This window comes from Nonomuraea sp. B5E05, assembly GCF_039880665.1.
GTDB lineage: Bacteria > Actinomycetota > Actinomycetes > Streptosporangiales > Streptosporangiaceae > Nonomuraea.
This window is the reverse complement of sequence record NZ_JBDPMJ010000027.1, coordinates 1-114,010: the sequence shown is the minus strand read 5'-3', so window position 1 is coordinate 114,010 and position 114,010 is coordinate 1. Positions and strand designations below refer to the sequence as shown.

Genomic DNA, 114,010 nt, shown 5'->3' with positions numbered 1-114,010 from the left:
TTGCCGCACCCCGACTCGCCGACCAGCCCGACGACCTCGCCGGCGCCGACGGTCAGGCTCGCCCTCGCCACGGCGCGCACCGCGGGACGGCCGGGGGAGCGGTGCTCGACGACCAGGTCGTCCACGCTCAGCAGGCTCATCGTTCCCCCTCCGGGACGGGGCCGGAGCCGGGCCCGCCGGGTTGTTCGCCGGGTTCGGCTGTGCCCGCGCCGGGCAGTGAGCCGAGCAGCGCGCGGGTGTAGGCGTGAGCCGGTTCCCGCAGCACCCGCCCGCGCGGCCCCGACTCCACGACCAGGCCGTCCTTCATCACGCTCACCTCGTCCGCCACCGCCGACATCACCCCCAGATCGTGCGTGACCAGCAGCACGGCCAGCCCCAGCTCGTCGCAGAGCCCGCGCAGCAGCCGCAGCACCCCCGCCTGCACGGTCACGTCCAGCGCCGTCGTCGGCTCGTCGGCGATCAGCACCTTCGGCGAGCAGGCCAGCGCGACGGCGATCGCTATGCGCTGCCGCATCCCGCCGGAGAACTGGTGCGGGAACCGCCCGTACGCCTCCGCGGGCCCGGGGATGCGCACCTTGCCGAGCAGCTCCACCGCCCGCTCCTTCGCCTCGGCCCTGCCCAGGCGAAGGTGGTGCCGCATGTGCTCGGTGAGCTGCCTGCCGACGGTCAGCATCGGGTGCAGGCTGGTCGCCGGGTCCTGGAAGACCATGGCGACCTCGCCGCCGCGCACCCGGTTCAGCTCCTTGGCCGGCAGCGCCAGCAGGTCGCGCTCACCGAGCCGGATCGTGCCCGACGCCAGGGCGCCGTGCGGCAGCAGCCCCAGCACGGCCAGCCCGGTCATGGTCTTGCCCGACCCGCTCTCCCCGGCCAGGCCGTGCACCCGGCCCGCGGCCAGGTTCAGGTCGACGCCGCGCAGGATCTCCTTGCCGCCGATCGACACCTTCAGCCCGCTGATGTCCAGCGTCACAGGTCCTCCTCCGTCGGACCTGCGACAGGTCGCCGTGCTGATTTGTTCCCTCGCTCCGCTCGGTCACGGTCCTCCTCCGTCGGACCTGCGACAGGTCGCCGTGCTGATTTGTTCCCTCGCTCCGCTCGGTCACAGTCCTCCTCCGGACCTGCGGCCAGGTCGCCGTACGGTCTCGTTCGCTCGCTCAAAGGGCACGCTCCTTGATCGCGCGGGCGGTCCGGGGATCGAGCGCGTCCCGCAGCGTGTCACCCAGGAAGTTGAACGCCAGCACCACGGTCAAGATCGCCAGGCCCGGGAACGTCGCCACCCACCAGCTGTCGAACACCTCCACGCCCGAGGCCACCATCGCCCCCCACTCGGGGGACGGCGGCTTGGCGCCCAGGCCGAGGAACGACAGCCCCGACAGCAGCAGCAGGGCGGTGCCGATGTCGAGCGTGGCCAGCACCAGGACGGGACCCGTCACGTTCGGCAGGACGTCCACCCGCAGGGACCGCCACACCGAGAAGCCCAGCAGCCGCCCGCTCAGCACGAACTCCCGCTCCCGGACCCCCAGCACCAGCCCGCGCGTCACCCGGGCGTAGGCGGGCCAGGCCACGACCAGCACGGCCAGCACCGCGTTGCCGAGGCTCGCGCCCAGGGCGGCGGCCACCACCATGGCCAGGATCACGGTCGGGAACGCGAACACCAGGTCCGCCACCCGCATGATCGTCTCATCCACCCACCTGCCGAAATATCCGGCACACGCCCCGAGCAGCCCGCCGATCAGCACCGACAGCGCCACCAGCAGCAACGTCAGCGGTATCGACACCCGCGCCCCGTGCAGGACCCGGCTCAGGATGTCGCGCCCGAGCTGGTCGGTGCCGAACCAGTGGCCGGGTCCTGGAGCGGCCAGCCGCGGCAGGTCCTGGGCCAGCGGATCGTGCGGCGCCAGCACGGGCGCGGCCAGCGCGATCACGATCCAGGCCACGGCCAGTACGGCGCCGACCACGGCCAGCGGCTGCCGCCACGCCTCGGGGAGCCGCCTGAGCAGGCCCCGGCGGGCCAGGGGGTCCCGTGTCACTGGAGCCTCACTCGGGGGTCGATGACGCCGTACAGGACGTCCACGATCAGGTTGATGACCAGGTAGACGACGCCCACCACCAGGCCGACGCCCATGACGGCGGGCAGGTCGAGCGTGGTGGCGCTCTTGTACGCGTACTGCCCGATGCCGGGCCAGGCGAAGATCGCCTCGACGAGCACGGTGCCGGACAGCAGGCTGCCGAAGGCCAGGCCCGCCACGGTGATGATGGGCACCAGCGCCGAGCGCAGGACGTACCGGAAGAGGATCGTCCGCCCCGGCAGGCCCTTGGCGCGGGCGGCGCGCACGTAGTCCTGCCCGAGCACCTCCAGCACCGCCGAGCGGGTGAAGCGGGTGAGCAGGCCGATCGTGTACAGGGCCAGCACGAGGGCGGGCGTGACCAGGTGGCCGGCGGCCGAGGAGAAGATGTCCCAGCGGCCGGCCAGCAGCGCGTCCACCGTCTGCAGCCCCGTCACAGGCGGGGCCGAGCCGAGGGCCGCGTCCACCCGGCCGCTGCCCGGGGTGAGCTGCAGCCGGTAGAAGAACACGTAGAACGCCACCAGCGCCAGCCAGAACGTCGGGACGGAGATGCCGACCAGGCTCAGCACCCGCAGCGCGTGGTCGGGCAGCCGGTCCCTGCGCAGGGCGGCGATCACGCCGAACGCCACGCCCAGCACCAGGGAGACCAGGATGGCGGCGCCGGCCAGCTCCAGCGTGGCGGGCACGTACTCGGCGAGGTCCTGGGCGACCGGGCGGTGGCTCTGCTGGCTGGTGCCCAGGTCGCCCTGCACCAGTCCCCGCAGGTGGATCAGGTACTGCTGCCACAGCGGCTTGTCCAGGCCGTGCTCCGCCCGCCACTGCGCGACGATGGCCGGGTCGCCGAGCGCCCGCTGGCCGAGGTTCGCGGCCACGGGGTCGCCGGGCACCAGGTTGGTCAGCACGAACGTCACCAGCGTGATCCCCCAGGCCATGAGCACGGCCAGGAGGAGGCGCCGGATCAGGAAGCGGGCCAGCGGATGCGCGGTCCGCCGCGGTCGCGGGGCGGGCGGACCCTCCTTGTCGGGCACCTGCCTGATCCCTTACTTCACGCCGAGGTCGGCGACGTCGACCGTCCACACGGGGTGGTAGTTCAGGCCCGTCACCGACCCGGCCGTCACGATGTTCTGGCTCGGCTGGATCAGCGGGACGAACGGCCCGGACGCGTTGAGCTTGGTCTGCACGTCGGCGAAGGCCTCCTTGCGGGCGCCGTCGCCGATCGCCGCGGCCGCCTTCTCCCCGGCCTCCTCGATCTCCTTGGCCGCCCCAGGCTTCCAGCCGGCCCGCAGCCCCACCGTCTTGCCCGGCAGGAACGCCAGGTAGTCGCTGGGGTCGGGGTAGTCAGGACCCCAGTACCAAAGGCCCATCTCCTCCTTGCCGTTGCGGTAGTTGTCCAGCGCCGTGCTGACCGGCGCGGGCTGGAGGTCCACCGTGATGCCGACCTCCTTGAGGTTGGCCTGGATGCGTTCGGCCAGCGGCTGGAAGGACAGGCCGTTCACGGTCAGCTCGGTCGGGTACTCCAGCTTCACGGTCGGGTTCGACAGCCCGCCGGCGGCCAGTGCCGCCTTGGCGCCGGCGACGTCCCGCTCGGCGCCCTGGTCGGCGGGCAGCGCGCCGAGCAGCTGCGACGGGATGACCCCCGGCGCCTGCGTCGAGCCCTCGCCGGCCAGCTCCAGCAGCCCCGCGTAGTCGACGCCCTTGCGCACCGCCTCGACGAACTTGGGGTTCGTGGTGGTCCTGCTGATCGCGGAGTCCTGGTTGGCCAGCAGGAAGATGACGTTGGCCGAGGCGGTCTTCTTCACCTGCAGGGTCGAGGGCATGCCGGTGACCTGGTCGCCCGACAGGTTCAGCGCGATCTGGCTGTCGCCGCGCTGCACGTTCAGCTTCTGGGTGGCGGCCTCGACGTTGCGGATGACGACCTTGTCGTAGGCGGGCTTGGCGCCGTAGTACTTCGGGTTCGAGGTGAGCACGACCTGGCTGCTGACGTTGAACGACTCGATCCGGTACGGGCCCGAGCCGGCCGAGTTGGCGTTCAGGTACTGCTCGGCCTTGTCCTTGGCGTCGGCGGTCGCGCCGTGCTGCTTGGCGACCTTGCTGTTGATGATGCCGAGCGCCGGGTTCGGCAGGATGTACGGCAGCGCCGGGTTGGGCGCCTTCGACGTCAGCGTGATCGTGGAGTCGCCGGTCTTGGCCACCTCGACGCCGTCGAGCAGGAACGACGGCGTACCCTTCATGTCACGCACCCGCGTCAGCGAGAAGACCACGTCGTCGGCCGTCACCGGCGAGCCGTCGGCGAAGGTGGCGCCCTGCCTGAGCTCCAGCGTCAGCTTCCTGCCGTCCTCGGCCAGCTCGTACGACTCGGCGAGGGCGGGCACCGGCTTGGTCACGTCGGCGCCGTCGAACGTGAGGAGGGTCTCGTAGACCGCCTTGCCGACGATGAGCCCGGTCGGCTCGTACGTGCGGCCCGGGTCGGCCGTCTTGAGGTCGAAGGACGTGTCGATGACGAGGGTCTTGCCGCCGCCGGAGGCGGGGGTCTGGGACGTGCCGCCGCTTCCGCAGGCGGCGAGGGCGAGTGCACCGGCGAGCAGCACAGCCGCCGTCTGCGAGCGGGTCGCCATGTAGGTCCTCCATGATGGGACGTTCAGCAGGGGATGCGGAGGATTGTCCGGCAGAACGTCCAGGCGCCGTGCGCCCAGCGAGACGTATATAAAGGTCAGTGAGGTAATGATGAGTGAAATTTCTAGAAATGGTGGCGGCGACGGCGGTCAGTCTGGACGGATCGGCATCGGTCTCGAACTGGACGAGGTCCACCTGAAGATCCTCGAGGTCCTGCGCGAGAACGGCAGGATCTCGGTCGCGGCGCTGGCCGAGCGGGTGGGCATCTCCCGGGCCAACGCCTACACCCGCTTCGAGGCGCTGCGCGCCGACGGTGCGATCAAGCGGTTCACGGCCGAGATCGACCACGTGCGGGCCGGGCTCGGCATCACCGCGCTGATCTTCGTGACCGTGCGCCAGCAGATGTGGAAGCAGTTCAGGGCCGAGTTGGCGAGGATGCCGCAGGTGGAATACTGCGCGATCACCACCGGCCAGCACGACGCGATGATCCAGGTACGCGTGTCCGACGTGGCCGAGGTGCACACCATGGTGACCGACCGGCTGGCGAACATCCCGGCGGTGAAGGCGACCGAGACCGTGTTCATCCTCGACGAGGTGCTCAGGCGGCCGTACGTGCTGCCCAGTGACCGGGCCAGGCCGGCGCGGCGGCCCGCCCAGCAGACGCAGGGCGAGGTGCCGCTCGGCAAGATGCGCTTCGTCGGCGCCGCCGAGGGCCGCGCCACCCTCCACAAGGAGGGCTGAGCGGCCGACTGCCCACATGACGAGGGCTGATCAGGACACCACGGCTGCCCGCGTGACGAGGGCCGGTCAGGACACCTCGGCGCACACGCTGACGTGCACGGTGTCGTCCCCCTCGAACGAGAACTCCTCCACCAGGCGAAGCCGCCCGTCGTCCCCGGCCTCGACGCGGCTGCTGCTGTGCCCGCCCGCCTTGCCCCCGGCCTTCAGCGCGTGTGCGTAACTGATCGACACCAGGTCGCCGTCCCGCGTGCCGACGAAACGCCCGTGGGTCACGGTGTCGCCGGAGTAGCGGCCCCACACCACCCCGTCCGCCTCCCAGTACTGGAACTCCGTCGGGCTGTCCAGGTCGACCTCGCTCGCCGTCGAGCTCACCATCACGAATTTGCGGCCGTTGAGATTCACGCCCCCATGCTCCCTGCAAGTCCCGAAATATCAGCCTCTCGTTGGACATATGGCGAGAAAGGCCCCTCAATGATCGGCAATCCGTCCAGCCGGCACCGGCACGGCGGCCCGTACGGCGAGCACTTCGGCTGAACCCTCACGAGCGCGGAACCCGCCCGGGACTTTACCGATCACCGCCTGCCGCCATCGTCGCCCTATGTGATAGTAATGTCGCACTGCGTAGTCAACAGGGTTCGGGAGATCCTCATGGTGGCGTACACACTCTCCATCCTGGCGGCGGTGGGCGCCGTGGCGCTCACCGCGCTGGTGTTCAGGCGGGTCAGGTCGGCGGGTGAGGACCGCGATCCCAGCGGCCCCTCCGCCGCCCACGCGGGGGCGATGTTGTCGGCCATGTTCCTGCTGGTGTTCGCCATCGCCATCATCGTGCCGTGGACCACGGCCGACGCCGCCAGGCTCAACACCCACGCCGAGAGCCGGGCCGCGGTCGACGCCTACTGGGCCGCCGGCGAGCTGCCGGGCACGGCGCCCCAGGACGTGCGCAAGGCTCTGCACGACTACGTCACGTTCGTGGTCAGGGACGAGTGGCCGCTCATGGCCGAGGGCGCGATGGACCCGGTCGGCGGCGCCAGGATGGACCAGCTGCGCGGCGCGGTCCACACCATCGAGGTGGCGGGCGACGAGGAGTCCGACGCCAAGGCGGCCGTGCTCGACCACATCAGGGGCATCGCCGCCGCGCGCGCCCAGCGCACCGCCGACGCCGCCGCGACACCACCCGGCGGGCTGCTGATCCTGACCATCCTCACCGGGGCGCTCGTCGTCGTCTTCCCGTTCCTGGCCGGGGCCAGGCCGCGCGGCCTGGCCATCCTGCCGCTGCTGGCGACCGCGGGGCTGCTCGGCTTCGGCACCTATCTCACGTGGGACATCGCGCACGTCTTCGCCGGGCCGCTGGCCGTCGGGCCCGAGGCGTTCACGGGGGCGCTGCAGGAGTTCACGCGGATCGCCGGGGGGTTGTGACCGTGGCCTTCAGGCGCGTTCCGCTGCTGCTCGCCGCCGCCCTGCTCGTGGCCGGCGTCACCGGCGCCGGCGTGAGCGGTGCGGCGGCCGACCGGGCGCCGTGGCCGGGCCCGGCGCCGCGGGTGACCGTACGCGCCCCCGTGCCCCCGAAGGGCGTCACCGCCAGGCCGGGCCGCGTGACCGTGCCCAAGGTGTCGGCCCGGCGCCGGCCCGTCCCGAGAGTGTCGATCTCCGTGCCGCCCCGCCAGCGGCGGGCCACACCCCAGGTGGCGCTGCCACGGGTGACGGTCTACCGCGACGGGTTGTGCACGGGCGGGGTGCGGGTGGGGGAGTGTCCGCGCGGGCGGGTGCGCGTGGCTCCCCGGCCCGTGCCCCAGGCGGGGCCGGTGCGCGTTCCCACGCTCACCCCGGCCCCTTCGCCCAGCCCCACACCGTCCGTGTCCGGCTGGGCCGGCGCGCGGCGTCCCCTCCCGCCACCGGGCCGCCGCGACAACCCTCTGGGCGGCGTGCTGCTCACCGTCGTGCTGGTGACCGCCATCACCTCGACGACGGCCGTGGCGTTCCGCTCCCGCCGGTGATCAGCCCGCGAGCGACTCGGCGCGGGTCTCCAGCGTGGTGCGCAGGTCGACCGCCTCCTCGGCCGCCTTGGCCCGGTCGGCGCCCGCATTCAGGCCGTACGCCTTGAGCGCCTGGTCCAGCAGGGCCGTGGCGGTGCCGCCGGCCAGCAGGTCGCGGGTGAGAGCCGCGTGCTCCCGCTCGTAGAGCTTCTTGAAACCGGCGTCCTTGAGGAACCTCTCCTTCAGCGCGTGACCGCCGCCGCGCGCCCCGCCGGGACGCTGCGCGTCCTGCTGCCGGCCGGCGGGCGGGCGGGCCTGCTGTCCTGGCTGCTCGCCCTGCCCGGGCCGGGCGGCGCGGTCGTCGGGGCGCCTTCTGCCGATGGCGTCGTCGGGGCCGGCTGTGGCGTCCCCTCTCAGCGCGAGGTTCATGTCCCAGCTGATCACCCTGAACTTCTTCGTGCCCACGTCGTACCAGAGGTAGTAGTTGTGGCCGGGGCCCGCCATGTCGTCGTGGTTCAGCAGGATGTTCTGCAGGGCCGCGTAGCGGGCGAACGACACCACGTCCAGCCGCTCGGCCAGCCCCGACGCGAACTCCTCGTCCGAGGCCTGCTCCACCCACCTGACCAGGTCGATGACCGGTTGCACGTCGCGCTGGCCCACCAGGTTGACCTGCTTGAAGTCGTCGGCGTACGCGGTCTGGTCCTCGCCCTGGTAGGTGAAGCTGCCGGAGGCGAGCGACTTGTAGAGCACGCCGTCGCCGAGCCGCTCGGCGTACCCCTCGTCCAGGTACTCGACCACGAGGCGGGGAGCCGACCGCCGGCCGTTGACGGAGAAGGAGGCGTAGGCCGACCGCTGGGAGGGCTCGCCGGCCGCGCCGACCAGGGCGATCGCCACGGCCTCGTTGAGCACGGCCGCCGACCCCATGGCGGGACGCACGGCCAGCTGGGAGTGGCCCTGGTAGCGGCGGCCCTCGACGAACTCGTCGAAGCTGATCAGCCAGGGCAGGTTCTCCGGCTCCTCGGCCTTCAACTCCCCGCCGGGCCCGCCACGCCGGCGGGCGCCCTCCTGCCGTCCGTTCTCCGGCGCCTGGAAGCCCTCGGGAGGCTCGCCGCCGGGCGGGCGGAATCCCTCCGGCTGGTTCCCGCGGCCGGACGTGGTGCGCGGCCGGGTCTGCCCCTTCCACGTCAGCCCTTGCAGGGTCGAGTTGCCCTTGAGCCGGATGCCCACGCTCGGGATCGTGGTCCCGTCGATGGTCAGGTCGGCCTCGACGTACTTCTTGTCGCCGTCCTTGAAGTACTCCGCCAGCATGTCCTGGTAGCCCTCGTCCCGGAACGTGAGCGCGACCTCGTGCGGCGCGGCGGCGTCGAACAGCTCCTTGGACCCGGCGAGGTCCCGGACGACGACGCCGGCCGAGGCGGTCCGCACGCTGGTGACGTACGGGCGGACGGTGCCGCTGCCGAAGACTCCGTAGCAGGCGGCCAGGAACGCCACGCACGCCGCCACGAGCTTCCAGTGGTGCCGGAGCCTGATGGGAATACGGTGTCTGAGCCGGGCCACGGCTACAGGTCGCTCTGGTCGTAGCCGGTCAGCACCGTGACGGACTGGCCGTGGTTGCGCTCCCGCAGCCCGGAGATGAGGTCGGCGGGCTCGCTGCCCTTCTTGATCCGGACGGTGTACATCAGCTCGGTCAGCGCGCCGGCCCTGATCGACTCCATGCTGACCAGCTCGAACTCGTCGGTGTGCCGGACGAGGACGTCCTGGACGGCGTGCGTGTAGTCCTCGTCCGACGGCACCTGCACCTTGACGACCTGGCGGCGCACGTTCAGCTGGAACCAGTCGAACCTGCTCATGATCATGATGATCAGCGAGATCGCCACGGCGGCCACCACGGCCAGCAGGTAGAAGCGGGTGCCGACGGCCATGCCGACGCCCATCACCAGGAAGATGAACCCGACGTCCCTGGTCTCCTTGATGGCGTTGCGGAACCGCACCACCGACAGGGCGCCCACCAGAGCGAAGGCGCGGGCGATGTTCGAGCCGACGACCAGCATGATCAGCGAGATCAGCATGCCGAGGACGACGAGCGTCTGGACGTAGGACTGGCTGTAGGAGACGTTGCGGTGCGTCGCCCGGTACACCCAGCCGATCATGGCGCTGAGCACGAACGACAGTGACATCGCGATCGCGATGTCGGCCACGCTGAACGTGCCGGACAGGTCCTGGAAGGAGAAGTCCATGGGTCATGCCTCCACGCGGGCGGTCAGGGCCGACGAGAGTCCGAAGTCCAGGTCGTGGCCGGGGATGTGGAAGATCGAGCGTGGCGCGAGCCCGTGCGCCTCCACGCTCTGGCAGTACTTCGAGAGCCGCACCACCTGCAGGTTCCGCTCGGCGGTCAGGTCGGTGAGCCAGTAGGGGACGCGCTCGTTCGCCTTGACCTCCATGATCGCTTTCCCGGGCGGGACGATGAACCGGTTCGCGGCGTCCGCGCCCAGGTGGAAGTCCCGGTCGCGGCCGCGTACGCGCTGGTCGAAGGTGACCCGCAGGCCCACGTCCGCGCCCCGCCCGACGTAGGCGTGCCGCTGGTAGCCGGTCATCGCGGTGGCGCGCAGGTCGAGCCGGCAGACCAGGTCGAGCACCTCCTCCAGGAAGCCCCGCTCGGACGGCTCGTGGCCCACCTGCTCGCGCCCGTCGCACAGGCGCAGGGCGTCCCGGTACGGCAGGCGTACCCGGCGCTTCTGCGTGACCCGGTTGACCCGCTGCTTGATCTCGACGTGGACCGGGGTCTCGCCGGTCACCGCGAAGCGGTCGCCGTAATGGCGGATGCGCAGCTTCCTGCGGAACCTGAGGCCCTCGATCTTCTCCCAGTAGAAGCGCAGCCGGCTGGTGTCGTAGTAGACGCTCCAGACGCCGTAGCCGCCGTCGCCGCTGTGGCGGTCGCGGTCGAGCACGGTGTCCATCTCGTCGCGCAGCTCTCGGGCGACGGCGGCGTCGACCAGATACTTGATCTCGTACCTGTTGAACGCGTGCAGCCGGCTGGGGGCGCGCAGCGCGTGTCCCGCCTCGCCGGAGGCAACGGCCGCCGAGACCTCGGGCCGGCGTGCGGGGACGGGGCGCCTGCGGAATCTTCGCAGCATGTCTCTCCCTTCGTGTCAGCCCATAGGGGACAGCAACAACCTGGGAATAGTGTGTGAACCCTGACGCACCGGGCGATGAACACGCGTGCCGTGGCCGGCGTCAGACGCCCTCCGGCCCCTGGACCGGCGGCTCGACCGGCCCCTCGACCGGCCCCTCGACCGGCCCCTCGACCGGCAGGACGACGCGGAAGGTGGTGCCGCCGCCGCTGCGCGCCTCGATACGGCCGCCGTGCGCCTCGACCAGTGCCGCGGCGATGGCCAGCCCCAGGCCGGTGCCGCCGCTGTCGCGGGAACGGGCGGCGTCGGCCCGGTAGAAGCGGTCGAAGACGTGCGGCAGGTGTTCCGCCGCGATGCCCGGCCCGGCGTCGCGCACCTCGATGACCGCCGCCGGCCCGGTCACCCGAGCCCTCGCCCACGCGCCCGCGCCCGTGGTCCCGCTCCGGGCCCACTGGGCCGCGTCCGTGCCCGTGGTCCCGCCTCCGGTCTCGCTGACGGTCACCCGGACCGCCGTGCCCTCGGGGGTGTGGGCCACGGCGTTGCCGACCAAGTTGGCGACCACCTGGTGCAGGCGGTGCTCGTCGCCCGTCACCCGTACCGGCCGCTCGTCCAGGACCAGCTCGATCGGCCGTCCTGGTGCGCGGGCCCGCGCACCGTGCACCACGTCGCCCACGACGACGTGCAGGTCGACCTCCGTCAGGTCGAGCGCCCGCTCCTGGTCCAGCCGCGCCAGCAGCAGCAGGTCCTCCACCAGCACGCCCATCCGTTCTGCCTCACCCTCGATGCGGCTCAGGATGCGCGCCACGGCGGGATCCGGCTCGCGGTCACCGTGCCGGTACAGCTCGGCGAAGCCCCGGATGGACGTCAGCGGCGTGCGCAGTTCGTGCGAGGCGTCGGCGAGGAAGTGGCGCAGCCGCTGCTCTGAGCGTTCGCGCTGGCGCAGGGCCTCGCCGAGGCGTCCGAGCATGATGTTGAGCGCATGCCCCAGCCGCCCGGTCTCCGTGCGCGGGTCGCTGTCGGAGACCCGCCGGTCGAGCTCGCCGCCCGCGATCGCGGTGGCGGTGCGTTCCATCCGGGTCAGCGGGCGCAGGCCGAGCCGTACGACGGCCAGCGCCACCGCGCCCAGGAGCACCAGCACCAGCGCGCCCGCCGCCACCTCGATGACCAGCAGCTGCCGCACGGTGCTCCTGGCCGCCTCCAGCGACATCGACACCACCGCGCGGTTGCCGTCGGGGAGGGCCACGACGAGCGCGCGCCAGTCGGCGTCCCCCGACCTGCCGGCCACGGTGAAAGGGCTCGGCGGGAGGGCGGCGATGGTGGCCGCGGGGACGTCCGGTCCGTCGTCGGGGGGAGCACCCGCGCGGACGGGCGCTCCCGACGGCCGGTGGAAGTCCACCCGGAACTGGCTGGGCAGCTCCACCTCGCCCCGGCGCGGCGGCCGCACGAGAGGGGGCGGCGGCCGTCCCTTGCCGAACGTGGCCGCGAAGGCGGTGAGCTGCGTGTCCACCCGGGACAGCAGCGAGCGGTCGAGCAGGATCACCCCGGCCGTCGCGAACACCGCCAGCGCCGCCGCCGACAACCCGAGCAGAGCGGCCAGCAGCCGGTGGCGCAGCGGCCAGGCCCGCGCGATCGGCCTCATCGGCCGCGGTCCAGCAGGCTCTGGTCGCGCAGTGAGTAGCCGACGCCGCGCAACGTGTGGATCAGCGGCGGGCCCGCCACATCGATCTTGCGGCGCAGGTAGCTGATGTAGGACTCCACGATCCGGCTGTCGGCGCCGAAACCGTGGTCCCACACCCGGTCGAGGATCTGCGGCTTGCTGACGACCCGCTCCGCGTTGATCATCAGGTAGCGCAGCAGGGCGAACTCCGTCGGCGACAGGTGCACGTGCCGCCCGGCCCGCCGCACGACGTGGGTCTCCTCGTCCAGCTCCAGGTCGGCGTAGCGCAGCAGCCCGTCGTCGTGCGCCTGCTCGCGAGGACTCGTACGGCGCAGGATGGCGCGGATGCGCAGCACCACCTCCTCCAGGCTGAACGGCTTGGTGACGTAGTCGTCGCCGCCCGCCGTCAGCCCCGCGATCCGGTCGGCCACCGTGTCGCGCGCCGTCAGGAACAACACCGGCGGCCCGCCACCGTCCGGCCGCAACCGCTGCGCCACCGCGAACCCGTTGAGATCGGGCAGCATCACGTCCAGCACGATCAGGTCGGGACGCTCCTCGCCGACGCGCGCCAGCGCCTGCGTGCCCGAGGCGGCCGTACGCACGGCGAAGCCGTTCAGCTCCAGGGCGTCCTGGAGCAGCTCGCGGATGTTGGGCTCGTCGTCGACCACCAGGACCACGAGGTTGCCGGCGGTGCGGGGGCTCGGTGCGTCCATGCGGGCTGTTGTATCCGGTCTGCCTGGGAGTTGTGTGTGAGCAGCCTAGGCCGGATATTCGCGTGCTCGGTCCCCGCGCCGCGTGCCACACTGGCCGCCGGACCGGCGGTGGTCAGGGGGTGTGATGGCCGACGAAGAGGTGCTGGCCGGAGGCGGCGTCAACCACGTGGTCAGGGTCGGCGCCACCGTACGCAGGCCGACCGGCCCGTGGACGCCGGCCGTGCACGCCCTGCTCGACCACCTGACGGCCCGCGGGTTCGCCGGGGCGCCCAGGAGCCACGGCGTCGACGACCAGGGCCGCGAGATCCTCGACTTCGTGCCGGGCCGGACGGCCGGCTACCCGCTGCCGGGGTGGGCGCGCTCCGACGAGGCCTTGGTCGCCGCCGGCGAGTTGCTGCGCCGCTACCACGACGCCACCGTGGGGTTCGAGGCCCCTCCCGGCGCCGAATGGTATTTCCGCGCGGTGAGCCCGGCCGAGGTGATCTGCCACGGCGACGTGGCCACGTACAACTGCGTGTTCCGCGAGGGGCTGCCGGTCGCGTTCATCGACTTCGACACCGCCCACCCCGGGCCGCGCGTCTGGGACGTGGCCTACGCCGCCTACCGGTTCGTGCCGCTGACCGACCCCGGGCACGCCGACGCCCGCCCGGTCGGGGAGCAGGCGCGGCGGCTGCGCCTGTTCGCCGGCGCGTACGCGCTCGGCGACGACGACCGCGCCGCGCTCGTCGCGACCGCGCGGGCCCGCCTGGAGCACCTGGTCCGCCACATGCACGAGAGGGCGGCCGCGGGCGACGAGGCCTTCGCCGGCCACGTCGCCCGCGGCGACGACGTCTACTACGAGTGCGACCTCGCCCACCTGACGCGGCACGAGGCCGTGCTGCGGCGTGACCTCACTTGCCGAAGCCCACGGTCAGACCGCTGAGCAGCTGGCGGCGGCCCACGATGTAGAGGATCAGGATGGGCAGCGTGGTGAGCACCACGGACGCCAGCACCGCCGGCACGTTGATGCTGTACTGGCCCTGGAACGACCAGAGCGCCAGCGGCAGCGTGCGCTTGTCGGGGCTCTGCGTGAGCACCAGCGGCAGCAGGAAGCCGTTCCAGATCGTCAGCGCGTTGTAGACCGTCACCGTCACCACGGCCGGCCGCGTCAGCGGGAACGCCAGCCGCCAGAGCATCGCCGTCTCGGTCGCGCCGTCCAGGCGCATCGAGTCGAACAGCTCCTTGGGCACGTCGCGGATGAAGTTGGACAACACCAGCACCGACAGGGGGATCGCGAACGCGATCGACGGCAGGATCATCCCCAGCAGCGAGTCGTAGAGGTGCAGCCGGATGATGATCAGGTAGACGGGGATGATCGTGGCCTGCAGCGGGATGGCCAGCCCCATGAGGAAGAGCGAGTTCGTCAACCGCAGGAACCGGCTCCGCCTGCCGGCCCGGATGATCGCGTACGACGCCATGAAGGAGATGAGCACCGCGGGAATGACCGCGCCCAGCGTGACGACGACGCTGTTGACGAAGTACAGAGGGAAGTCCGACTCGATGACCATCACGTAGTTGGCCAGCGTCGGCTCGCCGGGCGGCACGAGCGGGTTCTCGGCGTAGTAGTTGCTCTGCGACTTGAAGCTGGTGATGACGATCCAGTAGATCGGCACGACCACGACCGCCAGCCAGATCCAGGAGGTCACTCCCGCCAGCCAGTTGGGCCGGCCCCTGGGCTTGCTGCGACGCCGGTGCCGCCGCTGGGGCCCGCCCTCCATGACCTCGGGCTTCGTGGTGAGCGTGGACGCCATGTTCTAGGCCCCTTCGAGCTGGCTGTGGCTCGTGTCGCGGCCGCCGAGCCGGCGCAGCACCAGCGCCAGCACGAGCCCCACGAGCACGAGGATGACCGCGATCACACTGGCCAGGCCCATCTGGCTGGCCTGCCATCCGCGCACGTACATGTCCAGGGCGAGCACCCTCGTGGCGTCTCCCGGGCCGCCCGCGGTCAGCACGAAGATCAGGTCGAAGAAGGTCAGGGACCCGACGACCATGAGCGTCGAGGACGTGATGATCGTGTACTTCAGCTGCGGCAGGGTGATGCTGAAGAACTTGCGCACCCGGCCGGCGCCGTCGAGCTCGGCGGCCTCGTACATCGAGCGCGGGATCTGGCGTACGCCGCCCTGGTAGATCAGCGAGTGGAACGGGATGAACTGCCAGGACACCACGAAGATCACCACGCCGAACGCGAGGTACGGATCGCCGAGCCAGTCCTGCACGAGCAGCGGGATCCGCAGCCCGGCGCCGAGCCCGAAGTTCGGGTCGAGCAGCGCCTTGTAGGCGATGGCGATGGCCGCGGAGCTGAGCAGCAGCGGGATGAAGTACACCACGGACAGGACCGCGCGGTAGCGGTGGTGGTTGGCGAGGAACGTGCCCAGCAGGATGCTGGCCGGCGTCTGCACCGCCCAGGACAGGGCCATCACGAGGAACGTCACCCACAGCGCGTGCGGCAGTCCCGGATCCGCGAGCACGGTCGCCCAGCTGTCGACGCCCGCGAAGTGGATGTCGCCGAGTCCGTCCCACGAGGTGAAGCTGAGTACGAGGACCCCGAGCAGCGGGATCAGCCCGAACCCGGTGAAGACCACCAGCGCGGGCACGGACATCCACGCGAGCGAGCCGCCACGGCCCTTTCGCCTGCGGGCCGTGGCGGAGGTCGCGAGCGCGCTCACTTGCCGATGACCGCGTTCATGTTGGTGGCGAACTCCTTGGGGGAGATCGACAGCTGGAACAACTTGGCGATGTTGTCCAGCAGCACCTCGGCGGCCGTCGGGCTGAGCGCCTGGTCCCACGACTGCGCGAACGACTTGGCGTTGACGGCGATGTTGTAGACGAAGTTGAGGAACTCGGCGTCGTCGGAGGAGGCGAACTCCTTGTCGGCGCCCTTGACGATCGGCACCGCGCCGGTCGCCACCCACTCCTTGACCGCCTGGTCGCCCATCAGCTCGGTGGCGAAGAACTTCTTGGCGATCTCCTTCTGCTCGGGAGTCGCCTTGGAGGAGATCGACATGTACTGGCCGGGGTTGCCGACGGTGTTGCTCGGGTCGCCCTTGCCGCCGTCGATCGGCGGGAAGTTCATGTAGCCGAGGTTGCCGCCGGAGACGAAGTCGCCGCCGTCCCCCTTCATGCTGCCGTACGTCCAGCCGCCGTGCAGCATCATCGCGGCCTTGCCGGTGTAGAGCAGCGCCTGGTCGGCGTTGGAGTCGGCGGTGATCGAGGAGAAGCCCTTGATGAACCCGTCGGCCTTGATCAGTTCCTGCATCTTGCCCAGGGCGTCGATGGCGACCGGGTTGTTCCAGGCGTCCTTCTCCGCGTCGAACACGGCCTGGAACACCTCGGAGCCGCCCAGGCGGTCGAAGAGGAACTCCAGCCACATCATGTTGGTCCAGCGCGACTGGCCGCCGAGGGCGAACGGCGCGATGCCCTGGGCGTTGAACTTGGGCACCAGGTCCATGATGTCGCCCCACGTCTGGGGCGGCTGCGCGCCGATCTTGTCGAAGGCGCGCTTGTCGTAGTAGAGGACGATCGGCTGCATCGTCTCGCAGGGCATCGCGTAGATCTTGCCGTCGATCGTGGCGGCGCCGAAGGAGGAGGGGAACAGCTTGTCCTTCAGCGCGGCGTTCTCGTCGAACCACGAGGTGAGGTCGTCGACCTGGCCCGCCTGGACGTAGCTGCGCAGCGTGCCGCCGCCCCAGCCCCAGATGAGCGTGGGCGCCTGGCCCGCGCCGATCGCCGTCTTGATCTTGGTCTTGAACGCGTCGTTCTGGAAGGTCGTGCCCGCGATCTGACCGTTGGGGTTGGCCTTGTTGAACCGTTCGACGGTCCTGGTGCGCACGCCCTCCTGCGGCTGCGTCGACAGGTACCAATAAGTAGCGCCGCCGCCACCGCCACCACCACTTGGTGTTCCGGGCCTGGTCGGGCCCGAGCTGCCACAGGCGGCAAGCGCGGCTCCCAGGGGCAGGCCCATGGAGAGGCTGAGGAAGGTGCGGCGAGACGTTGTCCTTGGCTCCACGGGGATCTCCGTACTCGAACGTCGCGGTCTCTGGCCGCGGCTCGTTGGTCATCGGATGCGGTGGCCGGCGGTCGTGGATCGGCGTCCTCGGGACGCCACTGGTCCACTCCTCCTTGAGTCAGCTCTCCGAAACTTTTTCGACATGACCGCGGGTTTCGCCAATCTAGGTTTCGGCCAAAGGTGTGTCAAGACCCGCCGCGGAGCGAACAGATTACGGTCCGGCCAAGGCCCGTGTACAGTACTTTGGCGCGGGCTATCGCTGGTCCACCTGGCCTTCGGAAATCCGCGCCGAGATCGTCGGTGAGCCTCGAAATATTTCGAAATGTCTCCGACACAAACGCACTTCTTGAGGAGAGCAGCAGATGACGGCTCTAGAGCGGACACCTGAGGCGGGCCGGGCACTCCGTCCGTGGCAGGACCCGGCGCTTCCCGTCGCCGACCGAGTCGACGCCCTCCTCGCGGAGCTGACCCTGGAGGAGAAGATCGGCCAGCTGGGCAGCCGGTGGATCGGCAACGACATGCCGGAGCCCGACGAGCCGGAGCCCGGCGCCGAGTCCCTGAACGTCGCGCCCATGCAGGACGTCTTCGCCGCCTCCGGCTCCGTCCCGCTGGAGGAGGCCGCCCGCCACGGGCTCGGCCACCTGACCCGCGTGTACGGCAGCGCCCCCGTGACCACGGCCGAGGGCGCCGCCGAGGTGGTCCGGCTGCAGCGGGCCGTGGTCGGGAGCTCCCGGCTCGGCATCCCCGCGATCGTCCACGAGGAGTGCCTGACCGGCTTCACGAGCTACGGCGCGACCGTCTACCCCGCGGCCATCGCCTGGGGAGCCACCTTCGACCCCGGCCTGGTCGAGCGGATGGCCGCGGCCATCGGGCGCGACATGGCCGCCCTGGGCGTGCACCAGGGCCTGTCCCCGGTGCTCGACGTCGTGCGCGACTACCGGTGGGGGCGGGTCGAGGAGACGATGGGGGAGGACCCCTACCTCGTGGCGATGCTCGGCACCGCCTACGTCCGCGGGCTCGAGAGCGCCGGCGTCATCGCCACGCTCAAACACTTCGCCGGCTACTCCGCCTCGCGTGCGGCCCGCAACCACGGGCCCGTGCCGATGGGCCGCCGCGAGCTGATGGACATGATCCTGCCGCCGTTCGAGACGGCCATCACGCTCGGCGGCGCCCGCTCGGTGATGAACTCCTACTCCGACGTCGACGGCGTCCCCGCCGGGGCCGACCCCTGGCTGCTGACCGAGCTGCTGCGCGACGAGTGGGGCTTCACCGGCACCGTCGTCTCCGACTACTGGGCGGTCCCGTTCCTGGCGACCATGCACGAGGTCGCCGCCGACACCGACGAGGCCGGCGTGCAGGCGCTCACCGCCGGCATCGACGTCGAGCTGCCCGACACGCTCGGCTTCGGCCGGCACCTGGCCGAGCGGGTCAGGAACGGCGACCTTCCCGAATCGCTGATCGACCGGGCCGCCCGCCGCCTGCTCACCCAGAAGGCCGAGCTCGGGCTGCTCGACCACGACTGGACACCGGAGCGCTCGGTCGCCGCGGCCGGAGGCGTCGACCTCGACTCGCCGGGCAACCGCGCCCTGGCCAGGGAGCTGGCCGAGCGCTCGATCGTCCTGCTGGACGGCGGAGACGTCCTGCCGCTGCTCGGCGAGGGCCGCCAGGGCCCGCGCAGCGTCGCCGTCGTCGGCCCCGCCGCGCACGACCCGCGCACGTTCATGGGCTGCTACGCCTTCCCCAACCACGTCCTGCCCCGCCATCCCGGCCTCGGGCTCGGCATCGAGGCGCCCACCGTGCTCGACGCGCTGCGCGAGGAGCTGCCGGGCGCCGAGATCCGCCACGAACGCGGCTGCGACGTGCGCGGCGACGACCGCTCCGGCTTCGCCGCCGCGGTGTCTGCCGCGCGCGGCTCCGACCTGTGCGTCGCCGTCGTCGGCGACCTGGCAGGGCTGTTCGGCCAGGGCACCTCGGGCGAGGGCTGCGACGCCGACGACCTGCGGCTTCCCGGCGTGCAGGCCGACCTGCTGGCCGAGCTGGCCGCCACGGGTACGCCGGTCATCGTCGTCGTGGTCTCGGGGCGCCCGTACGCGCTGGGGGAGGTGCACGCCGGAGCCGCCGCGCTCGTCCAGGCGTTCATGCCCGGCGAGGAGGGCGCGGCGGCCATCGCAGGCGTGCTGTCCGGACGGGTCCAGCCCGCGGGCCGGCTGCCCGTGCAGATCCCGCGCGGGCACGGCGGGCAGCCGGGCACCTACCTGCAGCCGCCGCTGGGGGCCAACAGCGAGGGCATCAGCAACCTCGACCCGACCCCGCTGTTCCCCTTCGGATACGGCGCCTCCTACACCACCTTCGAGGTCGGCGACCTGGTGATCAGCGACGCCGAGGTGCCCACCGACGGCGAGTTCACGGTGGCGGTCAACGTCCGCAACACCGGCGGCCGGGCCGGCGAGGAGGTCGTCCAGCTCTACCTGCACGACGTCGTCGCCCAGGTGACCAGACCGGTGCGGCAGCTGGCCGGGTTCGCCCGCGTGCGGCTGGAGCCCGGCGAGAGCGCCGGCGTGCGCTTCCACGTGCACGCAGACCGGACCGCCTTCACCGGCCGCGACCTGCGCAGGATCGTCGAGCCGGGCGAGATCGAGGTGCTCGCCGGCACCTCGGCCGCCGACCTGCCGTGCCGCGGCACCGTACGCCTGACCGGTCCGCTACGCCATCCCGGCCCCGGGCGGCGGCTCGTGACACCCGTTGACGTCGGCCCCGGCGGTGCCGGGCAGGGGGGTGGAGATGCCGGCCAGTCCTAGGCGGGCCACGCTCGCGACCGTCGCCGCCTCGGCGGGCGTGTCGGTCGCGACCGTGTCGAAAGTGCTCAACGGCCGCAGCGACGTCGCGCCCGCCACCCGCTCGCTGGTGGAGGCGCTGCTGCGGCAGCACGACTACGTCGCCCCCAGCCCGCGCAGGGGCGAGGTCGCCGGGGCGGGCAGCGTCGAGCTGCAGTTCGACGCCGACCTCAACGCCTACTCGACCGAGATCATCCAGGGGGCGGTGGCCGCCGCGGCGGAGGCCGGCGTCGGGGTCGTGGTCAGCATCAGGCGCGCCGACCGCACCGCCGCCTGGGCCCGCGGCCTGGTCGCCGCCGGCCGCCGGGGGCTGATCGCGGTCACCAGCGAGCTGACCGCCGGGCAGCTCGCCGCGCTGGCCAAGGCCCGGCTGCCGCTCGTCCTCATCGACCCGCTCAACCTGCCGCGCGCCCGCGTGACCAGCATCGGGTCGACGAACTTCGCCGGCGGCCTGGCCGCCACCCAGCACCTGCTCTCCCTCGGCCACCGGCGCATCGCCTACGTCGGAGGCCCCGCCGTCGCGGCCTGCAACCAGGCCCGGCTGCACGGCTACAGGGCCGCCATGGAGGCCGAAGGCACGCCCGTGCTGCCGGGCTACGTGCAGACCGGGCACTTCCGCTACCACGACGGCGTGACGGGCGGCGCGGCCGTGCTCGACCTGCCGCGACCCCCCACGGCGATCTTCGCGGCCAGCGACGAGACCGCGCTCGGCATCATGGAGGCCGCCCGGGCGCGAGGGCTGCGCATCCCCGAAGACCTCAGCATCGTGGGGTTCGACGACACCCAGATCGCCCAGATGGCCTCACCGCCGCTCACCACCGTCCGCCAGCCGCTGCGCGAGATGGGCGGCGTGGCCCTCCGCACCGCGCTGCGCCTGGCGGCGGGGGAGAAGATCGACTCCCACCATGTCGAGCTCGCCACCGGCCTCGTCGTCCGGGGCTCCACGGCCCCCGTCGCACCCGCCTGAACGCCGGCCGCCACCCGCCCCGCAGCGTCGGGAAGATCGTGGGCGTGGAGATGGTTGCCTCTGTTCGTGGAGGAGAGCGAGGTCGTGGTGATCGGCGCCGGGCAGGCGGGACTGTCCAGCGCGTACTTCCTGCGCCGGCTCGGTATCGAGCCGGTCGTGCTGGACGCGGCGGAGGGGCCCGGGGGAGCGTGGCGGCACCGTTCGCCCACGCTGACCATGGACAAGGTGCACGGCATCTTCGACCTGCCAGGCCTGCGCCGCCCGCCGGAGACCACGGGCCGGCGGCCTGCCGCCGAGGTGGTGCCCGGCTACTACGCGGACTACGAGCGCGAGCAGGAGCTGGAGGTGCTCCGGCCGGTCAGGGTCGCCTCCGTGCGGCGCGGGCCGGGCGGCCGGCTGGTGGTCGTGACCGACGTGGGGGAATGGGCGGCCAGAGCCGTGGTCAACGCGACCGGCACATGGACGCGACCTCACTGGCCGTACTCTCCGGGAGCCGCCGGATTCCGCGGGCGCGCGCTCCACTACGTGAGCTACCGCGGGCCGGCGGAGTTCGCCGGCCGGCACGTGGCCGTCGTGGGCGGCGGGGCCTCGGCGATGCACGTGCTGTCCGAGACGGCCGGGGTCGCCGCCACGACGGCGTGGTTCACCCGCCGCCCGCCTCTGTTCAGGGACGACTTCGACGAGGACGCCAGGCGGGAGGTCGTGGCGATGGTCGACGAGCGCGTGCGCGCCGGTCTGCCGCCGCAGAGCGTCGTCGGCGTCACCGGCCTGCCCTACACCACGGTCGTGCGCGAGGCGCTCGCCAAGGGGGCGCTCGACCGCCTGCCGATGTTCGACCGCGTCACCGAGCACGGTGTCGCGTGGAACGACGGGCGGACCCTCGAGGCCGACACCATCATCTGGGCCACCGGCTTCCGCTCGGCCCTCGACCACCTCGCGCCCCTGCGTCTCAGGGAGCCGGGCGGCGGCATCATGGTGGACGGGACCCAGGTGGTCAAGGAGCCCGCGCTCCAGCTCGTCGGCTACGGCCCGTCGGCCAGCACGATCGGCGCCAACCGCGCCGGCCGCACGGCCGCCCGCAACGTCCGCGCCCACCTCGCCACCGCCACCGCCCGCCCGGCCGCCTGAAACCCGACACCCGCCCCGGGCCTGCCCGGCGTCGCCCCCCGGCGTCGCCACCCGGCGTCGCCCCCTGGCCGGGCCTCTCGCAGGCCCGGCCGCCGTGTCCGAGGCCGACGTCGGGGAGACGGGCGGAAAGGGTAGGCCGCTGGTCACCGTTCGGCGACGCCGAAGGCGGTCCAGCCTCGGGCGGGGAAACCCGCCGCCCGCGCCACGGCCGCCGACGCGTCGTTCTCCACGGCGTGCAGGTACGTCGGCACCGCCCCTTCGTCGAGCACCCGCCGGGCGGCCTGCGCCACCAGCCGCCTGGCCAGCCCGCGCCCGCGTGCCGCCGGGGCCGTCACCACCGCCAGCTCGTGCCCGTACGCGTCGTGCCGTTTGATCCCCACCCCCGCCAGGTGCTCGCCCGTACCGGGGTCGGTGGCCACCAGGACCTCCCCGCCGAAGGGATGCAGCCAGGCGGGTACGCCGGGGGCGGTGGCGGGCCGCCACCGCCCGGCGTCCCGCAGCGGGGCCGGGCGGGTGGTCCAGCGGAAGACGGCTTCGAACCAGCCGCGCTCCGGGTATGCGACGATCCTGGGCACCTCGGCCATCGTCCGCGCGGCGGCCACGCGGGTCACGTGCTCCGGGGGCACCGACAACACGCCGCCGTCCGGGGTGCGTACGCCGAGCGCCGGGTGGATCTGGCCGTCCCAGCCGGGCAGGGTGCGCCGGCGGGAGCCGATGACCTGGAGCTTCTCCGTGGGCGGCCAGGCGCCGAGCCACTCGCGCAGATGATCGTCGATCGCCACGAGGCCACTCTATGGAGGAGGAAAGATATCGATTGCGGCAGGGGGCCTACACTCGGGCGAAGAGGGTCGACACACGGTGTAACACCGGGTTAGCGTCCTGACATAAGGATCTTTTTCCGGTCAGGAGGTCCCCCATGGACGTTCCCGGCTACACCGAAATCCGGGAGCTCGGACACGGCGGGACCGGGCGGGTCATGCTCGCCGTACGCGACTCCGACGGGCTGGCCGTCGCGATCAAGCACCTGTCCGACCCGTTGCGCGAGGACGACGAGTTCGCCGGCAGGTTCAGGGCCGAGGCGCAGGTCATCCAGGAGATCGACAGCCCCCACACGGCCCGCGTGCTGGACTACGTCGAGGCCGACGACGACGCCGTCATCGTGATGGAGCTGGTCGACGGCGTCACGCTCCGGCGGCTGCTGGCGGACGAGGGTGCGACCGGAGCGGAGTCGGCGCTCGTGGTGCTGAAGGGGGCGCTGCTCGGGCTGGCCGAGGCGCACGAGCGCGGCGTCGTGCACCGGGACTTCAAACCCGAGAACGTGATCATCACCCGGGAGGGCGAGAGCAAGCTCGTCGACTTCGGCGTGGCCGCGCACGTCGGAGAGACGGCCGACCTCGTCGGCACCCCCTCCTACATGGCCCCCGAGCAGTGGGACGAGGCCCCGGCCGGCCCGGCGACCGACGTCTACGCCGCGACGCTGGTGTTCTTCGAGTGCCTGACCGGCCATCGCCCCTTCCAGGGGACCGACGTGGCCGCCCTGGCCTACCAGCACCAGTACGTCCCGCCTCCGGTCGAGGAGGTGGACGAGCCGCTGCGGCCGATCGTCGAGCACGGCCTTGCCAAGGACCCCGCGGCCCGGCCGGAGTCGGCGCGGGCGTTCCTGGCCGAGCTGGAGGGCGTCGCGCTGACCTCGTACGGGGAGGACTGGGAGCAGCGGGGACGGGCCGGCCTCGGCCTCCTGACCGTGCCGCTCACCGCGCTGCTGCCCCGGCCGCAGCCGGCGGCCGACGGGGGCTCCACGAGCCTGTTCCACACCACGATGGCGCCCGCGACCAAGTTCGCCGTGACGGGCGGGCTGGTGCTGGCGACCGCGGCGGCGGTGGTGTCGGCGTTCGTGGTCCTGGGCGATCCGCCCGGCACGAGGAGCGGCACCGCCCTTCCGCCGCCCGCGACGGCGTCCGCGTCCGCGTCCGCGTCCGTGCCGGCGCCGGCCACGCCGACGTCCGCCGCGCCGACCTCGTCGGAGCCGGAGCCGAGCGTGTCGCTCAGGGAGACGCCGCCGGCCGTCACCCACGTCGGCCGGCCGGACACGCCGCCCGTGGTGAGGCCGCGCCCGACCCGCGAGCCGACTCGCGAGCCCACCCGGACCAGCCGTCCGGAGCCGACCCCGCCGACGACCCCGCCGACGACCCCGCCGACGACGCTGCCCACCGCCGACGACCCGCCCGCCACCGACCCTCCTGACGATCCGCCCGACGACCCGCCGCCCGGCACGAACGAGCCCGACCCTCCGGTGCGGGACAGGGAGCCGCTCCTGTCGGTCTCGGTCTCGGTGTCGCTCGGCCTGCCGGTGCTCGGCGGCGACGGCGACGGCCTGGTGGACGCCGGCATCGGCCTGGGCCTGGGCTCCAGCCTTCTGGGGGTCGTGCTGGTGCCGGGGTCGGTGCTGCTCGGACGGCAGATCGTGGTCCGCAGGGTACGCCGGTCGCGCGAGCGGGGCCGGCCGTGAGTTGCGTGCCACGGGCCATGATCGTCTACTATCGGCGTCGAATAGAGGGCGTCCCCCCGGCCTGAATAACTCCTGACCGGAACTCGCCCTGCGGTTCGGGGTGAGGAGAACAGTGGCGGTTGCGTCACCCGCCGTCCGGTCGTACGGCCCTGCCCGCGAACGCAGCGGGGCCGGCCTGCTCGCCACCGCGCTGCTCGCCGGCCTTCTCGCGGGGCTTCTCGGGGCGGCGCCCGCGCACGCCGACCCCAAGCCCACGGTCAAACGGCTGAAGAAGGAGCTGGCCGGGCTGCAGAAGGAGTCGGACAAGCTCATCGCCGGCTACTACAGCAGCCGCATCGCCCGGGAGAAGGCCGAGAAGGCGGAGAAGGCCGCGCGGAAGAAGCTGGCCGCCGCCCAGAAGGTCTACGACCGCCACTCCACCGAGCTCAGGGCCATGGCCGTCGCCCAGTACACCGGCGGCGAGCCCGGCGCGCTCACCCTGCTGTCCGGAGAGCGGGAGCCGACGGCCCTCTTCGGCCGGATGGCCCTGGCCCGGCACCTCGTCGCCCGGCAGGACGCCAGGCTGCGCGACCACGCCAGGGTCAGGGACGAGCACCGTCAGGCGACCGGCGAGGCCGCCGCCCGCGCCAAGGAGCTCGCCCGCACGACGGGCGACCTGGAGGAGCGCAAGGAGAAGGCCGAGAAGCAGATCGAACGTATCAAGGACAAGATCGACCAGTTGCACGAGGCGCCGGGCGTGCGGCGCTCCGACGGCACGTGGGTGCCGCAGCTGCCTGAAGGGTCCGACCACATCACGCCCAGGATGCGGCTGGTCAGGAAGCTCATCCAGGACCGGTTCGACGTGCCGTACGGGATCGGCTGCTTCCGGGCGATCCAGGACGGCGGCGAGCATCCGCTCGGGCGCGCCTGCGACTTCATGCTGAGCCGCGGCGGCGCCATGCCGTCGGCGGCGGAGCTCGAACGCGGCGACCAGATCGCCAAGTGGGCGATCAAGAACGCCAAGCGGCTCGGCATCATGTACATCATCTATCGCCAGCGGATCTGGCACGCCGGGTCCGGGACGTGGCGCACGATGTCGGACCGTGGCGGCACGACGGCCAACCACTACGACCACCCGCACATCTCGGTCTATTGACCGGTCAGTCCTTGGCCAGGGCCGCCAGCAGGCGGTCTTCGGTGACCTCGGAGCCGGTGAGCTGCTCGGTGATCGCGCCGTCGCGCAGCACCACCACGCTGTCGCAGTTCTCCACCAGCTCGGCGACGTCGGACGAGATGAGCAGGATCGCCAGCCCGTCGACGGCGAGCTCGTCGAGCAGCGCCTGCATCTCCAGCTTGGTCGCCACGTCGACCCCGCGGGTCGGCTCGTCCAGCAGCAGCACCTTGGGGTGCATGGCCAGCCACCGCGCCAGCAGCACCTTCTGCTGGTTGCCGCCCGACAGCTCGCCGGCCGGCTGCCGGGGCGAGACCGCCTTGATCCCCAGCCGCTTCATGAACGTCGCCACGATGCCGTCCACCTGCGCGTCGGACACGATCCCGGCCCGCGACAGCCGGGGCAGCGCGGCCAGCGCGATGTTGTCGCGCACCGACAGCGTGGGCACGATGCCCTCGGTCTTCCTGTTCTCCGGCACCAGGCCGATCCCGGCGCGTACGGCGCTCCTGACCGACCATTTGCGGGCCCCCGGCGACGGGCGCGCGCCGGCCACCGTCACCTGCCCCGCGTCCACCGGCAGGGCGCCCGCGATGGCGCGGGCCGTCTCGCTGCGGCCGGCGCCGAGCAGTCCGCCGAGCCCGACCACCTCGCCGGCCCGCATCGCCAGCGACACCCCGTCGAGCACGTGGTGGCGGGTGAGGCCCTTGGCCTCCAGCACGGGCTCGTCGGCGGGCTCGTCGGCCTGGCCGGCCGCGAGCGACGGCTCCACCGGGTGGAACGGCCGTCCCAGCATGAGCGAGACCAGCCGCAGCCGGTCGAGCCCCGCCAGCGGCCCGGTGTGCACGACCCGGCCGTCACGCAGCACCGTGACCCGGTCGCAGATGCCGAACAGCTCTTCCAGCCGGTGGGTGACGTAGATGACCGAGCGGCCCTCCTCGCGCAGGCGGGTCACGGCGCCGAACAGGGTCTCCAGCTCGGCGTGCTCCAGCGCCGACGTGGGCTCGTCCATGATGACCAGGCGGGCGTCCGCGGTGGCCGCCCTGGCCAGGGCGACGAGCTGGCGGGTGCCCTCGTTGAGCGAGGCGAGCGGGCGGCGCACGTCGACGCGCAGCCCGTACGCGGCCAGCACCTCCTCGGCGCGGGAGTGCACGGCCGCGGAGTCGATCAGCCCGAGCCGGCCCCGTGGTTCCCTGCCGAGCAGCAGGTTGCGGGCGACGCTCATGGTGGGGACGAGGTTGGTCTCCTGGTGGATCGTGGCGATCCCGGCCCGCCTGGCGTCGGCCGGGCCGGCGAACCTGACCGGGTCACCGTGGAGGCGCAGCTCGCCCGCGTCGGGCGGGTGGACGCCTGAGAGCACCTTCACCAGGGTCGACTTGCCCGCGCCGTTTCCGCCGACCAGGGCGTGCACCTCGCCGGGGCGTACGGACATGGTGACGTGGTCGAGGGCGGTGACGCCCTGGAAGGTCTTGAGAACGCCTGCCACCTGTAGCACGGTTGCCTCCGCCTTGATGGTGGTCGAGCAAGAAAACATTCCCGTAACGGGTTTGTCACATTCGATCGGTAGGACGATCAGAACTGGGCGACGTGCAGGCGCACGCCCCGGCCGCTCAGCTCGTCGAGCACGTCGCGGGGCGCGGAGTCGTCGGTGACCAGGTGGCTGATCTGGTCGGCGGGCACGGTCTGGACCATCGTGTCGACGCCGACCTTGGTGTGGTCGGCCAGCACGACGACCTCCTCGGCGGCCGCGGCCAGCGCCCGGTCGACGCCCGCCACCTGCATGTTGGGCGTGGACAGCCCGCGGTCGGCGCTGAGCCCGTTGCCCGAGATGAACGCCCTGCGCACCCGCAGCCCCGCCAGCGAGTGCTCGGCCGCGCTGCCCACCAGGGCCAGGATCGACCCGCGCAGCGTGCCGCCGGTCAGCATCACCTCGACGCGCGGCGAGCCGGCCAGCACCTGGGCGACCAGCAGCGAGTTGGTCACGACGGCCAGCTCGGAGTGCCGCGTCAGGCGGCGGGCGAACTCCTGCGTGGTGGTGCCGGGCCCGACCACGATGGCGTCGCCGTCCTCCACGAGCGCGGCGGCCAGCTCGGCGATGGCGGCCTTCTCGGCGGACTCGAGCGAGACCTTGTGCGTGTAGCCGGCCTCGCGCGACAGCTCGCCAGGCAGGGTGGCGCCGCCGTGGTGGCGGTTGAGCAGGCCCTCCGACTCCAGGGCGCGCAGGTCGCGGCGGACGGTGACCTCGGAGGAGCGGACGGCCTGGGCGAGCTCGCGCAGCGACACCGCGCCGTTGGCGCGCACCAACTCGAGGATGCGCTGCCTGCGTTCGGCGGCGAACACGGGCCTGCGGCCGTCGCTCTGCGTGTCGCTCACGTCCCGATCATATTCGACGCGCCAACATGCGTTCACCTCTGACCGAACGCGAACGAATCTGATCGGAAATCTTGACCAGCTCGGTCCGGCAGTGCTTATTTTGGAGCATGTCAGGGTCAAAAGCTGTCCGAACGTGATCAGCGCATCGAAAGGACCCCCCCGTTGCGTAAGCCCCTCGTGCTGTTGCTCGCCATCCTGATGTCCGTCTTATGGCAGGTGCCGCCGCCCGCCTCCGCCTCAGCCGCGGTCGAGCGGCACGGCCTGCGCGGCGACTACTACCTCGCCTCGGCCGCGGGCGCGTTCGACTTCGCAGAGCTCAAGGCGAGCGTCGTCGACCCCAACCTGGAACTGGCCGACCTGAATCCCGTGTTCACGATGCTGACCGGCAGGGAGGACGACGTCACCGTCCGGTGGACCGGGCAGATCCAGCCCGAGCACTCCGAGACCTACACCTTCTCCATGATCGGCGACAACGGCTTCCGTCTCTGGATCGACGGCAAGCCGATCATCGACCACTGGGTGGACGACTGGGACAAGGAGCAGACCGGCACCCCGATCGCCCTGGAGGCCGGCAGGAAGTACGACGTCAAGGTCGAGTACTTCGAGCACTACGGCGGCGCCCACCTGCGGCTGCGGTGGCAGAGCCCGAGCCAGCCGAAGGCCGTCGTCCCCGCGGAGGCGTTCACGCTGCCCGAGGACTTCGAACCCGGAGGCCCAGCCGAGGCCCGGCTCGACGAGGCCGGTGACGTCGCCAGGCTCACCTTCCCCAAGGCGCTCGCCGACCTGCCCGCGGGGGCGGCCGGCAAGCTCGCCGTCACCGTCGGCGGGACGGACTGGCCCGTGACCGCGGCGACCCTGAAGGGCCCCGAGACCGTCGAGCTCAAGCTGGAGCACCCGATCCCCGCCAAGGCCGGCAACACCGTACGCACCGGCTACGACGGCACCGGCGGCATCACCTACGCCGACGGCACCGAGCTGGCCGCCTACACCTACGGCTACGTGCACAACGCCTCCGCCTACATCCTGCGCAGCAAGTGGGCCGACGACGTCGACCCGGCGAAGCCGCTGCCCGAGTACCCCAGGCCGCAGCTCGTCAGGGACCGCTGGCAGAGCCTCAACGGCACCTGGCAGTTCGGCCCGGCCAAGGAGGGCGAGGCCGCGCCCGTCGGCCGTGACCTGCCCGAGCGCATCGTCGTGCCGTACCCCGTCGAGTCCCAGCTGTCCGGGATCGGCCGGCACGAGGAGCGCATGTGGTACCGCAGGACGTTCGAGGTGCCGCGCGGCTGGCGCGGCGAGCGCGTCCTGCTGCACCTCGACGCGGTGGACTGGCAGGCCGCCGTCTACGTCAACGGCAAGCAGGTCACCACTCACAAGGGCGGCTACGACCGGATCAGCGTGGACGTGACCGGCGCGCTCAAGCGCCACGGCCGCCAGGAACTGGTCGTGGGCGTGTACGACCCGTCCGATGCCGGCAGCCAGGCCCTCGGCAAGCAGCGGCTCAACCCGGGCGGCATCTGGTACACCACCGTGTCCGGCATCTGGCAGTCCGTCTGGCTCGAGCCGGTCGCCGAGGACCACGTCGAGCGCGTCGACGCCGTGCCTGACGTGCCGGGCCAGGCGGTCGAGGTGACGGTGCACGGCTCGCCGGGCACCGTGGTCGTGACGGCCAGGGACGGCAGGCGCGTGGTCGGCAGGGCCACCGGCAAGAGCGGCGAGGAGCTCAGGATCCCGGTGCGCAAGCCCAGGCTCTGGTCTCCCGACGACCCCCACCTGTACGACCTGGAGGTCAGGCTCAAGCGCGACAAGGTCGAGTCGTACTTCGGGATGCGCTCCATCGAGGTGTCCGGCAACCGGATGGTCCTCAACGGCAAGCCGGTCTTCCAGATCGGCCCGCTCGACCAGGGCTTCTGGCCCGACGGCATCTACACCGCCCCGACCGACGAGGCCCTGCGCTACGACCTGGAGCAGACCAAGGCGCTCGGCTTCAACGCGGTGCGCAAGCACGTCAAGGTCGAGCCCGACCGCTGGTACCACCACGCCGACAAGCTGGGCCTGCTGGTCTGGCAGGACATGCCGTCGACCGTACGCGCCGACGACCGGCCCCAGTTCGAGGCCGAGTTGCGCGAGCTGGTCGACCAGCACCGCAGCAGCCCGTCGATCGTGATGTGGGTGCCGTTCAACGAGGGCTGGGGGCAGTACGACCAGGCGCGCATCGCCGACCTGGTCAAGGGCTGGGACCCCTCGCGCCTGGTGAACAACATGAGCGGGGTCAACTGCTGCGGCGCCGTGGACGGCGGCAACGGCGACGTCAAGGACTTCCACATCTACCCCGGCCCCGGCAACCCCGGCAACCCCGAGGGGACCAGGGCCAACGTGATCGGCGAGTACGGCGGGCTGGCCCTGCCGATGGTCGGCCACACCTGGTCCGGCGGCGGCTGGGGCTACGCGGTCGAACCCGACCCGGAGTCCCTCACCGACCGCTACGTCGGCATGATCGAGGAGCTGGAGCGGCTGCACGCCTGCGAGCAGCTCAGCGCCGCGATCTACACCCAGACGACCGACGTCGAGACCGAGATCAACGGCCTGATGACGTACGACCGGGCGGTCACCAAGCCCGACGTGAAGCGCGTCCACGACGCGCACAAGGCGCTGACGGGCGCGATCAACCCGCCCTGCGCCTGAGCTCCGCCGCGCCCCGGCCTCGTGGCCCGGGCGCGGCTCCTGATAGGAAAGGAACGCCATGACCCCCCATCTCCGGGCAGCCGCGCTGACGCTGGCCGTGCTCCTCACCGCGTCGGCCTGCGCCAAGTCGGAGGAGCCGCAGAGCGCGCCCGCCGCCACCGGCACCGCCGGGCAGCAGGTCGTCCAGACCCCCACCGGCTCGGCCGGGCCCACGTGCACGCTCGAACAGTTCGGCGGCACGAAGTTCGACCTCGAGACGGCCACGGTCGGCTTCTCCCAGTCGGAGAAGGAGGCCAACCCGTTCCGGATCGCCGAGACCAAGTCGATCAGGGACGAGGCGGCCAAGCTCGGCGTCAAGGACCTCAAGGTCACCAACGCCCAGTCGCAGTTCTCCAAGCAGATCACCGACGTGCAGCAGCTCATCGCCCAGGGCGTGCAGCTCCTGGTCATCGCCCCGCTCAACTCCGACGGCTGGGAGCCCGTGCTCCAGCAGGCCGCCGCCAAGAAGATCCCGATCATCACGGTCGACCGGCAGATCAACGCCAAGCCGTGCAGCGACTATCTGACGTTCATCGGCTCGGACTTCTACGAGCAGGGCAAACGCGCCGCCGACCGCATGATCGACGCTCTCGGCGGCAAGGGCAAGGTCGCCATCCTCCTCGGCGCCCCCGGCAACAACGTCACCACCGAGCGGACGAACGGCTTCAAGGACCGCGTCAAGGAGAAGGCGCCGGACATCACGATCTCGTTCGAGCAGACCGGCGAGTTCGCCCGCGAGAAGGGCCAGCAGGTCACCGAGCAGCTCATCCAGTCCAACCCCGACATCAACGGCATCTACGCCGAGAACGACGAGATGGCCCTGGGCGCCGTGACCGCGCTGAAGGGCGCGGGCAAGGAGGCCGGCGACATCAAGATCGTGTCGGTGGACGGCACCCGCAGCGCCGTCCAGGCCATCGCCGACGGCTGGCTGCACGCGGTCATCGAGTCGAACCCCCGCTTCGGCCCGCTGGCCTTCGAGACCGCGCAGAAGTTCCTGGACGGAGAGGCCATCCCCGACAAGGTGATCATCTCCGACCGGGACTACGACACGACCAACGCCAAGGACTCCCTCGGTGAGGCGTACTGACTTGGAACCGGTTCTCGAGGCCAGGGGGGTCAGCAAACGCTTCCCCGGCGTGCTCGCCCTCGACGGCGTGTCCCTCGCCCTCCGCCCTGGTGAGGTGCACGCCCTCGTGGGGGAGAACGGCGCCGGCAAGTCCACGCTGATCAAAGTCTTCACCGGCGTCTACCAGCCGGACGGCGGCGAGCTGCGCCACCAGGGCGAACCCGCAGCCTTCGGCACCCCCATGGACGCGCGGCGCGCCGGCATCTCCACCATCTACCAGGAGGTCAACCTCGTCCCGATGATGAGCGTGGCCCGCAACCTGCTGCTCGGCCGCGAGCCGCGCCGCTTCGGCGTGATCGACTCCGCCGCCATGAACGGCGAGGCGGAACGGGTCCTCGCCGGCTACGGCGTCGAAACCGACGTCAGGCGGCCCCTGCGGTCGCTCGGCGTCGGCGCCCAGCAGATGGTCGCGCTGGCCAGGGCGGTGTCCATCGACGCGCGGGTGGTCATCATGGACGAGCCCACCTCGTCGCTGGAGCCGCGCGAGGTCGAGACGCTGTTCGGGGTGATCAGGCGGCTGCGCGACGAGGGCATCGCCGTCATGTACGTCAGCCACCGCCTCGACGAGCTCTACCAGGTGTGCGACCAGGTGACCGTGCTGCGCGACGGCCGGGTCGCCCACACGGGGGCGCTGGCCGGCGTCGAACGCCTGCGGCTCATCTCGCTGATGCTCGGCCGCGACCTGCACGAGGTCCGCTCGCACGGCATGACCCGCTTCTCCCGCGGCCGCGCGGGTGCGGGCTCCGACGGGCCCTCTGACGGCGGCGGGAGCCGGCGCTCCCCGGTCGTCGAGGCGCGCGGCCTGACCCGGCGGCACGTCCTCGACGGCGTGGACGTGTCCGTCCGGCCCGGCGAGGTCGTCGGGCTCGGCGGGCTGCTCGGCGCCGGCCGTACCGAGACCGCCAAGGCCATCGTCGGGGCGCTCCCGCTGGACGGCGGGCAGGTGCTCGTGGCCGGGGCGCCCGTGCGCGCCGGCTCCACCACGGCGGCCATCCGCGCGGGCGTCAGCCTGCTGCCCGAGGACCGCAAGGCCGAGGGCATCATCCCGACCCTGTCCGTCCGCGAGAACATCGCGCTCGCCGCGCTGCCCTCGCTCGGCCGGGGCGGCGTGGTGTCGGACGCCAAGATCGACCGCGTGGTCGAGATCTTCATGCGGAGGCTGAGGATCAAGGCCGCCTCGCCGCACCAGCTCGTCTCAGAGCTGTCCGGCGGCAACCAGCAGAAGGTGCTGCTCGCCCGCTGGCTCGCCGTACGGCCCAAGGTGCTGCTGCTCGACGAGCCCACCCGCGGCATCGACGTCGGCGCCAAGGCCGAGGTGCAGGCGCTGATCGACGAGCTGGCCGGGGAAGGGCTGGGCGTGCTGCTGATCTCCTCCGACCTGGAGGAGCTGGTCGAGGGCGCCGACCGGATCCTCGTGCTGCGCGACGGCGCGGTCGCCGGGGAGCTGTCGGGCGACGACGTCACCGAGGAGAGGATCATGGCGACGATCGCGGAGCAGTCCGATGGCTGAGCTCACCACCCACGGCGGCGGCCGCGCCGCCGTGCTGAAACCGCGCGTGTTCGCCTGGGTGCAGGACTACGGCGTGTACGCGGCCGTGCTGGCGCTGCTGCTGTTCAACGTGCTGTTCACCCCGCACTTCCTGGACGTGTCGAACTTCCGCACCCAGCTCGTCCAGGTCACCCCCATCGTGATCGTCTCCCTGGGCATGGCCCTGGTGATCGGCACCCAGGGCATCGACCTGTCGGTCGGCTCGGCGATGTCGCTGGCCGCCGCGCTCGTCGTCCTCTACCTCGGGTACGGCTGGTTGCCCGCGCTGATCGTCGCCGTGCTCGGCGGCGCCGCGGTGGGGGCCGTGGGAGGGGCTCTGGTCGCCTACGTCAACGTGCAGCCGATCGTGGCCACGCTGGCCCTGCTGGTCGGCGTACGGGGACTGGCCAACGTGCTCGTGCCGCAGCTGGTCGAGTTCCGCAACCCCGACCTGATCGCGCTCGGCAGCAGCTCGGTCGCCGGGATCCCCGTCATCGTGCTGATCGCGGCGGCCCTCACGCTCGTCGTGATGTTCGTGGTGCGGCGGACCACGTTCGGCCGGCAGGTGGTGGCGATCGGCGGCAACCGGTCGGCCAGCGAGCTGTCCGGCCTGCCCGTCAAGCGTGTCCTGCTGACCGTCTACGTGATCTCCGGGCTGCTCGCGGCGCTGGCCGGGGTGCTCGCCACCGCACGGCTGCAGGCCAGCGACCCGACGTCGCTCGGGCTGTTCATCGAGCTGTCGGCGATCACCGCGGTCGTCGTCGGCGGCACCCCGCTGACCGGCGGCCGGATCAGGGTGCTGAGCACGGTCATGGGCGCGCTGCTGATGCAGCTGCTGGCGGCCACGCTGATCAAACACAACCTGCCGCAGTCGTGGACCCAGATGGTCCAGGCGGTCATCATCCTGGCCGCCGTCTACGCCACCAGGGAGCGTGCAAGCAGATGAACCGCGGACAGGTGAGCCGGGTGCTCCAGCAGCACGGCGCGGTCATGGTGCTGGGCGTGGTCGTGATCGTGGGCAGCCTGGCGTTCGACTCCTTCGCCACGCGGGGGAACGCGGTCAGCGTGGTGGTGTCGTCGTCGTTCCTGGCGATCATCGCGATCGGCATGACGTTCGTCATCATCAGCGGCGGCATCGACCTGTCGGTCGGGTCGCTGTTCGTCCTGGGAGGCGTGCTGGCGGCGTACGGCTCGCAATACGGGCTCGTCGTGGCGCTGCTGCTGCCGCTGGCGGTGTGCGGGCTGGTAGGCCTGCTGCAGGGCCTGGTGATCGCGCGTACGGGCATGGCGCCGTTCATCGTCACCCTGGCCGGGCTGCTGGGGGTGCGCGGTCTCATGCTGGCGATCTCCGACGAGGGCGCCACGACGTATCTGGTGAAGGACCCGGCCTTCGCGGAGCTGGGGCGGGGGCAGGTGCTCGGCCTGTCGTACCCCGTCTACATCACGATCGCCCTGTCGCTGGCCGCGATGGTGCTGCTGCAGCGTACGGGCTTCGGCCAGAACGTCTACGCCATCGGCGGCAACGAGCAGGCGGCGGCGCTCATGGGCGTGCCGGTGGCGCGGACCAAGGTCTACGTGTACCTGATGTCGGGGCTGCTCGCGGGGCTGGCCGGCGCGCTCAACGCGGCCCGCCTGTCGTCCGGGGTCACGATCCTCGGCATCGGGCTGGAACTCGACGTGATCGCCGCCGTGGTGATCGGCGGGACCCTGCTGACCGGGGGAGCGGGCGGGATCACGGGGACGGTGGCGGGGGTGCTGCTGCTCGGCGTGATCCAGAGCCTGATCAACCAGGTGGGCGACCTGACGTCGGCGTTCCAGCAGGTGGTGAGCGGGTTGTTCCTGGCGCTGGTGGTGGTGGCGCAGCGGCTCCTGAGCAAGGCGCAGCGGCTGACCTGACCGTACGGGTCTCCCGCGTGGCCGTACAGCGGGGGTGCGGCGGCACCCCGGCTGTACGGCCCGCGCCGGGTGGTCAGGCCAGGGTCTCCCACCAGCCGTCCACCATCGGGGCGGCCGTGGTGTCCACCGCCTCGCCCGGCCGGGGCACGGCGATCGTGACGTCGCGGGCCTTGGCCTCGCGCCACAGCCGCTCCACCGGCTCCGCCCACGGGTGCAGGGCCAGCGTGAACGTCGCCCAGTGCACCGGGAGCAGCAGCCTGCCGCCCAGGTCGAGATGGGCGTTGACGGCCTCTTCCGGAGTCATGTGGATGTCCGGCCAGGCCGGGCTGTAGGCGCCGATCGGCACGAGCGTCAGGTCGAAGGGCCCGTGCGCCGAGCCGATGCCCCGGTAACCCTCGAAATAGCCGGAGTCGCCGGCGTAGAACACCCGCCTGCTCGCCCCCGCGACCACCCAGGAGCCCCAGAGCGTGTCGTTGCGGGTGAACGTGCGGCCGGAGAAGTGCCGGGCCGCCGTGGCGACGAAGCGCAGCCCCGCGACCTCGGCCTCCTCGTTCCAGTCGAGCTCGATGATGCGGAACGCGGGCACGCCCCACCGCTCCAGGTGCGCGCCGATGCCGAGCGGCACCAGGAACGGCGCCCGCTGCGTCCGCGTCAGCGCGCGCACGGTCGCCAGGTCGAGGTGGTCGTAGTGGTCGTGGGAGATGGCGATCGCGTCGACCTGCGGCAGCTCGCCGAGCTCCACGGGCACCGGATGGTGGCGCTTCGGGCCGATGAGGTGCGAGGGCGAGGCCCGTCTGCTCCACACCGGGTCGAACAGCACCCGCCTGCCCTCGATCTCGACCAGCGTGGAGGCGTGGCCGTACCAGACGGCCCGCACGCCGTCGGCGGGCGGCGGGCCTGACGGTGGGACGCGCATCGGGACGATGCCGCCGGGGCGGCGCTGCTCCCTGTCCCTGGCCAGGTCGCCGAGCATGCTCGCGGGCGGCCTGGCCAGGGCCGTCTCCGGCGTCGGATTGACGAACGCGCCGTCCTTGAACTGCGGCGAACGTCGTATCCGCCCCTCCCGGTCGGGCCCCGACGTCAGTGGCCGTACGCCCAGCTCGGCGGGCAGGTCGCGCAGTGCCCAGCCGGCTGCGGCGAGGGCCGCACCACCCGCGAGGACGCGCCGTGCCGTCCGCATTCGTGCCATCGCTCACTCCCCTGGAAATTCAGTCCGTCCCGCTCAACCCGGCGGGATTCCCCGGTGTTCCCCAACCTACGATATATCGCGATAGTTCATACCGTGGTCCACACCCTGCGCGGCCCGCCCCACCTGATCCCCGCCGCGGCCGCGGGGCTCGGCGGTCAGCCGATCGGGGAGAAGCCCCGCTTCGACCAGATGGCTCGCGAGGCCGCCTCCGGGTCGTTCAGGTCGGCGGGTTCGACGTCGAAGACGTGGGTGGTGGCGGTCGCCGCGTCGTACCGGGGCCAGCCCGGGTCTCCGGTGGCGGCGAACGCCGTCCAGGCCGTGCGGACCTGGTCCGACAGTTTCGGCAGGTCGGGAGACTCGCCGGCGAGCATCTGCGCCAGCTCGTCGTCGAGCGCCCCGAAGGTGAGCGGCACGTCCAGGCCGTGGCAGGCCCGGAAAACCGGAGTGGGCGCCCAGGTCAGCTCGTAGGCGAAGGTCGTGCCGGTGTGCGCGTCGGCGAGCAGCGCGCTCGGCATCCTGAACATCCAGTCCGACAGCAGCCTCACGTACAGGTCCTCGTCGGGCGCTCCCGGGAACGCCTCGCGGTAGGCACGCTCGGCCCCGGCGGGCGCGAGGACGCGCATGGCCCGCCCGACGTCGTCGAACCGCCCGCCGCCCATGACGTGGAACATCCGGTACTCGTCCCGGTTGAAGCCCGCGATCAGCTCGACGTCACGGCTCGCTCCCGCGGCCAGGGCGTTCCACGGCGTGTCGGGCAGCACCTCGCCGTCCACCACGGGCGCGAACGCGATCGGGGCGAACGCGATGGGTCCCCATTCGCGGGGATTGCCGGGGATGTCCTCGGTGGCGACCGCCTCCGCCGCCGCCACGAGCACCTCCGCGGGGCTGTCGTACGGGGACCTGCCACCGGTCCTGGCGACGATCGACTCCGTGACCCGCGCCGCGTGCGCCGGCGTGAAGAACATCCCCGGCACGCTCTGCGCGATGGCCCGCCGGAACAGGCCGCCGGCCAGGGGCATCGCCATCAGGCAGACGACGGCTCCCGCCCCCGCCGACTCGCCGAACACCGTGACGTTGCCCGGGTCGCCGCCGAACGCCGCGATGTTCTCCCGCACCCAGCGCAGGGCGGCCACCGAGTCCAGCAGGCCCCGGTTGTCAGGGGCGCCGGGAACGTGGCCGTACCCCTCCATGCCGACCCGGTGGTTGAACGTGACCACCACGACGCCGTGGCCCGCCAGCGTCGCGCCGTCGTAGACGGGCAGGTCGGCGCAGCCGGAGCGGTACGCGCCGCCGTAGATCCACACCATGACCGGCAGGCCGGAACCGCCGGGGTCGGGCGTCCAGACGTTCACGGTGAGGCAGTCGAGCCCCTCGTCCGGGCTCCACGCGGGCAGGCCGGGCATCATCGGCGGCTGCGGCGGCCGCGGGCCGAACCGCACGGCCTCCAGCACGCCGTCCCACGGATCGGGCGGCACGGGCGCGGCGAACCGCAGTGGCCCGAACGGGGTCTTCGCGAACGGTATGCCCTTGAAGACCGAGATGCCGTCCTGCTCAGAACCGCGTACCCGGCCGGCGCCGATAGTGATCATTCGATTCCTTCCTTCAGCGTCTCCGATCTTCAGTCTGGTGTTTTTCGCGAGATTTGCGACCCGGAAACGGCCACGGATTGGGGCGGCAGCGGCCCAGCGACTTGGATTGTTGCGCCATCACCGGGGCCAGGCGGCCGGGGCCCGGGCAGCGGCGGTGGCCGTGCCCGAGGCTGTGCCCGACCTCATGGCTGATCAGGTAGCGCCGGTAGGCGGTCAGATCGCCGTCGTAATGCGGGACGCCCGTGGCCCAGCGCAGGGCGTTGATGACCGAGCGGGTGCCGTTCCAGCAGGAGAGGCTGCCCCCGGTGCGCAGCGGCCGGCACTGGCGGCTGGTGAGGCGAGGGCTGGACAGGGCGACGCGCACCCTCACCGGCGGATGATCGACCCTGCGGAAACGCCCCCAGCCCCGCTCGTCGTTGAGCGTGCGGTGCACCTCCGAGGCGAACGTACGGGGATCGAACGGCAGGCCGCGCTCCACCTCGACCAGATACCGCACCACCGCGCCGCGTCCCGGCCTCGCGGGCGCGGCGCCGCGCACGACGGCGTACGTCCCCGACGCCGCGTACGGCACCCGCACGGGCGCGCGCGGTCGCCGTTCGCGAGGTGGCGGTGGCTCGCTGGAGGTGCCGCCGGGGGTCGCTGCCGATGGGGAGACCGGTGGGGCGGCCGGCTCGGTGCCGCATCCGGCGGCCAGGAGGAGCAGGAGCATCATCAGCAGTGCGAGCAGCGGCAACGTGGCCTCCCCACGAGATCACGGTGGGGAGAAATCCGATCATACGAGGCTGCTTGTCACGCTTGTCGGGCGGGGTGAGGGTTGCGGCGGTGAAGGGGGTGCCTAGTGGGGTTGTACGGCGCTCCGGCGCGACGCGGGAGGTGGCGCGGGCGGGCGTTCAGGCGATGGCAGGCGCGTAGGGGGTGAGGTCGATGGGTGGTTCCTCGCCGAGGGCCAGAGCGGCGGCGATCCGGCCGGTGAACGGGCCCGCCGTCAGGCCGTACGAGCTCAGGCCCGTCGCCACCACCACACGGCTGGTGAGGCGGCCGATGAGCGCGCCGCCGGGGGCGTACACCGGGCGCAGCCCGACCCTGGTCTCCGCGACCGTCGCGCCCAGCAGGCCGGGCGCCACCTGCAGCCCCGAGTCGATCACCTCGCCGAGCCCGCCCATCGTGACCCGCGGAGAGAACCCCACGTCCTCGATGGTCGCGCCGATGACGACGCGGGAGCCGGGGAAGCCCAGCAGGTAGGGGCCGATCCTGGGCAGGACGATCGGCCACCAGGCCGTGTCGATGCCCTCCAGGGTGACGTGCAGGATCTGACCGCGCCTCGGGAAGACCGGCAGTTTCACACCCAGCGGCCGGCACACCTCACCCGTCCACGCCCCGGCGGCCACGATGACGACGTCCGCGTCGAGCGGGACACCCTCACCGGGGAAGCTGTGGGCTCCCGTGCCGGTGAGCGGCACGTCCGTCGTCTCGAGCGGCGTCGCCTGCCGCCAGGACGTGCTGCCCGCGCCGGCCACCCGCTCGCCACCGCGGAACGGCACCTCCGCACCCTCCGGCGCGCCCGCCACCTCTGCCCCCGCCGTTCCACCTGTGCGCTCAGCCTCCGGCCCGCCGGTGGCCTGCGCGCCGGCCGGCTCGGTGACTTCCGGACCTTCACTTGTGCGCTCCGCCGCCGGCCCGCCCGTGGCCTCGGCCCCCGCCGTTCCACCTGTGCGCTTCACTCCGGCCGGCCCGCCCGTGACCCCCGCCCCGGCCTGGCCACCCGGGAGCTTTCCATCCGTAGAACCGGCCGTGGTGTCGTCACCGGCAAGCCCGGCACGTCCGGCCGTGGCGTCGCCGTTCGCCGGTCCGGACAGGGGGCTGGTGCGGCCGGTCGTGCCGGGCAGGGCGGAGCCCACGGGGCGCAGGAGAACCTCGCCGCCCGGCGTGAGCGTCGCGATGCCCGCACGGACCTGCGCGCCCCGGGCGATGGCGGCGCGCAGGAGCGCCTCGCGGACCGCGCGTCCGTTCACCCGGGCCGCGCCGGGCACGAGGATCGCGCTCAGGTCGTCGGACAGCGGAGGGAAGAGCTCAGACGGGGTGGGCACGTCGGTGATCTCCCCCATCTCCGGCGCTTCGGGGTAGCGGCGGTGCAACAGGGCGCGTACCTGCTCCAGTTCGGCCGGCTCCTCGGTCACCAGCAAGGCGCCCACCTTGGCGTAGCCGATGTCCTCGCCCAACTCCTCGACCAGCCTCGGATAGTCGCGGGCGCCCTCGCGGGTCAGCTGATACCACGCGTCGTCCTCCGCGTGGTCCACCCACGGGCACACGATCCCCGCGCCCGCCTCCGTCGCCTGGCCCCGGTAGCCCGACTCCACCACCGTCACCGTCGCGCCGCGGCCGGTCAGGTAGTAGGCCGCGGCGGCCCCGATGATGCCGCTTCCGATCACCACAACGCGCATGGTCCAATCGTCGCAGCCTCTCCGAACCGGCATGATGCCCGGGTCGTCCCCTTACCATCCGAATACCGGCCCACGCCCCTTTCGTGCCGGGACGGCCCCCGGGCGCGGCTCGCCGCCGCACCCGGAGACCGCTCCGGTTCCGTACGGGTCAGGCGACCGTGTTGCAGCTGGGCACCCAGCCGACGACGCCCGTGGCGACGTTCCTGCCGTGCTCCCAGTCGCGGGTCGTCACGCCGTTGTCGCACGGCGTGCAGGTCCGGCGCGTTGGAGCAGCGCTCGCCGGTCCAGGTCTCGCTCAGGGACCGGTAGAGGTCCGACATCGCCGGCAGAAACTCGCGCGGGAGGGGCTCCGGGTCCTCGTGCTCACGGGCGTCGATCCGCTCACGGAGGTCGGCGCGGTGGGGAAGATCGCGGTTTCGGACCAGATGTCCTTCACCGCCGACCTCTACACTCCGCCCGCGCGGCGCGCTACGAGCCCGCCCGGTGGGGAGCGCATATCGCGGTGGATTCCAGCCGTCACGCGGTCCCGCTGGAGCGTATCTTGGGGCAGGCACGTGCGGTCGTACCGCACGTGGTCGCCGAGACGCTCCAGCCGGTCGGCCGTTAGCTAGCCGCTAGCCGGCGTCCCAGCCGTGGGTCTTCATGAGCCTGGCCGCCACCCGGGCGAAGCGCTCTCCGTCGAGCACCGCGCCCTCGCGCCGGATGTCGTCCTCGTCCAGCACGAAGACCCGGTCGAGCCGTACGTAGGAGACCCGGTCGTCGCGGCCCCACGAGCCCAGCTCCAGCCAGTCGGAGCCGTCGTCGCCCTTGCTGGACAACATCATGCCGAGGAGCCTGCGCCCGGTGCGGCCCACGACCAGCAGGGGGCGGTCCTTGCCCCTCGACGGATCCTCCTCGTAGGGCACCCAGGCCCAGACGATCTCCCCGGGGTCGGCCATGCCGTCGAGGTCGGGGGAGTAGGCCAGAGTGGCGGGCCCGTGGAGGGTATGGATCTCGCGTACCGCACCCCGGGCGGGCCGGGGGTCCTCACCTAGATCGCGCATTGTGGGAGCTTACGGGGCCAAGTCGGCGAAAATCCATCCCGGGCGGTCAGAGACCCGCGAAGAACGCCCGGATGTCGTCCGCCGGCGCCTCGGGCGCCTGCAGCGCGGCGTCGTGCCCGCCGTCCGGGGAGGCCGACGCCGGGCCGCTCACGCGTATCACCGCCGCCTGCCGCGATCACGAGCAACTCCGTTTCGACGACACCGGCCGCTGTGTCGCCGTCGGCGTTCTCTCGCGCGGAGAGGGGACGATCTCGTCCCCGCCCCGCACGCCGCAAGCCCTCCGGTCATCCGGCCCGGCGGCGACCTCGTCAGGCCGGGCGCTCCGCGCGGTCGCCGGACCAGTCGGTGTGAAAGGCGCCCTCCTTGTCGACCCGGTGATAGGTGTGCGCCCCGAAGTAGTCGCGCAGCCCCTGCACCAGCGCCGCGGGCAGGCGGTCGCGCCGCAGCCCGTCGTAGTAGGCCAGCGCCGAGGAGAAGCCCGGCGTCGGCACGCCGATCTGCACCGCCGTGGTGATCACGCGTCGCCACGACTCCTGGGCGGCGTCCAGGACGGCCGCGAACGTCGGGTCGGCGAGCAGCGTCGGCAACTCCCTGTCGGCGTCGTACGCCGCCCGGATCCGGTCGAGGAACTTGGCCCGGATGATGCACCCGCCGCGCCAGATGGTGGCCATGGCGCCCAAATCGAGGTCCCAGCCGTACTCCTTCGAGGCCGCCGCCATCTGGTCGAAGCCCTGCGCGTACGCCACGATCTTGGAGGCGTAGAGGGCCTGGCGCACGTCCTCGATCAGCTCGCGCCCGCCGACGCCCGACAGCTTCGGCCCTTCCAGGGACGCGGCGGCGGCGCGCTGCTCCGGGTGGCCGGACAACGCGCGGGCGAAGGTCGCCTCGGCGATGCCGGTCACCGGGACGCCCAGGTCGAGCGCGCTCTGCACGGTCCAGCGGCCGGTGCCCTTCTGCTCGGCCTGGTCGACCACGATGTCCACGAACGGCTTGCCCGTCTCGGCGTCCACCTGGTCGAGCACCTCCGCGGTGATCTCGATCAGATAGGAGTCGAGGTCGCCCCGGTTCCACTCCCTGAACACCTCGGCCAGCTCGGCCGGCGTCGCGCCCAGCGCCTGGCGCAGCAGGTCGTAGGACTCCGCGATGAGCTGCATGTCGGAGTATTCGATGCCGTTGTGCACCATCTTCACGAAGTGACCGGCGCCGTCGTGGCCCACGTGCACGCAGCAGGGCACCCCGTCAACCTGGGCCGCGATGTCCTGCAGGATCGGGCCGAGCGCCTCCCACGACTCCTTCGACCCGCCCGGCATGATGCTCGGGCCGAGCAGCGCGCCCTCCTCGCCGCCGGAGATGCCGGTGCCGACGAAGTGGATGCCCCGCTCGCGCAACGCCGCCTCGCGCCGCCGGGTGTCCTGGAAGTGCGCGTTGCCGCCGTCGACGATCATGTCGCCCGGCTCCATCAGGTCGGCGAGCTGGTCGATCACCGCGTCGGTGCCCGCCCCCGCCTTCACCATGATGATCGCCCGGCGCGGGCGCTTCAGCGAGGCCACGAACGCGGCCAGCTCCTCGGACGGCACGAACGTGCCCTCGCCGCCGAACTCCTTGATCAGCTGCTGGGTACGGCTGTACGAGCGGTTGTGCACCGCCACCGCGTATCCGTGCCTGGCGAGGTTGCGGGCCAGGTTGCGTCCCATGGTGGCCAGGCCGGTGACGCCGATTTCTGCCAAATCCATAGTGAATCTCCTCTGTGGGGGGTACGCATGATCCAGCCCGGGCGTTCGGAGGGATATTCCCACCGCGCCCCGCCTGCCGTACATCCGGCTTCTCGAGCCGTCCGGCAGGCCGACGAGAACGTCCTCCCTGCCATACCCACCGGCGCCTGCCCGATGCCGGACGGCCACCATGAGGTGGTGCCCGCCCGCCGGTGGAAACGCCGGGTCGTCCGGCGGGGGAATAGGGTATGCGAAAACGGGCATTGCCGGTCTGATCGCCGCCCTCAGCCGGGGGAGGCGGGCAAGCCGCTCCCGGCGGGGAGCGGAGGAGCCACGACACCATGGGGAACGATGCGGATCATCATCGCGGGCGGCCACGGGAAGATAGCACTGCGCCTGGCGCGCCGCCTCGGATCCGGCGCCGTGGGCCTGGTGCGCGACCCGGCCCACGTCGCCGACGTCGAGGCCACGGGCGCCGAGGCCGTGGTGTGCGACCTGGAGCGGGCGTCGGTCGATGAGGTCGCGCGGATCGCCGAGGGTGCGCGCGCCGTGGTCTTCGCCGCGGGCGCGGGGCCGGGCAGCGGCGCGGCCCGCAAGGAGACCGTCGACAAGGGCGCGTCCGTGCTGCTCGCCGACGCGGCGGAGGCGGCCGGCGTGCGGCGGTTCATCCAGATCTCGAGCATGGGCGCGGGCAAGCCGCCCGCGCCCGGCAGGGACGAGGTCTGGGCCGCCTACATCAAGGCGAAGACCGAGGCCGAGGACGACCTGCGCGCCCGCGACCTCGACTGGACGATCCTGCGCCCGGGCCGGCTGACCGACGACCCGGGCTCCGGCCTGGTCAGGCTGGCGCCGGAGGTCTCGCCGGGCTCCGTGCCCCGCGACGACGTGGCCGCCGTCATCGTGGCCCTGCTCGACACCCCGGGGACCGTGCACCGGACGCTGGAGCTCGTTTCCGGCGACATGCCCGTCGCCGACGCCGTCGCGGGAAGGTGACGAGCGGCGATCGGCCGCCAAGGAGCGGCAGGCTTTGCCGAAAGCTGGCTATGAAGTGCGATATACACGGCTACATGTCCCCTGAGTCTAAGGGGGATTCATGTCTGACATGCCGTTCAGGTCGTTCTTCGGCGGGGACCCGTTCAGGGGGTTCGAGGAGCTCACGGGCCGCGTCTTCGGCGGTATGGAGGCCTGGCCGCCGACCCGGCCCAGCGTCCAGCGGGTGGACGTCGGCAGGCTGCTCAGCGCGTCGGCCAGGGAGGTCCTGAGGCGTGCCCTGGAGGAGGCCGGGCAGCGTGGCGCCGCCGACCTGGACGTGCTCGACCTGCTCGACGCGCTGCTCGACGATGACGCCACGGGGGGCATGTTGCGCTCGGCGGGCGTGGACGTCGGACGGCTGCGCGACCGCATCGACGCGCTCGCCGGTCCCGGCCCTGCCCACCTTCCGCCCGGCGAGCCGCCCACGACGCTCTCACCGGCGGTCAAACGCGCCATCCTGGACGCCCAGCGGATCTCACGCGCCCTGCAGTCGTCGTACATCGGCCCGGAACACCTCCTGCTCGGTCTGGCCGCCAACCCCGACTCCAGCGCCGCCCGCCTCCTGCAGGAACAGGGCGCATCCGCCAACGAGCTGCAGCAGGCCATCATGTCCGGTGACGCGCGGACGGGAGAGCGACGCCGGGGAGGCGGCGACACCCCTACGCTCGACGAGTACGGCAGGGACCTCACGGAAGAGGCCAGGCAGGGCGGGATCGACCCGGTCGTCGGCCGCGAGGACGAGATCGAGCAGTGCATCGAGGTGTTGTCGCGCCGCACCAAGAACAACCCGTGCCTCATCGGCGAGCCGGGCGTCGGCAAGACCGCCATCGTCGAGGGCATCGCCCAGCGCATCGTCAACGGGACCGTCCCCGACATGCTCAAGGACCGCCGCGTCATCGGCCTCGACCTGACGGGGATGGTGGCGGGCACGAAATACCGCGGCGAGTTCGAGGAGCGCATCAAGAAGGTCATCGACGAGGTGCGCGCGCACGCCGACGAGACCATCGTCTTCATCGACGAGGTGCACAACCTGGTCGGCGCCGGCTCCGCCGAGGGCGGCATGGACGCCGCGAACATCCTCAAACCGGCTCTCGCCCGCGGCGAGCTGCACGTCATCGCCGCCACCACCATCGACGAGTACCGCAAGAACATCGAGAAGGACGCCGCGCTCGAACGCCGTTTCCAGCCGATCCTGGTCTCGGAGCCGACCGTGGAGCAGACGGTCGAGATCCTGGCCGGGCTGCGCGACACGTACGAGGCCCACCACCAGGTGCGCATCACCGACGAGGCCCTCGACGCGGCGGCGAACCTGTCGGCCCGCTACATCTCCGACCGCTTCCTGCCCGACAAGGCCATCGACCTCATGGACCAGGGTTCGGCCCGGGTGCGGCTGCGCTCGCGCACGCCCGGCGCCGGCGTGCGCGAGCTGGAGGAGCGCCTCGACTCGCTGCGCCGCGACAAGGAGCAGGCCATCTCCTCCGACGACTTCGACCGCGCTAAGGAACTGACGACCCAGATCGGCAAGATCAGGCCGGAGCTGGAGCGCGCCAGGCGCGGCGAGGACAGCGTGCCGCAGGTCGTGGTGGAGGACATCGCCGAGGTCGTGTCCCGGCAGACCGGCATCCCGGTCACCCAGCTCACCCAGCGCGAGCGCGAGCGCCTCATGAGGCTCGAGGAGCACCTGCACCAGCGCGTGATCGGCCAGGACGAGGCCGTCGTCGCCATCGCCGAGGCGGTGCGCAGGGCGCGGGCGGGCCTGTCCGACCCGAACCGTCCCATCGGCAGCTTCCTGTTCCTGGGCCCCACCGGAGTCGGCAAGACGGAGCTCGCCAGGTCTCTGGCCGCGGCCCTGTTCGGCGGCGAGGACCACATGGTGCGTATCGACATGAGCGAGTACCAGGAGCGGCACACGGTCTCGCGCCTCATCGGCGCGCCGCCCGGGTATATCGGATATGAGGAGGCGGGCCAGCTCACCGAGGCCGTACGCCGCCGCCCGCACGGCGTCATCCTCCTCGACGAGATCGAGAAGGCCCACCCCGACGTGATGAACATCCTGCTGCAGATGCTCGACGACGGCCGGCTCACTGACGGCCACGGCCGCACCGTCGACTTCACCAACACGATCGTCATCATGACCAGCAACATCGGCGCGCAGATGATCCTCGACTCCGAGGACACCCGGGAGCTGCACGACCGGCTCATGGACCTGCTGCGCCACTCGCTCCGGCCCGAGCTGCTCAACCGCATCGACGAGACGATCATCTTCAAGCGGCTGGAACGCGAGCAGCTCCGCCAGATCGTGGACCTGCTGCTGGAGCGGACCCGGCAGCGGCTGCGCGGCCAGGACGTCACGCTGGAGGTCACCGACGCCGCCAAGGACTGGCTGGCCGAGCGCGGCTACCAGCCCGAGTTCGGCGCCCGGCCGCTGCGCCGCACTGTGCAGCGCGAGCTGGACAACCGGCTGTCCACCATGCTGCTGACCGGCGAGATCGAGGAGCACGGCAGGGTCACCGTGGACGTCGACGGCGACGGTCTCCAGCTCAGGGCGCACAGCCCGGACCGGGTCTAGCCGACGGCGGCCTCGGCGCGGCGCCGGCACTCCTCCAGGGTGAGGCCGGCCAGCGCCTCCCGCACGGCGGGCACGCACACCGGCGCCATGGACAGGCTCGTCACCCCGAGCCCGGCCAGCAGCGGCGCGAGCAGCGGATCGCCGGCCGCCTCACCGCACACCCCGACCGGCTTGCCCGCCTCCCTGCCCGCCCGCGCGCACATGCCGATGAGCTGGAGCAGGGCGGGCTGGCGCGGGTCGAGCAGATCGGCCAGCGCCGAGTGCTGGCGGTCGGCGGCGAAGGTGTACTGGGCCAGGTCGTTCGTGCCGATGCTGAGGAAGTCGACCTCCCGCAGCAGCGCCCCGGCCCGCAGCGCCGCCGCCGGCACCTCCACCATCGCGCCCACCTTCGCGATGCCCCGCTCACGGGCGCGGCGGGCGAACCCGCTCGCCTCCGCCACGGTGGTGACCATGGGCGCCATCACCCACGCCTGCGTCCCCGTCGCCCTGGCCGCCTCGGCGATCGCGTCGAGCTGGGTGTCCAGCACATCCGGCAGGACCCGGTCCACCCGCAGGCCCCGCACGCCCAGGGCGGGGTTCGGCTCCTCGGGCAGGCCCAGGAAGGGCAGGGGCTTGTCGGTGCCCGCGTCGAGCGTGCGCACGATCACGGACTCCGCCTGCCCGAACACCTCCGCGTACGCGGCCACCTGCTCCTCGAACGACGGCGCCCCCGTACGGTCGAGGAACAGGAACTCCGTCCTGAACAGCCCGACGCCCTCCGCGCCCGGCCGCAGATCCTTGGCCGAGCCGATGTTGAGCAGCAGCTTCACCGGATGACCGTCGGCGGTCCTGCCGGGGCCGCCGCTCGCCGCCAGCCTGGCCCGCTCCGCGCGGTCGCCCGCCACGATCTCGGCCGCCCGCTCCTCGGAGAGGCCGGTCGTGACCTCGCCGGTGCCGCCGTCCACGCCGATGACCGTGCCGTCGGGCAGGTCCATGACGCCCGCGCAGGCCACCACCGCGGGCAGGCCACGGCCGCGCGCCAGGATCGCGGTGTGGCTGGTGGGCCCGCCCCGCTCCGTGACGAGCGCCAGCACGTCCGGGCCCAGCCCCGCGGTGTCGGCGGGGGAGAGGTCCTCGGCCACCAGCACGTACGGGTGGCCGGGGGCGGGCAGGCCGGGCATCGGCAGGCCGAGCGCGAACGCCACCGCCCGGTGCTTGAGATCGTCCAGGTCGGCGGCCCGCTCGGCCAGGTAGCCGCCCAGCCCGGCCAGGGCGTCGCGGTGCTGGGCGAAGGCGGCGTCGAGAGCGTGCGCGGCGTCGGCGCCGTCGCGCGCCCGCCGCTCGGCCTCCTCCAGCAGCATGGGGTCCTCGGCCATCATGGCCAGCGCCTCAAGAATCTCCGCCGCCTCACCCCCGCCCGCGGCGGACCGGGTGGCCGGGCGGGCGGCCGCGGCGCGGCGGTCGAGGTCGGCGGCGACCGCCTCCAGGGCCCTGGCGACCGTGGCCGCCTCAGCGGCGGCGTCGGTGACCGGGCGGGGTTCGGGCAGCGCCGGCGGCCCCGCCATCCGGATCACCGGGCCCGCCGCCCGACCCTGGCTGACACCGAGCCCGGCGAGCCCTCCGGCGGCACCCGCCTCGGGGCCGCCGGCGGGGGGCGTGACGTTCTGCGGTCCCGTGCTGGAGCCGCCGTCGGGGGTCGTGGCGTCCTGCGGTGCCGTGCCCGGGAGCAGGGGGTCGGAGCGGGACAGGTCACGCATCGAGGGCCTCTTCCGCGTCCAGGTCGCGCGACAGCAGCGCCGCCAGGGAGTCCAGAGCCTCCTCCGCCCCGGGCCCCTCCGCTTCGAGTGTGACCTCAGAGCCGCGCACCGCGCCCAGTGACAGCACCCCCAGCATGCTCTTGGCCGGCACGGACTTCTCGCCCAGCCGCACCGTCACCGGCACCCCCAGTTTCGCCGCCGCCTGGACGAACAGCTTGGCGGGACGGGCGTGCAGGCCGCTGGCCGAGGCCACGGCCACCGTTCGTTGTGCCATGAGAAGCCTCCCAGGCTCCATGTCGGATCTTCAGTGCTGGTTCTCGCGGGGCTGGATGTCAGGGCTCGATGGTGACCTTGATGGCCGCGCCCCTGCTGACGAGATCGATCCCGTCGAGCACCTGGGGCAGCGGCAGCCGATGGGTGATGAGGTCGGACACCACCACGGCGCCGTCGGCGACCAGTCGCAGCGCCTCGGCGTTGTGCGCGGGGCTGGAGCCGTTCGCGCCGACGATGGTCAGCTCGCGGTAGTGCACCAGGTTGGAGTCGAGCGCGATGACAGGATCGTCCTTGGGCAGGCCGCCGAAGAAGCTGATCCGACCCTGCCTGGCCGCCATCCGCACGGCCTGCTCCTGCGCCGCGCCCGACGCCGCCGCCGTGATCACGACGTCCGCGCCCCTGCCGCCGGTCAGCTTGAGCACCTGCTCGGCCGGGTCGGCGTCGATGGCGGCGTCGGGGCGTACGAGCTCGGCCGCCATCGCCAGGCGTTCGGCGTTGACGTCCACGAGGAAGACCCGGGAGGCGCCGCGCGCCCGCGCCAGGCGCACGTGCAGGCAGCCGATCGGGCCCGCGCCCATCACCACCACGTCGTCGCCCGCGCCGACGCGCGCCAGCGACTGGCCGTTCAGCACGCACGCCAGCGGCTCGGCCACCGACGCCTCGGCGAAGCCGACGCCGGACGGGATGGTGTTGACGCCGTCCACGGCCAGCACCTTGGCAGGGACGATCAGGTACTCGGCGAAGCCGCCGTCGTAGTGGTAGCCCATCGACTCCTGGTTCGGGCAGACCGTACGTCGGCCGCGTACGCACTCCTGGCATGTGCCGCACGGGATGGCGGCGATCACCTGCACCCGCGCGCCGGTGCCGACGACCTCGCCGGCGATCTCGTGGCCCATGACGCGCGGCGGCCTGATGTGGTGGTGGCCGAACTTGAAGATCTTGGCGTCCGTCCCGCACGTCGAGCAGTTGCGCACCCGGATCTTCAGCTCGCCGGGCCCCGCCTCGGGCTCGGGGGCGTCCTCGATCCTGATGTCGCCGGGTGCGTGAAATCTGGCGACCTTCATATGAGCTCCTTCATGACCTGCGAGACCTCGGTGGCCTCGCGCAGCGTCCTCGCGCGGTCGGGGTCGAGCAGGATCTCGGCCAGCTGCGACAACAACTGCACGTGCCCGTCGTCCTTGGCGGCGATGCCGACGCACAGGGTGACCTGCTCGCCGTCCCAGTCGACCCCTCCGGGGAAGCGGACCACGCAGATCGCGTCGCGCTGGACGTCCTCCTTGGAGGCGTTCGTCCCGTGCGGGATGGCCACCCCCTCGCCGACGTAGGTGGAGATCGACCGCTCGCGTTCGAGCATCGCCTCGATGTACGGCTCCGCGACCGCCCCCACGTCGGCCAGCGCCCGCCCGCACCGGCGGATGGCCGCCTCGCGGTCGGGGGCGCTCTCGTGCAGCAGCACGGCCCGCGGGTCGAGCAGGTCGTCACGCATCGAGGGTGCCGCCGTTCTTGATGGTGTTCACCAGCTTGGTCACCGCCGGGTCGCCGAGGAAGATCTGGAACGGCACCAGGGGCTTCCCGGGGGCGGAGGCCTTGGCCCTGGCGGCGAGCCCCGAGTGGCACACGATGACGTCGGCGTCGTCGGGGATGGAGTTGACCGGGGTGTGCTCGACGGTGACGCCGCTGTCCTTGAGCTGCTTGCGCAGTTGCGAGGCGAGCATCACGCTGCTGCCCATCCCTGCGTCGCAGGCGACGATGAGCTTCTTGATGTCCTTGCTGTCGATGCTGGGCATGGTTCAGGCCTCCTTGGTGGTGGGCCCAGTGGTGGACCCGGTGGTGGGCCCGGTGACGGGCTCGGTGGTGGGCCCGGTGACGGGCTCGGTGGTGGGCTCGGCGCTCCCGGCGGGTTCTGCGGATTCTGCGGATGCGGTGGGGTCCGCGGAGTCGTCCTGCTCCGCCTTCTCGCCGCGGCCGAAGCCGAGCAGGACGGCGGCGACGGCGAACGACACGGCCGCGGCCACGAGGATTCCCAGGCTGGAGCTGAGCCAGCCGCCCCTCGGGGTGACCGCGAGATACGCGAAGATGCTGCCGGGCGACGGCGAGGCGACCAGCCCGGCGCCGGTGGCGATGAACGTGAACACGCCGGCCGCGCCGCCCGCGATGACGGCCAGGATGAGGCGCGGCTTCATGAGCACGTACGGGAAGTAGATCTCGTGGATGCCGCCGAAGAACTGGATGAGCATCGCGGCGGGGGTGCTGGGCCGCAGCTGGCGCGGGCCGAACAGCAGGAACGCCAGCAGCAGGCCGAGCCCGGGGCCGGGGTTCGACTCGAGCATGAACAGGATCGACTTGCCGGTCTGGGCGGCCTCGGCGATGCCGAGCGGGGTGAGCACGCCGTGGTTGATGGCGTTGTTGAGGAACAGCACCTTGGCCGGCTCGATCAGCAACGAGGCGACGGGGAGCAGGTTGTTGCTGATCAGCCAGCCCACGGCGTTGCCCGCGGCCGTGGTGGCGGCCTCCACGATCGGGCCGATGCCCAGCATGCCGATGACGGCCATCACGCCGCCCACGATGCCGGCGGAGAAGTTGTCCACCAGCATCTCGAAGCCGGCCTTGGTCCGCTGCTCCGTGAACTTGTCCACATATTTCAGGATCAAGGCGGTGAGCGGGCCGATGATCATGGCGCCGAGGAACATCGGGGACTCGGTGCCCACCACGACGCCCATGACCGCCACCGCGCCGACGACCGCGCCGCGCTGCCCGTGCACCATCCGGCCGCCGGTGTAGGCGATGAGGACCGGCAGCAGGGTTCCGATGATCGGGCCGACCATCTTCGCGAGGGTCTCGTTGGGCAGCCAGCCGGTCGGGATGAACAGCGCGGTGATCAGACCCCAGGCGATGAACGCGCCGATGTTCGGCATGATCATGCCGGCCAGATGGCCGCCGATGCGCTGGATGGTGGCCTTGATACCGGTTCCGGTGACCGGGGGTGTGTAACTTTCGGCCATGGGACTTGCTCCTTCGGGGGATGAGCAGTGATCAGCCGCTTCGCTGGGTCAGGGGAGTACGGGTGCGGGCGGGGCCGGCAGGGCGGGGGAGGCGAGGGGACGGGCCGGGTCGGGGGAGCCGACGGTGACGGCGCCGGGGTCGATGTCGGCGGGGCCGGGCATCCGGCTGCCGGGCAGGCGCACCGCCGCGGCGCCCCAGGCCAGCGCCTGGGCCAGCGCGCCGGGGCCGCGCCCGCCTCCGGCGAGGAAACCGGCCAGCATGGCGTCGCCCGCGCCGACGGAGCTGCGGGGTTCGGTGACGGGGGCTTCGCCGTACCAGATGCCGTCCGGCCCGACGAGGACGGCGCCGTCGCCGCCCAGGCTGGCCAGCACCGCCCGCGCGCCCGCGGCACGTAACGTGGCCGCCGCCTTCACGACGTCGCCCACGCAGCGGATGGGCATGCCGGTGGCGGCGGAGAGCTCCTCGGCGTTCGGCTTCACCAGGGCCGGCGCGGAGCCGAGCGCGCAGGACAGCGCCGGGCCGCTGGTGTCGACCGCCATGTGGATGCCCGCCCCGGCGAACCTGCGGCACAACGACGCGTAGACGTCGGCGGGGACCTCGGGCGGAAGGCTGCCCGAGGCGACCACCCAGTCGGCTCCCCGGTCGCCGGAGTGCGCGGCCTCCAGCACGGCGTCGGCGATCGTGTCGAGCTCGTCCTGCGCGAGGGCCGTGCCGGGCTCGTTGATCTTCGTGACGGTGCCGTCGGGTTCGGCGAGGGTGACGTTCGATCTGGTCGGGCCCGCGACGGGGACGGTGACCATGTCGAGCCCCTCCGCGGCGAGCAGCCGTACGAGCTGTCTGCCCTCGTCACCGCCGAACGGCACCACCGCGCGCGAGGCGACCGCGTTGGCCAGCAGGGCGCGCGAGACGTTCACCCCCTTGCCGCCCGGGTCGAGGTGGGCGGCGGCGGCGCGGATGACCGCGCCCCTGTCCAGGGCGGCGATCTCGATCGTGCGGTCGAGGCTGGGGTTGAGCGTCAGGGTGAGGATCACGCCCGGATCACCTCCGGGCCCGCCGCGGCCAGGTCGGCGGCCAGCGCGACGTCCAGGCCGGTGTCGGTGATCAGCACGTCGATCTCGGCGAGCTCGGCGAACGTGGCCAGATAGGTGTTGGTGAACTTCGTGTGATCGGCCAGCAGCACGCTGCGCTGCGCGGCTTTGACCATGGCCCGCTTGATCGCCGCCTCCGCCGGGTCGGGCGTGGTCAGGCCCCTGCTCAGCGAGCAGCCGTTGGTGGCCATGAACGCCACGTCGACGTTGAGGTGGGCCAGCGGGCGCAGCGCCCAGTCGTCGACGGTGGCGAGCGTCTTGCCGCGCAGCCGGCCACCGAGCATGATCACGTGCAGGTTGGCGCGGGCCGCCAGGGCGGTGGCCAACGGTGGGGAGTTCACCACCACGGTGAGCTCCCGGTCGGCGGGCAGCACCTGGACCAGCCGTCCCGTGGTGGTGCCCGCGTCGATGATCACGGAACCGTCGTCGGGGAGCTCGGCGAGCGCAGCCTTGGCGATGCGCTCCTTCTCGCCCGTCATCACCTCGTCGCGGGTGGCCAGCGCGGGCTCGAACCCCAGCCGCTCCACGGGGATCGCGCCCCCGTGGACCCGGCGCAGCACGCCCGCCCGCTCCAGCGACGTCAGGTCGCGGCGAATCGTCTCGGTGGTCACGTCGAGCTCGGCGGCCAGCGTCACCACGTCGACGCGGCCCGCGGACCGCGCTCTCCGCAGGATCTCCTGCTGCCGCTCCTCGGCGTACATGATGTTGGTTCACCGCCGTTTCGGGTTGGTTTCATCTGTGTTTATACCCGCTTAGTTGTGCGGTCAAGGGGATAGGGGCGGAATCTGGTAGTTGTAGGCGGGTGCGAATCAAGCCCCTTGCCGCCGTGCCCGTCGCCCTCGCCGCCGCGCTGACCGCCGTACCCGCTCACGCCGAGGCGGCCAAGCCGCCCTCCGTCCCCGCCGGCACCACGGCCGCGTGGCTGGTCTTCGACCGGCAGGCGGGCACGTTCGTGGCCACGCGCAACGCGCACAGGAAGTACCGCTCGGCCTCCATCGTCAAGATCCTGATCGCGATCGACTACCTGGAGCGGCACAAGAGCGTGCCGGCGGCCGACGCCAAGCTGCTCAGGGGCATGTTGCGGGCCAGCGACGACGACGCGGCCTCGACGTTCTGGGAACGCGAGGGCGAGGGGAAGATCATCGTCAGGATGGCCCGCAAGCTCGGCCTGGCCGACACCACACCGCCGCCCGCCTCCAAGCCGGGCTTCTGGGGCTACACCTCGCTCAGCGCGTACGACATCGTGCGCACCTACCGCTACCTGTTCGACCGGGCCGACGCCAAGGTAAGGAACCTGATCCTGGGCCACCTGCGCAAGGCCACGCCGTGCGGGGCCGACGGCTTCGACCAGACCTTCGGCATCCCCGACGCGATCCCCCGGCCGTGGGCGGTCAAGCAGGGCTGGTCCGGGTTCGGCATGACCCCGCCGAGCCGCTGCAAGGACGCCAAGGCCGTCGGCGCGCCCATCTCGTGGGTGGCGCAGCGGGCCACCGGCTCAGGCGTGCCCGACTACGGCCGCCCGGTGCTGCACACGACCGGCCTGGCCGGCCAGGGCGACCGGTACGTCATGGCGGTGCTCACCGCGCACCCGGTGGGCGGCACATGGAGCGGCTCGGTCAAGCGCATCACCAGGCTCACCCGCGACCTCTACCGCAGCGTCGCCGGCTGACGTCCACGCCCGCCCGGGGGAGCGTCACCGCTGTGGCCGGTGTTGCCTCGCGGGGCGGGCGGGCCGGTAGAGTCGGCCCGATGACGAAGCATGCGATCACCCCGCAGGCCGGCATTCTCGGTGACACGTTCGGCTGCGCCTGCGGCGTGGCCCTGGCCGGCCGGATGCCGGCCGAGCTCCACGCCGCCGAGAACGGCCTGTGCTCGGCGTGCCTCGGCTCGGCGGAGGAAGAGGTGACGGCCGGCATGACGCGCGGGTGCCCGTCGTGCGCGGGCAGCGGCCGCCGCAGGGAGCAGGTCACCTGGCAGCTGGCGCACGCCGAGGCCGAGCACCTGATCACGATGACCATCGTGCGCGGGATCGTGGCGGGTTTCGAAGGGCCGTTCCGCCTGTCGGAGATCGCCGACACGGTCAGGACGGGTCTCGGGCTGCCCGCCGGGCTGCTGCCCGTCGGGCCGCGCGTGCGCGACCTGCTGCTGCAACTGCAGGCAGCGGGTGAGATCACCATGCTGTCGGCGCCCGACGAGCTCATCGGCTCCGACATGGTCCTCTACCGCGACCCCCAGTGGCAGCGCGCCAGGACCCTCGGCATCTGACAGCGCCCGGGCCGGGCTCGGAGCGGGAGCTCCGGCCAGTGCGCGGGCCCGCGCCTCCGGTCGCCTGGGGAGGCGCGCCTCCGGCCGGCGGGTCCGCGGGGCGGGCTCAGGCGCGGCAGAGGATCTCGCCGTGCAGGAGCGACATCCAGCCGTCGCCGTCGGCCGCCCACGCCAGCCACCCCTCCGAGATCCGCCGCAGGTCCGCCTCCGTGGCGGCGCCCGTGGCCAGGGCCTGCCGGGCCATCGCGGAGTGCAGGATCCGCTCGGACCACATCCCGCCCCACCAGGCCCGGTCTTCGGGCGTGGCGAAGCACCAGGTCGACGACGTGGCGGTGACGTCCTCGAACCCGGCGGCCCGCGCCCACGACAGCAGCAGCCGCCCCGCCTCCGGCTCGCCGCCGTTGCCCCGCGCGATCCTCTGGTACAGCTCCATCCACTCGTCCAGCACCGGCAGCCGCGGGTGCCAGGCGAACGCCGTGTAGTCGCTGTCGCGGGCCGCCACGAACCCGCCCGGCTTGGTGATCCTGCGCATCTCCCGCAGCGCGCGCACCGGGTCGCCCACGTGCTGCAGCACCTGGTGGGCGTGGACCACGCAGAACGTGTCGTCGTCGAAGCCGAGCGCGTGCACGTCGGCGACGGCGAAGTCGACGTTGCCCAGGCCGCGGGCGCGCACCTCGGCTCTGGCCAGGTCGAGCGCCTCCGCGCTCACCTCGGACGCCGTCACGTGCCCCACCCTGGTCGCGAGGTCCGCGGTGATGGTGCCGGGTCCGCTGCCCACGTCGAGCACCTTCATGTGGGGCTTCAGGTGAGGCAGCAGGTACGCGGCCGAGTTCTCGGCGGTGCGCCAGCGGTGCGAGCGCAGCACCGACTCGTGGTGGCCATGCGTGTAGACGGCTTCCATCGCCGAACTCCTTCGTCTTCGCCGGACCGTTGCCGGCGACCCTAGCGTGTATCTCGCTATTCAAGAGAAAGTGTCCCGCTATACGAGACAAGCGCGGCGCGGCCACGGCCCCTGGTGAGTCGGGTGAGCGCCCGGGTAGGGGGCGGGCACCGACCCACAGGAGGACCCATGGCGAAGACCGTGGCAGACGTCATGACAGCCCACCCGGCCACGATCGAGGGCGACCAGCCGGTTTCCGCCGCCGCGGCGCTCATGCGCGAGCACGACACCGGGGCGATCATCGTCAACGACAACGGCCGCATGCAGGGCATCGTCACCGACCGTGACATCGCCGTGCGCGTGGTCGCCGCCGAGCGCGGCCCGGACACGCCGGTACGCGAGGCGTGCAGCCCGGCCGTCGAGGCCGTCGATCCCGACACCGGCATCGAGCAGGCCGTGCGGATGATGCGCTCGCACGCCGTCCGCCGCCTCCCCGTGGTCGAGGACGGCCGCCCCGTCGGCATCGTCAGCCTGGGAGACCTGGCCGTCGAGCGCGACCCGGACTCGGCGCTCGCCGATATCTCGGCCGCCGAGGGAAATCGGTAACGTTGCCCGCGTGGTCACAGTCGACGACGTACGGCAGTTCGCGCGCACGCTCCCGCGCTCCACTGAGCACCTCATCCGGGACCGCGTCAAGTTCCGGGTAGGACAGATCGTCTACGTGGCGTTCTCGCGCGACGAGACGCTGATGGGCTTCGGGTTCCCGAAGGAGGAGCGGGCGGCGCTCGTGGCCGCCGAGCCGGACAAGTTTCTCATGCCGGGGGAGCCGGACCTGCGCTTCAACTGGGTGGAGGTGCGGGTCGGCGCCATCGACGTCGCCGAGATGCGCGAACTCGTGCTGGAGGCCTGGCGGATGTGCGTACCGAAGAAGGTGCGCCTGGAACAGCAGCGGCAGGCCGGCACGCCCTGAGCGCCCGGCGGCCCAGTGCGCGCCGGACGACACGTCAGCCGCGGACGTCGGCCAGCCCGCGCAGCCGGCGCAGCGCCTTGCGGGCGGCCGCCGAGACCCGCTGGTCCGGGTGGTGGTCGATGAACAACCGCAGCACCTGACCCGTCCACGGATGGTCGCCGAAGGCCAGGATCGGGATCGTGCCCGCCTGCTCCTCCGCGTCCATGCCCAGGGCGATCGACTCGATCACCTGGCCCGGCTCGTCCCCGAACTCCAGCAGCGCCGCCGCCATGTCCACCAGCACCCACGCGATCTCGTCCGGCGCGGGCTGCCGCTCGGTGCGTCCGGTCCTGGCCGCGATCACCGCGCCGAGCTTGCGCTTCTCCAGGTGCCGGGAGAGTGCCAGCCGCCCCTCGTCGCCGAACTGCGTCGACAACAGCTCCACGCCGATCGCCCGGCTCAGCGGGCTGACCGTGGCCAGCGCCGCGGCGATCTCGGCCACCGCCTCATCGCGGTCCCGGCCCTTCAGCCATCCCGCCAGCTCCTCGTCGCGTTCCGCCTCCGGGTAGGAGCGCAGGCCGTGCAGCAGGGCCGCGGCGTCGCCGTCCGCGAACGAGCCCATGACCGGGACCTCCTGCCCGGTGGTCGCCGCGACCATCAGCCGCGCCACCCACAGGCCGAGCCAGCTCAGCGTGTACGGCTCCTCCTGGCGGACCAGCCCGAGCCCCGTCAGCGTCTCCGGCACCTCGTCCTGGTGCGGCTCGCGCGTCAGGAACATCCTGATCAGTTCGAGCAGCAGGGCGCCGTCGGCGGCCAGCAGGTCGCGGCAGTGTCCCGCCCAGGCGGCCAGCACCTCGGAGTCGTCGCCTTCCGGCTTCAGTTCCCCGGCCAGCGGGGCGGCGCGCACCGCCGTCGCGAGCGTGGCCTCGCCCGGCAGCCGGATCGGTGGTTGCAGGGGCAGCGTGTCGTCGTGGTAGGAGCTCACCAGCCCATCCTGTCGCGATATTTCTGTTAAAGTGCCAGCCGACACCGAAAAGTCGGAAGAAAGGAGGCGCTGAGATGTCCGGCATTACCACGGGCGCTTCTCGCGCCCGCTTCCACTTCTCGGAGGAACCATGCGTTTCCGTCCCGCGGTCAAGGACGACCTAGACCGCCTGCTCGGCTGCGTCGTCGACGAGCCCATCAGCTGGGCCCACCCTGAACGGCTGCTGTCGTACCTGGAGAGCCGCAACTACGGCTACGACCGCATCTGGCTGGCCACCGATGACGACACCGATGACATCCTCGCCCGCGCCGTCTGGTGGAGCTTCCCCGACGGAGCCAGGCCGCTCGCGCTGGACTGTCTCTACGTGCACCCGTCGGCCGGCGACCGCGTGGGCGTGGCCGCCGAGTTGCTGCGCCACGCCCACGCCGCCTTCGGGCGGGCGCCCGAGTACCACGTCTTCGTGCCCGACGGCTGGCGCGGCGACCCCGCGGTCACGGCGGCCATCGGCTGGCGCTGGGAGGCCGCCGGCCGCGCCGGGCTGACCGAGGAGCTCGAACGCCTGCGCTATGCGTGGACGGCGGGCGACGCACCCGTTCCAGAGCCGCCGGACCGGCTCGTGTTCCGTGGCGAGGAGGACGACGAGGTCTTCGTGGAGGCGTTCCGGCGGGTGGCCGCCGGCTCGCTCGACTTCGCCACGCGCCAGGCCCTGCGCACCATGGACCCGGTGGAGCAGGCCCGCGAGGACGTCCGCGACTACGCGTCCATGCGGGGCGAACGGTCCTGGTGGCGGCTGGCCTACGACAGGAGCGGCGACCTCGTCGGGGTCGCCCTGCCCTCCGCCAACGACGCCGGGCCCGTGGTCGGCTATCTCGGAGTGGTGCCCGAGCAGCGCGGCCACGGGTACGTCGACGACCTCCTCGCCGAGATCACCCGCTTCCACGCGGAGCGGGGCGTCCAGCGGATCGTGGCCGACACCGACTCCGGCAACGTGCCGATGGCCAGGGCGTTCGAGCGGGGCGGCTACCGCACCTTCGCCATCAGGCTCGTCCTGTCGGCCGATCCCGCGGTTCCGTAACGGCGGCTTCCCCGTCAGGCCCGGGCCGTCCGACCCCGCGGATCCGTAACGCCCGGCGAGGGCCCGCGCAGGCGGGCCCGGACCACCGCGTCGTGCAGCGCCTCCTCGGCGGACGCCCGCTCGGGGAGCGCCGACGACTCCCGGGCCTCCTCCAGCGCCGCCGTCATCCGCGCCACGTCCTCCTGGACTCCCGGCACGGACGGCGCCTGCCCGTGCTCGGCCTCCCGCTTCGCGGCGACGAGCTCGGGCAGGTACGCCGGCCCGTACGCGTACAGGCGGGTCAGGTCGGCCTCCAGCTCGCCGGTGCGCATGAGGTGCGTCCCCGTCGCGAGCACACGGAAGGTGTAGAGCAGCGGCTTCAGCTCGCCGCTCTTGCCGAACAACCGCCACTGCGTGCGCGCGAATCCCAGATAGTGGTGCGCGTGGTGACGCGTCAGGCAGCCGGGGGCCAGGGCGACCAGTTCCTCGTGCGCCGCCGAGGACGCCACGACCAGCGGCGAGAGCAGCTGCTCCAGCACGTAGCCGTTGCGGCCGAGCAGCAGGCGCCCGAACTTGGCCAGGTCGTGCGTCACGAGGTCCACCTCGACGCCGTCGCGTGTCCACGTACGTTCCAGCGTCTCCGGGCCGTGCCGCAGCCCGGCCACCTCCTCCACCGGCAGCAGGTGGGCGCCCCGCAGGTCCACGTCTGAGTCGGCCGAGGGGAACCCGTACAGGTGCGCCCCGCTCACCGTCGCGAACACCGGCGGGTAAGGCTGCTCGCCGGGGATCTCCGCCAGCCATCCGGGCAGGTCGTTCACAGATTCTCCTTCCGTACGCCGATCAGGAAGTCCTCCACCCTGTCCCGGTCCGGCCGGGCGGGCAGCACGCTCGGGGTCGCGGTCAGCTCGGCGACCAGGGCGGCGCGCCAGGCGTCCACCTCCGTCCACGGCAGCGCTCCGCGCCGGATCGCGAGCAGCCGCTCGCGGTGCGGCCCCACCCGGACCAGCGGCTCGCCGTGCCGGACCAGGTGCAGGCCGCTGAGCAGCAGCCGCACCATGTGCATGGCCTGCTTCCACTTGGGCGCGGCCGGGTCGATGCGGCGGAACTGGTCCTCGGCGTAGCCGGCGAACGAGCGCTGCGCCCGCTGCGAAAGGAACGCCGTCCGCAACTCCCGCAGCTGCCGGCCGGCGGGGGTGATCACCTCCACGACAGGCGACCACAGGCATTCCAGGACGGTCGGGTTGGCCTCGAGGGCGAGGCCGCAGAAACGCTCAACCTCCCATGAGAACTGCTCGGGCAGCGGCCCGTCGCGGTGCGTGGGAGGTTTCTCCAGCCGCCAGAACGCCGCGGTCGGCGCCACGAACACGCCCCTCCGGTCGGTGTCGGAATCTTCGGTCTCGAGCCCGTACGCCCGGGATCCCATGACGACGGAAAGGATCAAGTCATCGCTCACCCATGTATCTTGCGCCATGGGGGCGCGGGCTGATCTGATCGATCAGTGGGCGGTTACGACGAGGCTTACCGGCAGAGCATCGAGCGGCCTGGCGCGTTCTGGGCCGAGGCGGCGCGCGGCGTCGACTGGGACGTGGCGCCGGCCACCGCGCTCGGCGACGACGGCCGCTGGTTTCCCGACGGGCGGCTCAACACCTGCCACAACGCGGTCGACCGGCACGTCGCGGCCGGGCGCGGCGAGCAGGCGGCGCTGATCTACGACAGCCCGGTCACCGGCACGGTCCGCGTCCTCACCTACGCCGACCTGCTCGACCAGGTGGCCAGGACCGCGGGCATGCTGCGCGATCTGGGCGTGCGGGCCGGCGACACCGTGGTCGTCTACATGCCGATGGTGCCGGAGGCGGTCGTCGCGATGCTGGCCTGCGCGCGGCTGGGCGCGGTGCACTCGGTGGTGTTCGGCGGGTTCGCGGCCAGGGAGCTGGCGATGCGGATCGACCACGCCAGGCCCAAGGTGGTGCTCTCGGCGTCGTGCGGCATCGAGCCGGCGCGGGTGGTGGCGTACAAACCGCTGCTGGACGCGGCGCTGGAGCAGGCCGCGCACCGGCCGGACCGCTGTGTGATCCTCCAGCGGCCGCAGTCGGTGGCCGAGCTCACGCAGGGCCGCGACCTCGACTGGGAGCGGGCCGTGCGCGAGGCCGAGCCGGCCGGTTGCGTGAGCGTGGCCGCCACCGACCCCCTCTACATCCTCTACACCTCCGGCACGACCGGCTCGCCCAAGGGCGTCGTGCGCGACAACGGCGGGCACGCGGTGGCGTTGCACTGGAGCATGGCCAACGTGTTCGGCGCCGCTCCGGGCGAGGTCTACTGGGCGGCCTCCGACGTGGGCTGGGTGGTCGGCCACTCCTACATCGTGTACGCGCCGCTGCTGGCGGGCTGCACGACCGTGCTGTACGAGGGCAAGCCGGTCGGCACGCCGGACCCGGGAGCGTTCTGGCGGGTGGTGGCCACGCACGGGGTGCGTACGTTGTTCACCGCGCCGACCGCGATCAGGGCCATCAAGAAAGAGGACCCGTCCGGAAATTCGGCGAAGAAGTGGGATCTGTCGGGGCTGCGGTACCTCTTCCTGGCCGGCGAGCGCCTCGACCCCGACACCTACCACTGGGCGTCGGGCCTGCTCGGCATCCCCGTCATCGACCACTGGTGGCAGACCGAGACCGGCTGGCCGGTGGCCGCCAACTGCGCCGGCATCGAACGGCTGCCGATCAAACCCGGCTCGCCCACCAAGCCGGTGCCCGGCTGGGACGTGCACATCCTCGACGCCGACGGCAACGACTGCCCGCCGGGGGTCGACGGCGCGGTCACCGTCAAGCTGCCGCTCCCGCCCGGCGCGCTGCCCACCCTCTACCGCGACGACGCCCGCTTCGCCCGCTCCTACCTGGAGCGCTACCCCGGCCACTACCTGTCAGGCGACGGCGGCCACCTCGACGCCGACGGCTACCTCTACGTCATGGGCCGCATCGACGACGTGATCAACGTCGCCGGGCACCGGCTCTCCACCGGCTCGATGGAGGAGGTCATCGCCGCCCACCCCGACGTGGCCGAGTGCGCCGTGATCGGCGTGGCCGACGAGCTGAAGGGGCAGCTGCCGATGGGGTTCGTGGTGCTGAAGGCCGGTGCGGAGCGCGACCCCGCCGAGGTGGAGCGCGAGGTGGCCGCCCTCGTACGCGAGCGCGTCGGGCCCGTGGCCGCCTTCCGCCGCGCCCTGGTGGTCGCCCGGCTGCCGAAGACCCGCTCGGGCAAGATCCTGCGCGCCACGATGCGCGACATCGCCGACGGCCGCCCGTACACCACGCCGTCCACGATCGAGGATCCGGCGGCGCTGCCGGAGATCGCGCGAGCCCTGAAGGGTACATAACGTTCAGACCGGCAACAGACGGCAGCAGACCGGCAGCAGACCGGCAGCAGACCGGCATGGTGTGGAAGCCTGCGCGATCGCGGGCGCGGAGCGCATGATGGGACACCCCCTGTCCCCGGGAGAAGGCCATGATCGATACCCCGAGCTACGCCGACGCCCTGAGGATTCTCGGATGCAAGGACGGCAGGCTGGTCAAGGTCGTCGGGTTCGCCTCGGCCGCCGAGCGCACCGGCTGGGCGCTGGCCGGCGGCGGGCGGCTGGCGGCCGGGCTGAACGACATGCGCGACGGCATCGTCCGTTACGGCAAGGACATTGTGCGCCGCATGCCCGAGCTCAAGGGCGGCGTCGACCGGCACACCCGCACAGAGCGGCTGGCCGCTGCGCACGCCGTGATCGTCGTGTCGGCGTACTTCGAGGCGCTCGGCGAGGCGAAGCTGCCGTTCACGCTGGACCGGCTCGACCGCGGCGAGAAGATCTCCCACGGCGTGCCGACGCCCGAGCGGTTCGCCAGGCTGGTGGCGGAGCTGCTGCTGGAGCGGCTGCCCACGCCCGAGCCGCACCTGCCGTACGCCGAGACGCGGCGCGCCGTGGAACGTGCCTTCCTGCACATGTCCGAGGCCGTGGCCGGATACGTGGGCGGCCTGTCGATCTGGGACGAGCTGAGCGTCGACGACCAGCTCCTGCTGCCCCGCATGCTCGCCGAGGGCCCGCCTGCGCACGCGCTGCGCATCTACGACGAGGACTACCGGTCGCTGGCGCTCGACAGCCACGAGTTCGGGGTGCGCAGCCTCGTCACGGAGCGGCCGCCGCCCGGCACCGCGCTGTCGCGGGTGGCGTGGTTGCTGGCCGAGCTGGCCCCGCCCAGGGTCGGCGACCGCCCCGTGATCCACCTGGCCAGGATGGCCGCCAACGCGCTCGACCAGCCGCTCCTGGTCGCCGGCAAACATCCCGAGGACGTCACGCTCCCGCTGCTCGGCGAGGGCTACCTCACTCCCCGCTGCCGGGTCGCGGAGCTGACCCGCTACGCCGCGCCCGCCGAGCGGGCCTGGTGGGACGACCGGCGCCTGTTGACCGACCCCGAGGCGTTCCTCGTGGGACACCTCACCTCGCTGCGGGCCACCCGGGAGCCCCTGCTGGTGCTGGGTGAGCCGGGCTCGGGCAAGACGAAGCTGACCGAGGTGCTCGCGGCCCGGCTGGCCAGGTCGGAGTTCCTGCCGATCAGGGTGGAGCTGGGCGCGGTGGCCGCGCGCGCGGACGTCACCGAGCAGATCGAGCAGGCCCTCAAGGGGGTGCTGGACGAGCGGGTGGGCTACGCCGACCTGGTGGCGGCCGGCGACGGGGCGATGCCGGTGATCCTGCTCGACGGGCTGGACGAGCTGCTGCAGGGCGGCGTCAACCGGTTCGACTACCTCGAACACGTCCAGGAGTTCCAGGCCAGGGAGGCCGGGCTCGGGCGGCCCGTCGCGGTGATCGTCACCAGCCGTACGGTGGTGGCGGACCGGATCAGGTATCCGGAGGCGCTGCTGGCGCTGCAGCTGCAGCCGTTCGACGACGGCCAGGTGCGGCAGTGGCTGGACATCTGGGACCAGGCCAACCGGTCGCTGCTGGCCAGGCGTGATCTGAAGCCGCTGCCCGCCGAGGCGGCGCTCGTGCACGGCGACATGGCCAGGCAGCCGCTGCTCCTGCTGCTGCTGGCCCTCTACGACGCGGGCGGCAACGCGCTGCAGCGCGACCACGGCCCGCTCGGGCGCGCTCGCCTGTACGAGGTGCTGCTCAGGGACTACACCGAACGGGAGACCGGCGGGGCGCGGCGGGTGGCGATCGACCAGGAGCTGGTGCTGCTCGGCACGGCGGCGCTGTCCATGCTGGCCAGGGGCCGCCAGGTCCTCACCGACGAGGCGCTCGAGCGCGACCTGCCCGCCCTGTGCCACGGCGGCGAGGAGGACCCCGGCGACGAGGGCGAGCGGATCGACTGGGTGCGCAAGGCCACGGAACGCTTCTTCTTCGTCCGCAGGAACGGCCACGCGTTCCTGCACTCCACGTTCGGCGAGTTCCTGGTGGCCTGGCTGACCGTCTACGCGCTGCGCGACCTTGACCGCAGGCGCCGCCTGGCCGGCGACGAGCCCCTCGCGCTCGTCCAGGCCGTGGACGACGACCTGCTGTACGCCGTCACGTCCCACTCGTGCCTGGCCGAGCGCGGGCCCACCGTCGGCTTCATCCTGGAGCTGCTGGCCGAGGTGCCCGCCGCGGTGCGGGAGCGGTGCGTCACGCTCCTGGCCGGGGTGCTGCGGCGCTCGCTGCACGAGCGCCCTCGCCGCCACTTCACCGGTTTCCTTCCGGTACGTCACACGGTGCCCCGCCGCCTGGCCGCCTACTCCGCGAACCTCACCCTGCTCATCGTCGCCGCCTCTGACCAGCCCGTCAGCGTCTCCTCGCTCCTGGCGGGGCCCGACCCCCTGGACCGCTGGTCCGCGCTCACCCACCTGTGGAAGGGCAACCTCGGGCACGAGGGCTGGAACGGCCTGCTCACCGCGCTGTCGGCGCACCGGGTGATCGACGGCGGCACGGAGGACGTCGTGCTCGGGGGCGCGGAGGGCGCCAGGAGCGCAGCGGGGACGGGCGCCGGAATGAGTGCCGGTATGAGTGCCGGACTGAGTGACGGCATGGGCGACGTCGTCGTCGCGGTCGCCACCGGCCACACGCCGCGGCACCGCCGCCTGCTCGACCTGCTGCTGCGTGCCCTGGGGGAGGGGCGCGGCCTGCCCTACCGGGAGCGGGTCCGCATCCTTGACGAGCTGGTCCGTACGGTGGCGGTCAGGTCGCCGGCGCTGCATCAGGCGCTGGGGGCGATGTGGGCGGAGGACGGCGACGGCCACGCCGAGTTGCGCCCGTTGCTGCGCGCCGTGCTGGCCGACCCGGTGGACCGGATGGGCGCCTGGAACGCGCTGGTCAAGGCCGGCGTCCCCGAGATGGCCCTCTGGGAGATCCAGCAGAACACGTCCTGAGCGATCAGGAGCGTGCCGCCGTGCCCCGGCTACCGCGGCCGCCACGATCGTGCGGTGGTTCCCCAACCTGACCTTTCGGAGGCTGACATCCGGGGAAAAAGTTACGTAATATCCACACATCACGAGCGTTGGGGGCGCCAGGGTGCCAGGACAGAACGTGGGTGTGGTCGTCGATCCGGGAGTATCCCCGGAGGTCGCCGGACTGTTGCGCGCGAACGCCCCCCTGCTGTCCAGGATCAAGGCGGGCTGGGTGCCCCCGGCCACCCGGGCGCCGGCACGCCACCGGAGTGCCTCCAGCGCGCTGCTGCTGGCGGCCACCCCGGCCGTGATCGCGTTCATGGCCGTCCTGATGGCCTCGCCGCTCGCGCCCGCCGGGTTCATGCTTCTGGGCACGTACGTCTTCATCGTGCTGATCAAGATCGCCTCGATGGGCGAGGTGGTGGAGGACGACCGGCCGCACGAGCGCGGCGTGTACGAGCAGGCCCGCTGGTACGACGGCCGCTACCTGCTGCCCGAGGACTTCGACGAGGAGGCCGGGCAGGTGCTGGCCAGGGCGCAGCGGGCGATCGGGTCCGTGCTGCGCTCTCACGTCAACGCCGAAGGCCTCCTCGACGACGCGCGCAACGCCGTGATGCTGCCCGCGCAGGAGTGGGAGATCGCCCGGTTGCTGGCCAAGCTGTCGGCGTTGCGCCTGGAACACAGGGAGCTGGTGTCCAGGGGCATCGCGCCCGAGGTCGTCGCGGTGATCGAGCCGCTCGAACGGGCGCTGGCCGGCAGCGAGGCGGCCGTGGTCGCCCGTGTGGAGGCGCTGGAGCGCTACGCCGCCCACGTCGCCGACGCCGAGCGCGCCTACCACGCCCGCGGCCAGATCGAGGAACTGCGCGCCCGGCTGCCGAAGTACGAGGAGCTGCTGGCGGAGTCGGGCGCCGACGCGCTGGCCGTACCCGAGATCGAGCGGCTGGCCGAGGACGCCGACGTTCTGGAGCGCACGCTCCGGCGCAGCGTGCGCTCGGCGCACGAGGCCTTCCGTTACCTGGAGAGCTGACAGTCGGACAGACCGGGACATAGGATCAGTAACGTGGCCGGACGTCATGGGAAGGTGATAGTCGATCCGGCGGTGCCTGACGACGTCGCGGCCCTCTTACGCGACAACCGCAAGCTGCTCGTCCGCATCCACGCGGGCTGGGTGCCCGCGCACAGGGGTCACCGGCCCATGGCGGGCAGCGTGGCCAGGCTGGCGGCCACCGTGGCGGCCGTGGCGGCCGCGGTGTACGGGCTGACGTTGTTCGTCGCCGAGCAGTACACCGCCTTCGTGGTGATCATGACAGGGGCGGCGCTGCTGATCGTCAGCGTTCTGCTCAGGCCCAGGCCCGACGCCGAGGTGGAGCGCCGGCACGCTCTGGAGCGTGTCGTCTACGACCACGCCGGCGGATACGAGGGCCGCTTCGTGCTCCGCGAGCACCTCGACGATGCCGCGAGACCGCTCCTCGGCCGCGTCCAGGCGGCGATCGACCAGGTCATGAGCTCCAGCGTGAACGCCGAGGGGCTGCTCGACGACGTGCGCAACGCCGTGATGCTGCCGGCGCAGGAGTGGGAGATCGCCCGGCTGCTGGCCAAGCTCTCGGCGCTGCGCGCCGAGCACCAGGAGGTCGTCGCGGAGGGCGTCACCCCCGAGGTGGCCGCCGTGGCGGGGCCCCTCGCCGAGGCTCTCGACAGCAGCCAGCGGGCGGTGCTGGCCCGCGTCGAGGCCCTGGAGCGGTACGCCGGCCACGTGGCCGACGCCGAGCGCGCCTACCGCGCCAGGCACCAGATCGAGCGGTTGAGCGCCCGGCTGCCCCGCTACGAGGAGTTGCTCGCCGAGTCGGGCGCCGACGGGTCGGCCGTGCCGGAGCTGAGCCGATTGTCGGACGACGCCGACCGCCTTGAGCAGGCGTTACGCAACAGCGTCAGCTCCGCGCACGAGGCATTTCGCCACCTCAAGGGCTGATTTCCCTTAGGATCCGGTTTTGTGGCGGATGTGGTGGTAGACCCCGGGGTGCCGCCCGATGACGCTCAGTTGCTCAGGCAGAGCCGGCTGGTGCTGATGAAGATGCGCCAGGGCTGGGTGCCCGAATCGCGGCGGGCCGCGTCGAGCGCGCGCTATCGTATGGCCGCCGGCTTCGGCACGGTGGCGTTCTTCGGCCTGGTCATGGGCGTCGGCGGCCTGGGCAGGGGACTCGGCATCCTCATGCTCCTGCTGATGCTCATCCCCGTCATGGTCGTCCTGTTCGTCAGGAACGATCTGGGCGAAGAGGACGAGGACGAGTACGAGCGGCAGACGTACGAGCAGTTGCGCTGGTACGAAGGCCGCTACGTGCTGACCGACGACCTCGACGAGTCGTCCAGGCGGCTGCTCGCCCGCGCCCAGCGGGCCATCGCCACCGTGACCGGCTCCCGGGTCAATGCCGAGGGCATGCTCGACGACGTGCGCAACGCCGTGATGCTGCCGGCGCAGGAGTGGGAGATCGCCCGGCTGCTGGCCAAGCTGTCCGCGCTGCGCACCAAGCACAGGGAGACCGTCTCGCAGGGGCTCACGCCCGAGGTGGAGGCCGTGGCCAGGCCGCTGGCCGGCGCGCTCGACAGCAGCGAGGCGGCGGTGCTGGCCCGCGTGGAGGCGCTGGAACGGTACGCCGCCAACGTCACCGAGGCCGAGCGCGCGTACGTGGCCCACGAGCAGATCGAGGAACTGCGCGGCCGGATGCACCAGTACGAGGAGCTCGTGGCCGAGACCGGCGCCGACGGGTTCGCCGTTCCCGAGCTCGACCGGCTGGCGCGCGACGCCGACCGGCTGGAGCAGGCGCTGCGGCGGAGCGTGAGCTCCGCCCACGAGGCCTTCCGCTACCTCGAACCCTGACCCGCGGCCTCCAGCAGCACGTCGCACAGGGTGTCGGCCGCGTCCAGGCGGCCGAGCGCGGCCGCCGCCTGCCCCATCGCGTGCCGCAGCTCGGGGTCGGCCAGCAGCGGCATCAGCTCGGCCAGCAACTGGCCGGCGACCGGACGCGGCTCCAGCAGCGCCCTGGCCGCGCCGGCCGAGGCCAGGTAGCCCGCGTTCTTGCGCTGCTCGTCACCGCCGGTCGGGATCAGCGGGATCAGCACGGACGGCTTGCCGATGGCCGTCAGCTCCGAGACCGTGCCCGCGCCACTGCGCGAGATCACCACGTCGGCGGCGGCGAACAGGTCGGCCAGTTCCTCTCCCACGTAGGGCACCGGGTGGTAGCGCTCGGCCAGCTCGCCGGGCAGCGCGACGGCCCGCATCTGGTCGATCCAGGCGGGCCCGCACTGGTGCACGATCTGCGCGTGCGGCAGCAGCCGCGGCAGCACCTCGGCGATGAGGGTGTTGATCTGCTTGCTGCCCTGCGCCCCGCCCGTCACGTAGATCAGCGGCACCTCGAACGTCAGCCCGAACAGGTCGTAGGCCGCCGCCCTGTTGCCCTGCAGCAGCTCCGGCCGGATCGGGTTGCCCGTCACCACGGCCTTCTTCCTGGCCGCGGGGGGCAGATATTCCAGCGACGACTCGTGCGACAGCGCGATCCTGGTCGCCAGCCTGGACAGGATCCGGTTCGCCAGCCCGACCACGGTCGTCTGCTCGTGCATCACCAGCGGGCGGCGGATCAGCTTGGCCGCCACGCCGATGGGGACCGCCACGTAGCCCCCGGTGGACAGCACCACGTCGGGCAGGTAACGGGCCGCGTGCCCCACCGCCTGGAACACCCCGACCGGGATGCGGAACACGTCGGCGATGTTGGTGCCCAGCTCCTTGAGGTTGGGGCGGCGGCGCAGCTTGCCCGTCGTGATCGCCTTGAACGGGATGCCGTGCTCGGCGGTGATCCTGGCCTCGAGACCGTTGGCCGTGCCCACCCAGAGCACGTCGTGCGGCACCTGACGTCGCTGAACGGCCGACAGGGTCGTCAGGGCCGGATAGGTGTGACCACCGGTGCCGCCGCCGGTGATCAACAGTCGCAGGGTTCGTGACATGCGATCAGACTAGAGCCGCACAGCGGAAACCCGTGTGCCCCGAAGCGGAGTCAGGAGTGTTGGAGGTGCGGGCGGCGACACGATAGCGGTTGCAGTAGGAGTCGTGGCACATGTACGACCCGCCGCGGATCACCTTGGCGCCGCCCTCGGCCGGACCGGTGGGGTTGTCGGCGAAGGTTTCCCACGTCGTGCCCCACCAGTCGGCCGTCCACTCCCACACGTTGCCCGAGACGTTGTAGAGGCCGTAGCCGTTGGGCTGGAACGACTTGACGGGCACCGTCCCCTTGCTCGGCGCGGCCGGGAACCGGCCCTGCCAGATGTTGCACCGCTGCCGGCCCTTGGGCGCCAGCTCGTCGCCCCACGGGTACTTCCTGCGCTCCAGCCCGCCGCGGGCCGCCATCTCCCACTCCGCCTCGGTGGGCAGCCGCTTGCCCGCCCACGTGGCGTAGGCGTTGGCGTCGTTCCACGACACGTGCACCACGGGATGGTTCTGCCGGTCGCCGATCGAGGAGCCGGGCCCCTCGGGCGAGCGCCACGTGGCCCCCTCGACCCCGGCCCACCAGGGCGCGCCCGGCACGGAGGCGTCCATCACCCCACCCGTGGCGAACTGGTGGAACACGAACGACCAGCCGATCCGCTCGGCCTCGGTGACGTAGCCGGTCTCCTTGACGAACGTGGCGAACTGCGCGTTCGTCACGCATGCCGGATCGATCAGGAACGGGTCGAGCCGCACCTCGCGGACCGGCCCCTCACCGTCGTCGGGCCGTCCGTCGGGGTCGTCCCCACCCATCAGGAACGTCCCGCCGGGGATGCGCACCATGCCGCGCGGCGCCGTCCGCCGCGCGGCGATCTTCACGGCCTCCTGAACGGGCCCAGAGGTGGCGTTTCTGCTCGGGCCGCAGCAAGCGTTCACAGATCCCCCCAACGTGTCGTGACACCAAGGAAGGTTAATGCCTGCGGCATGCCCGTCACGACGCGGACGCCCCACGCCACGGCGCCGGCCGCCCTCCCCGCACGCCCGGCGGTGCCGGGCTCCCTGTCGTCGTCGAAGCCGCAGGACTGTAGCGTTTCACCATGCGACTCGGCGTGCTGGACATCGGCTCGAACACCGTGCACTTACTGGTCGTCGACGCCCACCGCGGCGCCCGGCCCATGCCCGCCTACTCCCACAAGGTCGAGCTGCGCCTGTCCGAGCATCTCGGCGACGACAACCGGCTGGCCGGCAAGGGCGTCGAGCGGCTGGGCGCCTTCGTGGAGGAGGCCGTCGCCCTCGCCGAGGACAAGGGGGTGGAGGACCTCGTGGCCTTCGCCACCTCCGCCGTGCGCGAGGCCGCCAACGGCGAGCAGGTGCTCGCCGAGATCGACCAGCGCTGCGGGGTGGACATCACCGTGCTGTCCGGTCGCGACGAGGCCAGGCTGACGTTCCTGGCCGTACGGCGGTGGTTCGGGTGGTCGTCGGGGCGGCTGCTGGCCTTCGACATAGGGGGCGGTTCGCTGGAGATCGCCGCCGGGGTCGACGAGGAGCCCGACGTGGCCGTGTCGCTGCCGCTGGGCGCCGGGCGGCTGACGCGCGACTGGTTCACCGGCGACCCGCCGTCCGCCGACGAGGTGCGCAAGCTGCGCAAGCACGTACGCGCCGAGATCGCCCGCACCGTCGGCGACATCGTCAGATACGGCGGGGCCGACCGCGCGGTGGCCACGTCCAAGACCTTCAAACAGCTCGCCAGGATCGCCGGCGCGGCGCCCTCCAGCGAGGGTCCCTACGTCGCGCGCTCGCTGTCGCGTGCGGACATGGCCGACTGGGCGGCCAAGCTGACCACCATGGAGGCCGCCGAGCGGGCCCAGCTGTCCGGCGTGTCCGAGGGGCGGGCGGCGCAGCTGGCGGCGGGCGCGCTGGTCGCCGACGCGATCATGGATCTGTTCGAGGTGGAGCGGCTCGACGTGTGCCCGTGGGCGCTGCGCGAGGGCGTCATCCTGCGCCGCCTCGACCTCCTGCCCGGCCGCCTCGACCAGGCGAACGGCGGGGCCGAGTAAGCCCGTTATATCCCCAAGATCAGGCATAGACCGCTGGGCGACGGGCATCTTCTGCCGAATGGTGGAAGTGCTCGGCGCGATCGGTGCCCTGGCGGTCGTCGTCCTCCTCATCGTCATGGCCGTGCTGCTCATCGCGGTGGCCGCCATGGTCACCTTCGTGACGATGGCCGCCGTGATGATCAACTGGCGTGCGGCGTGGAGACGGCTGAGCCGCCGGGAGCGACGGCTGGAGCTCAAGCTGAGCGGCAGCGCCGTGCCGGCGCGGCGGCGGGCCGAGCTGAGCGGGAACACGCCCCGCGTGCGCCGGCGGTTGCGCCTCGGTGGCCGTCCCGCGGAGCGCGGGTCCGCCGGCGGCCACCCGCACCGCGTACGGCTGCGCGACCACAGGCCGGCGGAGCGGCCCAGCAAGATCTAGGTGGTCATGAGGTGGGTGCCGGCCGCGCCCGGCGCGTACCGCAGGCGCTTCTCCAGGCACACCATGGCCCCGTCCTCGTGCTTGTTGGCGAAGCGGATGTCGTCGGCGAGGGCCCGCATGATCTGCAGCCCGCGTCCGTGCTCGGAGCCGGGGCCGTGGTCGACGATCTTGCGCGGGTCGAAACCGCCTCCGTGGTCCACCACCTGGATGACACACCGCTCGTCGTCGACGATGGCGCAGACGCGGTAGTCGTCGCTGGGCGCCGCGTGTTTGACCACGTTGGAGCACGCCTCGGTGAGCATGAGCTCGATGTCGTCGCGGACCTGCGGATCGACGCCGAGCGAGCGCAGCGTGCCGTCCAGCATCTCCCTGATCAGCGGGACGCTCGCCGCATCGCGGGGCAGCCGAAGCGCTATCGTGGTCTCCACCGCGCCTCCTCCCGGATCGATGCGTGAAGTTCTTCTGCCCCGAATCTCGCGCCCCAATCGTCCCTTCAGGCGGCCGGGCGGATGATCAGGGCTCGAGGAGCCGCATGGCCACCTCGATGGTGGCCTTGTGGATCTCCTCCTCCGACAGCTCGCCCTCCAGGGCCAGCCACTTGCCCGCGTGCAGCCCGAACAGCGCCAGCGAGCGGCTGATGCGCTCGACGGGCGTCGCCTCGGGCCCGCTCATCTCGTGCGTCACCTCCTTCATCCGCTCGCGGATCTTGATGAGCGTCGGGTGGTCGCGCAGCGCCGTCTGGTTACGCTCGAGGAAACTCGCCACGCCGAGGTGCCGGGTGCGCCGCAGGTAGGCGGCGTAACGCTCGACCAGCTCCCGGCGCATCTCCGGGGTCTTGGGCTGGCTGCGCGCCCACGCGAGCAGCTCCTCGATGTCGGTCAGCCGGAGATCGACCAGGCTCGCGACGATGTCGTCCTTGGTCTTGAAGTGGTAGTAGAGCGCGGCCTTCGTCACCCCGAGCTCCTCGGCGATCTCCCGCAGGGAGGTCGCCTCGTAGCCCTGCTCGGTGAAGAGCCTGAGCGCGATCTCCTGGATCCGGGTCCGCGTGTCTTCCCGCACTTCGCACCTATTTCGACTTGACGGCCGACAAGTAAGTATCTACCTTATTCTACGCTTGCCGGTCGGCAAGTAAGGAGCGTGTGTACTGGGGGGTAAGTGGTGGCTGAGGCAGTCGGACGACGCCGTGAGGTCATGGTCGTCCTGCCGGGGCTGATGCTGGCGATGATGCTGGCGATGCTCGACAACATGATCGTGGGCACGGCCATGCCGCGCATCGTGGGGGAGCTCGGCGGCCTGGCGCACCTGTCCTGGGTGGTCACGGCGTACGTGCTGGGCACGACCGTGTCGACGCCGATCTGGGGCAAGATCGGCGACCTCTACGGGCGCAAGGCGATCTTCATCATCTCGATCGTCATCTTCATGATCGGTTCGGCGCTCTGCGGAATGGCCGGTTCCGACCTGCTCGGCGGGCCGGACGACGGCATGGCCGAGCTGATCGCGTTCCGCGCGGTGCAAGGGCTGGGCGCGGGCGGCCTGATCGTGAACGTCATGGCGATCATCGGTGACCTCGTGCCGCCCCGCGAACGCGGCCAGTACCAGGGCATCATGGCCGGCGTCATGTCGCTGGCCATGATCGCGGGGCCGCTGGTCGGCGGCTTCATCACCGACAACCTCGACTGGCGCTGGGCCTTCTACGTCAACCTGCCGATCGGTGCGATCGCGCTGGTCCTGCTGGTGCTCAGGCTGCACCTGCCCAAGGTGGAGAAGACGCAGGTGCGCATCGACTGGGCGGGCGCGATCCTGCTGTCGGTCAGCATCACCGCGATGGTGCTCATCACCACCTGGGGCGGCAACGAGTACGCGTGGGGATCCTGGCAGATCCTCGGCATGGCCGCGCTCGCCGTGGTCACGCTGGCCGCGTTCGTCCTGGTCGAGCGGCGGGCGGCCGAGCCGATCATGCCGCTGCAGCTCTTCAGGATCCGCAACTTCACCCTGATCTCGGCCATCGGTTTCCTGCTCGGCTTCGCCATGTTCGGCGCGATCAACTTCCTGCCGCTCTTCCAGCAGATGGTGCAGGGCGCCACCGCCACCAACTCCGGCCTGCTGCTGCTGCCGATGATGGGCGCCTCCATGGTGGTGTCGCTGTTCGTGGGCAAGGCCATCACCGCCACGGGCAAGTACAAGATCTATCCCGTGGTCGGCGGCGCCGGCATGGCCGCCGGCATGTGGCTGCTGTCCACCATGGACGTCACCACGCCCGCCTGGCTGACCGGCGTCTACATCTCGGTGCTCGGCCTCGGCATGGGCTTCCTGATGCAGACCACGATGCTCATCGCCCAGAACAGCGTCGAGCAGAAGGACCTGGGGGTCTCCAGCAGCGCGACCACCTTCTTCCGGTCGATCGGCGGCTCCTTCGGCGTCTCGATGTTCGGGGCGATCTTCAACAGCGCGCTGCTGTCCGAGCTGACCGGCAGGTTCGGCGCGCAGGCGGCCGAGCGCATGGCCAGGACCGGCGCCAGGATGGATCCGGGCACGGTCGCCGCCATGCCCGCCCAGGTCCGCACCGGGCTGCTGGAGTCGCTGGCGGCGTCGATCTCCGGTGTCTTCTGGTGGGCCATCGCGTTCGCGGTGGCCGTGCCGGTGCTGGCGGCGTTCATCCAGGAGATCCCGCTGCGCGGCGCCGCTCCTGCGGAGGCCGCCGCCTCCGACGAGGAGCCCGTCGCCCCGGCGGCCACGTGAGCAACTGCCGGGACGTCAGACGCGGTGGCGGGAGAGGTGCTCCAGCACCGACTGGTTCGCCTCCCACCCGTCGGGGAACTTCACCGGCACCCCCAGCTGCACCGGCTCGGCCGACGGGTGCGCGTCGAGGAGCTCGGCGATGCCCGCCCTGGCCACCACCACGCACGCGTGCCGGTGCCGCGACGCGAGCACGCACAGCCGGCCCGACTCCAGGTGGAAGGCCGTCGCGTCCCTGCGCCCCGACAGCGGATGCAGCACGATCGTCACGTCGTACTCGCGGCCCTGCAGCCGGTTGGCGGTGTCCACGGTGATCTGCGGCGGCACGCCGGCGGCGCGGATGGCGGCCACCTGGTCGCGGTGCGCCGCGCCGACCGCGACGCGGTCCGCCGTCACCGGCCGCTCGCCCTGCTCGGAGCTCGCCACCGCACCCCGCTGCAGCAGCCGCTCGGCCAGCAGCGCCACCGCCTGCACGGCCTCCGCGTCGGTGCGCACGGTGTGCCGGTTGGGCAGTTCCAGCAGCGCCCACCCCGACCTGGCCGCCTCCTCCAGCGCCCGGTCGTGCGGCGTTCCCATGCCGCCGGTGGCCAGTTCCAGCCGCCGATCCCCGTCGGACGTGCCCGACCGGAACCCGGTGAACGGGTAGAACGCCCGCGACACCACCGGCGCGGCCGACGCGGGCAGCCGCCACGACACCGGCAGCCGGTGCACGGGCAGATCGGGGTTGTGCCGCAGCAGCACCGACACCGCGCTCTGCAGCGGATCCCACGACAACCCCGACCAGCGGTCACCGTCGACGATCGAGAACGGATCGAGCTGCCCGGGATCGCCCACGAACAACGCCCGCTCGAACAGGCCCGCGATCCGCAGCAGCTTGTCCGAGCGCATCTGGTACGCCTCGTCCACGATCGCCCACGGCCACACCCGGCCGCCGATCCACGCCCACTTGTCGGCCGTGGCGATGACGATGTCGGGGTCGCCCAGATCCTGGATCCGCGTGCCGACCCGCACGCCGGGCAGCTCCAGCATCCGCGGCGGCGGCACGTATCCGCTCGCCGACAGCCGCCCCACGCTCAGGCGCGGATGTTTGCCGGAGATCCGCGTCACCAGGTCGTCGACCTGCTCGTTCGTCTGGGCGACGATCATCAGGGGCTCGCCGGTGGCGGCGATGTGCGCGGCGGCGCGTACGACCAGCGTGGACTTGCCAGCACCGGGCGGGGAGTCGACCACCACGCCCCGGTGGCGGGGCAGGTCGGCGAGGACGTTCCTGATGACCTGCTCCGGGCCGGCGGTCACGACCACTCCTCCTGGGCGTCCTCGTCGTCGGGCACGTACTCCTGCGGTGGCCCGCCGTGCGTCCACGGGGTGGCCTCGGCGTCCGGCAGCGCGGGCGAGCCCTGGAAGTCGTCCGTCAGCGAGGTGTAGCAGACACGCTCGCCGATCTCGGGCACGGCGCCCGGCGCGGCCGTCCTGCCGCGGCCCATGCCCTTGGTGATCTTCAGGGTGACCAGGCCCTCACCGGCCGACACCAGCTCCGCGCCCTGCGCGCGCCGCTGGGGGGTGCCGAGGGACGTGCCGGGCGCGAGGCGTACGGGATCGTCGGTTTTGATCACCACGAGCGGCCGGAGCTTGCGCGAGCGGCCCTCGCCCTCGGTGTTGTCCGGGTCGGTGTCGAGGACCTCGCCCGCGAACGCCTCCCCGGTCAGCCGGTATTCGGCCATCACGAGCGGGTCGTCGTAGGCGCGCTGCGCGTCGTAGGCGGCCTGGGCGCGTTCCATGCGGGCCAGCTTGGCGGCGGCGGCGACCGCGCCGTCGCGCCGGGGCTGCGGCGGCGCGCCCTCGGCGATGTGCGCGGCCATGCCGCTGAACGAGCCGCGGTCCTGCTCCCACCGCGACGCCACGCCGGCGCCCGCCTCCAGCCCGGCGAGCAGGTCGATCGCCTGCCACATGAGCCGCCACCCGGGCTCCAGCTGGGTGCGCAGCGCCTCCGTGACACGTTCGGCCGAGCCGCTGTCCATCGCCGGCGCGAGCACCTCCGCGTCGAACCCCGGGTCGGTCGCCGGCCCGGCGGGCGGCCAGATCAGCGGGTCCTCGGCGTCGTCGCTCGGCCCGGTGGTGATCCAGGCCAGCAGCGCGGCCAGGTTGGCGTCCTCCAGGCCGCTCTGCCCGCTGGCCCAGTGCCGGCCTAGCTCCTCCGTCATGGCCGGCATCAGCGACGAGCCAGGGTAGGCCGCCCGCTCCGCGAAATAGGTCAGCCACCGCCCCAGCAGCGGCACCGACTCCGGCACCGGGTAGGGCCCGTCGGCCCGGCGGAAGCGCATCGAGCGGCCCAGCAGCCGGACGAAGGCCACGCCCGCCGGGTTGGGTACGAGGATCTGCGGCGCGTCGATCGCCCGCTCGTACGGGTCGGCGTTCCTGCGCTCCACCGTCTCGGTGTCGCGCAGGAACCCCTCGACGTACGGCAGCAGCACCCCCGCCAGCTCGGCCGCCCACGCGAAGCGCAGGTCGCGGTTGCGCGGCTGGGTCACCACCAGCAGGCGCGGCCGGTCGCGGTCGGTGCCGAGCATGGCCGCGAGCGGCGCGGCGGCCTCGCCCGACAGCTTGAGCGGGATGAACACCATCGGCCGGTCCGCCAGGTGGCAGTGCCTGACGGTCGCGATGGGCTGCGCGATGCCCTCGTCCAGGGCCCGCAGCCGGGCGAGTGAGGTCAGCAGGCTCACGTGGGTCTCCCTCGCGGGCTCACGTCAGGCACTCCTTGCGCAGGCGTTCGGCGTTGCGGAGCAGCCGCGCGATCTCCTCCTGGCCCGCGGCGGGGTCGCGGGTGCCGTCGGCCAGGCCGAGCGCCTCCGCCACCGAGGCGACCCCGCCCAGCTCGTCGCGCACCTGGCGGCCGAGCAGGTCGGAGGCGCCCTCCTGCCGGGCCTCGTCGCGGCAGAAGAAGCACATGTCGCACGTGGACAGGCAGTCGGGGGCGTAGCGGGCGGTCGTCCTGCGCAGCGCGTCGGCCAGCTCGGCGACCGGCCTGGTGGGCCGGCCGTCGTCGTCCGGCCGCAGGTCGAACGTCAGATCGTCGGGCAGCCCTTCGAGCAGCCGGTCGAGGGCGGTCATCCTGGTGAGCTGGCGGCGCAGCACGGCGAGCTGCCTGCGCACGTCGACCAGCGAGGCGACGGGGCGGTTGGCGAAGTTCTCCGGGCAGACCAGCACCACGTCGTGCGAGACCTTCAGGGGGTCGTGGCCCAGCTCCTCCAGCAGCGTGCGCAGTGCCAGCACGTAGACGGCGGCCTGGCGGGCGGCCGCCGCCACCGCCGAGGGGTCGGCCTGCCCGTCGATCACCGCGAACGACTTGATCTCCACGATGTGGAAGCGGCCGCCGAGCTGGAACGCCACCACGTCCGGCTCCAGGTAGGCGGTGTGACCGGCGATCTCCAGGCTGAGCAGCGGGTGGTCGTACAGCGTGCCCGCGTCGTGCTCGTCGCGGGCGGCCCGGTCGATCAGCGTCCTGGTGTGGGCGTGGCGCAGGTGGGCGCCGACGTTCTCCACGTCGTGGTAGGCGACCTCGGCGACGGGCAGGCCGAGCAGCTCACGCAGCATCCGCAGCAGTTCCGCGCATCCGTCGGCCTTGACCAGCGCCTCGAACACGTTGCCGCGCGTGATCGCGAACGGCGACTGTCCGAACGGCGCGGGGAAACCGAGGTGCCGGGCGGCGGCGTCCTTGTCGACGCCGGCGCCGTCCATGAGGGCGCGGCGGGCGCAGCCGGGGTTGGCGGCCAGGGCGGCGATCGCGCGGGCGTCGTGAGGGCGCGGCGGCGTGACGCCCCGCAGCACGTCGAGCCGGGGTTGCAGGGTCACGGCCGCACTCCGTCCCGCGCGCTCGGCCGCCCGGTGCCGCCGCCTTCCTCCGCTGTTGTCGCCGCACTCCCTCGCGGGTTCGTCGGCCCGCTCCGCACGGCGCGCTTCAAGCCGCTCACTTCGCGTTCTCCTTCTTGATCGTGCCCAGCGTAGCGGCGCCGAACAGGCGGGCCGCGTCATCGAGCTGTGCCACGGCGCGTTGCGCCAGCTCGGCGCGGTCTCGCGTGTCGCGGTCGGCGTGCACGCGCAGCTCGGCCCTGGCCGCCTCGATCACCCTGCCGCGGTGCGGCGGGCCCAGGGTGCCGTCGGCCGCGCCGGGGATGTTCCTGGCCATCCTGACGAGTAACCTGTCCGCCCGCTCGTCGCCGGTCTCCTGCTCGGCCACCGCGATGGCGCAGGTCAGGAAGTCGACACGAGGGCTGAGCGGGCCGACCACGCGCCGTTCCAGCGGCCAGGCGCTGAGCGTCAGGAGGCCGCGGGCTGGGGAGAGGCGGTCGGTGAGCGCGGCGCACAGATAGTACGGCCGCCCGAACGGCGACGACCTGAACGAGCGCTCCTCGTCCCTGCGCAGGCTGGTGAGCCGGCTGCTGCTGATCGTGCCGCCGAAGAACGCGGCGCTGACGGCCACGATCAGTCGCGGCTGGGCGGCCGCCCCCAGCAGGCGCAGCCCCTGGTGCACCTGCTCGCGCACGGTGACCAGGAGCGGCGGCTCCTCCTTGGCGGGCTGCTCGCCGCTCACCAGGGCGTCCCAGGCGTGCTCGGCGCTGCGCAGCTCGGCCCGCAGGACGCGGGCCTTGGCGGCGTCCCTGGCCCGCACCGCCTTGCGGACGCCCGCTCGCAGCTCGTCGATTCGCCGCTCGAGGTCGTCCAGCCGGTCACTCATGGCGCGACTGTATCAACCATCCCAGTATTTTCCAGTAATTTCATGATTTCGCGGCAGTCTAGTGATCTACACTGTAAAGGCGCCCGCCGGGAACGAGCACGATCACGAGGCCGGGGACGCCACGACCTCGAAGCCTCGCTCGACGAGCGGGTGCGTGACGCGGCCGACACCCGCCCTCAGCTCCAGCACGCTGCCGCCGGGCGGGGCCGGGGCCCGTGCCAGAGTTGCGCATGCCTCGAAACCATCCCGCCGGGAAGACGGGGCACGTGATCAGACGTCATTCCGTCCCGATCCGGATCCCGTACGCTCGCCCGCCTTCGCCGGGTGGTGATCCACGACGTGCCGTCGATCCGCTAGGGTGGCTTCCCCTTTGTGAAAGAAGTCGGAATGTCGCACATTCATATGGTTTTGTCCGCCGTGGGGGATCATCCCTATCCGCTGATCCGAGGGGGCGGGCTGTTCCTGATCGGCGTCGGCACCGGCTTCCTCCTGAGCTGGACCTTCCGCGCGTACTGGCTGCAGTTCCTGATCGGCGGCTTCGCCGCCGGGTTCGTCGGCAGCGGCCTGAGCGCGCTGCTGCCCAGCCTCGGCTCGCCGTCGTTCGCCCACATCGCCGGGCTCGTGGGGTCGTTCGTGCTCGAAGCCGGGCTGATCTACCTCGTGCTCTCCAGGACCAAGGGCGCCGATGACCGCACGGTCCTGTTGTGGATCCTGTTCGTGGTGGGCGTGCACTTCCTCCCGATGGGGATGGCACACGGCCCGCTGATCACCCTCCTCGGCGTGCTCACCCTGGCCAACGCGGCCGCCGGACTGCGGACCAGGGCCCCGCTGCCGGTGTTCGGCGTGACCGACGCGCTGCTCAAGCTCGGCTTCGGCGCGGTGATGCTCCTCGGGTACCCGGCGCTGACCTTCGCCTGAGCCCGTGCGGAGCTCGACGCGCCCGGCCGTCCGCGTACATCCGCGAATCCCCGCACGCCGCTGAGCTGGCCCGATAAGGTTTCCGGCGAACACAGGGGCGGGTACGGCGGCGGGAGGGCGGGGCGGCACGTGAACCACGGGACCCGGCAGGTGATGGGGGCCGTCGCCGGACTGACCGCGCTCATCCCCGTCTACTACCTGACCGAGGCGGCCGCCAGGGCCCTGCGCGCGGGCGTCGCCACGTTCGGCCCCGCGCCGGCCGGCCTGGCCTGCCTGGGGGCGGTGGCCGTCATCGTCACCGTCCTCACCGCCTGGCCCGCGGCGGCGCTGTGCTGCGGCGTGCCGCTGGCGTCGGCCGGTCTCCTGTTCGCCCTCGACGTGGACGCGGCGCTCGGCGCCGCCGGCCGCCTGCCCTGGGCCGGAGCGGGCGGGCTGCCGTGGTCGCGGCCGGACGGCGGGCCGTGGGCGCAGCCGGGCGAGCCGCCCGGCACGCTGGCCGGGGTGACAGGCCTCTACCTGCTCATCGGAGCGCTGCTGGTGCTCTCGGCGCTGGTGCCCGTCCGGTTGCGATCTATCCTGGGAAGGTGAGCGGGCGGGATCCGGATCGGCGCAGGGCGCTGCTCGACGCGGCCGACCGGGTCATCACCGACGACGGCCCCGAGGCGTCGATGGCGGCCATCGCCGCCGCGGCGGGCGTCACCAAGCCTGTCCTCTACCGCCACTTCGGCGACAAGAGCGGCCTCTACCAGGCGCTGGCCGACCGGCACGTGCGCACGGTCATCGGCCGGCTGCGGCCCTGGCTCGCCGCGCCGGGCATGGACCCGCGCGGCCGGGCGCGAGCCGCCATCAGCGTCTACCTCGACCTGATCTCCGCCAATCTCAACCTCTACCGGTTCCTGTTCCTCCGGGCCGGGTCCGAGGACACCGCGATCCGCTCCCGCATGACCTCCCTGGTGCGCGGCCTGGGGGAGGAGCTGGGCGCGGTGCTGGCCGCCGAGGGCGCGGTGGCCGATCCCGTGCGGGCGCAGGTGCTCGGGCACGCCTTCGTCGGCATGGTGCAGACGACCGGCGACTGGTGGCTGGAGCATCCGGAGGTGGACCGCACACAGGTGGTGGAGGGGCTGGTGGACGTGATCGCCGCCGCGGTCTCCGGCGCTAGGGCCCCGCACGCCGCGGGCAAGGACTGAGAGACGCCCTTCACCCGCGGGCCGTGCGCTCGCGCACCATCTGGAGCAGGTCCCACTCGTTCTGGCACACCCGCCGCCCGATCGCGGCCAGCTCGACCGACCGCGCGCCGCCGCGCAGGTGCCGCATGGTCTGCATGACGCAGATGACACCCCACTTGAGCACGCCGAACGTCTCCCACCAGCGCAGCGCCTCCCGGTCCACCGGAGCGCCGCCCGCCCGCTCGTACGCCTCGACCAGGTCGTCGTAGTGCCCGAACCCGCCCACCGGCAGCGGCGAGCCGAACCGCCACGCCTTCACGCACAACCACCCGAGGTCCTCCAGCGGATCGCCGGCGTGGGCGAGCTCCCAGTCGAGCACCGCTCTGATCCCCTCGGGACCGACGATCAGGTTGCCGTTGCGGAAGTCGCCGTGCACGACGGTCGTCCGCGAGCCGGGCGGCCGGTCGGCGGCGAGGCGGCGCAGGGCCAGCTCGAACACCGGATGCGGCTCGCCGAGCTGGTCGAGCAGGTCGCGCCAGCGCAGCAGGGGATCCTCCTGCTCCTCCCGTGGCGCGCAGGAAAGCGGCATCCGGTGGACGGCCGCGAGCGCCCGCCCGCACTGGGCGGCCAGCAGGGGCCTGGCCGCGGCGCAGGCGTCGTCGCGCAGGATCCTGCGCGGGATCGTCTCGCCGGGGATTCGGGTCATGAGGAGGTACGACGAGCCGGAGGCGACGATCCCCGGCACCGGCACACCCGCGTCCGCCGCGGCCCGCATCAGCCTCGCCTCGGCGGCCAGGCCTGCGCCGACCTCGGCCTGCGGGGCCGTTCCCGGCGAGTCGAGCCGCAGGACCAGCTCGTGCCGGTCCCCGTCCGGGCCGGTGACGTCGAGGGCCCAGGTCTCCCGTGACGCCCCGCCCGGAAGCCTGACGCTCGACGTGACGCGCGTGCCCGGGCCGAACGCCTCGGCGGCGATGGCGTGCGGGTCATTCACCGGAGGCCGAACTCCCAGGTGCCGCCCGCCGCGTACGTGCCCAGGACACGGCGGCCCACCGCGTCGATGTGCACCTCGTCGGGCCCGTCGTAGATCCGCCCGGCCCGCGCGTGCCGGTACATCCGATCCAGCGGCGTGTCGGGGGTCAGCCCGGCGGCGCCGTACACCTGGATGGCCCGGTCGATCACGTTGTGCAGCATGCGCGCCCCCACCACCTTGATCGCCCCGATCTCCACCCGCGCCTGCGAACCCGCGTCGATGGCCTCGGCGGCGTCGAGCGTGAGCAGCCTGGCGGCCTGGATCTCGGCGTAGGAGTCGAACACGTGCTGCCGCATGAACTGCTTGGCGGCCAGCGGCTCGCCGAACGCGGTCCGCTCGTGCATCCTGCGGCACATCAGGTCGAACGCCCGCTGGGCCTGCCCCAGCCAGCGCATGCAGTGGAAGATCCGGCCCGGCCCGAGCCGCTTCTGCGCGATGACGAACCCCTGCCCGCGCGGCCCGAGCAGGTTGCCGGCGGGCACGCGGACGTCGTCATAGAGCACCTCGCAGTGCGCCCCGTCGAGCCCGAGCACGGGCGTCTCGCGCACGATCGTGTAGCCGGCCGTGCCGGTCGGCACCAGGATCATGGAGAACGCCAGGTGCGGCGGAGCGTCCTGCTCGGTCCTGCACATCACGGTCGTGTACGCCGCCCGAGACGCTCCCGTGGTGAACCACTTGTGCCCGTTGATCACCCATTCGTCGCCGTCCAGCACGGCGGACGTCGCGATCTGCGTGGGATCGCTGCTCGACACCGCCGGTTCGGTCATCGCGAAGCTGGGCCAGATGTCGCCGCGCACCAGCGGCTCGAGATAGCGTTCCCGCTGCTGAGGCGAGGCGTGCTCGTGCAACATCAGCGAGTCCTGGAGGGTGAAGGTGCCGAGCGCCAGCTGGCCGTACTCGCTGCGCCCCTGCACCTCGTTGACGTAGACGTAGTCGAGGAACGGCAGCCCGCCGCCGCCCAGCTCACGCGGATGGCCGAGCGCCCACAGGCCCTCCTTCTTCGCCTCGGCCCGCAGCTCGTCCAGGGTCTGCGCGGCCGCCGGCCCGCCCGCGTGCAGCACCGGCTCCGCCGGCTCCACCCGCTCGGTCATGAACGCGTGCACGGCGTCGCGGACAGGGCGGACCCGGTCAGGTACGGCGAAGCTCATGCAAGGATCTCAACGCCAAACCGTTGCCCAGTCAACCATCCTCAGGGCAGCCAGCTCACCTTGCCGCGCAGGAAGGCGTACCCGACGAAGGCCACGGCGTCGATCAGCGTGTGCGCCACGATCAGCGGCATCGCCCGCCCCCAGCGCTGGTACAGCCGCCCGAACACCACGCCCATCACCACGTTCCCGACGAAGCCCCCGAACCCCTGATACAGGTGGTACGACCCCCGCAACACCGACGACACCGCGACGGCCTTCCACGGGGACCAGCCGGCCTGCCCCAGCCGGTGCAGGAGATATCCGGCGACCAGCACCTCCTCCAGCACGCCGTTCTGCGCGGCGGCGAGCAGCAGCACCGGCACCTGCCACCACACCTCGGGCAGCGCGCCGGGCACGACGGTCAGGTTCACCCCGGCCGCCCACACCGCGAGGTAGAACGCCAGCCCCGAGCCGCCGATCGCGGCCGCCAGCGCCGCCCCGCGCAGCAGGTCGCCCCCGGGCCGGCGGAAGTCGGCGCCGATCGTGCGCAGCGACTCGCCCGACCGCACCAGCAGGTACGCCACCAGCCCGACCGGCGCCACCGCGATCGCGATCTGCACGAGCTGCAACGCCAGGTCCAGCCAGGGCCGATCCGGCGCCATCGACCCGACGAGCACGGCCTGCTGGCCCTTCAGCTCCTTCGGCGCCGTGAGCGCCCCGATCAGCCGCACGATCGCCACCAGGGCGCTGGCGCCGAGCGAGACCGACAGCACGACGATGACCTCGGCCCGGATGAGGCGGGGCCCGAGCACCGGGGCGGGCGCGAGCGGAGACTGTGTGGTCATGGCCGCAGATTAGCCTCTCCATGATCGGATGCGAATAAAAGCCCCATACCTTCGCCATACCGTCGGACGTGTCCCGGTGCCTTCGCCCGGCGTCCCGCCGAACCTACTCTGGACGGGTGAGCCCTTCCAACCCGCACGACGTGCCCACGGCGGCGCAGCTCGTCGCCGCGGTCCGCGACTTCCTCCAGATCGACGTGCTCCCCGCCGTGGACGGCAGGACGCGCTACCACACCCGGGTGGCGATCAACGTGCTCGGCATGGTGGAGAGGGAGATCGAGCTCGGCCCCGGCCAGGCGGGCGAGCACGCGGCCCGGCTGGCCGCCCTCGGCGTGGACGACGACGCCGAGCTGGCCGCCGCCATCCGCGAGGGCCGCGTCGAGGACGGTGAGGCGCTCATCTCCGCGCTGGAGCAGGCCGTGCTGGCCAAGCTGGCGGTGGCCGACCCGGACTACCCGGCGACCGGCTGACGGCCACCCGCCCGGCCCTCGGTTACCGGCCCGGACGTGGGACCGGCGCCGGACGCGTGCCGGCCCGCCCCCCCCCGCAGGCGATGGGGGAGCGGGCCGGGACGCCGTCGCGTCAGTGGGAACCGGACAGGTCCAGGTCCTTGACCTTCGGCTCGCCCTCGTCGGCGAAGTAGTCGTCGCGCGCGGTCGCGTCGTCGCCGTCGGCCACCTTCGTGGCGCGGAACAGCAGCGTGCCGAGCACCGCCACCACGAGGTTGACGATCAGCGCCAGGAAACCGGCGTAGACCGTCATCTTGGTGTCGAAGCCCAGGTTCGACAGCCCGAACGCCGAGCCGCCGAAGTGCGCCTTGCCGCTGGCGGGGTTGGGGATCAAGTAGAGCATCCACATGCCCGCCGCCAGGCCGGCCGCCCAGCCCGCGATCAGGCCGCCCTTGTGGAACCAGCGCGTGTAGAGCCCCAGCGCCACCGACGGCAGCGTCTGCAGGATGATCACGCCGCCGATGAGCTGCAGGTCGATCGAGAACTGCGGGTCGAGCAGCAGGATGCACAGCACCGCGCCCACCTTGACCACCAGTGACACGACCTTGGAGACCTTGGCCTCCTGGGAGTCGGTGGCGTTCTTGTTCACGTATTCGCGGTAGATGTTGCGGGTGAACAGGTTCGCCGCCGCGATCGACATGATCGCCGCGGGGACGAGCGCGCCGATGCCGACGGCGGCGTACGCGACGCCCGCGAACCAGTCGGGGAACATCTGGTCGAACAGCACCGGCACGATGGTGTTCGCGTCGGCCTTGCCGTTCTCGCCCACGATCGGCTTGGTGCCCGCCGCGATCGCCATGAAGCCGAGCAGCGCGATGAGGCCCAGCACGAAGCTGTAGGCGGGCAGCGCCGACATGTTCCGCTTGATGACGTTGCGGTTCTTCGAGGCCAGGACGCCCGTGAGGCTGTGCGGGTAGAGGAACAGCGCCAGCGCCGAGCCGAACGCCAGCGTCACGTACTGGAGCTGGTTGCCGGCGTTGAGGATGTAGCCGTCACCCTGCGCCGGCGTGGCCTCGAACTTGGCCTTGGCCGCGTCGAAGATGGAGTCCCAGCCACCCAGGCGCGACGGGATGTAGATGACCGCGGCCAGGATCACGATGTAGATGAGCGCGTCCTTCACGAACGCGATCAGCGCGGGGGCGCGCAGCCCCGACTGGTACGTGTACGCCGCGAGGATCGCGAACGCGATGATGATCGGCAGGTGGCCGGTGATGCCCATGGCCTTGAGCACCGCCTCGATGCCCACGAGTTGCAGCGCGATGTACGGCATCGTGGCCACCAGGCCGGTGATCGCGATGGCCAGCGCCAGCGTCGGCGAGCCGAACCTGGCCCGTACGAAGTCGGCGGGCGTGACGAACCCGTGCACGTGCGAGACCGACCACATCCGCGCCAGCACCAGGAACACCAGCGGATAGACGACCACCGTGTACGGCAGCGCGTAGAAGCCCAGGGCGCCGGCGCTGAACACCAGCGCGGGCACCGCCACGAAGGTGTAGGCGGTGTAGAGGTCGCCGCCGACCAGGAACCAGGTGATCCACGAGCCGAAGTTGCGCCCGCCGAGGCCCCATTCCTTGAGGCTGGCCAGGTCGTCGGGCCGCCGCCAGCGCGAGGCGATGAAGCCCATCCCGCTGACGAGGACGAACAGCAGGGTGAAGACGACCAGCTCGGTCACGTGCCCGCTCATTTGGTCATCCTGTAGACGATGGTGGTGCACGCGACGCCCACCACGATGAAGGCGAGCTGGAGCCAGTAGAAGAGCGGGAAGCCCAGCAGGCGGGGCTCGTCGGCGTTGAACAGGAACGTCAGCAGCGGCAGCACGATCGGCACGACGAGCAGCCAGTTCCATGGGCTGCGGTCGGTGCGTGGCTGCCCGGGTTCGCCGGTAGTCATCGACCCTCCGATGAATGGATCAGAGCCGCTTGTGACAGGCTCCTGACGATTAGTCAGCAGAGGGAGAGTAACTTCGCGGGGATATGTAACCCAATGTCCGGCATATTACGGTTTGGCCTAAATGTCGGCAGGGCTCCCGGCATCTGAGACGCCTGGGCCCGGGAAGGTCACGTCGCCCGTACAGACCCTAGTGACAGGCGCGCCGCGAGCGTGAGACCTGATCGCCGAGCGGTCGGTCGGGTGCGCCGAACGGTTCGCCGGAAAACATGACATGAGATGTCCTCTTTTCGCGCGACGATCGGCCGCATGATTGTCGTAGTGGCGGGCGCGACCCGCGGAACAGGACGAGGCATGGCGGTCGAGCTGGGCGCGGCCGGGGCGACGGTGTACTGCACGGGCAGGAGCACCCGCGCGGGACGCTCGGAGATGGACCGCCCGGAGACCATCGAGGAGACGGCCGAGCTGGTGACCGCGGCCGGCGGCACGGGCATCCCGGTCCAGACCGACTTCCTGGTGCCGGAGCAGGTGGCGGCGCTGGCCGCGCGGGTCGAACGCGACCACGGCCGGCTCGACGTGCTGGTCAACGACGTGTGGGGCGGCGACCACCTGTGGGAGTGGGACACGCCCGTCTGGAAGCACGACCTGGACAACGGGCTGCGCCTGCTCAGGCTGGCCATCGACACCCACATCATCAGCGCCAGGCACCTGTTCCCGCTGCTCGTCAGGAACGAGGGCGGGCTCGTGGTGGAGGTCACCGACGGCACCCGGGCCTACAACGAGACCCACTACCGGGAGAACGTCTACTACGACCTGGCCAAGTGGTCGGTGAACCGGCTGGCGTTCGCCTGGTCCACCGAACTGCGCCCGTACGGCGGCACGGCCGTGGTGGTCACGCCGGGATTCCTGCGCTCGGAGGCGATGCTCGAGCACTACGGCGTCACCGAGGACACCTGGCGGGAGGCGACGATGGAGAGCGAGCACCGGCGCGCCTGGATGGTCTCCGAGACGCCCGCCTACATCGGCAGAGGCGTGGCCGCGCTCGCCCAGGACCCGGACAAGGCGCGCTGGTCGGGCCGATCGGTGAACAGCGGCGACCTGGCCGACGCGTACGGCGTCACCGACGTCGACGGCAGCCGCCCCCAGGTGTGGCGCTACATCACCGAGGTCCTCGACAAGGGCGGCGACGCCGGCTGGCAGGCCTACCGCTGACGCTCAGCGGCCATAGAGCGCGGCCATGCGGGCGGCGGCGTCGGCGAGCATCGCGCGCAGCTCCGGCGGGTCGAGCACCTCCGCCTCCGGCCCGAACCGCAGCACCTGCGAGTACGCCACCTGCGCCGACTCCACCGCCAGCCGCACGGTGCCGTCGGGCTGGAGCGAGGCGAGCGCGTCGTCGACCGCGGCCGGGTCGGCGACGTGCCGCAACATCCGCACCCCGCGCTCGGTGAGCCGCAGCGTGATCGTGTCCCTGAGCAGCGAGCGGCTGAACTCCGCAGACCGCCCGGCCCAGAAGGCGGCCAGATCGAAGCCGGGGTCGCGGTCGAAGGGTTCGGCCAGCTCGGTGACCTCGCCGAACCGGTGCACCCGGAAGATGAGGAACCGATCCGCGCGCCGGGCGGCCAGATACCAGGTCCCCGCCTTGAGCACCAGTCCGTACGGCTCCAGCGTGCGGGCGGCGCCCTTGTAGACGGCGCGGACGCGGCGGTCGCTCCACACGGCCCTGGCCAGCGGCCCCAGCGCGGCCGGGGGCGGGTCGTCGCCGGCGAACCAGCCGGGCGCGTCCAGGTGGAAACGTTGCGCGGCGACCACCGGAGCGTCGCGCAGGGCGGGGGAGAGGGCGGCGGCGGCCTTCAGCCGGGCCGTGGCCGCGACCTCCGCCAGGCCCATCTCCCGCAGCGCCCCCGGCACCCCCGACAGGAACAGCGCCTCCGCCTCCGCCCTGTCCAGCCCGGTCAGCCGCGTGCGGTAGCCGTCGAGCAGCCGGTAGCCGCCGCCCCGCCCCCGGTCGGCGTAGACGGGCACGCCCGCCTCCGACAGCGCGAGCATGTCGCGGTGCACCGTCCGCTCCGAGACCTCCAGCTCGGCGGCGAGCTCGGCCGCCGTCATCCCGCCCCGGCCCTGCAGCAGCAGGACCAGCGACATCAACCGCGAGGCGCGCACAGCGGCAACACCACGGCGGAGGGACGCTCGGGGGAGTGGAACACCTCGACATCGGCGGGCACCGGCTCGCCGTCCGAGCCGTCGGCCGCGAGCGGGCGGCCCGTGCCGGTGTTGCGGGCGATCGTCGGGTACGCCCCGGCCGCCACGTGCAGCCTGATCCGGTGCTCGCGCCCGAACCGATGCGCCATCGGCCACAGGTCCACCTCCACCCTGCGCACGCCATCGCCGTCCCCCTCGCCCGGCCCCAGGCGGCGCACGCCCTCGCACACGTTGATCGAGCGCCCGTCCGGGTGCACGTCGCACACCCGCACGACGACGTCCACGTACGGGGTGCTCGACCGGACGAACAGCTCCGCGCGGACCGGGCCGATCATCTCGACCGCCTCCCTCAACGCCGGCGAGCTGTAGACCAGCACGTCGCGGCGCTGCTCCAGCCGCCGCTGGTCGCGCGGCCTGGAGTCGCCGAGCAGCACGGGCCCGCCGATCACGGGCGTCGGGTGGGCGGGGTGGTAGCGGAAACGGTCGGGCCCGGCCTCGCGCGGGCCGTCCACCCCGAGGCCGAACCCGTGCTGCAGGTGCCAGCGCTGCTCCCGCATCCCGGGCACGGGCCAGTCGGAGTGGTCGCGCCACTGCCCGGCGCCCGTCACGTAGATCCGCACCGGGTCGGGGCGCAGCCGTGAGGAGTCGCCGAGCAGGTGCGCGCGGAACCAGGCCGTCGCCTCGGCCAGCGTGGGACGCCCGTGCCGGGCGTCGATGTGGTACCACGGCCCGATCGTCAGGTAGGGCCGCCGACCCGCCGCCCGCAGGGCCGCGTAGTCCTTGAGCTGCCAGGGGAGGAAGACGTCGTACCAGCCGCCGAGCATCGTGACCGCCGCGTCCACCTCGCCCACCTTGGGGGAGAAGTCACGCTTGTCCCAGTAGGGGACGTGCGGGTCCTCGTGGTGCGCGATCAGGTCCTGGTAGAAGCGGAGCGGCCGCCCCGCCGAGACCACGTCCAGCTCGGCCACCGGGCGGCCCGACAGGACCGCCCTGCGGGTGAGCCGGGGCGCGGTCAGCACCGAGGCGCCGCCGAACCGCCGCGACATGCCGTCGGTGAGCGTCGTCCAGCTCAGCGCCGACTCCAGCGCGAACGCGCCGCCCACGTAGGCGGCGTCCCGGAACTGGGAGGCGGTGATCTGCAGGGCCATCGCCTTCAGCTCCGGCCCGGCGTAGGGCGCGATCGCCCACTGCGTGTAACCCAGGTAGGAGGGGCCGAACATGGCGAACGAGCCGCCGTACCACGGCTGCTCGCGCAGCCACGCCACGGTGGCCAGGCCGTCGTCGTGTTCGTCGCCGAGCGGGTCGAGCAGGCCGCCGGAGCCGAAGCCGCCGCGGCAGCTCTGGATGACGACGTGGAAGCCCTGCCGGGCGAAACCACGGCCGTAGACCAGGCCGAGCCAGCCGCGCCGGCCGTACGGCGAGCGCATCAGGATGACGGGGGCCGGCTCGCCCGAAGCGGGAGCGTAATGGTCGGCCAGCAGGGTCACGCCGTCCGGCATCGGCACGGGAAGATCACGCTGGACCCGCACACGTCTCATGTACTTACCAGTAACAGACGCGCCCGCGGAGGTGGTACCCGGGGGTGGAAGCGCCCGCCCCGCGCGGCGCGGGGCGGGCGCGATCGTCACCGGAGCGCTACTTCTTGTCCGGGCGTTCCGAGATGCGCACGGCGTTGACGAGCGTCGACCCCTCCCGCGTCGCGAAGCGCACGTTGAGCTGGCCGTCGGTGACCTTCACCGTGTACTGCCTGGACACGGCCGTGTACGTGCCCGCCTCCAGGGCCAGGTCGAGCGCCGGGATCGCGAGCTGGCCCTCGACCAGCACGTCGAAGACCCGCCGGCCCATCTGCATGTTGCGGATCTCGGCGAAGTCCAGCTCGACGGTGTACGTCCCCGCGGGAACGCCGTCGAAGCGGTACTCCAGCATGTCCTCCCTGGCCGTCCTGAACAACGACTGGTCGTCGGTGCCGCGGATGGTCCTGGACGTGCTGCGCGTCCGGCTGCGGTCGGCGACGTAGCCGTGGCCGCCCGGGGCGTACTTCCTGTCCCGCGTCCAGACGTCACCGGCGTCGTCGGTCACGTTCCTGGAACCGCCCACGTCGACGGCCACTTGGTGCTTGGGCACCACGACCGTCACCGCGATCTCGATCGTCGGCTGCCGGCCACTGGCCGACTTCACCAGCAGCGTCCCCTCGCGTACGGCGCCGGGGGCGACGCCGTCGCTGTCGACCGTCACCTCCAGCTCCACCGACGTGCCCGTGGCCAGCTCGCCCGCCGCCGGCGTCACGGTGAACCACTCGCCGCCCGTCACCGTGTACGGCGTGGGCGAGCCCAGGTTCGTCAGCTCCAGCGTCCGGGTGCGCGTGGAGTCGGACGGCAGCACCACGGTCAGCTCCGCGGCCGACGCGCTCACCCGTCCGGTGACCAGCGCCGTGTCGATCGACGTCACGACCGTGGGCGCGACCGTCACCGGCTGCGTGAACGTGCCGTAGTGCTCCTTGGACACCTCGACCTCGTAGTCGCCCGCCAGCACCTGGCCGTAGAAGCGGCCGTCCTCACCGGTGGTGAACGTGGCCACGTCGCCCACCTTCACCGTCGCCCCGGCCAGCGGCTCGCCGTCGTTGGCGTCGGTGACCGCCCCGGTGACGAGGCCGTGCCTGCCGGCCGTGAACGTCAGGGCCTGCCCGGCGGACAGCACCGCCTCCTGGTAGGCGTAGAGCAGCCCGTCGTCGCCCGCGGCGTTCTCCACGCCGATGGTGGCGCTGGTGCCCTGCTCGCGCTCGCTGTCCACGTCCTTGTACCGGAAGCCGATCGAGCCGTTCTCGCCCAGTAGCGCCGCGAACGACAGCCGCTGGGCCGTGTCGTTGTAGAAGGTGACGTTGCGCCACTCGATGACGAACGTGCGGTTCGGCGCCGTGCCCGTCACCGCCGTGTAGACCCCGCCCTGGTCGTCCACCTTGAGGTCGTCCCAGTACGGGTAGACCGCGTTGTTCGGGGTGCCCGAGGACGGGAGCGTGCCGTTGCCGGCGGAGGTCACCCGGTCGGCGGCGAAGGTGGCGAACCCGTTCGTGGCGATCCAGGCCTTCGTGTGGCCGGTGCCGTAGAACGGGATCGCGAACGGCAGCGTCACCTGCTGGGCCTCGTCGTCGCCGGTCAGCGCCAGCTTCTCGGTGCCCGCCACGTACGCCTGGTCGCCGATCGCGCAGGTGTAGCCGAAGTTGTCGCCGCGCAGCGGTAGCTCCACGTCCTTGACCACGTCGCCGGCCACCGTCACCTCGGCCGTCGCGCCGCTGGAGCAGCGGGAGACGGGGGTGACGACCAGCTCGTGCTCGCCGTGCGGCAGCGTCAGGCTGTAGCGGCCCGACGCGTCGGTCACCGCGCTCACCGGCGTGCCGGTGGCCGCCACCGTCGCGCCGGCCTCCGGCGTGCCCGCCGTGGTGACCGTCCCGGACACCACGCCCGACGCCTTCCTGGCCATGGTCACGTCCGCGGTCGCCGTCCGCCCGGCGGCGACCGTCACGGCGGCGGTGGCCGTGTCGTAGCCGAACTTCCCGGCGCTGAGCTCGTAGTCGCCCGGCAGCAGGCGGGGGATGGCGTACGCGCCGTCCTCGCCGGTGGTCACGCTCCGGGTGAGCGGCCCGGTCACCGTGATCGTCGCCCCGGCCACCGGCTCGCCGCCCGCGGTGACGGCGCCCTCGAGCGCGCCGGTCTCCCCGGTGGGAGCGGCCTGAACGGCGGCGAAGGTGTCGAGCCTGCCCTCGCCCCACACGTTGTTGTCGGCGGCCGTGCCGCCGCAGCTGGTGTCCTCGACGTCCACAGCGGTGGTGTCCAGCAGCGGCCGGGTGCCCTCCACGTCACCCGCGAGGGCGGGCGAGGCCGACCAGATCAGCGCCACCGTGGCCGCCACGTGCGGGGAGGCCATCGACGTGCCGGTGTAGGTGTCGTAGGTGCCGCCTGGCGTCGAGGAGCGCACGTTGACGGCGGGCGCGGCGATGTTCGGCTTGATCTCGCCGTCCTCGCCCGCGCCCTTGCTCGAATTGCGGTAGAGCGCGTTGTCGACGTCGAAGCCGCCCGCGCTGTAGCTCATGACGTACTGGCCGGGGGAGCCGGAGGTCTGGCAGCCGGGCCCCTCGTTGCCGTTGGCGAAGGCCGGGAAGATGCCCGCCGCGATCCACGCCTCGACGACGGGCTTGTACCACGGGTCGAACCCGTCGCCGCCCCACGAGTTGTTGACGATGTCGGGCGCCAGGTCGGGGCGCGGGTTCTCGCCGTTCACGTCGGTCGGGGCGAGCATCCACTGGCCGGCGGCGATCAGCGACGCGTCGCTGCAGAAGTTGGACTCGCAGCCCTTGGCCGCGATCCACCGGGCGCCCGGCGCGACGCCGATGCCGTTCGCGCCGACCATGGTGCCCATGGTGTGCGTGCCGTGGCCGTTGTTGTCGCACGGCGCGGGCGACGGGCAGACGCCGGCCGGGTCGAACCAGTTGTAGTCGTGGCTGAACGTGCCGTCCGCGTTCCTGCCCCGGTAACTGTCGACCAGCTCGGGGTGGTCGAACTGGGCGCCGGAGTCGATGTGGGCGATGACGATGCCCTCGCCCCGGTTGCCCAGCTCGTTCCAGACGCGCGGGGCGTTGACCCGGTCGATGTTCCACTCGACCGCGTTCACCCTGGCCTCGGCCTTGCCGGGCGTCGGCTTGGGGATCGCGACGGTGCGGATCGGGTCGATGCGGTCGACGTCAGGTAATTTGGCGATCTCGGCCGCCAGCTTCTCGTCCGCGGTGACCTGCACCGCGTTGACGATCCAGTACGGGGTGTACGCGGCGTGCTGGGAGTCCAGCAGCTTGCGTAAGCCCGCCTGGGAGCTCGTGGCCCGTTCGGTCTTGGCCTTGAAGACCTGCTCGGCCTTCGCGTCCTTGGTTTCGGCCCGGCGGGCGCCGCTCAGGTCGGCGGATCCCTTCATCCGGACCCAGAAGGTGGCCTTGTCGTCCTGCGCCAGCTGCGCCTGGACGACACTGTCGATCTTGCCCGGGTCGGGCGCCGCCTGGGCCGCCTGTGGGACGAGGAGGCCGGCGGCGGTGACGATCCCGGTGAGGATCGCACGCCAGCGGGGGGTGTGGGGCACGCGCTCTCCTTAGGACACAAGAGGTGATCTTTACGCCTCTGTGGAGAAGAGTGAAGATCTCCTGTCCGGAAAGCAAGACTTGTCATGAAATGTTACTTTGCGACAAAAAATGTAATCTGGTCAGCTGAAATGTCGCCATGGAGACCACGTCGCGGACCAGGTCCGTTCCGGCTCTTCGCGCAGGTGGGGCGGCTCCTCGGGAGGGCCGGACTAGCCCTCCGCTACCGCCGGGCGCCAGCCGAGCTGCCGCGCGACGCGCAGGAAGTAGGCCTTGATCTCGGCGGCGCTCTCGTCGTCGGGGTGGGTGCCCAGGTGGTGGAGCACGGCGCCGCTGAGCGCCTCCTGCACGGTGTCCAGGTCGACGCCGGAGGGAAAGCATCCGCTTTCGCGCGTGCGGAGCAGCAGCTCGCGCACCACCGCGGCCCGCCGCCCGCTGTTGACCTGGCGGTACGTCGTGGTCAGCTCCGGGTAGTCGTCACGTGCGCCGTAGACCCGGCGCAGCAGGCGGCGGTTGCGCGGCACCGCCAGATGGGCGGCCCACTCCTCGAGCATGTGGTCGATGTCCCGCCAGCCGGTGAACGCCGGGTCGTGGTCGTGGTTGGCCCACTCCAGGGCCCGTACCAGCAGCGCGGTCCTGTCGGCGAAGCGGCGGTAGACCGTCGCCCTGGTGACCCCGGCCCGCCTGGCGACCTGCTCGATGCTGGTGTGCCTGGCGCCCTGCTCGATGAGCACGTCGAGCGCGGCGGTCAGGATGGCCAGGTCCGCCTCCTGGCTGCGCGGCCGGCCGGCCGGCCGCTGGGACGTCGTGCGGTCGGCCATGTCGGTCGCTCCTCGTCATCCGTTGCGGGTCATCCGTTGCGGGTCATCCGTTGCGGGTCGCCGGCCCGCGGGGAAGGCGGCTCCGGAAAGGAGACCCGCGGGAAGGGCGGCCCGCAGGAGTCTAGTGAGCCGTGCCTCGCCGGTCGTTCAGCTCGCGCCCCAGGTGACCGGGAGGCGGTGGACGCCGTAGATGAGCATGTCGGTGCGGAGCGGCACCTCGTCCGGCTCGACGGCGAGCCGCAGCGACGGGAACCGCGCGAACAACGCCGGGTAGGCCGCCCGCATCTCCACCCGCGCCAGCTGCTGGCCGAGGCACTGGTGCACGCCGTGACCGAAGGCGACATGCCCGCCGCTCGGCCGGTGCAGGTCGAGGGTGCCGGGGTCGGGGAAGCGCTCGGGGTCGCGGTTGGCGGCCGGGATCGAGATGGTGACCGACTGCCCGGCTCGCACCAGCTCGCCGCCGAGCTCGACGTCCTCCAGCGCGGTGCGTACGAGGAAGGGGATGATGCTGAGGTAGCGCAGCAGCTCCTCCACGACCTGGTCGATCCGGTCCGGCTCCCCGCGCAGCACGGCGAGCTGCCCGGGGTGGCGCATCAGCGCGAAGGCGCCCAGCGCGATCATGTTGGCGGTGGTGTCGAGCCCGGCGCCCAGCAGCATGAAGCCGATGTTGGTCAGCTCCTCGTCGGTGAGGTCGCTCCTGGTCAGGCCGCTGAGCATGTCGTCGGTGGGTTGGGCCCGCTTGGCCAGGACCAGCTCCTTCATGTGCGCCTGCAGGGCGAGGAAGGTGGCGATCCGTTCCTCGCGCGGGAGGTCCATCCGCGTCATCCTGCCGCCCTGGGCCTGGAAGCGCTCGCTCTCCTCCTCCGGCACGCCGAGCAGCTCGCCGATCACCAGCGCGGGGATCGGCATCGCGAACGTCTCCACCAGGTCGGCGGGCGGCCCCTGCCGCTCCATGGTGTCCAGCTGCGCCGAGGTGAGTTCCTCGATGCGCTCGGTGAGCCGGCGCATCCTGCGCACGGTGAACTCGCCGGCCAGCAGGTGGCGGTAGCGCGTGTGGACGGGCGGGTCGGTCGAGACGAACATTCCGGGAGGCGCGGCCTGGGCGGGCCCCTGGCCGGGCTCCTCGACGGGGTGGTGCCGCAGCTCGGACCTGGCGCTGAAGCGCTTGTCGGCCAGCACGTCGCGCGCCAGCGCGTGGGAGGTCACCAGCCAGCCGCGGTGGCCGTCGGGGTAGGCGAGCGGGGTGATGGGCCGGGCCTGGCGCAGCTCGGTCAGGTCGCCGGGCGGGTCGAAGGGCGTGGGCCGCGCGGTGGGCAGCGTGATCGCTTCGGTCTCGGTCATCCGGGGGTCTCCTCTCGACCGGTGAGATTTGAATACAGTACAGCTCTGTATTGAAATTGGCGACACCGGGGGCGGCGGGCGGGTCGCGTTGCGCGATCATGGTGGGGGAGCTAACCTGTCCCCATGCGAAATCACGCTCAGCTCCAGTGGTGGCGCCGCTTCTAGGCGGCGCGTGTTTCGCATTCCTCAAAGGACGGCCGCCCCGGATGGCGGCCTTTCTCGTGTCCGCCCCCGGGGCTCATCGTGTTGACGTGATAAGGGGCAGCAAGTGGAGACGAGCGGATATACCACCGCGGGGGGCATCGTCGTCGAGCGCGAGACGCGCGAGGTGGACGAGGCGGCGCTCGAAGAGATCGTGACGGCCCTCGGAGAGAGACGCGGGGGAGCCTTCTCCTCAGGCATGGACTATCCGGGCCGCTACAGCCGCTGGGCGTTCGGCTACGTCGATCCCTGCCTGGAGCTGGTCGCCAAGGGCCGCACCATCGCGGCCATCGCGCTCAACGAGCGCGGCAGGGTCGTGCTGCCCGCCGTCGCCTCCTGCCTGCTGGCCGCGGGCAAGCCCGTCAGCGAGCCCACGGCCGACCGCGTCGAGGTGCACGTGGCCGAGCCCGGCAGCGATCCCGGAGATCTCCTGCCGGAGGAGATGCGCAGCCGGCGGCCCACCGTGTTCACCGCGATCCGCGAGGTCATCGCCGCCTTCAAGGGCGACGACCCCCACCTCGGCCTCTACGGCGCCTTCGGCTACGACCTGGCCTTCCAGTTCGAGCCGATCCGGCAGGAGCTCGTCCGCCCCGACGACCAGCGCGACCTCGTGCTGCACCTGCCCGACCGGCTCGTCGTGATCGACCGGCAGCGCGAGACCAGCCTCGAGTTCCGCTACGAGTTCACCGTCGACGGCGCCACCACCCGCGGCCTCGACAGGACGGGCGCCACCGAGGCCCCGGTCGCCCCCGCCCAGGTGCCGCCCGACCCGGAGAAGGGCGAATACGCCAAGGTCGTGGCCGCCGCCAAGGAGAAGTTCAAGCGCGGTGACCTGTTCGAGGTCGTGCCCGGTCAGGTCTTCCACGCCACCTGCGCCGACCCGTCCGCCTTCTACCGCGGCCTTCGCCAGAGCAACCCGGCCCCGTACGAGTTCATCATCAGCCTCGGCGAGGGCGAGCACCTCGTCGGCGCCTCGCCCGAGATGTACGTCAGGGTGAGCGGCGACCGTGTCGAGACCTGCCCCATCTCCGGCACCATCGCCCGCGGCAGCAACCCGGTCGAGGACGCCGAGGCCATCCGCACCCTCCTGTCCAGCGTCAAGGAGGAGTCGGAGCTGACCATGTGCACCGACGTCGACCGCAACGACAAGTCGCGCATCTGCGTCCCCGGCACGGTCAAGGTCATCGGCCGCCGCCAGATCGAGCTCTACTCCCGCCTGATCCACACCGTCGACCACATCGAGGGCCGGCTGCGCCCCGAGTTCGACGCGCTCGACGCCTTCCTGACCCACATGTGGGCCGTCACGGTCACCGGCGCCCCCAAGACGTGGGCCATGCAGTTCATCGAGGACCACGAGGCCACCACCCGCCGGTGGTACGGCGGCGCCATCGGCGTCATCGGCTTCGACGGCTCCATGAACACCGGCCTGACCCTGCGTACCGCCCAGATCAAGAACGGCGTGGCCACCGTGCGGGCCGGCGCCACGCTGCTGTTCGACTCCGACCCCGAGGCCGAGGAGCGCGAGACCGAGCTGAAGGCCAGCGCCCTGCTCGGCGCCCTGGCCGTGGTCGGGCGGACCGGCGCGGAGGCCGTCGCCGAGACCAGGGAGCAGCCGGGCCACGGCATGAAGGTGCTGCTCGTCGACCACGAGGACTCCTTCGTCAACACCCTGGCCGACTATTTCCGCCAGGAGGGCGCCGCGGTGACGACGCTGCGCCACGGCTTCCCGCCCCGCATGCTCGACGAGATCGCCCCCGACCTGGTGGTGCTCTCGCCCGGCCCCGGCTGGCCGACCGACTTCGGCATGTCGGCGCTGCTCGACCAGATCTACGCCCGCGACCTGCCGGTCTTCGGCGTCTGCCTCGGCCTGCAGGCCATGGTGGAGCACGCCGGCGGCACCCTGGAACTGCTCGACTACCCCGAGCACGGCAAGCGCGGCCAGGTCGCGCGGCTCGGCGACGGCGCGCTGCTGGAGGGCCTGCCCGCGGAGTTCACCGCGGCCCGCTACCACTCGTTGCACGCCAAGCGGCCCGGCGTCGTCGGCTTCACGCCGACCGCGCTCACGCCCGACGGCAACGTCATGGCCATCGAGGACACCGAGCGGCGGCGCTTCGCCGTGCAGTTCCACCCCGAGTCGATCCTGACGCAGGAGGGCGGCGCGGGCGCGAAGGTCATCGCCAACGTGCTGCGTCTCTGCCGCAGGTAAACGCCCGCGGGCGCGTGCGGGGCTCGCCTGGAGTTCCCCGCATGCTCCCCGCGGACCTGCCCGGCACGGTACGCGACGCGCTGCTCGCCCCGCTCGTCGACCACCACTGTCACGGGGTGCGGCGAGACGACCTGACCAGGCCCGAGAGCCGGGTTGTCCACCACGACGACCGCCGTCGGCGTCCCGTCGCCTGTCGAAGCGCTTCAATCGGTTCGGATGCGTGGCCGTACGACGGCGACCGGGCAGGATGCGTAGTGGAGGACGCCGTGGCTGACCGAACCGAGCACGGCCGAGCGGATCACTCCCCTTCCCCGCGAGCCCACGACGACCAGGTCGGCACGCGCGGACGCCTCGCACAGCGCCGCGACGGGATTGCCGCGGACGACCGATACGGTCACCTCGACCCTGGGGTGCCGGTTCGTCCATGGTGCCAGCACGCTGCGAGCACGTTCCTGCTGTGCCTGGGTGATGATTTCTTGGTCCGGCCTGCTGGATGGCATGTCCCAGGCGTGTACGACCCGCAGCCGGGCACCGCGTGCCTGTGCCTCCTCGAAGGCGTAGTCGAGGGCCGGGTGTACGGCGTCGTCGGGATTGAGCCCGGCCACGATCTCGCCCTGCACGATGGCGGGTGCGCCGTGGACCACCACCACGGGCCCCGCCACGTGCCCGGCCAGGCCCAGTCCAACCGAACCCAGCAGGAGCCCGGGGAAGCCGTCCAGGCCGCGGCTGCCCACCACGATGGCCTCGGCCTCGACGGCCTGCGCACGCAAGATCTCTGTGGTGTGGCCGTAGAGCAGTTCGCTGCTCACATGGACGTCCTTGCGAGATTCGGTGGCCAGCGCGGCGGCCTCGGCCAGCATCCGCTCGCCCTCCTCGCGAGCCGCGTCGTCGAGCGGGCGCTCATACGGTTTCCCACCGTGGACGGGCGGTGCCATGACGTGGATGATCCGCAGGTCGCATGCGCGTCGAGCCGCGACGTCGGCGGCCCACAGCACCGCGGCCAGCGCTGCCCGTGAGCCGTCCACGCCTGCGATGATTGGTTCGGACATACGGTCAGCCCTTCTCGGTCGGTTCCGCGGGCCGCAACAGGGCGCGTACGCCCTGCGGCAGCCGTCCACCTCCGCTCGTGGCGGGGCGCCAGGCCGGTCGGCTGCGACCTCCCACCGGCTTCCTGCTGACGGCCCTGGTCATGGGCTTGCGCAGATCGCCTCCACGAAGTGGCCGACCGTCTCTTCGGGCAGGTGCCGAGCCAGGTCGGCCTCGCTGATCAGCCCGACGAGCCGGTGCTGGTCGATCACCGGCATGCGGCGGATCCGGTGCTGCTCCATGGCTCGGAGTACCTGTTGGACGTCCGCGTCGGCCTCGATGGTGATGGGCGTGCCCTGAGCCAGTTCGCCCGCTGTGACCGTGTTCGGGTCGCCTCCGGTGGCGACGCACTTGAGCACGATGTCCCGGTCTGTGATGATGCCGTGGAGCCGGTCGTCGTCGCCGCAGATCGGCAACGCCCCGACGTCGAGTTCGCGCATGCGCTGCGCGGCGAAGGCGAGATTCTGGTGCTCACCGATGCACTCGACGCCTGGATGCATGATGTCCCGTGCCGTCGTCACAATTACCCCCCTCTGGGCGGTCCACCCTTTCCGAACCACCCATCCCTTCTCGGCACTTACCCCTCGGCTCTGCCTCCTATCAGGCATGACGGGATGGGCCGAAGGCTCCCAGGGGCGAAGCGAGCGACAACGCCGCCTGGCCCGGACGTGGAGGTGGTCCTCTTCGTCCACACCCCTCCGTTCGGCACGCTGCCGACCGGAGGGGTCATACGTCCAGGGTCACCGTGCAGGTCCACCTGTCTGCGTGGTGTTCGAAAGTCAGCTGATGCAGGGCGACGGCTTTGGGTACTGCTCCGGTCTGGGGCACGGCCGCCAGGTCGGCCATGGTCAGGTGGAGGCGCCGACGGTTCTGATCGTGTACGGCAGCCGCTTTGATCGGGATCCGTCCGGTGGTGTCCATCAGGTAGATGACCTCGTCCAGGACGGCCACCAGTTGATCTTGAGGGTCGCCGGGCTCGATGTCGACGTCGTGCTCGCCGGTGGCGGCGGCGCCGTCCAGGTCGAGAAAGCTGTCTGCCACGCCGAGCACCGCCTGGGCGATGCATTCCCCCTCCGTCGGTGCCCAGGCTTGGATCCGGGTGTCGGCGGTGTGGGGAAGCGTGCGGTGGCCGGCCTCGGCGCTCAATGGCGTTTCCCTTCTTCTCGTTCAGCCTTTGACGACGCCGAGGGGGACCAGGCGGGCGACCTTCCGGCACAGCCCCGCCCCCTCACTGGCGGTGACCACGGCGTCGACGTCCTTGTAGGCGGTGGGCGTCTCCTCGGCCAGCCCGCGCCAGCCGGCGCCGCGGACGACAATGCCTTGAGCCTCCAGGCGATCGCGCAGTTGCCGGCCGCTGACAGACCGCGCCGCCTGGTGGCGGCTTTGGGTACGGCCCGCGCCGTGGCAGGTGGAGTGGAACGCCTCACCGCCGGCGACGCCGGTGAGCACGTAGGAGGCGGTGCCCATGGTGCCCGGGATCAGCACAGGCTGGCCCACCGCGGCCAGATCGGCCGGGAGATCAGGATGGTAGGGCGGCAGCGCCCGGGTGGCGCCCTTGCGGTGGACGCACAGTCGCACGCCGTCGTGTGGTTCGACCTTGGCCAGGTTGTGTGAGACGTCGTAGACCAGATCCAGGCCGCCGTCGGCGATGTCGGCGAAGGCCCGCCGTGTGGCCTCGCCCAGCAGTTGCCGGTTGGCCCTGCCGTAGTTGGCCGCGGCGGCCATGGCCCCGAGGTACGCGCGGCCTTCGGGAGAATCGACCGGGGCACAGGCGAGTTGCCGGTCGGGCACGGTGATGCCGTAGCGCGGCATCACCTTTTCCATCGTACGTACGTGGTCGGTGCAGATCTGGTGGCCGAGCCCGCGGGAGCCGCAGTGGATCATCACGCACACCTGGCCGCGGCTCAGGCCGAACGCGGCCGCCACCGCCTCGTCGTAGACCTCCTGCACCGCCTGGACCTCCAGGAAGTGGTTGCCGGAGCCGAGGCTGCCCACCTGGCTCAGTCCCCGCTCCATGGCCCGGAAGCCGACCTGCGAGACATCGGCGTCGGTGACGGCGCCGAAGTCCTCGCAGCGCTCCAGATCCCGCGCCACCCCGTGGCCCTGCTCGACGGCGTACCGGGCACCTCCGCGCAGGACCTGTTCGAGCTGTGGCCGCCCGGCCAGGTGCCAGACGGCACCACGTCCGGTACCCCGCGGGATGACATGATCGAGGCGATCCAGAAGCCGGTTCATGCGAGGCGCGAGCCGGTCGCGATCGAGGTCGGCCGCGAGCAGCCGTACACCACAGGAGATGTCGAAGCCGACACCGCCCGGGGAGACCACGCCCCCGGCCGCGATGTCGGTGGCGGCCACGCCGCCGATCGGGAATCCGTACCCCCAGTGCAGGTCGGGCATGGCGTAGGAGGCCCGGACGATGCCCGGAAGGGTGGCGACGTTGACGACCTGCTGCAGCGCCTGGTCCTCCGGAATCAGCACGCGGGAGGCCAGGACGACGCCGGGCACCCGCATCGATCCTTGCCGCTCGATACGGAAGCGAAAGGGCGTCTCCTCGACGAGTTCGATCGTGTGTCCCATTTTCGTCCCGATGGCGCAGGTGCCGAGTAGGTGCGAGAGACCTGCCTGGAATCACCCCGGGCCGGTACCAGCGACAGCCTGAGAACTCCTAGCTCACGCGTGTTCCCAGATGGTCGGTGAACCAGTCGCGTGCCAGGTCGGCGACGGTTTCGAGTGCTCGGGGCTCTTCGAACAGGTGAGTGGCGTCAGGGATGATCTCCAGGTGGTTCTCGCAGCGCAACCGCTGTTGTGCCGTCTGGTTGAGGTCGAGCACCAGTTCGTCCCGGCTGCCCACGATCAGCAGCGTCGCCGCTCGTACCGCGGACAGACGCGGCCCGGCCAGATCCGGCCGTCCGCCTCGGGAGACGATGGCGGCCACCCGGCTGCCCGGTTCCGCCGCCGCCCACAGCGCGGCCGCCGCTCCGGTGCTGGCTCCGAAGTAGCCGACCGGCAGTCCTGCGGCCTGAGGCTGATCGCTGAGCCAGTTCGTCACCTTCGCGAGCCGTCCCGCCAGCAGCTCGATGTCGAACACGTTGCCGCGGTCGTACTCCTCCTCGGCCGTGAGCAGGTCGAACAGCAAGGTGGCCTGGCCCGCGCGGTTGAGCACCGAGGCCACGTACCGGTTGCGGGGGCTGTGCCGGCTGCTGCCACTGCCGTGCACGAAGACCACCACCCCCTCGGCCTCCTCGGGGACGAGGAGTTGCCCCGGCAGCCGGACCGGACCGACATTCACCATCACCTCGTCCACCTCGTCGACACTGCCCAGCTGATCAGACGTCACCGCGCCGGCCTTCCCGCCCACCGCGCCTTCGGCGGCGGTTGCGGCGGCCCGCCGCAGCAGTTCGACCACCTGCTCGTCGGTGATCTGGGTGAAATCGGCGTACCAGACGCCGATGGCCCACAAAGCGGCGGGTGTCTCCAGACAGATCACCTCGTCGGCGTCCTTGCGCAGGCTCGCGACGGTGTCCGGCGCGCCGACCGGGACCGCCAAGATCACTCGTGCGGCGCCGCGTGCACGCGCCACCTGGCAGGCGGCGCGAGCCGTGCTCCCTGTGGCGATGCCATCGTCGACCACGATGACCGTGCGGCCGGCGAGGTCGACCGGCGGGCGGTCATCGCGGAATCGGCGCGCCCGGCGCAGCACCTCGGCCCGCTCACTTTTTTCTACCGTGGCCATCTCCGACGGGGTCACGTCCGCCATCCGGACGACCTCGGGATTGATCACGCGTATGTCGCCCTCTCCGAGGGCACCGAACCCGAGCTCGGGCTGGTACGGCACCCCCAGCTTACGGACCACGATCACATCCAGCGGAGCGCCCAATACCCGGGCCACTTCGAAGGCCACGGGCACGCCGCCCCTGGGCAGCCCGAGAACGACCACATCCTCCTCGGTGGCCAGCCCGGTCAGACGTTCGGCCAGCCGCACACCCGCATCATGACGATCAACGAACATCGGCGTACCCGCCTCCCCCGACGCTTCACCATGCCTTGACACGAATCCCCACGCCCGTGGCGAAGGACACCCCTCTCATCACCATCAGCCGGTAAGGAGCTTGGTGCGTAGGATCCAAGGGCCCATTTCGTGATCCCATTCCGGGGTCACACCGCGCCAGGGCAAGGCGTGCATCGGCCATGACTGCGGGCCGGCAGACAGCGGTCAGAGACCGACCACGATGACGGGGACGCGTGCATGGTGGACCACGGCATGGGTGACGCTGCCCATGCCGAGCGGGGCCGGTGCTCCGCTGTGCTCCCTGATGATGACGAGATCGGCCTCGGCGGAGGCGTCGATCAGTGCCAGTGCCGGATGCCCGTGCATGTTCTGTGGGATGAGCGCGACGTCCGGGTACTTCTCCCGCCAGCCGGCGATGACCTCGGCGAGCAGGATCGCCTCCTCCTGGCCCACTTGGCCGGTGTCGTAGACGAGAGGTTGCATATCGCCCGGGAATCTTGTGGCGGGATGCACCCAGGCGTGGACCGCCTGCAAGGTGGCGTGGCGCAGTGTGGCCTCGCGGAAGGCGAAGTCCAGGAGGGAGTCTTGGCCGGGCTTTCCTGTGACACCCACGACGATCTGACCGCGCTCGCCGGCGTGCGTCTGCCGGATGACGGCCACCGGACACGGTGCTCTGGCCACGACGTCATGGCTGACCGAGCCCAGGAGCAGCTCGGTGAAGCCGCCACGGCCGCGGTTTCCCACGACCACGAGCTGCGCTTCTTCGGCCGCCCCGACCAGTGTGTCCGCCGGCCGGCCGGCGATGATGTCGGTGGTGATGCTCAGCCGCGGCCGGCCCGCCCTGGCGTGGACGGCGGCGTGGTCGAGCATTTCCCTGGCGGCGGCCTCCGCCCCTGTTCCCCACGAACGGGGTTCGGGGACGAGCGGTACGTCGTGGCCCCACCCGGGCACCGCGTACAACATCCGCAGCGGAGCGCTTCGGAGAGCGGCCTCCTGTCCGGCCCAGCTCGCGGCCTGCAGCGAGGGCGCTGATCCGTCCACGCCGACGACGACTGGCATTGTCATGGGTCACCTCGCACATCGGTGATTCACGCGGAAGATTCCACGACAGCCTCACCTGTCTCACCTCAGGCGCAGCCTTCGGGCCGCGGACGAAGCCATGAACGGTTCCCCTCACGACCTTCGGATCTCTTGCCCCTGCCTGTGCGTCCTATGCCGGAGACCGCGTCTCGTCCCGGTCGAGACGAGCTTCCGATTCGCCCGTCTTCGGCTGGTCGCGGCCGTGGCGTGTCCGGGCACCGTGGAGCGGGCGGATCATCCCTTATCGATGGGAACCTCACGGACCTGCCGTCGAAGGACCTAAGCCCCTGTGACACTGCTGCCGACCAGGGGCAGGGTGGAAGGGAGAGCGAACGCTTCCTGGGAGGTGGGTCACATGTCTGCACCGCAGCCCGAAGTGGGGTCTACAGCCGAACAGACGCATCCGCTCGAGGCCGAACTGAACCTTCTCATCGCATCAGGAGAGGATGCATCATGACGCTTCCGGCTCGTCGTCGAGGATCGGCCATCGCCCGTCCAGGTGCGGCCATGGGGATGCGATGGGCGCCGTTCGCCCAGATCGAGGATCTCTACGACCGGATGGACCAACTGATCGAGTCCGCCTTCGGCGGCCGGGCGGAAGGGATGTGGATGCCGCTGGCCGACCTGGCAGAGACCGACGAGGCCTTCATCGCCGACATCGACCTGCCCGGCGTGAAGAAGGACGACATCGATGTGGAGTTGAACGACCGGGAACTGGTGGTGACCGCCGAGATCAAGGAGAAGGAGTCGACCGGCCGGCCGCACCACCGCATGCGCCGGACCGGCCGCTTCGAGCACCGCGTCCTCCTGCCCGGCGAGGTCAACCCCGAACAGGTCTCGGCCACGTTGTCCGACGGGGTGCTCACGGTGACCGTGCCGAAAGCCGAGAAGGCCAGACCCCACCACGTCAAGGTCAACACCACCTGACCCCGTACGGCCTTTCGCGTGATCGGCTGGGCGGCACCCGGGTGGCGGTGACGAAGGCGCGGCGCACGTCCTCGGGCCCCGATGCGCGCAGGCGGCGCGGGCGCGAAGGTCATCGCCCACGTGCTGCGTCTCTGCCGTAGGTAAAACGCCCGCGGGCGCGTGCGGGCTCGCCTAGAGTTCCCGCATGCTCCCCGCAGACCTGCCCGGCACGGTACGCGACGCGCTGCTCGCCCCGCTCGTCGACCACCACTGTCACGGGGTGCGGCGAGACGACCTGACCAGAGCCGAGTTCGAGCTGCTCATCAACGAGGGCGGCAGCCCGGCGCCGCCCGGCACCACCCACTTCGACACGCCGTTCGGCGCGGCGGTGCGCCGCTGGTGCGCGCCGCTGCTCGACCTCGAACCGCACGCGCCGCCCGCCGTCTACCTCGCCCGCCGTGCCGAGCTGGGCGCGGGCGAGGTCAACCGGCGGCTCCTGGCGGCGGCCGGCGTGGTGGCCTTCCTGGTGGACACCGAACCGGCCGGCGCCTGGGAGGACGGCGAGCTGCTGTCGGCCACCGAGATGGGCCGGCACGGCGGCGCCGCCGCCGACGAGCTCGTACGGATCGAGGCCGTCGAGCGCGACGTGGCCGAGACGGCGCAGATCTCCGTCGACTACCTCGACGACCTCGGCGAGAAGCTGACCGCGAGGGCCGCCAGGGCGGTCGGGTTCACGACGGTCATCGGGTCGCTCTACGGCCTCGACTTCGACCCGTCCCGGCCCAGCAGGGGCTCGGTGATCGCGGCGGTCAACCGGCGGCTGTCCGAGCCCAAGGAACCGCTGACGGACCCCTTCCTGCTGCGCCACCTGCTGTGGATCGCGATCGACGTGGCCAGGGAGCGAGGGCTGCCCGTGCAGTTCCACACCGGCTTCAGCGGTTCCGGACCCGACCTGCACCGCAGCGATCCGGCCAGGCTGGGCGCCCTGGTCAGGGCGCTGCAGCCGGCCGCCGTGCCGGTCATCCTGCTGCACTGCTACCCGTTCCACCGCCAGGCCGCCTACCTGGCCGGCCTCTACCCGCACGTCTACGTGGACGTCGGGCTCGCGCTCCCGCACACCGCCGCCGCCTCGGCGAGGGTCGTGGAGGAACTGCTGGAGCTGGCGCCCTTCCACAAGCAGCTGTTCGGCTCCGGCTGCCACTCCGTCGCCGAGACCGGCTACCTGGGCGCGCTCTCCTACCGGCGGGCGATGGGCGCGGCGCTGCGGGCCAGGCTCGGCTCGGGGGAGTGGAGCGTCGCGGACGCGGCCAGGGTCGCCCACATGATCGGCTCGGGGAACGCCCGCCGGATCTACCGCCTGTGACGCGAGCTCCGAGGGACGTGTCGAGACGTCCTGACCTGCGGTGTCCCCGCCCTTACGAGAGGTCGAAGGGGGCGGGGAAGTGGCCTTCCCAGATCCGGCGGGAGGCCTGTTCGGGGTAGGGCCGGGTCTGCGACTCGGCGTCCAGGACACGGGTGAGCCGCTGACCGGGCTGATGGGCGGCCCATCCCGCGTCCCCGGTGGTGACGAAGCGGACCCATGCCTCCTTGAGCTCGCGGGATAGCGCGACGGCCTCGGGGGTGGGTTCGTCGCCGATGAGCTGCGTGCCGACGGGGCTGCCCAGCGTGCCGAACGCCAGGGGGATGTCGAGGCTGTGGCAGGCGCCCAGGGCGCCGCCGAGGACCGGGGCGGTCCAGCGCAGTTCGAACAGGTACGACGTGCCGCCGGCTGCGGCGTTGGCCTCGGCCAGCTTCTGCGACGGCATGCGGAAGAGGGCGTCGGAGTACACCGTCTCCACCAGCTCCTCCGGGCCGGCCTGCGGGAACGCGGCGCGGTACGCCTCGGGGCCGTGCGGCTGCGGGGCGAGCAGTTCCAGGGCGGCCTGGGCGTCCTGCTCGGTGTAGGTGCCCTGTCGTCCGCTCATGACGCTGAAGAAGCGGAACTCGTCCCGGGTGTGGCCGACGAGCAGTTCGGTCCCGCTCGCGCGCCCGCCGGTCAGCGCGGGCCAGGGCGTTTCGGGGAGGACCTCGCCGTCGACGACGGGGCACAGGGCGGTGCCGGTCTCCGTGAGCCGTCCCCAGCTCTCCCGGTGTGCGTGGAGGCCGGCGTTGAAGGAGGTGAGCTCCGCGGCCAGGTGCCAGGGGTCGATGTCGCGCAGGGCCGCGGCGGTGGGGGCCGCCGCGCCGAGCCGGTCCGCGAACGCGGCGGTGACCTGCCGTGCCAGCGCGGGGGTGCTGTACAGCCCCGGCACCGAGTGGGCCATGGCCCGCCGGAAGAGGCCGCGCGCCGGCTTCATCGTCAGCAGGGCGGCGACCGACCCCGCTCCGGCGGACACCCCGGCCACGGTGACCCGGCCGGGGTCGCCTCCGAAGGCGGCGATGTTGCGCTGCACCCACTCCAGCGCCGCGATCTGGTCGAGGAATCCGCGGTTGGGCGGCGCGTCGTCGAGGAACGCGAAACCCTCCGCGCCCACGCGGCAGTTGACGGTCACCACGACGAGTCCCGCCCCGGCCAGCGCCGCCGGGTCGAACATCGGGTCGCTCGACGCCGCCGCGACGTAGCCGCCCACGGGGATCCACACGAGCACCGGCAGTCCCGCCGCGCCCGGATCCGGAGTGCCGACGTTGAGCGTCAGCCAGTCCGTGCCCTGCGGCGGACCCGTGTCGACCGGCAGGGACAGCGGTACCACGGGGCCGAAGTCCGCCGCCTGCCTCGTCCCTTCCCAGCGGTGCGGCGGGGCCGGCGCGGCGAAGCGGAGCGTCCCCACCGGGGGCTGGGCGTAGGGGATGCCGCGGAACACCGCGTGCCCCTGCCGCCGGCGCCCCCGCACCACACCTTCGGCGGTCCGCACCTCTGGCTGTTCAGGCAGCCGTTCGGGCATGGCACTTCCTTCCACGAGGGGGTTCCAGGTTATAAGTCAACTGTATTATGTCAACTGTATGGGAAAGACCCCGGGGCACAAGGGAGAGGCCGGCGATGCCGAAACAGGTGGATCACCGTGGACGCCGCGAAACGATCGCCCGCGCGCTGTGGCGGGTGGTGGAGCAGCGCGGCGTCGCGCATCTGACGATGCGCGTGGTGGCGCAGGAGGCGGGCATCTCCCTCGGGCAACTGCAGCACTATTTCGCCTCCCGGGCCGCCATGCTCTCCTTCGCCATGGATTTCGCGTCCGAGCAGACCTCGCTACGCGTCGGCCAGGGACTCGAGAAGCTCGGTGACCGCCCGCACCCCCGTGACGTGCTGCGACTGACGCTCGCGGAAATGCTCCCCCTGCATGCCGACGCCCGCGCGACCAGCCGGATGAGCGCCGCCTACGTCCTGGAGGCGCTGCACGACGAGGCCGTCCACGAGCAGGCGCGCCGGGGTCTCGTCCACGGACGGGCCCAGGTCGAGCAGCTGGTCCGCCAGGCGGTCGCCGACGGGCACATCGACCCTGACCGCGACCCGGCGACCGAGACCAACCTGCTTCTCGCCCTCACCGGCTTCACCCCGCTGATCGAACTGGGCGTGATCGGGCCCGGGGACGCGCTCGCCGCGATCGATCTGCATCTGGACAGGCTGTTCAGCGGGAACGGCCGGAATGCGTGACCACCAGCCATGCCGGCACCGTGGCTTCATGCCCCGGGCACAAGGTCACCGCCGTACGCCTGCGCGGCACGCGCGAACGCTCATGACGTCTCTCCGCGTGGCCGCACTATCGCGACCGGGCACGCGGCACGGTGCAGCACGCCGTGCCCGACCGACCCGAGCATGGCGGAGGTGAAACCACCCAGCCCGCGGGAGCCGACCACGACCAGGTCCGCCGCGGCGGAGGCGTTGACGAGGGCGAGGACCGGGTGCTCGCACACCTGCTGGTCGTCGATCTCGATGTCGGAGTGGTCCCTCCGCCAGCGGACCACCCGCTCCTGAGCCTTACGGGAGTCTTGCCGGCTTGCGTTCTCGAGCAGGTCGCTATATCCGGATGCGTAGGCGGAGACCATCGGCATGTTCCACGCGTAGACGACGGCCAGCGATGCACGCCGGGCGCGAGCCTGCTCGACGGCGTACGCCACCGCCTGCGCCGCGTAGTCCGAGCCGTCGTCGCCCACCACGATCCGGCCATGTTCCGTGACGACGGATTCACGCACGATGACGACCGGCCCGGCGGCATGTCCTGCGACCGCCATGCTGACCGAGCCGAGAAGCAATCCGGTGAATCCTCCCCTGCCCCTGTTGCCGAGCACCAGGGAGTCGGCGGACAGCGACTGGCCGATCAGCGCTTCGACGACATTCCCGCTGAGCATCTCGGTGCTCACCTCGACTTCCCCTCCCGCGGCGCGGGCGCGGTCGGCGGCGGCCGCCACCGTCTCCTCGCAGGACTTCCTGGTGTCGAAGCCGACAAGCCTCCCTTCGCACACATGCACGACCTTCAGTGGCAGTCGCCGCCGCCGGGCGTCGCCCGCCGCCCACTGCACCGCCGTGTTCGCTGCATTGGAGCCGTCCGCGGCGGCCACGATCGGTTGAGCCATATCGGCCTCCCCATGAGTTCTCCCCTCACGCCATGCTTCCCGGATCGGGCGTCCGTGCACTTCGACGGCCGGCTCCCCGCGGCCAGCCCGCGGGGAAGGGGAAGCCGTCCCGCGGCCCGGCCACGCTCGCCGTCCTATCGGGAGGGATCTTTGTCCACTATGACTGGTGCCGGAAAATCCCCTCCGGCAGGATCGTTGGGAGCTGATCACGAAGAAAGGGACGGCTCTCATGCGGATCTCGCGCCTGCCCGGCTTCGGGCGACTGTCGTGGACGGTGGTGGCGCTCCTCGTCACCACCGCCGCCCTGCTGACGGCTCCCGCGTCGGCGGCCTCCCCAGAGTCGTCCTCCGCGACCGCGACGTACAAGATCTGGCACTGGAACATGGCCGGGCATCATGCGCACCTGGGCTCGACCACGAACGGCATCATCCAGGCGATCGCCGGATCGATCAGCTATCGCAAGCCGGACCTCGTGTCGATCAACGAGATCTGCCGCAACCAGTACGGCGCCGTGATCGATGCGCTGCAGGGCATGGGCTGGCCGCAGAACGCCACGAACTTCGCCCGCTTCGAGCCGATGACGGCGGCGGGCGACCCCGGCTACTGTGCCGGGCACGGCATCGGCATCGCGGTCTTCAGCCGTTTCGCGCTGGGCGAGACCCTACGGCAGACCCTGCCGTACGACGGGTCGGGCAAGCAGCGCAAACTCCTCTGCGCGCACGTCGCCGCGCAACCCGGCACCAGATTCTGCACCACCCACCTGACGACCGTCGCCGCCTACAGATCCGCCCAGCTGGAGCAGGTGCACGGCGTCCTGGAGTCCTACCGCACCAGGGGGGACGTCGCGATCATCGCGGGCGACTTCAACGTGCAGCCGGACTCACCGCTGCTGAACACCTGGTACGACGCCACGGTCAACACCGACGCCAACCACGGCAACATCGGCCGCTACCACGAGCTCGACGACCGCGAGGCCGTGTGCCCCGGCTGGGGCGAGCAGACCACCGAGAGCAACAAGCTCGGGGCCTGCGGCCAGTCGGGGAAGGTCGATCTGATCTTCGTCCCGGCCGAGCGGCTGACCCGCTACAGCGCCGACGCCCATCCGATCGGGCACGTCTGCGGCGGCAACCGCGACAAGCCCTGCTCCGACCACCGCATCGTCGACGCCACCGCCTCGGTCACGACCGGGGAGTGAGCTCAGGCGAGGGCGGGCAGCACGTAGACCTCGGCGCCCGGCGGCAGCGCGCAGTCGAGGCTGCCCAGCCCCCGGGCGTTCTCGCCGCACACGATCATGCTGATGTGCCTGCGGATGCGGCCGTACTCGTCGCGCAGCCGCTCCTCCAGCAGCGGATGCGTGCGCCGGAGCATGTCGAGGGCCGAGCCCAGGGTGGGCGGGGAGTCGCGGTCGGCGCCGACCGCGAAGACCTTGACCTCCTGCATCCCGCTCACCCACCTGCGCAACGAGCTGGGCAGCACGAACACGACCAACATCACCGGTCTGCTCATCGGCTAGAGCACCGCCGCGCGCACGGTGAGCACGTCGGGCAGGTGCCGGCCGACCAGCGACCAGGTCTCGCCGTCGTCGCGCGAGCAGTGGACCTCGCCGTCGCGCGTGCCGAAGAACACCCCCGCCTCCGACGCGGTCATCGCGTCGCGCAGCACGGTCGCGTGCACCGGCCCTTCCGGCAGGCCCGCGGAGAAGGGCCGCCACGTCTCGCCGGCGTCGTCGCTGCGGAAGACGCGGTAGCGGTGGCCGACGGGCGTGCGGTCCATGTCGGCCGTGAGCGGCAGCACGAAGATCGTGTCGGGCCGCGACGGATGGGCCACGATCGGGAACCCGAAGTCGGACGGCAGCGCCGAGCCGATGTCGTGCCAGCTGCCGCCGAAGTCGTCGCTGCGATAGACGCCGAAGTGGTGCTGCAGATAGAGCCGCTCCGGCCGGGCCGCGTCGGTGGTCACCTTGTGCACGCACTGCCCGAACTCGGGGAACTGCCTGCCCTCCGGCATGAACGGGGCGCGGATGTTCTGGTTGGCGGCCTCCCAGGTCAGGCCGCCGTCGGTCGTGCGGTAGAAGCCGCCGGTCGAGACGGCCACCCCCATGACCGCCGGGTCGGCGGGGTGGCTGACGATCGTGTGCAGGCACAGCCCGCCGCCGCCAGGCTCCCAGAGCGGGCGGTGGGGGTGCTCCCACAGGCCCTCGACGAGCCGGTAGGTGGCCCCGCGATCCTCCGAGCGGAACAGCGCGCCCGGCTCGACGCCCGCCCACACCACGCCGGGCTCGGACGGCGAGGGCGCGAGCTGCCACACCCGGGTGAGCGTGGCCCCGGTCTTCTCGGGGAAGGCGATGGGCGGCTGCTCCGCCTCCTGCCAGGTCTGCCCGAGGTCATCCGAATACATGACGGAAGGACCGAAGTGGCCGTATTCGACTCCGGCCAGCAGCCGGGGGGCGCCGCCGCGCGTGTCGATGGCCACCGAGGGCACCGCGATCGTGGAGAACTGGATCGGCTGGATCTCGAACGGGCCACCGCCTGCCGAGCGGGCCAGGAACAGGCCCTTGCGGGTGCCGATCGCGAGCACTGCGTCACTCATGACACGCTCCCAAGTTCGCTTTGCGGCCATCGTGTCACGCGCCACCGACAGTTACCGAAGTCTGGGAGATTCCCGTCGCTCCTCACCGGTCCGGTCGCGCATGACCCGGGACGTAATCGTCGCCATTCCCGCCAGGCGCTAACGTTCCGGATATGGGAGCGGTAGCCGTACATGAGGAGTCTTTTGGTGAGTTGTTGCGGTCGTGGCGGCAACGACGGCGGGTGAGCCAGCTCGATCTGGCCATCGAGGCCGGCGTCTCCGCGCGCCACGTCAGCTTCATGGAGACCGGGCGCGCCCGGCCCAGTCGCGAGATGGTGCTGAAGCTGGCCGAGGAGCTGGAGGTGCCGCTGCGGCACCGTAACAGGCTGCTGGTGTCCGCGGGATTCGCCCCGATCTATCCCGAACGCGCCGTCCGGGCTCCGGAGATGCACCTCGTACGGCAGGCGCTGGACAGGATCCTGGCCGGGCACGAGCCGTATCCGGCGCTCGTGGTGGACGCCGTCTGGAACCTGGTTGCGGCCAACAGGGCGGCCGGGATGTTCATGGAGGGCGTGCCGGCGGAGCTGCTGGCGGAGCCGGTCAACGTGATGCGGTTGTCGCTGCACCCGGACGCGATGGGCGGGCGGCTGCTCAACCTGGCCGAGGTGCGGGCCCACCTGCTGCACGGGTTGCGCAGGCAGGCCGAGACGTCCGGCGACGGGCGCCTGGCCGAGCTCCACGACGAGCTGGCGTCCTACACCTACCCGGGCGTGGACCTGAACGTGGCGCACGTGCCGGGGCCTGGCGACATCCTGCTGCCGCTGCGCATCGCCGCCGGTGACCGGGTGTTGTCGATGTTCACCACGATCGCGACGTTCGGCACGCCGATGGACGTGACGGTCTCCGAGCTGGCCATCGAGACCTTCTGGCCCGCCGACGAGGAGACCGCCGCCACCTTCCGCTGACCGCCCGCCTCTGGCCGCCGCGCCCGCCGGGTCCCGCAGTCGAGCCCGGGCGAGGTCGTCGCGCCAGTGATCGGCACAGCTAGACGAGTAATTCCGATCTCCGGTCAATGGTCGTAGGCGATCAGTGACCGGGTGATCGGGGCGTTGGTCGCGTTGTTGTGCCAGATCGCCGCCGCCAGCGCAAGAAGGCGCTGGGCGACGCGGAT

At 72.0% G+C, this 114,010-nt stretch carries 103 protein-coding genes and 1 pseudogene (1 of these 104 cut by a window edge); 40 read left to right on the top strand and 64 right to left on the bottom strand.

Translation table 11 applies throughout. The annotated features are described in order from the left end of the window. The 5 genes from ABGB01_RS36960 to ABGB01_RS36940 all read right to left on the bottom strand — a co-directional run. On the bottom strand, nt 1-140 hold the 5' portion of the coding sequence (locus ABGB01_RS36960; RefSeq protein ID WP_347778222.1) for an ABC transporter ATP-binding protein. Its footprint begins 772 nt before the window's first position; 140 of the gene's 912 nt are visible here — the first part of the coding sequence; it begins with the start codon at nt 138-140; the stop codon falls past the left edge of the window. Next, nucleotides 137-967 carry an ABC transporter ATP-binding protein gene (locus tag ABGB01_RS36955; RefSeq protein WP_347778221.1) on the bottom strand — a complete coding sequence of 277 codons (831 nt, stop codon included), beginning with the start codon at nt 965-967 and terminating at the stop codon, nt 137-139. The genes ABGB01_RS36960 and ABGB01_RS36955 overlap by 4 nt, the downstream gene beginning before the upstream one ends. 184 nt (nt 968-1,151) lie before the next feature. Further along, nucleotides 1,152-2,027: an ABC transporter permease gene (locus tag ABGB01_RS36950; protein ID WP_347619285.1), complete on the bottom strand. Its 876-nt coding sequence runs from the start codon at nt 2,025-2,027 to the stop codon at nt 1,152-1,154. Continuing rightward, a complete protein-coding gene (locus ABGB01_RS36945) occupies nt 2,024-3,091 on the bottom strand; it encodes an ABC transporter permease (RefSeq protein ID WP_347644921.1) in 1,068 nt (355 codons plus the stop codon). Before ABGB01_RS36945 ends, ABGB01_RS36950 begins: the two co-directional genes overlap by 4 nt. Before the next feature lie 12 nt (nt 3,092-3,103). Beyond that, nucleotides 3,104-4,678, bottom strand: coding sequence for an ABC transporter substrate-binding protein (locus ABGB01_RS36940; RefSeq protein ID WP_347778220.1), 1,575 nt, complete (start codon nt 4,676-4,678; stop codon nt 3,104-3,106). 109 nt (nt 4,679-4,787) lie between these two features. Here ABGB01_RS36940 and ABGB01_RS36935 point away from each other — a divergent pair, with 109 nt between their 5' ends. Then, nucleotides 4,788-5,417, top strand: coding sequence for an Lrp/AsnC family transcriptional regulator (locus ABGB01_RS36935; protein ID WP_347778219.1), 630 nt, complete (start codon nt 4,788-4,790; stop codon nt 5,415-5,417). A 66-nt stretch (nt 5,418-5,483) separates the two neighbouring features. Here ABGB01_RS36935 and ABGB01_RS36930 read toward each other — a convergent pair whose 3' ends face one another. Beyond that, nucleotides 5,484-5,819, bottom strand: a complete 336-nt coding sequence (locus ABGB01_RS36930; protein WP_347778218.1) for a hypothetical protein — start codon at nt 5,817-5,819, stop codon at nt 5,484-5,486. Nucleotides 5,820-6,065: 246 nt separating this feature from the next. Here ABGB01_RS36930 and ABGB01_RS36925 point away from each other — a divergent pair, with 246 nt between their 5' ends. After that, the gene (locus ABGB01_RS36925; protein ID WP_347778217.1) at nt 6,066-6,833 is read left to right on the top strand and encodes a hypothetical protein; all 768 of its coding nucleotides are present in this window, start codon (nt 6,066-6,068) and stop codon (nt 6,831-6,833) included. 2 nt (nt 6,834-6,835) lie between these two features. Further along, complete coding sequence (locus tag ABGB01_RS36920) at nt 6,836-7,411, top strand: hypothetical protein (protein ID WP_347778216.1); 576 nt, start codon at nt 6,836-6,838, stop codon at nt 7,409-7,411. Here ABGB01_RS36920 and ABGB01_RS36915 read toward each other — a convergent pair whose 3' ends face one another. The 5 genes from ABGB01_RS36915 to ABGB01_RS36895 form a co-directional block, all read right to left on the bottom strand. Beyond that, nucleotides 7,412-8,947, bottom strand: coding sequence for a CotH kinase family protein (locus tag ABGB01_RS36915; RefSeq protein WP_347778215.1), 1,536 nt, complete (start codon nt 8,945-8,947; stop codon nt 7,412-7,414). 2 nt (nt 8,948-8,949) lie between these two features. After that, the gene (locus ABGB01_RS36910; protein ID WP_347778214.1) at nt 8,950-9,627 is read right to left on the bottom strand and encodes a DUF4956 domain-containing protein; all 678 of its coding nucleotides are present in this window, start codon (nt 9,625-9,627) and stop codon (nt 8,950-8,952) included. 3 nt (nt 9,628-9,630) lie between these two features. Further along, nucleotides 9,631-10,524, bottom strand: a complete 894-nt coding sequence (locus ABGB01_RS36905) for a polyphosphate polymerase domain-containing protein (protein ID WP_347778213.1) — start codon at nt 10,522-10,524, stop codon at nt 9,631-9,633. Nucleotides 10,525-10,624: 100 nt separating this feature from the next. Further along, nucleotides 10,625-12,160 carry an ATP-binding protein gene (locus tag ABGB01_RS36900; protein ID WP_347778212.1) on the bottom strand — a complete coding sequence of 512 codons (1,536 nt, stop codon included), beginning with the start codon at nt 12,158-12,160 and terminating at the stop codon, nt 10,625-10,627. Beyond that, nucleotides 12,157-12,891, bottom strand: coding sequence for a response regulator transcription factor (locus tag ABGB01_RS36895; RefSeq protein ID WP_347778211.1), 735 nt, complete (start codon nt 12,889-12,891; stop codon nt 12,157-12,159). The genes ABGB01_RS36900 and ABGB01_RS36895 overlap by 4 nt, the downstream gene beginning before the upstream one ends. Before the next feature lie 124 nt (nt 12,892-13,015). On the opposite strand from ABGB01_RS36895, the gene ABGB01_RS36890 reads away from it, so the two are divergent. Then, nucleotides 13,016-13,813: a phosphotransferase gene (locus ABGB01_RS36890; protein ID WP_347778210.1), complete on the top strand. Its 798-nt coding sequence runs from the start codon at nt 13,016-13,018 to the stop codon at nt 13,811-13,813. On the opposite strand, the gene ABGB01_RS36885 is transcribed toward ABGB01_RS36890, so the two are convergent. The 3 genes from ABGB01_RS36885 to ABGB01_RS36875 form a co-directional block, all read right to left on the bottom strand. Then, nucleotides 13,782-14,681, bottom strand: a complete 900-nt coding sequence (locus ABGB01_RS36885) for a carbohydrate ABC transporter permease (protein ID WP_347778209.1) — start codon at nt 14,679-14,681, stop codon at nt 13,782-13,784. The genes ABGB01_RS36890 and ABGB01_RS36885 overlap by 32 nt on opposite strands. A gap of 3 nt (nt 14,682-14,684) precedes the next feature. Continuing rightward, a complete protein-coding gene (locus ABGB01_RS36880) occupies nt 14,685-15,530 on the bottom strand; it encodes a sugar ABC transporter permease (RefSeq protein WP_347778225.1) in 846 nt (281 codons plus the stop codon). Between the two features lie 62 nt (nt 15,531-15,592). Then, the gene (locus ABGB01_RS36875; RefSeq protein ID WP_347778208.1) at nt 15,593-16,759 is read right to left on the bottom strand and encodes an extracellular solute-binding protein; all 1,167 of its coding nucleotides are present in this window, start codon (nt 16,757-16,759) and stop codon (nt 15,593-15,595) included. A gap of 539 nt (nt 16,760-17,298) precedes the next feature. On the opposite strand from ABGB01_RS36875, the gene ABGB01_RS36870 reads away from it, so the two are divergent. Genes ABGB01_RS36870 through ABGB01_RS36860 form a run of 3 tightly spaced genes read left to right on the top strand, consistent with a single transcriptional unit; the run spans nt 17,299 to nt 21,865 of the window. After that, on the top strand, nt 17,299-19,734 hold the full coding sequence (locus tag ABGB01_RS36870) for a glycoside hydrolase family 3 N-terminal domain-containing protein (protein WP_347778207.1): 2,436 nt from the start codon (nt 17,299-17,301) through the stop codon (nt 19,732-19,734). After that, the gene (locus ABGB01_RS36865; RefSeq protein WP_347778206.1) at nt 19,718-20,737 is read left to right on the top strand and encodes a substrate-binding domain-containing protein; all 1,020 of its coding nucleotides are present in this window, start codon (nt 19,718-19,720) and stop codon (nt 20,735-20,737) included. The genes ABGB01_RS36870 and ABGB01_RS36865 overlap by 17 nt, the downstream gene beginning before the upstream one ends. 54 nt (nt 20,738-20,791) lie before the next feature. Continuing rightward, nucleotides 20,792-21,865 carry an FAD-dependent oxidoreductase gene (locus ABGB01_RS36860; protein WP_347778205.1) on the top strand — a complete coding sequence of 358 codons (1,074 nt, stop codon included), beginning with the start codon at nt 20,792-20,794 and terminating at the stop codon, nt 21,863-21,865. A 143-nt stretch (nt 21,866-22,008) separates the two neighbouring features. On the opposite strand, the gene ABGB01_RS36855 is transcribed toward ABGB01_RS36860, so the two are convergent. After that, nucleotides 22,009-22,647, bottom strand: coding sequence for a GNAT family N-acetyltransferase (locus tag ABGB01_RS36855; protein ID WP_347778204.1), 639 nt, complete (start codon nt 22,645-22,647; stop codon nt 22,009-22,011). A 134-nt stretch (nt 22,648-22,781) separates the two neighbouring features. Here ABGB01_RS36855 and ABGB01_RS36850 point away from each other — a divergent pair, with 134 nt between their 5' ends. Beyond that, nucleotides 22,782-24,374 carry a serine/threonine-protein kinase gene (locus ABGB01_RS36850; protein WP_347778203.1) on the top strand — a complete coding sequence of 531 codons (1,593 nt, stop codon included), beginning with the start codon at nt 22,782-22,784 and terminating at the stop codon, nt 24,372-24,374. A gap of 112 nt (nt 24,375-24,486) precedes the next feature. Further along, complete coding sequence (locus tag ABGB01_RS36845; RefSeq protein WP_347778202.1) at nt 24,487-25,509, top strand: hypothetical protein; 1,023 nt, start codon at nt 24,487-24,489, stop codon at nt 25,507-25,509. 4 nt (nt 25,510-25,513) lie between these two features. Here ABGB01_RS36845 and ABGB01_RS36840 read toward each other — a convergent pair whose 3' ends face one another. After that, entirely contained in the window at nt 25,514-27,007 is a 1,494-nt protein-coding gene (locus tag ABGB01_RS36840) for a sugar ABC transporter ATP-binding protein (RefSeq protein WP_347778201.1), read from the bottom strand. An 86-nt stretch (nt 27,008-27,093) separates the two neighbouring features. Further along, nucleotides 27,094-27,894: a DeoR/GlpR family DNA-binding transcription regulator gene (locus ABGB01_RS36835; RefSeq protein ID WP_347778200.1), complete on the bottom strand. Its 801-nt coding sequence runs from the start codon at nt 27,892-27,894 to the stop codon at nt 27,094-27,096. A gap of 162 nt (nt 27,895-28,056) precedes the next feature. On the opposite strand from ABGB01_RS36835, the gene ABGB01_RS36830 reads away from it, so the two are divergent. The 5 genes from ABGB01_RS36830 to ABGB01_RS36810 are packed head-to-tail and all read left to right on the top strand — an operon-like array spanning nt 28,057 to nt 35,165. Beyond that, nucleotides 28,057-30,576 carry a PA14 domain-containing protein gene (locus tag ABGB01_RS36830; protein ID WP_347778199.1) on the top strand — a complete coding sequence of 840 codons (2,520 nt, stop codon included), beginning with the start codon at nt 28,057-28,059 and terminating at the stop codon, nt 30,574-30,576. A 58-nt stretch (nt 30,577-30,634) separates the two neighbouring features. Continuing rightward, nucleotides 30,635-31,702, top strand: a complete 1,068-nt coding sequence (locus ABGB01_RS36825; protein WP_347778198.1) for an ABC transporter substrate-binding protein — start codon at nt 30,635-30,637, stop codon at nt 31,700-31,702. A 1-nt stretch (nt 31,703) separates the two neighbouring features. Beyond that, nucleotides 31,704-33,251 carry a sugar ABC transporter ATP-binding protein gene (locus tag ABGB01_RS36820; RefSeq protein WP_347778197.1) on the top strand — a complete coding sequence of 516 codons (1,548 nt, stop codon included), beginning with the start codon at nt 31,704-31,706 and terminating at the stop codon, nt 33,249-33,251. Then, on the top strand, nt 33,244-34,215 hold the full coding sequence (locus ABGB01_RS36815) for an ABC transporter permease (RefSeq protein ID WP_347778196.1): 972 nt from the start codon (nt 33,244-33,246) through the stop codon (nt 34,213-34,215). Before ABGB01_RS36820 ends, ABGB01_RS36815 begins: the two co-directional genes overlap by 8 nt. Beyond that, nucleotides 34,212-35,165 carry an ABC transporter permease gene (locus tag ABGB01_RS36810; RefSeq protein WP_347778195.1) on the top strand — a complete coding sequence of 318 codons (954 nt, stop codon included), beginning with the start codon at nt 34,212-34,214 and terminating at the stop codon, nt 35,163-35,165. The genes ABGB01_RS36815 and ABGB01_RS36810 overlap by 4 nt, the downstream gene beginning before the upstream one ends. A 73-nt stretch (nt 35,166-35,238) precedes the next feature. Here the strand turns inward: ABGB01_RS36810 and ABGB01_RS36805 are convergent, their stop codons facing one another. The 6 genes from ABGB01_RS36805 to gndA all read right to left on the bottom strand — a co-directional run bounded on the left by ABGB01_RS36805 (nt 35,239) and on the right by gndA (nt 43,160). After that, nucleotides 35,239-36,354, bottom strand: a complete 1,116-nt coding sequence (locus ABGB01_RS36805) for an MBL fold metallo-hydrolase (protein WP_347778194.1) — start codon at nt 36,352-36,354, stop codon at nt 35,239-35,241. A 155-nt stretch (nt 36,355-36,509) separates the two neighbouring features. Beyond that, on the bottom strand, nt 36,510-37,943 hold the full coding sequence (locus ABGB01_RS36800; protein WP_347778193.1) for a carboxylesterase family protein: 1,434 nt from the start codon (nt 37,941-37,943) through the stop codon (nt 36,510-36,512). A gap of 13 nt (nt 37,944-37,956) precedes the next feature. Then, nucleotides 37,957-38,676, bottom strand: coding sequence for a DUF3152 domain-containing protein (locus tag ABGB01_RS36795; protein WP_347778192.1), 720 nt, complete (start codon nt 38,674-38,676; stop codon nt 37,957-37,959). A 157-nt stretch (nt 38,677-38,833) separates the two neighbouring features. Continuing rightward, a complete protein-coding gene (locus ABGB01_RS36790; protein WP_347778191.1) occupies nt 38,834-40,384 on the bottom strand; it encodes an FAD-dependent oxidoreductase in 1,551 nt (516 codons plus the stop codon). A gap of 614 nt (nt 40,385-40,998) precedes the next feature. Next, nucleotides 40,999-41,427 (bottom strand): type II toxin-antitoxin system PemK/MazF family toxin, encoded by a 429-nt coding sequence (locus tag ABGB01_RS36785; RefSeq protein WP_347778190.1) that lies wholly within the window; start codon nt 41,425-41,427, stop codon nt 40,999-41,001. A gap of 308 nt (nt 41,428-41,735) precedes the next feature. After that, entirely contained in the window at nt 41,736-43,160 is a 1,425-nt protein-coding gene (gene gndA / locus ABGB01_RS36780; protein ID WP_347778189.1) for an NADP-dependent phosphogluconate dehydrogenase, read from the bottom strand. Nucleotides 43,161-43,490: 330 nt separating this feature from the next. On the opposite strand from gndA, the gene ABGB01_RS36775 reads away from it, so the two are divergent. Next, entirely contained in the window at nt 43,491-44,132 is a 642-nt protein-coding gene (locus ABGB01_RS36775; RefSeq protein ID WP_347778188.1) for an SDR family oxidoreductase, read from the top strand. A gap of 100 nt (nt 44,133-44,232) precedes the next feature. Continuing rightward, entirely contained in the window at nt 44,233-46,740 is a 2,508-nt protein-coding gene (locus ABGB01_RS36770; protein WP_347778187.1) for an ATP-dependent Clp protease ATP-binding subunit, read from the top strand. Here ABGB01_RS36770 and ptsP read toward each other — a convergent pair. From ptsP to ABGB01_RS36730, 8 genes are read right to left on the bottom strand one after another with little or no spacing between them, the layout of a single operon-like run. After that, nucleotides 46,737-48,476 carry a phosphoenolpyruvate--protein phosphotransferase gene (ptsP, locus tag ABGB01_RS36765; RefSeq protein ID WP_347778186.1) on the bottom strand — a complete coding sequence of 580 codons (1,740 nt, stop codon included), beginning with the start codon at nt 48,474-48,476 and terminating at the stop codon, nt 46,737-46,739. The genes ABGB01_RS36770 and ptsP overlap by 4 nt on opposite strands. Continuing rightward, complete coding sequence (locus tag ABGB01_RS36760) at nt 48,469-48,750, bottom strand: HPr family phosphocarrier protein (protein WP_132518581.1); 282 nt, start codon at nt 48,748-48,750, stop codon at nt 48,469-48,471. Before ABGB01_RS36760 ends, ptsP begins: the two co-directional genes overlap by 8 nt. Nucleotides 48,751-48,808: 58 nt before the next feature. Then, nucleotides 48,809-49,813 carry a zinc-dependent dehydrogenase gene (locus ABGB01_RS36755; RefSeq protein ID WP_347778185.1) on the bottom strand — a complete coding sequence of 335 codons (1,005 nt, stop codon included), beginning with the start codon at nt 49,811-49,813 and terminating at the stop codon, nt 48,809-48,811. Next, nucleotides 49,810-50,235, bottom strand: coding sequence for a PTS sugar transporter subunit IIA (locus tag ABGB01_RS36750; RefSeq protein ID WP_347778184.1), 426 nt, complete (start codon nt 50,233-50,235; stop codon nt 49,810-49,812). Before ABGB01_RS36750 ends, ABGB01_RS36755 begins: the two co-directional genes overlap by 4 nt. Next, a complete protein-coding gene (locus ABGB01_RS36745; RefSeq protein ID WP_347778183.1) occupies nt 50,228-50,536 on the bottom strand; it encodes a PTS lactose transporter subunit IIB in 309 nt (102 codons plus the stop codon). The genes ABGB01_RS36750 and ABGB01_RS36745 overlap by 8 nt, the downstream gene beginning before the upstream one ends. Before the next feature lie 3 nt (nt 50,537-50,539). Beyond that, the gene (mtlA, locus tag ABGB01_RS36740) at nt 50,540-51,751 is read right to left on the bottom strand and encodes a mannitol-specific PTS transporter subunit IIC (RefSeq protein WP_347778182.1); all 1,212 of its coding nucleotides are present in this window, start codon (nt 51,749-51,751) and stop codon (nt 50,540-50,542) included. Between the two features lie 48 nt (nt 51,752-51,799). Then, nucleotides 51,800-52,783 carry a 1-phosphofructokinase gene (gene pfkB / locus ABGB01_RS36735; protein ID WP_347778181.1) on the bottom strand — a complete coding sequence of 328 codons (984 nt, stop codon included), beginning with the start codon at nt 52,781-52,783 and terminating at the stop codon, nt 51,800-51,802. Next, the gene (locus tag ABGB01_RS36730) at nt 52,780-53,541 is read right to left on the bottom strand and encodes a DeoR/GlpR family DNA-binding transcription regulator (protein WP_132598494.1); all 762 of its coding nucleotides are present in this window, start codon (nt 53,539-53,541) and stop codon (nt 52,780-52,782) included. Before ABGB01_RS36730 ends, pfkB begins: the two co-directional genes overlap by 4 nt. 101 nt (nt 53,542-53,642) lie before the next feature. On the opposite strand from ABGB01_RS36730, the gene ABGB01_RS36725 reads away from it, so the two are divergent. Further along, complete coding sequence (locus ABGB01_RS36725; protein WP_347778180.1) at nt 53,643-54,509, top strand: hypothetical protein; 867 nt, start codon at nt 53,643-53,645, stop codon at nt 54,507-54,509. 80 nt (nt 54,510-54,589) lie between these two features. Beyond that, entirely contained in the window at nt 54,590-55,105 is a 516-nt protein-coding gene (locus ABGB01_RS36720; protein WP_347778179.1) for a hypothetical protein, read from the top strand. A gap of 106 nt (nt 55,106-55,211) precedes the next feature. On the opposite strand, the gene ABGB01_RS36715 is transcribed toward ABGB01_RS36720, so the two are convergent. Then, a complete protein-coding gene (locus ABGB01_RS36715) occupies nt 55,212-56,006 on the bottom strand; it encodes a methyltransferase domain-containing protein (protein WP_347778178.1) in 795 nt (264 codons plus the stop codon). Nucleotides 56,007-56,174: 168 nt separating this feature from the next. On the opposite strand from ABGB01_RS36715, the gene ABGB01_RS36710 reads away from it, so the two are divergent. Both ABGB01_RS36710 and ABGB01_RS36705 read left to right on the top strand, forming a co-directional pair. Beyond that, nucleotides 56,175-56,591 carry a CBS domain-containing protein gene (locus ABGB01_RS36710; protein WP_347778177.1) on the top strand — a complete coding sequence of 139 codons (417 nt, stop codon included), beginning with the start codon at nt 56,175-56,177 and terminating at the stop codon, nt 56,589-56,591. 10 nt (nt 56,592-56,601) lie between these two features. Further along, nucleotides 56,602-56,955 (top strand): MmcQ/YjbR family DNA-binding protein, encoded by a 354-nt coding sequence (locus tag ABGB01_RS36705; protein WP_347778176.1) that lies wholly within the window; start codon nt 56,602-56,604, stop codon nt 56,953-56,955. A 34-nt stretch (nt 56,956-56,989) separates the two neighbouring features. Here ABGB01_RS36705 and ABGB01_RS36700 read toward each other — a convergent pair whose 3' ends face one another. Then, nucleotides 56,990-57,919 carry a hypothetical protein gene (locus tag ABGB01_RS36700; RefSeq protein WP_347778175.1) on the bottom strand — a complete coding sequence of 310 codons (930 nt, stop codon included), beginning with the start codon at nt 57,917-57,919 and terminating at the stop codon, nt 56,990-56,992. A 130-nt stretch (nt 57,920-58,049) separates the two neighbouring features. Here ABGB01_RS36700 and ABGB01_RS36695 point away from each other — a divergent pair, with 130 nt between their 5' ends. Then, on the top strand, nt 58,050-58,994 hold the full coding sequence (locus tag ABGB01_RS36695; RefSeq protein ID WP_347778174.1) for a GNAT family N-acetyltransferase: 945 nt from the start codon (nt 58,050-58,052) through the stop codon (nt 58,992-58,994). 14 nt (nt 58,995-59,008) lie between these two features. Here ABGB01_RS36695 and ABGB01_RS36690 read toward each other — a convergent pair whose 3' ends face one another. Further along, nucleotides 59,009-59,791, bottom strand: coding sequence for a nucleotidyltransferase domain-containing protein (locus ABGB01_RS36690; protein ID WP_347778173.1), 783 nt, complete (start codon nt 59,789-59,791; stop codon nt 59,009-59,011). Continuing rightward, nucleotides 59,788-60,426: a nucleotidyltransferase domain-containing protein gene (locus ABGB01_RS36685; protein WP_347778172.1), complete on the bottom strand. Its 639-nt coding sequence runs from the start codon at nt 60,424-60,426 to the stop codon at nt 59,788-59,790. Before ABGB01_RS36685 ends, ABGB01_RS36690 begins: the two co-directional genes overlap by 4 nt. 45 nt (nt 60,427-60,471) lie before the next feature. Between ABGB01_RS36685 and ABGB01_RS36680 the strand changes: the two genes are divergently transcribed. From ABGB01_RS36680 to ABGB01_RS36660, 5 genes are all read left to right on the top strand, one after another. Further along, nucleotides 60,472-62,340, top strand: a complete 1,869-nt coding sequence (locus tag ABGB01_RS36680) for a propionyl-CoA synthetase (protein ID WP_347778171.1) — start codon at nt 60,472-60,474, stop codon at nt 62,338-62,340. A gap of 128 nt (nt 62,341-62,468) precedes the next feature. Continuing rightward, nucleotides 62,469-65,345: a hypothetical protein gene (locus tag ABGB01_RS36675; RefSeq protein ID WP_347778170.1), complete on the top strand. Its 2,877-nt coding sequence runs from the start codon at nt 62,469-62,471 to the stop codon at nt 65,343-65,345. Nucleotides 65,346-65,502: 157 nt separating this feature from the next. Then, nucleotides 65,503-66,390: a hypothetical protein gene (locus tag ABGB01_RS36670; protein WP_347778169.1), complete on the top strand. Its 888-nt coding sequence runs from the start codon at nt 65,503-65,505 to the stop codon at nt 66,388-66,390. Between the two features lie 33 nt (nt 66,391-66,423). Then, nucleotides 66,424-67,332: a hypothetical protein gene (locus ABGB01_RS36665; RefSeq protein ID WP_347778168.1), complete on the top strand. Its 909-nt coding sequence runs from the start codon at nt 66,424-66,426 to the stop codon at nt 67,330-67,332. Between the two features lie 21 nt (nt 67,333-67,353). Next, the gene (locus ABGB01_RS36660) at nt 67,354-68,238 is read left to right on the top strand and encodes a hypothetical protein (RefSeq protein WP_347778167.1); all 885 of its coding nucleotides are present in this window, start codon (nt 67,354-67,356) and stop codon (nt 68,236-68,238) included. Here ABGB01_RS36660 and ABGB01_RS36655 read toward each other — a convergent pair. Both ABGB01_RS36655 and ABGB01_RS36650 read right to left on the bottom strand, forming a co-directional pair. After that, nucleotides 68,223-69,359, bottom strand: coding sequence for a UDP-N-acetylglucosamine--N-acetylmuramyl-(pentapeptide) pyrophosphoryl-undecaprenol N-acetylglucosamine transferase (locus tag ABGB01_RS36655; RefSeq protein WP_347778166.1), 1,137 nt, complete (start codon nt 69,357-69,359; stop codon nt 68,223-68,225). The genes ABGB01_RS36660 and ABGB01_RS36655 overlap by 16 nt on opposite strands. Nucleotides 69,360-69,363: 4 nt before the next feature. Next, on the bottom strand, nt 69,364-70,215 hold the full coding sequence (locus tag ABGB01_RS36650) for a formylglycine-generating enzyme family protein (protein ID WP_347778165.1): 852 nt from the start codon (nt 70,213-70,215) through the stop codon (nt 69,364-69,366). Nucleotides 70,216-70,433: 218 nt separating this feature from the next. Between ABGB01_RS36650 and ABGB01_RS36645 the strand changes: the two genes are divergently transcribed. After that, nucleotides 70,434-71,393, top strand: coding sequence for a Ppx/GppA phosphatase family protein (locus ABGB01_RS36645; protein WP_347778164.1), 960 nt, complete (start codon nt 70,434-70,436; stop codon nt 71,391-71,393). A gap of 58 nt (nt 71,394-71,451) precedes the next feature. After that, on the top strand, nt 71,452-71,808 hold the full coding sequence (locus tag ABGB01_RS36640) for a hypothetical protein (protein WP_347778163.1): 357 nt from the start codon (nt 71,452-71,454) through the stop codon (nt 71,806-71,808). Here ABGB01_RS36640 and ABGB01_RS36635 read toward each other — a convergent pair. Both ABGB01_RS36635 and ABGB01_RS36630 read right to left on the bottom strand, forming a co-directional pair. Next, complete coding sequence (locus tag ABGB01_RS36635; RefSeq protein WP_347778162.1) at nt 71,805-72,236, bottom strand: ATP-binding protein; 432 nt, start codon at nt 72,234-72,236, stop codon at nt 71,805-71,807. The genes ABGB01_RS36640 and ABGB01_RS36635 overlap by 4 nt on opposite strands. Before the next feature lie 85 nt (nt 72,237-72,321). After that, nucleotides 72,322-72,867: a helix-turn-helix domain-containing protein gene (locus ABGB01_RS36630; RefSeq protein WP_347778161.1), complete on the bottom strand. Its 546-nt coding sequence runs from the start codon at nt 72,865-72,867 to the stop codon at nt 72,322-72,324. 99 nt (nt 72,868-72,966) lie between these two features. On the opposite strand from ABGB01_RS36630, the gene ABGB01_RS36625 reads away from it, so the two are divergent. Next, nucleotides 72,967-74,547, top strand: a complete 1,581-nt coding sequence (locus tag ABGB01_RS36625) for an MDR family MFS transporter (RefSeq protein ID WP_347778160.1) — start codon at nt 72,967-72,969, stop codon at nt 74,545-74,547. Nucleotides 74,548-74,562: 15 nt separating this feature from the next. Here the strand turns inward: ABGB01_RS36625 and ABGB01_RS36620 are convergent, their stop codons facing one another. The 4 genes from ABGB01_RS36620 to ABGB01_RS36605 form a co-directional block, all read right to left on the bottom strand. Beyond that, nucleotides 74,563-75,840, bottom strand: coding sequence for an AAA family ATPase (locus tag ABGB01_RS36620; RefSeq protein ID WP_347778159.1), 1,278 nt, complete (start codon nt 75,838-75,840; stop codon nt 74,563-74,565). Next, nucleotides 75,837-77,264: a hypothetical protein gene (locus ABGB01_RS36615; RefSeq protein WP_347778158.1), complete on the bottom strand. Its 1,428-nt coding sequence runs from the start codon at nt 77,262-77,264 to the stop codon at nt 75,837-75,839. Before ABGB01_RS36615 ends, ABGB01_RS36620 begins: the two co-directional genes overlap by 4 nt. Before the next feature lie 19 nt (nt 77,265-77,283). Then, entirely contained in the window at nt 77,284-78,393 is a 1,110-nt protein-coding gene (locus ABGB01_RS36610; RefSeq protein ID WP_347778157.1) for a hypothetical protein, read from the bottom strand. 115 nt (nt 78,394-78,508) lie between these two features. Further along, a complete protein-coding gene (locus tag ABGB01_RS36605) occupies nt 78,509-79,276 on the bottom strand; it encodes a hypothetical protein (protein ID WP_347778156.1) in 768 nt (255 codons plus the stop codon). 417 nt (nt 79,277-79,693) lie between these two features. Between ABGB01_RS36605 and ABGB01_RS36600 the strand changes: the two genes are divergently transcribed. The 3 genes from ABGB01_RS36600 to ABGB01_RS36590 all read left to right on the top strand — a co-directional run bounded on the left by ABGB01_RS36600 (nt 79,694) and on the right by ABGB01_RS36590 (nt 81,381). Next, nucleotides 79,694-80,194, top strand: a complete 501-nt coding sequence (locus ABGB01_RS36600) for a DUF6609 family protein (RefSeq protein ID WP_347778155.1) — start codon at nt 79,694-79,696, stop codon at nt 80,192-80,194. 129 nt (nt 80,195-80,323) lie between these two features. Continuing rightward, nucleotides 80,324-80,782 carry a hypothetical protein gene (locus tag ABGB01_RS36595; RefSeq protein ID WP_347778154.1) on the top strand — a complete coding sequence of 153 codons (459 nt, stop codon included), beginning with the start codon at nt 80,324-80,326 and terminating at the stop codon, nt 80,780-80,782. After that, nucleotides 80,779-81,381, top strand: a complete 603-nt coding sequence (locus tag ABGB01_RS36590; protein WP_347778153.1) for a TetR family transcriptional regulator — start codon at nt 80,779-80,781, stop codon at nt 81,379-81,381. Before ABGB01_RS36595 ends, ABGB01_RS36590 begins: the two co-directional genes overlap by 4 nt. 10 nt (nt 81,382-81,391) lie before the next feature. Here ABGB01_RS36590 and ABGB01_RS36585 read toward each other — a convergent pair whose 3' ends face one another. From ABGB01_RS36585 to ABGB01_RS36575, 3 genes are read right to left on the bottom strand one after another with little or no spacing between them, the layout of a single operon-like run. Further along, a complete protein-coding gene (locus tag ABGB01_RS36585) occupies nt 81,392-82,351 on the bottom strand; it encodes a phosphotransferase family protein (RefSeq protein WP_347778152.1) in 960 nt (319 codons plus the stop codon). Next, nucleotides 82,348-83,538 carry an acyl-CoA dehydrogenase family protein gene (locus ABGB01_RS36580; RefSeq protein WP_347778151.1) on the bottom strand — a complete coding sequence of 397 codons (1,191 nt, stop codon included), beginning with the start codon at nt 83,536-83,538 and terminating at the stop codon, nt 82,348-82,350. The genes ABGB01_RS36585 and ABGB01_RS36580 overlap by 4 nt, the downstream gene beginning before the upstream one ends. A gap of 41 nt (nt 83,539-83,579) precedes the next feature. Further along, nucleotides 83,580-84,362: a CPBP family intramembrane glutamic endopeptidase gene (locus ABGB01_RS36575; RefSeq protein WP_347778150.1), complete on the bottom strand. Its 783-nt coding sequence runs from the start codon at nt 84,360-84,362 to the stop codon at nt 83,580-83,582. 116 nt (nt 84,363-84,478) lie between these two features. Here ABGB01_RS36575 and ABGB01_RS36570 point away from each other — a divergent pair, with 116 nt between their 5' ends. Beyond that, complete coding sequence (locus ABGB01_RS36570) at nt 84,479-84,829, top strand: DUF6285 domain-containing protein (protein WP_347778149.1); 351 nt, start codon at nt 84,479-84,481, stop codon at nt 84,827-84,829. Between the two features lie 112 nt (nt 84,830-84,941). Here the strand turns inward: ABGB01_RS36570 and ABGB01_RS36565 are convergent, their stop codons facing one another. Together ABGB01_RS36565 and ABGB01_RS36560 are read right to left on the bottom strand one after the other, a co-directional pair. Then, nucleotides 84,942-86,552 carry a sodium:solute symporter gene (locus tag ABGB01_RS36565; RefSeq protein WP_347778148.1) on the bottom strand — a complete coding sequence of 537 codons (1,611 nt, stop codon included), beginning with the start codon at nt 86,550-86,552 and terminating at the stop codon, nt 84,942-84,944. Then, a complete protein-coding gene (locus ABGB01_RS36560; RefSeq protein ID WP_347778147.1) occupies nt 86,549-86,758 on the bottom strand; it encodes a DUF3311 domain-containing protein in 210 nt (69 codons plus the stop codon). Before ABGB01_RS36560 ends, ABGB01_RS36565 begins: the two co-directional genes overlap by 4 nt. Before the next feature lie 306 nt (nt 86,759-87,064). On the opposite strand from ABGB01_RS36560, the gene ABGB01_RS36555 reads away from it, so the two are divergent. After that, on the top strand, nt 87,065-87,967 hold the full coding sequence (locus ABGB01_RS36555; RefSeq protein WP_347778146.1) for an SDR family oxidoreductase: 903 nt from the start codon (nt 87,065-87,067) through the stop codon (nt 87,965-87,967). Between the two features lie 3 nt (nt 87,968-87,970). On the opposite strand, the gene ABGB01_RS36550 is transcribed toward ABGB01_RS36555, so the two are convergent. The 5 genes from ABGB01_RS36550 to ABGB01_RS36530 all read right to left on the bottom strand — a co-directional run bounded on the left by ABGB01_RS36550 (nt 87,971) and on the right by ABGB01_RS36530 (nt 96,235). Then, entirely contained in the window at nt 87,971-88,915 is a 945-nt protein-coding gene (locus tag ABGB01_RS36550) for a WYL domain-containing protein (protein ID WP_347778145.1), read from the bottom strand. After that, nucleotides 88,897-90,492 carry a CocE/NonD family hydrolase gene (locus ABGB01_RS36545; protein WP_347778144.1) on the bottom strand — a complete coding sequence of 532 codons (1,596 nt, stop codon included), beginning with the start codon at nt 90,490-90,492 and terminating at the stop codon, nt 88,897-88,899. Before ABGB01_RS36545 ends, ABGB01_RS36550 begins: the two co-directional genes overlap by 19 nt. A 97-nt stretch (nt 90,493-90,589) precedes the next feature. Then, nucleotides 90,590-94,075, bottom strand: coding sequence for a S8 family serine peptidase (locus tag ABGB01_RS36540; protein WP_347778143.1), 3,486 nt, complete (start codon nt 94,073-94,075; stop codon nt 90,590-90,592). Between the two features lie 210 nt (nt 94,076-94,285). Next, nucleotides 94,286-94,894 (bottom strand): TetR/AcrR family transcriptional regulator, encoded by a 609-nt coding sequence (locus ABGB01_RS36535; RefSeq protein ID WP_347778142.1) that lies wholly within the window; start codon nt 94,892-94,894, stop codon nt 94,286-94,288. 147 nt (nt 94,895-95,041) lie between these two features. Beyond that, on the bottom strand, nt 95,042-96,235 hold the full coding sequence (locus tag ABGB01_RS36530) for a cytochrome P450 (protein WP_347778141.1): 1,194 nt from the start codon (nt 96,233-96,235) through the stop codon (nt 95,042-95,044). Between the two features lie 268 nt (nt 96,236-96,503). Between ABGB01_RS36530 and ABGB01_RS36525 the strand changes: the two genes are divergently transcribed. Beyond that, complete coding sequence (locus ABGB01_RS36525) at nt 96,504-98,642, top strand: anthranilate synthase component I (protein ID WP_347778140.1); 2,139 nt, start codon at nt 96,504-96,506, stop codon at nt 98,640-98,642. A gap of 203 nt (nt 98,643-98,845) precedes the next feature. On the opposite strand, the gene ABGB01_RS36520 is transcribed toward ABGB01_RS36525, so the two are convergent. The 6 genes from ABGB01_RS36520 to ABGB01_RS36495 all read right to left on the bottom strand — a co-directional run bounded on the left by ABGB01_RS36520 (nt 98,846) and on the right by ABGB01_RS36495 (nt 104,802). Further along, the gene (locus ABGB01_RS36520; RefSeq protein ID WP_347778139.1) at nt 98,846-99,691 is read right to left on the bottom strand and encodes a universal stress protein; all 846 of its coding nucleotides are present in this window, start codon (nt 99,689-99,691) and stop codon (nt 98,846-98,848) included. A 138-nt stretch (nt 99,692-99,829) separates the two neighbouring features. Continuing rightward, nucleotides 99,830-100,249, bottom strand: a complete 420-nt coding sequence (locus ABGB01_RS36515; RefSeq protein WP_347778138.1) for a CBS domain-containing protein — start codon at nt 100,247-100,249, stop codon at nt 99,830-99,832. 205 nt (nt 100,250-100,454) lie between these two features. Next, on the bottom strand, nt 100,455-100,874 hold the full coding sequence (locus tag ABGB01_RS36510) for an archease (protein WP_347778137.1): 420 nt from the start codon (nt 100,872-100,874) through the stop codon (nt 100,455-100,457). Between the two features lie 21 nt (nt 100,875-100,895). After that, a complete protein-coding gene (locus ABGB01_RS36505; RefSeq protein WP_347778136.1) occupies nt 100,896-102,305 on the bottom strand; it encodes an RtcB family protein in 1,410 nt (469 codons plus the stop codon). Nucleotides 102,306-102,393: 88 nt separating this feature from the next. Continuing rightward, entirely contained in the window at nt 102,394-103,710 is a 1,317-nt protein-coding gene (locus ABGB01_RS36500) for a phosphoribosyltransferase (RefSeq protein WP_347778135.1), read from the bottom strand. 231 nt (nt 103,711-103,941) lie between these two features. Next, nucleotides 103,942-104,802, bottom strand: a complete 861-nt coding sequence (locus ABGB01_RS36495; protein ID WP_347778134.1) for a universal stress protein — start codon at nt 104,800-104,802, stop codon at nt 103,942-103,944. Nucleotides 104,803-105,324: 522 nt separating this feature from the next. On the opposite strand from ABGB01_RS36495, the gene ABGB01_RS36490 reads away from it, so the two are divergent. Both ABGB01_RS36490 and ABGB01_RS36485 read left to right on the top strand, forming a co-directional pair. Beyond that, on the top strand, nt 105,325-105,744 hold the full coding sequence (locus ABGB01_RS36490) for an Hsp20/alpha crystallin family protein (RefSeq protein ID WP_347778133.1): 420 nt from the start codon (nt 105,325-105,327) through the stop codon (nt 105,742-105,744). A gap of 184 nt (nt 105,745-105,928) precedes the next feature. Beyond that, nucleotides 105,929-107,086, top strand: coding sequence for an amidohydrolase family protein (locus tag ABGB01_RS36485; RefSeq protein WP_347778132.1), 1,158 nt, complete (start codon nt 105,929-105,931; stop codon nt 107,084-107,086). A 52-nt stretch (nt 107,087-107,138) separates the two neighbouring features. Here the strand turns inward: ABGB01_RS36485 and ABGB01_RS36480 are convergent, their stop codons facing one another. Beyond that, nucleotides 107,139-108,644 (bottom strand): carboxylesterase family protein, encoded by a 1,506-nt coding sequence (locus ABGB01_RS36480; RefSeq protein ID WP_347778131.1) that lies wholly within the window; start codon nt 108,642-108,644, stop codon nt 107,139-107,141. 95 nt (nt 108,645-108,739) lie between these two features. Between ABGB01_RS36480 and ABGB01_RS36475 the strand changes: the two genes are divergently transcribed. Continuing rightward, nucleotides 108,740-109,351 carry a TetR family transcriptional regulator C-terminal domain-containing protein gene (locus ABGB01_RS36475; protein ID WP_347778130.1) on the top strand — a complete coding sequence of 204 codons (612 nt, stop codon included), beginning with the start codon at nt 108,740-108,742 and terminating at the stop codon, nt 109,349-109,351. A gap of 80 nt (nt 109,352-109,431) precedes the next feature. Here ABGB01_RS36475 and ABGB01_RS36470 read toward each other — a convergent pair whose 3' ends face one another. Then, nucleotides 109,432-110,271, bottom strand: coding sequence for a universal stress protein (locus ABGB01_RS36470; RefSeq protein ID WP_347778129.1), 840 nt, complete (start codon nt 110,269-110,271; stop codon nt 109,432-109,434). A gap of 229 nt (nt 110,272-110,500) precedes the next feature. Here ABGB01_RS36470 and ABGB01_RS36465 point away from each other — a divergent pair, with 229 nt between their 5' ends. After that, nucleotides 110,501-111,466 carry an endonuclease/exonuclease/phosphatase family protein gene (locus ABGB01_RS36465; protein ID WP_347778128.1) on the top strand — a complete coding sequence of 322 codons (966 nt, stop codon included), beginning with the start codon at nt 110,501-110,503 and terminating at the stop codon, nt 111,464-111,466. Between the two features lie 2 nt (nt 111,467-111,468). Here ABGB01_RS36465 and ABGB01_RS36460 read toward each other — a convergent pair whose 3' ends face one another. Further along, complete coding sequence (locus ABGB01_RS36460; RefSeq protein ID WP_201761224.1) at nt 111,469-111,777, bottom strand: hypothetical protein; 309 nt, start codon at nt 111,775-111,777, stop codon at nt 111,469-111,471. Nucleotides 111,778-111,780: 3 nt separating this feature from the next. After that, nucleotides 111,781-112,860 (bottom strand): exo-alpha-sialidase, encoded by a 1,080-nt coding sequence (locus ABGB01_RS36455; RefSeq protein WP_347778127.1) that lies wholly within the window; start codon nt 112,858-112,860, stop codon nt 111,781-111,783. A 152-nt stretch (nt 112,861-113,012) separates the two neighbouring features. On the opposite strand from ABGB01_RS36455, the gene ABGB01_RS36450 reads away from it, so the two are divergent. Continuing rightward, nucleotides 113,013-113,804: a helix-turn-helix transcriptional regulator gene (locus ABGB01_RS36450; RefSeq protein ID WP_347778126.1), complete on the top strand. Its 792-nt coding sequence runs from the start codon at nt 113,013-113,015 to the stop codon at nt 113,802-113,804. A 104-nt stretch (nt 113,805-113,908) separates the two neighbouring features. Here ABGB01_RS36450 and ABGB01_RS36445 read toward each other — a convergent pair. Next, nucleotides 113,909-114,010 (bottom strand): annotated as a pseudogene (locus tag ABGB01_RS36445) (IS982 family transposase); the annotation flags it as partial.

Bases quoted from the DNA above. Each gene is read 5' to 3' on its own strand.
- ABGB01_RS36940 (WP_347778220.1), bottom strand. From the start codon at position 4,678: ATGGCGACCCGCTCGCAGACGGCGGCTGTGCTGCTCGCCGGTGCACTC.
- ABGB01_RS36935 (WP_347778219.1), top strand. From the start codon at position 4,788: ATGAGTGAAATTTCTAGAAATGGTGGCGGCGACGGCGGTCAGTCTGGA.
- ABGB01_RS36925 (WP_347778217.1), top strand. From the start codon at position 6,066: ATGGTGGCGTACACACTCTCCATCCTGGCGGCGGTGGGCGCCGTGGCG.
- ABGB01_RS36910 (WP_347778214.1), bottom strand. From the start codon at position 9,627: ATGGACTTCTCCTTCCAGGACCTGTCCGGCACGTTCAGCGTGGCCGAC.
- ABGB01_RS36905 (WP_347778213.1), bottom strand. From the start codon at position 10,524: ATGCTGCGAAGATTCCGCAGGCGCCCCGTCCCCGCACGCCGGCCCGAG.
- ABGB01_RS36900 (WP_347778212.1), bottom strand. From the start codon at position 12,160: ATGAGGCCGATCGCGCGGGCCTGGCCGCTGCGCCACCGGCTGCTGGCC.
- ABGB01_RS36895 (WP_347778211.1), bottom strand. From the start codon at position 12,891: ATGGACGCACCGAGCCCCCGCACCGCCGGCAACCTCGTGGTCCTGGTG.
- ABGB01_RS36890 (WP_347778210.1), top strand. From the start codon at position 13,016: ATGGCCGACGAAGAGGTGCTGGCCGGAGGCGGCGTCAACCACGTGGTC.
- ABGB01_RS36885 (WP_347778209.1), bottom strand. From the start codon at position 14,681: ATGGCGTCCACGCTCACCACGAAGCCCGAGGTCATGGAGGGCGGGCCC.
- ABGB01_RS36880 (WP_347778225.1), bottom strand. From the start codon at position 15,530: ATGTCCGTGCCCGCGCTGGTGGTCTTCACCGGGTTCGGGCTGATCCCG.
- ABGB01_RS36870 (WP_347778207.1), top strand. From the start codon at position 17,299: ATGACGGCTCTAGAGCGGACACCTGAGGCGGGCCGGGCACTCCGTCCG.
- ABGB01_RS36865 (WP_347778206.1), top strand. From the start codon at position 19,718: ATGCCGGCCAGTCCTAGGCGGGCCACGCTCGCGACCGTCGCCGCCTCG.
- ABGB01_RS36850 (WP_347778203.1), top strand. From the start codon at position 22,782: ATGGACGTTCCCGGCTACACCGAAATCCGGGAGCTCGGACACGGCGGG.
- ABGB01_RS36825 (WP_347778198.1), top strand. From the start codon at position 30,635: ATGACCCCCCATCTCCGGGCAGCCGCGCTGACGCTGGCCGTGCTCCTC.
- ABGB01_RS36815 (WP_347778196.1), top strand. From the start codon at position 33,244: ATGGCTGAGCTCACCACCCACGGCGGCGGCCGCGCCGCCGTGCTGAAA.
- ABGB01_RS36810 (WP_347778195.1), top strand. From the start codon at position 34,212: ATGAACCGCGGACAGGTGAGCCGGGTGCTCCAGCAGCACGGCGCGGTC.
- ABGB01_RS36805 (WP_347778194.1), bottom strand. From the start codon at position 36,354: ATGGCACGAATGCGGACGGCACGGCGCGTCCTCGCGGGTGGTGCGGCC.
- ABGB01_RS36800 (WP_347778193.1), bottom strand. From the start codon at position 37,943: ATGATCACTATCGGCGCCGGCCGGGTACGCGGTTCTGAGCAGGACGGC.
- ABGB01_RS36790 (WP_347778191.1), bottom strand. From the start codon at position 40,384: ATGCGCGTTGTGGTGATCGGAAGCGGCATCATCGGGGCCGCCGCGGCC.
- ABGB01_RS36785 (WP_347778190.1), bottom strand. From the start codon at position 41,427: ATGCGCGATCTAGGTGAGGACCCCCGGCCCGCCCGGGGTGCGGTACGC.
- gndA (WP_347778189.1), bottom strand. From the start codon at position 43,160: ATGGATTTGGCAGAAATCGGCGTCACCGGCCTGGCCACCATGGGACGC.
- ABGB01_RS36775 (WP_347778188.1), top strand. From the start codon at position 43,491: ATGCGGATCATCATCGCGGGCGGCCACGGGAAGATAGCACTGCGCCTG.
- ABGB01_RS36770 (WP_347778187.1), top strand. From the start codon at position 44,233: ATGTCTGACATGCCGTTCAGGTCGTTCTTCGGCGGGGACCCGTTCAGG.
- ptsP (WP_347778186.1), bottom strand. From the start codon at position 48,476: ATGCGTGACCTGTCCCGCTCCGACCCCCTGCTCCCGGGCACGGCACCG.
- ABGB01_RS36760 (WP_132518581.1), bottom strand. From the start codon at position 48,750: ATGGCACAACGAACGGTGGCCGTGGCCTCGGCCAGCGGCCTGCACGCC.
- ABGB01_RS36755 (WP_347778185.1), bottom strand. From the start codon at position 49,813: ATGAAGGTCGCCAGATTTCACGCACCCGGCGACATCAGGATCGAGGAC.
- ABGB01_RS36750 (WP_347778184.1), bottom strand. From the start codon at position 50,235: ATGCGTGACGACCTGCTCGACCCGCGGGCCGTGCTGCTGCACGAGAGC.
- ABGB01_RS36745 (WP_347778183.1), bottom strand. From the start codon at position 50,536: ATGCCCAGCATCGACAGCAAGGACATCAAGAAGCTCATCGTCGCCTGC.
- mtlA (WP_347778182.1), bottom strand. From the start codon at position 51,751: ATGGCCGAAAGTTACACACCCCCGGTCACCGGAACCGGTATCAAGGCC.
- ABGB01_RS36730 (WP_132598494.1), bottom strand. From the start codon at position 53,541: ATGTACGCCGAGGAGCGGCAGCAGGAGATCCTGCGGAGAGCGCGGTCC.
- ABGB01_RS36720 (WP_347778179.1), top strand. From the start codon at position 54,590: ATGACGAAGCATGCGATCACCCCGCAGGCCGGCATTCTCGGTGACACG.
- ABGB01_RS36715 (WP_347778178.1), bottom strand. From the start codon at position 56,006: ATGGAAGCCGTCTACACGCATGGCCACCACGAGTCGGTGCTGCGCTCG.
- ABGB01_RS36710 (WP_347778177.1), top strand. From the start codon at position 56,175: ATGGCGAAGACCGTGGCAGACGTCATGACAGCCCACCCGGCCACGATC.
- ABGB01_RS36695 (WP_347778174.1), top strand. From the start codon at position 58,050: ATGCGTTTCCGTCCCGCGGTCAAGGACGACCTAGACCGCCTGCTCGGC.
- ABGB01_RS36675 (WP_347778170.1), top strand. From the start codon at position 62,469: ATGATCGATACCCCGAGCTACGCCGACGCCCTGAGGATTCTCGGATGC.
- ABGB01_RS36655 (WP_347778166.1), bottom strand. From the start codon at position 69,359: ATGTCACGAACCCTGCGACTGTTGATCACCGGCGGCGGCACCGGTGGT.
- ABGB01_RS36645 (WP_347778164.1), top strand. From the start codon at position 70,434: ATGCGACTCGGCGTGCTGGACATCGGCTCGAACACCGTGCACTTACTG.
- ABGB01_RS36640 (WP_347778163.1), top strand. From the start codon at position 71,452: ATGGTGGAAGTGCTCGGCGCGATCGGTGCCCTGGCGGTCGTCGTCCTC.
- ABGB01_RS36605 (WP_347778156.1), bottom strand. From the start codon at position 79,276: ATGAGTGACCGGCTGGACGACCTCGAGCGGCGAATCGACGAGCTGCGA.
- ABGB01_RS36580 (WP_347778151.1), bottom strand. From the start codon at position 83,538: ATGAGCTTCGCCGTACCTGACCGGGTCCGCCCTGTCCGCGACGCCGTG.
- ABGB01_RS36575 (WP_347778150.1), bottom strand. From the start codon at position 84,362: ATGACCACACAGTCTCCGCTCGCGCCCGCCCCGGTGCTCGGGCCCCGC.
- ABGB01_RS36565 (WP_347778148.1), bottom strand. From the start codon at position 86,552: ATGAGCGGGCACGTGACCGAGCTGGTCGTCTTCACCCTGCTGTTCGTC.
- ABGB01_RS36560 (WP_347778147.1), bottom strand. From the start codon at position 86,758: ATGACTACCGGCGAACCCGGGCAGCCACGCACCGACCGCAGCCCATGG.
- ABGB01_RS36555 (WP_347778146.1), top strand. From the start codon at position 87,065: ATGATTGTCGTAGTGGCGGGCGCGACCCGCGGAACAGGACGAGGCATG.
- ABGB01_RS36545 (WP_347778144.1), bottom strand. From the start codon at position 90,492: ATGAGACGTGTGCGGGTCCAGCGTGATCTTCCCGTGCCGATGCCGGAC.
- ABGB01_RS36535 (WP_347778142.1), bottom strand. From the start codon at position 94,894: ATGGCCGACCGCACGACGTCCCAGCGGCCGGCCGGCCGGCCGCGCAGC.
- ABGB01_RS36530 (WP_347778141.1), bottom strand. From the start codon at position 96,235: ATGACCGAGACCGAAGCGATCACGCTGCCCACCGCGCGGCCCACGCCC.
- ABGB01_RS36520 (WP_347778139.1), bottom strand. From the start codon at position 99,691: ATGTCCGAACCAATCATCGCAGGCGTGGACGGCTCACGGGCAGCGCTG.
- ABGB01_RS36505 (WP_347778136.1), bottom strand. From the start codon at position 102,305: ATGGGACACACGATCGAACTCGTCGAGGAGACGCCCTTTCGCTTCCGT.
- ABGB01_RS36495 (WP_347778134.1), bottom strand. From the start codon at position 104,802: ATGACAATGCCAGTCGTCGTCGGCGTGGACGGATCAGCGCCCTCGCTG.
- ABGB01_RS36490 (WP_347778133.1), top strand. From the start codon at position 105,325: ATGGGGATGCGATGGGCGCCGTTCGCCCAGATCGAGGATCTCTACGAC.
- ABGB01_RS36485 (WP_347778132.1), top strand. From the start codon at position 105,929: ATGCTCCCCGCAGACCTGCCCGGCACGGTACGCGACGCGCTGCTCGCC.
- ABGB01_RS36480 (WP_347778131.1), bottom strand. From the start codon at position 108,644: ATGCCCGAACGGCTGCCTGAACAGCCAGAGGTGCGGACCGCCGAAGGT.
- ABGB01_RS36475 (WP_347778130.1), top strand. From the start codon at position 108,740: ATGCCGAAACAGGTGGATCACCGTGGACGCCGCGAAACGATCGCCCGC.
- ABGB01_RS36470 (WP_347778129.1), bottom strand. From the start codon at position 110,271: ATGGCTCAACCGATCGTGGCCGCCGCGGACGGCTCCAATGCAGCGAAC.
- ABGB01_RS36465 (WP_347778128.1), top strand. From the start codon at position 110,501: ATGCGGATCTCGCGCCTGCCCGGCTTCGGGCGACTGTCGTGGACGGTG.
- ABGB01_RS36460 (WP_201761224.1), bottom strand. From the start codon at position 111,777: ATGAGCAGACCGGTGATGTTGGTCGTGTTCGTGCTGCCCAGCTCGTTG.
- ABGB01_RS36455 (WP_347778127.1), bottom strand. From the start codon at position 112,860: ATGAGTGACGCAGTGCTCGCGATCGGCACCCGCAAGGGCCTGTTCCTG.
- ABGB01_RS36450 (WP_347778126.1), top strand. From the start codon at position 113,013: ATGGGAGCGGTAGCCGTACATGAGGAGTCTTTTGGTGAGTTGTTGCGG.